The organism is Streptomyces sp. NPDC005794 (assembly GCF_042871445.1).
In the GTDB taxonomy this organism is placed as follows: Bacteria; Actinomycetota; Actinomycetes; order Streptomycetales; family Streptomycetaceae; genus Streptomyces.
Genome location: NZ_JBIAIN010000014.1, coordinates 53650 through 165938, shown reverse-complemented (window position 1 = coordinate 165938; position 112289 = coordinate 53650). Strand labels below are relative to the sequence as shown.

At 69.3% G+C, this 112289-nt stretch carries 108 protein-coding genes, 2 tRNA genes, 1 other RNA gene and 7 pseudogenes (2 of these 118 only partly in view); 83 read left to right on the top strand and 35 right to left on the bottom strand.

Annotated elements, in window-relative coordinates:
* Positions 1-1477: the 5' portion of an FHA domain-containing protein gene (locus tag ACFYQ5_RS23360; RefSeq protein ID WP_389200027.1), read on the bottom strand. 1886 nt of this gene lie to the left of the window's left edge; 1477 of the gene's 3363 nt are visible here — the first part of the coding sequence; it begins with the start codon at positions 1475-1477; its stop codon lies beyond the left edge, outside the window.
* 420 nt (positions 1478-1897) lie between these two features.
* Between ACFYQ5_RS23360 and ACFYQ5_RS23355 the strand changes: the two genes are divergently transcribed.
* The 4 genes from ACFYQ5_RS23355 (at position 1898) to ACFYQ5_RS23340 (ending at position 7207) form a co-directional block, all read left to right on the top strand.
* Entirely contained in the window at positions 1898-3547 is a 1650-nt protein-coding gene (locus tag ACFYQ5_RS23355; RefSeq protein ID WP_389200025.1) for a serine/threonine-protein kinase, read from the top strand.
* A gap of 146 nt (positions 3548-3693) precedes the next feature.
* Positions 3694-4932, top strand: a complete 1239-nt coding sequence (locus ACFYQ5_RS23350) for a serine/threonine-protein kinase (RefSeq protein ID WP_389200024.1) — start codon at positions 3694-3696, stop codon at positions 4930-4932.
* 69 nt (positions 4933-5001) lie between these two features.
* Positions 5002-6108, top strand: a complete 1107-nt coding sequence (gene prfB / locus ACFYQ5_RS23345; protein WP_389200022.1) for a peptide chain release factor 2 — start codon at positions 5002-5004, stop codon at positions 6106-6108.
* Between the two features lie 358 nt (positions 6109-6466).
* Positions 6467-7207 (top strand): LPXTG cell wall anchor domain-containing protein, encoded by a 741-nt coding sequence (locus ACFYQ5_RS23340; RefSeq protein WP_389200020.1) that lies wholly within the window; start codon positions 6467-6469, stop codon positions 7205-7207.
* Positions 7208-7342: 135 nt separating this feature from the next.
* On the opposite strand, the gene ACFYQ5_RS23335 is transcribed toward ACFYQ5_RS23340, so the two are convergent.
* Positions 7343-7534, bottom strand: coding sequence for a hypothetical protein (locus tag ACFYQ5_RS23335; RefSeq protein WP_033299438.1), 192 nt, complete (start codon positions 7532-7534; stop codon positions 7343-7345).
* 259 nt (positions 7535-7793) lie between these two features.
* Between ACFYQ5_RS23335 and ftsE the strand changes: the two genes are divergently transcribed.
* The 5 genes from ftsE (at position 7794) to ssrA (ending at position 11722) form a co-directional block, all read left to right on the top strand.
* Positions 7794-8483 (top strand): cell division ATP-binding protein FtsE, encoded by a 690-nt coding sequence (ftsE, locus tag ACFYQ5_RS23330; RefSeq protein ID WP_031100680.1) that lies wholly within the window; start codon positions 7794-7796, stop codon positions 8481-8483.
* Positions 8484-8518: 35 nt separating this feature from the next.
* Entirely contained in the window at positions 8519-9439 is a 921-nt protein-coding gene (gene ftsX / locus ACFYQ5_RS23325; protein WP_389200019.1) for a permease-like cell division protein FtsX, read from the top strand.
* A 68-nt stretch (positions 9440-9507) separates the two neighbouring features.
* The gene (locus ACFYQ5_RS23320) at positions 9508-10695 is read left to right on the top strand and encodes a S41 family peptidase (RefSeq protein WP_389200017.1); all 1188 of its coding nucleotides are present in this window, start codon (positions 9508-9510) and stop codon (positions 10693-10695) included.
* 18 nt (positions 10696-10713) lie between these two features.
* Positions 10714-11202: an SsrA-binding protein SmpB gene (smpB, locus tag ACFYQ5_RS23315; protein ID WP_389200015.1), complete on the top strand. Its 489-nt coding sequence runs from the start codon at positions 10714-10716 to the stop codon at positions 11200-11202.
* A gap of 132 nt (positions 11203-11334) precedes the next feature.
* Positions 11335-11722: a transfer-messenger RNA gene (gene ssrA, locus ACFYQ5_RS23310) on the top strand.
* Positions 11723-11921: 199 nt separating this feature from the next.
* On the opposite strand, the pseudogene ACFYQ5_RS23305 reads toward ssrA, so the two are convergent.
* Positions 11922-12434, bottom strand: a pseudogene (locus ACFYQ5_RS23305) (ATP-grasp ribosomal peptide maturase); the annotation flags it as partial.
* On the opposite strand from ACFYQ5_RS23305, the gene ACFYQ5_RS23300 reads away from it, so the two are divergent.
* The gene (locus tag ACFYQ5_RS23300) at positions 12351-12770 is read left to right on the top strand and encodes a TrmO family methyltransferase (protein WP_389200091.1); all 420 of its coding nucleotides are present in this window, start codon (positions 12351-12353) and stop codon (positions 12768-12770) included. The pseudogene ACFYQ5_RS23305 and the gene ACFYQ5_RS23300 overlap by 84 nt on opposite strands.
* A 440-nt stretch (positions 12771-13210) precedes the next feature.
* Positions 13211-14194 (top strand): MarR family transcriptional regulator, encoded by a 984-nt coding sequence (locus ACFYQ5_RS23295; protein ID WP_389200013.1) that lies wholly within the window; start codon positions 13211-13213, stop codon positions 14192-14194.
* On the opposite strand, the gene ACFYQ5_RS23290 is transcribed toward ACFYQ5_RS23295, so the two are convergent.
* Positions 14178-15428, bottom strand: a complete 1251-nt coding sequence (locus ACFYQ5_RS23290; protein ID WP_389200012.1) for an MFS transporter — start codon at positions 15426-15428, stop codon at positions 14178-14180. The genes ACFYQ5_RS23295 and ACFYQ5_RS23290 overlap by 17 nt on opposite strands.
* A gap of 82 nt (positions 15429-15510) precedes the next feature.
* On the opposite strand from ACFYQ5_RS23290, the gene ACFYQ5_RS23285 reads away from it, so the two are divergent.
* From ACFYQ5_RS23285 to ACFYQ5_RS23255, 7 genes are all read left to right on the top strand, one after another.
* Complete coding sequence (locus ACFYQ5_RS23285; RefSeq protein ID WP_389200011.1) at positions 15511-16482, top strand: LysR family transcriptional regulator; 972 nt, start codon at positions 15511-15513, stop codon at positions 16480-16482.
* 154 nt (positions 16483-16636) lie between these two features.
* Complete coding sequence (locus tag ACFYQ5_RS23280) at positions 16637-17299, top strand: hypothetical protein (RefSeq protein WP_389200010.1); 663 nt, start codon at positions 16637-16639, stop codon at positions 17297-17299.
* A complete protein-coding gene (locus ACFYQ5_RS23275) occupies positions 17300-19501 on the top strand; it encodes a glycosyltransferase (RefSeq protein ID WP_389200008.1) in 2202 nt (733 codons plus the stop codon). It abuts the gene before it with no gap.
* On the top strand, positions 19498-20733 hold the full coding sequence (locus ACFYQ5_RS23270; protein ID WP_389200006.1) for an acyltransferase: 1236 nt from the start codon (positions 19498-19500) through the stop codon (positions 20731-20733). Before ACFYQ5_RS23275 ends, ACFYQ5_RS23270 begins: the two co-directional genes overlap by 4 nt.
* Before the next feature lie 152 nt (positions 20734-20885).
* The gene (locus ACFYQ5_RS23265) at positions 20886-22217 is read left to right on the top strand and encodes a nitrate/nitrite transporter (RefSeq protein ID WP_389200004.1); all 1332 of its coding nucleotides are present in this window, start codon (positions 20886-20888) and stop codon (positions 22215-22217) included.
* A gap of 130 nt (positions 22218-22347) precedes the next feature.
* Positions 22348-23493: a uroporphyrinogen-III synthase gene (locus tag ACFYQ5_RS23260; protein WP_389200003.1), complete on the top strand. Its 1146-nt coding sequence runs from the start codon at positions 22348-22350 to the stop codon at positions 23491-23493.
* A 21-nt stretch (positions 23494-23514) separates the two neighbouring features.
* Positions 23515-24078, top strand: a complete 564-nt coding sequence (locus tag ACFYQ5_RS23255; protein WP_389200001.1) for a GNAT family N-acetyltransferase — start codon at positions 23515-23517, stop codon at positions 24076-24078.
* Here ACFYQ5_RS23255 and ACFYQ5_RS23250 read toward each other — a convergent pair.
* Complete coding sequence (locus tag ACFYQ5_RS23250; RefSeq protein WP_389200000.1) at positions 24011-24616, bottom strand: GNAT family N-acetyltransferase; 606 nt, start codon at positions 24614-24616, stop codon at positions 24011-24013. The genes ACFYQ5_RS23255 and ACFYQ5_RS23250 overlap by 68 nt on opposite strands.
* A gap of 128 nt (positions 24617-24744) precedes the next feature.
* Here ACFYQ5_RS23250 and ACFYQ5_RS23245 point away from each other — a divergent pair, with 128 nt between their 5' ends.
* From ACFYQ5_RS23245 to ACFYQ5_RS23230, 4 genes are all read left to right on the top strand, one after another.
* A complete protein-coding gene (locus tag ACFYQ5_RS23245; protein ID WP_389199999.1) occupies positions 24745-25341 on the top strand; it encodes a CGNR zinc finger domain-containing protein in 597 nt (198 codons plus the stop codon).
* Positions 25342-25501: 160 nt separating this feature from the next.
* Positions 25502-27871 (top strand): HelD family protein, encoded by a 2370-nt coding sequence (locus ACFYQ5_RS23240; RefSeq protein ID WP_389199997.1) that lies wholly within the window; start codon positions 25502-25504, stop codon positions 27869-27871.
* A 437-nt stretch (positions 27872-28308) separates the two neighbouring features.
* Positions 28309-29742, top strand: coding sequence for an NAD-dependent malic enzyme (locus ACFYQ5_RS23235; protein WP_389199996.1), 1434 nt, complete (start codon positions 28309-28311; stop codon positions 29740-29742).
* A gap of 400 nt (positions 29743-30142) precedes the next feature.
* Positions 30143-30424, top strand: a complete 282-nt coding sequence (locus ACFYQ5_RS23230) for an HU family DNA-binding protein (protein ID WP_003968811.1) — start codon at positions 30143-30145, stop codon at positions 30422-30424.
* Between the two features lie 351 nt (positions 30425-30775).
* Here the strand turns inward: ACFYQ5_RS23230 and murA are convergent, their stop codons facing one another.
* Positions 30776-32116: a UDP-N-acetylglucosamine 1-carboxyvinyltransferase gene (gene murA, locus ACFYQ5_RS23225; protein WP_014155976.1), complete on the bottom strand. Its 1341-nt coding sequence runs from the start codon at positions 32114-32116 to the stop codon at positions 30776-30778.
* Between the two features lie 297 nt (positions 32117-32413).
* On the opposite strand from murA, the gene ACFYQ5_RS23220 reads away from it, so the two are divergent.
* The 10 genes from ACFYQ5_RS23220 to ACFYQ5_RS23175 all read left to right on the top strand — a co-directional run bounded on the left by ACFYQ5_RS23220 (position 32414) and on the right by ACFYQ5_RS23175 (position 44247).
* Complete coding sequence (locus ACFYQ5_RS23220; protein WP_389199994.1) at positions 32414-33013, top strand: YqgE/AlgH family protein; 600 nt, start codon at positions 32414-32416, stop codon at positions 33011-33013.
* Between the two features lie 30 nt (positions 33014-33043).
* The gene (locus ACFYQ5_RS23215) at positions 33044-33346 is read left to right on the top strand and encodes a DUF3039 domain-containing protein (protein WP_042837321.1); all 303 of its coding nucleotides are present in this window, start codon (positions 33044-33046) and stop codon (positions 33344-33346) included.
* A gap of 259 nt (positions 33347-33605) precedes the next feature.
* Complete coding sequence (locus ACFYQ5_RS23210) at positions 33606-34910, top strand: extracellular solute-binding protein (protein ID WP_389199993.1); 1305 nt, start codon at positions 33606-33608, stop codon at positions 34908-34910.
* Between the two features lie 2 nt (positions 34911-34912).
* Positions 34913-35884: a carbohydrate ABC transporter permease gene (locus tag ACFYQ5_RS23205; RefSeq protein WP_389199991.1), complete on the top strand. Its 972-nt coding sequence runs from the start codon at positions 34913-34915 to the stop codon at positions 35882-35884.
* Positions 35881-36729 carry a carbohydrate ABC transporter permease gene (locus ACFYQ5_RS23200; RefSeq protein WP_389199990.1) on the top strand — a complete coding sequence of 283 codons (849 nt, stop codon included), beginning with the start codon at positions 35881-35883 and terminating at the stop codon, positions 36727-36729. The genes ACFYQ5_RS23205 and ACFYQ5_RS23200 overlap by 4 nt, the downstream gene beginning before the upstream one ends.
* 1 nt (position 36730) lies before the next feature.
* Positions 36731-38371, top strand: a complete 1641-nt coding sequence (locus ACFYQ5_RS23195; protein WP_389199989.1) for a beta-N-acetylhexosaminidase — start codon at positions 36731-36733, stop codon at positions 38369-38371.
* Positions 38372-38620: 249 nt separating this feature from the next.
* A complete protein-coding gene (locus ACFYQ5_RS23190) occupies positions 38621-39517 on the top strand; it encodes an FAD binding domain-containing protein (protein ID WP_389199988.1) in 897 nt (298 codons plus the stop codon).
* Complete coding sequence (locus ACFYQ5_RS23185; protein ID WP_389199986.1) at positions 39514-41229, top strand: (2Fe-2S)-binding protein; 1716 nt, start codon at positions 39514-39516, stop codon at positions 41227-41229. The genes ACFYQ5_RS23190 and ACFYQ5_RS23185 overlap by 4 nt, the downstream gene beginning before the upstream one ends.
* A gap of 76 nt (positions 41230-41305) precedes the next feature.
* Positions 41306-43639, top strand: coding sequence for a xanthine dehydrogenase family protein molybdopterin-binding subunit (locus ACFYQ5_RS23180; protein WP_389199984.1), 2334 nt, complete (start codon positions 41306-41308; stop codon positions 43637-43639).
* A 110-nt stretch (positions 43640-43749) separates the two neighbouring features.
* Entirely contained in the window at positions 43750-44247 is a 498-nt protein-coding gene (locus ACFYQ5_RS23175) for a hypothetical protein (RefSeq protein ID WP_389199983.1), read from the top strand.
* A 306-nt stretch (positions 44248-44553) separates the two neighbouring features.
* Here the strand turns inward: ACFYQ5_RS23175 and ACFYQ5_RS23170 are convergent, their stop codons facing one another.
* Positions 44554-44883, bottom strand: a complete 330-nt coding sequence (locus ACFYQ5_RS23170) for a hypothetical protein (protein ID WP_389199981.1) — start codon at positions 44881-44883, stop codon at positions 44554-44556.
* Positions 44884-45792: 909 nt separating this feature from the next.
* Here ACFYQ5_RS23170 and mycP point away from each other — a divergent pair.
* The gene (gene mycP / locus ACFYQ5_RS23165; RefSeq protein ID WP_389199979.1) at positions 45793-47187 is read left to right on the top strand and encodes a type VII secretion-associated serine protease mycosin; all 1395 of its coding nucleotides are present in this window, start codon (positions 45793-45795) and stop codon (positions 47185-47187) included.
* A gap of 21 nt (positions 47188-47208) precedes the next feature.
* Here mycP and ACFYQ5_RS23160 read toward each other — a convergent pair whose 3' ends face one another.
* Positions 47209-47505 carry a hypothetical protein gene (locus tag ACFYQ5_RS23160; protein ID WP_389199978.1) on the bottom strand — a complete coding sequence of 99 codons (297 nt, stop codon included), beginning with the start codon at positions 47503-47505 and terminating at the stop codon, positions 47209-47211.
* A 130-nt stretch (positions 47506-47635) separates the two neighbouring features.
* Between ACFYQ5_RS23160 and ACFYQ5_RS23155 the strand changes: the two genes are divergently transcribed.
* Positions 47636-47884 carry a GntR family transcriptional regulator gene (locus ACFYQ5_RS23155; protein WP_389199977.1) on the top strand — a complete coding sequence of 83 codons (249 nt, stop codon included), beginning with the start codon at positions 47636-47638 and terminating at the stop codon, positions 47882-47884.
* Between the two features lie 99 nt (positions 47885-47983).
* Here ACFYQ5_RS23155 and ACFYQ5_RS23150 read toward each other — a convergent pair whose 3' ends face one another.
* Entirely contained in the window at positions 47984-48544 is a 561-nt protein-coding gene (locus ACFYQ5_RS23150; protein WP_389199975.1) for a hypothetical protein, read from the bottom strand.
* Positions 48545-48814: 270 nt separating this feature from the next.
* Here ACFYQ5_RS23150 and ACFYQ5_RS23145 point away from each other — a divergent pair, with 270 nt between their 5' ends.
* The 6 genes and pseudogenes from ACFYQ5_RS23145 (at position 48815) to ACFYQ5_RS23120 (ending at position 53646) form a co-directional block, all read left to right on the top strand.
* Positions 48815-49246 (top strand): hypothetical protein, encoded by a 432-nt coding sequence (locus ACFYQ5_RS23145; protein WP_389199960.1) that lies wholly within the window; start codon positions 48815-48817, stop codon positions 49244-49246.
* A gap of 19 nt (positions 49247-49265) precedes the next feature.
* A pseudogene (locus ACFYQ5_RS23140) lies at positions 49266-51645 on the top strand (hypothetical protein).
* Between the two features lie 213 nt (positions 51646-51858).
* On the top strand, positions 51859-52479 hold the full coding sequence (locus ACFYQ5_RS23135; protein WP_389199974.1) for a hypothetical protein: 621 nt from the start codon (positions 51859-51861) through the stop codon (positions 52477-52479).
* A gap of 301 nt (positions 52480-52780) precedes the next feature.
* A complete protein-coding gene (locus ACFYQ5_RS23130) occupies positions 52781-52993 on the top strand; it encodes a hypothetical protein (RefSeq protein ID WP_389199973.1) in 213 nt (70 codons plus the stop codon).
* Entirely contained in the window at positions 52993-53346 is a 354-nt protein-coding gene (locus ACFYQ5_RS23125; protein ID WP_389199971.1) for a hypothetical protein, read from the top strand. Before ACFYQ5_RS23130 ends, ACFYQ5_RS23125 begins: the two co-directional genes overlap by 1 nt.
* A gap of 57 nt (positions 53347-53403) precedes the next feature.
* Positions 53404-53646 (top strand): hypothetical protein, encoded by a 243-nt coding sequence (locus ACFYQ5_RS23120; protein WP_389199970.1) that lies wholly within the window; start codon positions 53404-53406, stop codon positions 53644-53646.
* 159 nt (positions 53647-53805) lie between these two features.
* On the opposite strand, the gene ACFYQ5_RS23115 is transcribed toward ACFYQ5_RS23120, so the two are convergent.
* Positions 53806-54213, bottom strand: a complete 408-nt coding sequence (locus ACFYQ5_RS23115; RefSeq protein ID WP_389199968.1) for a hypothetical protein — start codon at positions 54211-54213, stop codon at positions 53806-53808.
* Positions 54214-54336: 123 nt separating this feature from the next.
* Between ACFYQ5_RS23115 and ACFYQ5_RS23110 the strand changes: the two genes are divergently transcribed.
* Positions 54337-55113, top strand: coding sequence for a Scr1 family TA system antitoxin-like transcriptional regulator (locus ACFYQ5_RS23110; RefSeq protein ID WP_389199966.1), 777 nt, complete (start codon positions 54337-54339; stop codon positions 55111-55113).
* On the top strand, positions 55110-55358 hold the full coding sequence (locus ACFYQ5_RS23105) for a DUF397 domain-containing protein (protein WP_389199965.1): 249 nt from the start codon (positions 55110-55112) through the stop codon (positions 55356-55358). The genes ACFYQ5_RS23110 and ACFYQ5_RS23105 overlap by 4 nt, the downstream gene beginning before the upstream one ends.
* Positions 55359-55566: 208 nt before the next feature.
* Here the strand turns inward: ACFYQ5_RS23105 and ACFYQ5_RS23100 are convergent, their stop codons facing one another.
* From ACFYQ5_RS23100 to ACFYQ5_RS23090, 3 genes and pseudogenes are all read right to left on the bottom strand, one after another.
* Positions 55567-55695: a hypothetical protein gene (locus ACFYQ5_RS23100; protein WP_389199963.1), complete on the bottom strand. Its 129-nt coding sequence runs from the start codon at positions 55693-55695 to the stop codon at positions 55567-55569.
* A 524-nt stretch (positions 55696-56219) separates the two neighbouring features.
* Entirely contained in the window at positions 56220-57482 is a 1263-nt protein-coding gene (locus ACFYQ5_RS23095; protein ID WP_389199962.1) for an SMI1/KNR4 family protein, read from the bottom strand.
* 201 nt (positions 57483-57683) lie between these two features.
* Positions 57684-57987: pseudogene (locus ACFYQ5_RS23090) on the bottom strand (transposase); the annotation flags it as partial.
* A gap of 432 nt (positions 57988-58419) precedes the next feature.
* On the opposite strand from ACFYQ5_RS23090, the gene ACFYQ5_RS23085 reads away from it, so the two are divergent.
* The 10 genes and pseudogenes from ACFYQ5_RS23085 to ACFYQ5_RS23040 all read left to right on the top strand — a co-directional run bounded on the left by ACFYQ5_RS23085 (position 58420) and on the right by ACFYQ5_RS23040 (position 66972).
* Entirely contained in the window at positions 58420-58851 is a 432-nt protein-coding gene (locus tag ACFYQ5_RS23085; protein ID WP_389199960.1) for a hypothetical protein, read from the top strand.
* A gap of 19 nt (positions 58852-58870) precedes the next feature.
* Positions 58871-61216 (top strand): hypothetical protein, encoded by a 2346-nt coding sequence (locus ACFYQ5_RS23080; protein WP_389199959.1) that lies wholly within the window; start codon positions 58871-58873, stop codon positions 61214-61216.
* Between the two features lie 31 nt (positions 61217-61247).
* Entirely contained in the window at positions 61248-61931 is a 684-nt protein-coding gene (locus ACFYQ5_RS23075; RefSeq protein WP_389199957.1) for a hypothetical protein, read from the top strand.
* A 473-nt stretch (positions 61932-62404) separates the two neighbouring features.
* Positions 62405-62986 (top strand): annotated as a pseudogene (locus ACFYQ5_RS23070) (transposase); the annotation flags it as partial.
* Positions 62987-63069: 83 nt separating this feature from the next.
* The gene (locus ACFYQ5_RS23065) at positions 63070-63291 is read left to right on the top strand and encodes a hypothetical protein (protein ID WP_389199956.1); all 222 of its coding nucleotides are present in this window, start codon (positions 63070-63072) and stop codon (positions 63289-63291) included.
* Positions 63292-63314: 23 nt separating this feature from the next.
* Positions 63315-63947, top strand: a complete 633-nt coding sequence (locus ACFYQ5_RS23060; protein WP_389199955.1) for a hypothetical protein — start codon at positions 63315-63317, stop codon at positions 63945-63947.
* Between the two features lie 124 nt (positions 63948-64071).
* On the top strand, positions 64072-64728 hold the full coding sequence (locus ACFYQ5_RS23055; protein WP_389199953.1) for a hypothetical protein: 657 nt from the start codon (positions 64072-64074) through the stop codon (positions 64726-64728).
* A gap of 353 nt (positions 64729-65081) precedes the next feature.
* Entirely contained in the window at positions 65082-66035 is a 954-nt protein-coding gene (locus ACFYQ5_RS23050; protein ID WP_389199951.1) for a MarR family transcriptional regulator, read from the top strand.
* 281 nt (positions 66036-66316) lie between these two features.
* Positions 66317-66583 carry a hypothetical protein gene (locus ACFYQ5_RS23045; RefSeq protein ID WP_389199950.1) on the top strand — a complete coding sequence of 89 codons (267 nt, stop codon included), beginning with the start codon at positions 66317-66319 and terminating at the stop codon, positions 66581-66583.
* Positions 66580-66972: a twitching motility protein PilT gene (locus ACFYQ5_RS23040; protein WP_389199949.1), complete on the top strand. Its 393-nt coding sequence runs from the start codon at positions 66580-66582 to the stop codon at positions 66970-66972. Before ACFYQ5_RS23045 ends, ACFYQ5_RS23040 begins: the two co-directional genes overlap by 4 nt.
* A 274-nt stretch (positions 66973-67246) precedes the next feature.
* On the opposite strand, the gene ACFYQ5_RS23035 is transcribed toward ACFYQ5_RS23040, so the two are convergent.
* Positions 67247-67321: transfer RNA gene (locus ACFYQ5_RS23035), tRNA-Cys, on the bottom strand.
* Positions 67322-67521: 200 nt separating this feature from the next.
* Between ACFYQ5_RS23035 and ACFYQ5_RS23030 the strand changes: the two genes are divergently transcribed.
* From ACFYQ5_RS23030 to ACFYQ5_RS23015, 4 genes and pseudogenes are all read left to right on the top strand, one after another.
* Positions 67522-68994: an MFS transporter gene (locus ACFYQ5_RS23030; RefSeq protein ID WP_389199947.1), complete on the top strand. Its 1473-nt coding sequence runs from the start codon at positions 67522-67524 to the stop codon at positions 68992-68994.
* A 33-nt stretch (positions 68995-69027) separates the two neighbouring features.
* On the top strand, positions 69028-69225 hold the full coding sequence (locus ACFYQ5_RS23025) for an Arc family DNA-binding protein (RefSeq protein ID WP_389199945.1): 198 nt from the start codon (positions 69028-69030) through the stop codon (positions 69223-69225).
* A pseudogene (locus ACFYQ5_RS23020) lies at positions 69225-69592 on the top strand (type II toxin-antitoxin system death-on-curing family toxin). The gene ACFYQ5_RS23025 and the pseudogene ACFYQ5_RS23020 overlap by 1 nt, the downstream one beginning before the upstream one ends.
* A 164-nt stretch (positions 69593-69756) precedes the next feature.
* A complete protein-coding gene (locus ACFYQ5_RS23015; RefSeq protein ID WP_389199944.1) occupies positions 69757-71538 on the top strand; it encodes a DEAD/DEAH box helicase in 1782 nt (593 codons plus the stop codon).
* A 62-nt stretch (positions 71539-71600) separates the two neighbouring features.
* On the opposite strand, the gene ACFYQ5_RS23010 is transcribed toward ACFYQ5_RS23015, so the two are convergent.
* Positions 71601-72236, bottom strand: a complete 636-nt coding sequence (locus ACFYQ5_RS23010; RefSeq protein WP_389199942.1) for a hypothetical protein — start codon at positions 72234-72236, stop codon at positions 71601-71603.
* A 767-nt stretch (positions 72237-73003) separates the two neighbouring features.
* Between ACFYQ5_RS23010 and ACFYQ5_RS23005 the strand changes: the two genes are divergently transcribed.
* Complete coding sequence (locus ACFYQ5_RS23005) at positions 73004-73645, top strand: helix-turn-helix domain-containing protein (RefSeq protein ID WP_329037781.1); 642 nt, start codon at positions 73004-73006, stop codon at positions 73643-73645.
* Positions 73646-73734: 89 nt separating this feature from the next.
* Entirely contained in the window at positions 73735-74523 is a 789-nt protein-coding gene (locus tag ACFYQ5_RS23000; RefSeq protein WP_389199941.1) for a S16 family serine protease, read from the top strand.
* Here ACFYQ5_RS23000 and ACFYQ5_RS22995 read toward each other — a convergent pair.
* From ACFYQ5_RS22995 to ACFYQ5_RS22960, 8 genes and pseudogenes are all read right to left on the bottom strand, one after another.
* A pseudogene (locus ACFYQ5_RS22995) lies at positions 74453-74722 on the bottom strand (MFS transporter); the annotation flags it as partial. The gene ACFYQ5_RS23000 and the pseudogene ACFYQ5_RS22995 overlap by 71 nt on opposite strands.
* Before the next feature lie 149 nt (positions 74723-74871).
* Positions 74872-75054, bottom strand: a complete 183-nt coding sequence (locus ACFYQ5_RS22990; protein ID WP_389199939.1) for a hypothetical protein — start codon at positions 75052-75054, stop codon at positions 74872-74874.
* A gap of 13 nt (positions 75055-75067) precedes the next feature.
* Positions 75068-75682, bottom strand: a complete 615-nt coding sequence (locus ACFYQ5_RS22985) for an ArsR/SmtB family transcription factor (protein WP_389199938.1) — start codon at positions 75680-75682, stop codon at positions 75068-75070.
* 88 nt (positions 75683-75770) lie between these two features.
* On the bottom strand, positions 75771-76742 hold the full coding sequence (locus ACFYQ5_RS22980) for a glycine betaine ABC transporter substrate-binding protein (RefSeq protein WP_389199936.1): 972 nt from the start codon (positions 76740-76742) through the stop codon (positions 75771-75773).
* A complete protein-coding gene (locus ACFYQ5_RS22975; protein ID WP_389199934.1) occupies positions 76739-77593 on the bottom strand; it encodes an ABC transporter permease in 855 nt (284 codons plus the stop codon). Before ACFYQ5_RS22975 ends, ACFYQ5_RS22980 begins: the two co-directional genes overlap by 4 nt.
* The gene (locus tag ACFYQ5_RS22970; protein ID WP_389199933.1) at positions 77590-78858 is read right to left on the bottom strand and encodes an ABC transporter ATP-binding protein; all 1269 of its coding nucleotides are present in this window, start codon (positions 78856-78858) and stop codon (positions 77590-77592) included. The genes ACFYQ5_RS22975 and ACFYQ5_RS22970 overlap by 4 nt, the downstream gene beginning before the upstream one ends.
* Positions 78851-79498 carry an ABC transporter permease gene (locus ACFYQ5_RS22965; RefSeq protein WP_389199931.1) on the bottom strand — a complete coding sequence of 216 codons (648 nt, stop codon included), beginning with the start codon at positions 79496-79498 and terminating at the stop codon, positions 78851-78853. Before ACFYQ5_RS22965 ends, ACFYQ5_RS22970 begins: the two co-directional genes overlap by 8 nt.
* Before the next feature lie 16 nt (positions 79499-79514).
* The gene (locus ACFYQ5_RS22960; protein ID WP_389199929.1) at positions 79515-79988 is read right to left on the bottom strand and encodes an Lrp/AsnC family transcriptional regulator; all 474 of its coding nucleotides are present in this window, start codon (positions 79986-79988) and stop codon (positions 79515-79517) included.
* A gap of 122 nt (positions 79989-80110) precedes the next feature.
* Here ACFYQ5_RS22960 and hppD point away from each other — a divergent pair, with 122 nt between their 5' ends.
* The gene (gene hppD / locus ACFYQ5_RS22955; RefSeq protein ID WP_389199928.1) at positions 80111-81256 is read left to right on the top strand and encodes a 4-hydroxyphenylpyruvate dioxygenase; all 1146 of its coding nucleotides are present in this window, start codon (positions 80111-80113) and stop codon (positions 81254-81256) included.
* A gap of 64 nt (positions 81257-81320) precedes the next feature.
* Here the strand turns inward: hppD and ACFYQ5_RS22950 are convergent, their stop codons facing one another.
* The gene (locus tag ACFYQ5_RS22950; protein ID WP_389199926.1) at positions 81321-82955 is read right to left on the bottom strand and encodes a hypothetical protein; all 1635 of its coding nucleotides are present in this window, start codon (positions 82953-82955) and stop codon (positions 81321-81323) included.
* 97 nt (positions 82956-83052) lie between these two features.
* Here ACFYQ5_RS22950 and ACFYQ5_RS22945 point away from each other — a divergent pair, with 97 nt between their 5' ends.
* Positions 83053-84420: an FAD-binding oxidoreductase gene (locus tag ACFYQ5_RS22945; RefSeq protein ID WP_389199925.1), complete on the top strand. Its 1368-nt coding sequence runs from the start codon at positions 83053-83055 to the stop codon at positions 84418-84420.
* Positions 84421-84437: 17 nt separating this feature from the next.
* On the opposite strand, the gene ACFYQ5_RS22940 is transcribed toward ACFYQ5_RS22945, so the two are convergent.
* Complete coding sequence (locus ACFYQ5_RS22940; RefSeq protein ID WP_389199924.1) at positions 84438-84914, bottom strand: SsgA family sporulation/cell division regulator; 477 nt, start codon at positions 84912-84914, stop codon at positions 84438-84440.
* Between the two features lie 216 nt (positions 84915-85130).
* Here ACFYQ5_RS22940 and ACFYQ5_RS22935 point away from each other — a divergent pair, with 216 nt between their 5' ends.
* From ACFYQ5_RS22935 to ACFYQ5_RS22925, 3 genes are all read left to right on the top strand, one after another.
* A complete protein-coding gene (locus ACFYQ5_RS22935) occupies positions 85131-86708 on the top strand; it encodes an RDD family protein (protein WP_389199922.1) in 1578 nt (525 codons plus the stop codon).
* Between the two features lie 105 nt (positions 86709-86813).
* Positions 86814-87614 (top strand): GNAT family N-acetyltransferase, encoded by an 801-nt coding sequence (locus tag ACFYQ5_RS22930; protein ID WP_389199921.1) that lies wholly within the window; start codon positions 86814-86816, stop codon positions 87612-87614.
* Positions 87615-87826: 212 nt separating this feature from the next.
* Positions 87827-88486 carry an RDD family protein gene (locus tag ACFYQ5_RS22925; RefSeq protein ID WP_389199919.1) on the top strand — a complete coding sequence of 220 codons (660 nt, stop codon included), beginning with the start codon at positions 87827-87829 and terminating at the stop codon, positions 88484-88486.
* Positions 88487-88497: 11 nt separating this feature from the next.
* Here the strand turns inward: ACFYQ5_RS22925 and ACFYQ5_RS22920 are convergent, their stop codons facing one another.
* Positions 88498-88803 carry a hypothetical protein gene (locus ACFYQ5_RS22920; protein WP_389199918.1) on the bottom strand — a complete coding sequence of 102 codons (306 nt, stop codon included), beginning with the start codon at positions 88801-88803 and terminating at the stop codon, positions 88498-88500.
* Between the two features lie 389 nt (positions 88804-89192).
* Between ACFYQ5_RS22920 and ACFYQ5_RS22915 the strand changes: the two genes are divergently transcribed.
* Together ACFYQ5_RS22915 and ACFYQ5_RS22910 are read left to right on the top strand one after the other, a co-directional pair.
* Positions 89193-91592 (top strand): immune inhibitor A domain-containing protein, encoded by a 2400-nt coding sequence (locus tag ACFYQ5_RS22915; protein ID WP_389199916.1) that lies wholly within the window; start codon positions 89193-89195, stop codon positions 91590-91592.
* A gap of 122 nt (positions 91593-91714) precedes the next feature.
* Positions 91715-92059 (top strand): hypothetical protein, encoded by a 345-nt coding sequence (locus tag ACFYQ5_RS22910; protein WP_389199914.1) that lies wholly within the window; start codon positions 91715-91717, stop codon positions 92057-92059.
* 40 nt (positions 92060-92099) lie between these two features.
* On the opposite strand, the gene ACFYQ5_RS22905 is transcribed toward ACFYQ5_RS22910, so the two are convergent.
* Complete coding sequence (locus ACFYQ5_RS22905) at positions 92100-92684, bottom strand: isochorismatase family protein (protein WP_389199913.1); 585 nt, start codon at positions 92682-92684, stop codon at positions 92100-92102.
* Positions 92685-92844: 160 nt separating this feature from the next.
* The gene (locus ACFYQ5_RS22900) at positions 92845-94173 is read right to left on the bottom strand and encodes a nicotinate phosphoribosyltransferase (RefSeq protein ID WP_389199911.1); all 1329 of its coding nucleotides are present in this window, start codon (positions 94171-94173) and stop codon (positions 92845-92847) included.
* A gap of 79 nt (positions 94174-94252) precedes the next feature.
* On the opposite strand from ACFYQ5_RS22900, the gene clpS reads away from it, so the two are divergent.
* From clpS to ACFYQ5_RS22865, 7 genes are all read left to right on the top strand, one after another.
* Complete coding sequence (gene clpS / locus ACFYQ5_RS22895; RefSeq protein ID WP_389199909.1) at positions 94253-94570, top strand: ATP-dependent Clp protease adapter ClpS; 318 nt, start codon at positions 94253-94255, stop codon at positions 94568-94570.
* Positions 94571-94611: 41 nt separating this feature from the next.
* Positions 94612-95199: a DUF2017 domain-containing protein gene (locus tag ACFYQ5_RS22890; protein ID WP_389199908.1), complete on the top strand. Its 588-nt coding sequence runs from the start codon at positions 94612-94614 to the stop codon at positions 95197-95199.
* A 314-nt stretch (positions 95200-95513) separates the two neighbouring features.
* On the top strand, positions 95514-96944 hold the full coding sequence (locus ACFYQ5_RS22885) for an amino acid permease (protein WP_389199906.1): 1431 nt from the start codon (positions 95514-95516) through the stop codon (positions 96942-96944).
* Positions 96945-97084: 140 nt separating this feature from the next.
* Positions 97085-97519 (top strand): Mov34/MPN/PAD-1 family protein, encoded by a 435-nt coding sequence (locus ACFYQ5_RS22880; protein ID WP_389199905.1) that lies wholly within the window; start codon positions 97085-97087, stop codon positions 97517-97519.
* A 122-nt stretch (positions 97520-97641) separates the two neighbouring features.
* Positions 97642-97755 (top strand): putative leader peptide, encoded by a 114-nt coding sequence (locus ACFYQ5_RS22875; RefSeq protein ID WP_359464731.1) that lies wholly within the window; start codon positions 97642-97644, stop codon positions 97753-97755.
* A gap of 110 nt (positions 97756-97865) precedes the next feature.
* Complete coding sequence (locus ACFYQ5_RS22870; protein WP_389199903.1) at positions 97866-98144, top strand: MoaD/ThiS family protein; 279 nt, start codon at positions 97866-97868, stop codon at positions 98142-98144.
* Positions 98144-99094: a PLP-dependent cysteine synthase family protein gene (locus ACFYQ5_RS22865; protein WP_389199901.1), complete on the top strand. Its 951-nt coding sequence runs from the start codon at positions 98144-98146 to the stop codon at positions 99092-99094. The genes ACFYQ5_RS22870 and ACFYQ5_RS22865 overlap by 1 nt, the downstream gene beginning before the upstream one ends.
* Positions 99095-99152: 58 nt before the next feature.
* On the opposite strand, the gene ACFYQ5_RS22860 is transcribed toward ACFYQ5_RS22865, so the two are convergent.
* Entirely contained in the window at positions 99153-99623 is a 471-nt protein-coding gene (locus tag ACFYQ5_RS22860) for a type II toxin-antitoxin system PemK/MazF family toxin (RefSeq protein WP_389199900.1), read from the bottom strand.
* Positions 99624-99796: 173 nt separating this feature from the next.
* Here ACFYQ5_RS22860 and ACFYQ5_RS22855 point away from each other — a divergent pair, with 173 nt between their 5' ends.
* Positions 99797-100549 carry an MBL fold metallo-hydrolase gene (locus ACFYQ5_RS22855; protein WP_389199898.1) on the top strand — a complete coding sequence of 251 codons (753 nt, stop codon included), beginning with the start codon at positions 99797-99799 and terminating at the stop codon, positions 100547-100549.
* Between the two features lie 83 nt (positions 100550-100632).
* Here ACFYQ5_RS22855 and ACFYQ5_RS22850 read toward each other — a convergent pair whose 3' ends face one another.
* On the bottom strand, positions 100633-101898 hold the full coding sequence (locus ACFYQ5_RS22850; RefSeq protein ID WP_389199897.1) for a PTS transporter subunit EIIC: 1266 nt from the start codon (positions 101896-101898) through the stop codon (positions 100633-100635).
* Between the two features lie 254 nt (positions 101899-102152).
* Positions 102153-103412, bottom strand: coding sequence for a PTS transporter subunit EIIC (locus ACFYQ5_RS22845; protein ID WP_389199895.1), 1260 nt, complete (start codon positions 103410-103412; stop codon positions 102153-102155).
* A 222-nt stretch (positions 103413-103634) separates the two neighbouring features.
* On the opposite strand from ACFYQ5_RS22845, the gene ACFYQ5_RS22840 reads away from it, so the two are divergent.
* The 4 genes from ACFYQ5_RS22840 to rdgB all read left to right on the top strand — a co-directional run bounded on the left by ACFYQ5_RS22840 (position 103635) and on the right by rdgB (position 105860).
* Entirely contained in the window at positions 103635-103868 is a 234-nt protein-coding gene (locus tag ACFYQ5_RS22840) for a glucose PTS transporter subunit EIIB (protein WP_014156020.1), read from the top strand.
* A 138-nt stretch (positions 103869-104006) separates the two neighbouring features.
* Positions 104007-104744, top strand: coding sequence for a ribonuclease PH (rph, locus tag ACFYQ5_RS22835; RefSeq protein WP_389199893.1), 738 nt, complete (start codon positions 104007-104009; stop codon positions 104742-104744).
* Positions 104745-104846: 102 nt separating this feature from the next.
* Positions 104847-105236: a hypothetical protein gene (locus ACFYQ5_RS22830; protein WP_389199891.1), complete on the top strand. Its 390-nt coding sequence runs from the start codon at positions 104847-104849 to the stop codon at positions 105234-105236.
* A 21-nt stretch (positions 105237-105257) separates the two neighbouring features.
* Entirely contained in the window at positions 105258-105860 is a 603-nt protein-coding gene (gene rdgB, locus ACFYQ5_RS22825; RefSeq protein WP_389199889.1) for an RdgB/HAM1 family non-canonical purine NTP pyrophosphatase, read from the top strand.
* Positions 105861-105912: 52 nt separating this feature from the next.
* Here the strand turns inward: rdgB and ACFYQ5_RS22820 are convergent.
* Together ACFYQ5_RS22820 and ACFYQ5_RS22815 are read right to left on the bottom strand one after the other, a co-directional pair.
* Positions 105913-105996: transfer RNA gene (locus tag ACFYQ5_RS22820), tRNA-Leu, on the bottom strand.
* Positions 105997-106048: 52 nt separating this feature from the next.
* On the bottom strand, positions 106049-107053 hold the full coding sequence (locus tag ACFYQ5_RS22815; protein WP_389199887.1) for an HNH endonuclease signature motif containing protein: 1005 nt from the start codon (positions 107051-107053) through the stop codon (positions 106049-106051).
* Between the two features lie 435 nt (positions 107054-107488).
* Between ACFYQ5_RS22815 and ACFYQ5_RS22810 the strand changes: the two are divergent.
* Positions 107489-107968, top strand: a pseudogene (locus tag ACFYQ5_RS22810) (NERD domain-containing protein); the annotation flags it as partial.
* Here ACFYQ5_RS22810 and ACFYQ5_RS22805 read toward each other — a convergent pair.
* The gene (locus tag ACFYQ5_RS22805) at positions 107908-108447 is read right to left on the bottom strand and encodes an ATP-binding protein (RefSeq protein WP_389200089.1); all 540 of its coding nucleotides are present in this window, start codon (positions 108445-108447) and stop codon (positions 107908-107910) included. The pseudogene ACFYQ5_RS22810 and the gene ACFYQ5_RS22805 sit on opposite strands and share 61 nt — an antisense overlap.
* A 192-nt stretch (positions 108448-108639) precedes the next feature.
* On the opposite strand from ACFYQ5_RS22805, the gene ACFYQ5_RS22800 reads away from it, so the two are divergent.
* The 3 genes from ACFYQ5_RS22800 (at position 108640) to ACFYQ5_RS22790 (ending at position 110857) form a co-directional block, all read left to right on the top strand.
* The gene (locus ACFYQ5_RS22800; protein WP_389199885.1) at positions 108640-109473 is read left to right on the top strand and encodes a helix-turn-helix domain-containing protein; all 834 of its coding nucleotides are present in this window, start codon (positions 108640-108642) and stop codon (positions 109471-109473) included.
* Positions 109470-109673, top strand: a complete 204-nt coding sequence (locus ACFYQ5_RS22795) for a DUF397 domain-containing protein (RefSeq protein ID WP_389199884.1) — start codon at positions 109470-109472, stop codon at positions 109671-109673. The genes ACFYQ5_RS22800 and ACFYQ5_RS22795 overlap by 4 nt, the downstream gene beginning before the upstream one ends.
* Positions 109674-109981: 308 nt before the next feature.
* Positions 109982-110857, top strand: a complete 876-nt coding sequence (locus ACFYQ5_RS22790) for a hypothetical protein (protein ID WP_389199882.1) — start codon at positions 109982-109984, stop codon at positions 110855-110857.
* A gap of 154 nt (positions 110858-111011) precedes the next feature.
* Here the strand turns inward: ACFYQ5_RS22790 and ACFYQ5_RS22785 are convergent, their stop codons facing one another.
* Positions 111012-111488 carry a WXG100 family type VII secretion target gene (locus ACFYQ5_RS22785; protein ID WP_389199881.1) on the bottom strand — a complete coding sequence of 159 codons (477 nt, stop codon included), beginning with the start codon at positions 111486-111488 and terminating at the stop codon, positions 111012-111014.
* Positions 111489-111629: 141 nt separating this feature from the next.
* On the opposite strand from ACFYQ5_RS22785, the gene ACFYQ5_RS22780 reads away from it, so the two are divergent.
* Together ACFYQ5_RS22780 and ACFYQ5_RS22775 are read left to right on the top strand one after the other, a co-directional pair.
* A complete protein-coding gene (locus ACFYQ5_RS22780; protein WP_389199879.1) occupies positions 111630-111935 on the top strand; it encodes a WXG100 family type VII secretion target in 306 nt (101 codons plus the stop codon).
* Positions 111935-112289, top strand: partial view of an RNase A-like domain-containing protein gene (locus ACFYQ5_RS22775; RefSeq protein WP_389199877.1) — the 5' end (the start) only. 1415 nt of this gene lie beyond the right edge of the window; 355 of the gene's 1770 nt are visible here — the first part of the coding sequence; the start codon lies at positions 111935-111937; its stop codon lies beyond the right edge, outside the window. Before ACFYQ5_RS22780 ends, ACFYQ5_RS22775 begins: the two co-directional genes overlap by 1 nt.

Genomic DNA, 112289 nt, shown 5'->3' with positions numbered 1-112289 from the left:
GCACCAGTTCGGCCGCGCGGGCATCCGCCTGCTCACGGTCGTACGCGAGGAGGAGGCGGCAGTCCTGGCCGTGCATGGGGCGCAGATGGGGCAGCCAGCCGAGCCAGGACCACTCGCGCCGCCGCTCCTCCAGGCTCCGCGCCCGGTCCGTGCTGATCAGCACGATCTCCAGGTCGAAGGGGGAGTGCAGCGCGGCGAGCTGCGCCACGGTCGAGCGGGCGAGTCCGGACAGCCGGGCCCGTGGCCCCGCGAGCCCCAGCGACCCTGCCTCGAGGAGCCCCACGGTGACCGGCACGGCGGGCAGGTCGGCCCGCTCCGTGGTCCCGAGCCGTACGACCAGGGCCTCGGGGTGCGCGCAGTCGCGCTCCCAGAGGCGGGGGCCGGGGCCGAGCGCCGTGAGGAGCACGGTCGCGGGGTCCGGCCAGGTCCCGGCCGGGGCGGAGGGTGAGCGGAAGGGCGCGGCGGGGGCGTGCGGGGCGGTCGCGGGATCCGGTCCTGTCGCGGGTGTGCCACCGGAAGGCGTCGCGTGCGCCTGCTCTCCCTTGCCGCCGGTGAGCCGTCGCGCCCAGGCCCCTATGCCACCGCGCCTGGCGGGCTCTTCGTGGGTGAGGACGGTGCCGCGGCCATGGGTGGTGACCTGGGGGAAGGGCTCGCCCCGGTGTGCGTCGTGGCCGGACGGGCCGTCGGCGTAGGTCTCGTAAGTGCCGTCGTACGTGTCGTGGGTGCCGTGCCCGGCGGGGGCGGGGGTGTAGGCGTGGCCGTGCCCCTCGGCGCCGGCCGGGTCCGCGTCGGGCTTACCGGCGGGTCCGGGGGCGCTGCCCGCCGCGTCCGCGCGGGCCACCCGCAGATGACCCTCGCCGTCCGGCGTCGTCGTCAGCGTGGGCGTGCGGTCGCCGGGCGTGAGCCGCAGCGTGGACTCACCGAGTCGCAGCAGGGCGCCCGGGACCAGCCGGACCGGGCGGTCGTGGACGTCCGTGCCGTCCAGCGAGGTGCCGTTGGTGGAACCGAGGTCGGCGACGGACACCCGGCCGTCGTCGGCGACCGTCACCGCGCAGTGCAGCCGTGACACGTCGGGGTCGTCGAGCGGGACGTCCGCCTCGGCGGAGCGGCCGATCCGGATCTGTCCGCCGTGCAGCAGATGGACGCCGCCGGCGTCCGGGCCCGCGATCACATGCAGCCGCGCCGGAACGGCGTCGTCGGTCGCCTCGTCGTCGCCGGGCACCTGGAGCGAGAGCACCGTGCCGTCCACCAGAGGCGGCTCGCCGAGGGCGCAGCGCTGCGGATCGAGCCGTTCGCGCCCGGCGTACAGCACGGTGGCGCCGCCGCCCAGGGATCCCTCCGGGCCGCACACCGCGGTGGCCAGGGCGGAGGCGACGGCCGCGAGGGCCGTCCCGGCCGGGGCGGTCACGAGCACGTCGCAGGCGCGCGCCGGGGTCTGGCCGCTGCGCGGCGCGAGGACGGTCAGCCGGATCTGCATCGCCGTCAGCGGTCCCTTCTGCGCGGGGTGCCCGGCAGGGGAAATGCCCTGTGATTCCCCCCACCCGGCACGGACACGTCGTCCGGTACAGGTCGTCACGGAGCGTGAGGCTCCCGACCTCACGGTTCCGTGCTGGAGGCATCCTCGCACCTGCGACTGACAACACGCCCGGGGGTGGCCGCTTAGTGATCATGAATGGCCGAGTGTGGGTGTAAAACTGCCTGCTTGGTCCTGCCGGGGACGTGCTGCACACTCGTTCGGCAACTAACCCTTTCGTGCCTGCGTCTTCCCCCAGCACAGTGGCAACATGACCCGAGGACGGCAGACCCGTGCCCTGTACGGCGGCACTAGAGTGGGCCGGAACATCCGGGCGGGCCCGGGGGGACCGCGAAGCACAACGATCAGCAGGGAGCGCATGACGTGCGGCCGGTAGGCAGCAAGTACCTGCTCGAGGAGCCGCTCGGACGCGGCGCCACGGGCACCGTCTGGCGAGCCCGCCAGCGGGAGACCGCGGGCGCCGAGGCGGCCGTCGCCGGGCAGCCCGGCGAGACCGTTGCGATCAAGGTGCTCAAGGAGGAGCTCGCCAACGACGCGGATGTCGTGATGCGGTTCCTGCGCGAGCGCTCCGTGCTGCTGCGGCTCACCCACGCGAACATCGTGCGCACCCGGGACCTCGTCGTCGAGGGCGATCTCCTCGCCCTGGTGATGGATCTGATCGACGGCCCCGACCTGCACCGTTACCTGCGCGAGAACGGTCCGCTCACCCCGGTCGCCGCCGCGCTGCTCACCGCCCAGATCGCGGACGCGCTGGCAGCGAGCCACGCCGACGGTGTCGTCCACCGCGACCTGAAGCCCGCCAACGTCCTGCTCGACGAGCGCGACGGCGAGATGCACCCGATGCTCACCGACTTCGGCATCGCGCGCCTCGCGGACTCCCCGGGGCTGACCCGGACCCATGAGTTCGTCGGCACGCCCGCCTACGTGGCGCCCGAGTCCGCCGAGGGCCGTCCGCAGACCTCCGCCGTGGACATCTACGGCGCGGGCATCCTGCTGTACGAGCTGGTCACCGGCCGTCCGCCGTTCGGCGGGGGCACCGCGCTGGAGGTGCTGCACCAGCACCTCAGCGAGGAGCCACGGCGCCCCGGCAACGTCCCCGAGCCGCTGTGGACGGTCATGGAGCGCTGCCTGCGCAAGGACCCGGACCAGCGGCCCAGCGCCGTGAACCTCGCCCGCGCGCTGCGCACCGTCGGCGCGGGCATCGGCGTGCACGCGAACTCCGCGCAGATCGCGGCGGCCGAGGGTGTGGGCGCCCTGCTCGCCCCCGACCCGGCGCCCGCAGCCGTCCCGGAGGCCCCGGGGGAGGGCGACCGGACCCAGGTGCTGCCGAGCACCGCGGGCTCGTACGACCCGGCGGCCCCGACCAGCGTGATGCAGCAGACTCCGGGCGGGGGCGGCGGGGCCGACCCCACCGCGATGATGCCGCCCGTACCGCCCCGCCCCGACGGCCCTCCGCAGCCCGACGAGCCGCACCCGTGGCAGTCCCAGCTCCGGGCCGCCCGGGACCGCAACGAGCAGACGCAGGTCCAGTACCTCGACCCGAACCAGGACCCGCTGCGCCGCCGCCCCCAGCGCCAGCAGCCGCCGCAGGGCCAGCAGCCCCAGCGGCAGCCGCAGCACGCCCCGCAGTACCAGCAGCAGCCGCAGCGCTACCAGCAGCAGCAACAGCCCCAGCAGCAGCGGCCCCCGCAGCAGCCCCAGCGTCAGCAGTACGCACCCCCGCAGCAGCCGGCGCCCCAGCAGCCCGCACCCCAGCCGCCGGCCCCGCGCCAGCCGAGGCAGCGCAGCGCCAACCCGATGCGCATCCCCGGTCTCGGCTGCCTCAAGGGGTGCCTGTTCTCGGTGGTGCTGCTGATCGTCGCCGCCTGGCTCATCTGGGAGCTGACGCCGCTTCAGGACTGGATCGCCCAGGGCAAGAGCTTCTGGGACGCCATAGGGGACGGCATCAGTAACGTCACCGACTGGTTCCAGGAGATCGGCGGAGACAGTTCCGGCGGCACGACCGGCCAGTAACCCTCGGTATTCTGCGTCTTTGTCGACTTCTGCGGGCCCAATTCGCCCGCAGAAGTGAAGGTTGGCGTCATCCAGGGCACGCAACACCCCGTTCGCCGCGTAACTTTGTCGACCGGGGGTCAACGCCAGCCGCTGAGGGAGCAGTCTTGGCACGGAATATCGGCAGCCGGTACACCGCCCACCAGATCCTGGGGCGCGGCAGCGCCGGCACGGTGTGGCTCGGCGAGGGGCCCGAGGGCCCGGTCGCCATCAAGCTGCTCCGCGAGGACCTCGCGTCCGACCAGGAGCTCGTGGGCCGTTTCGTACGGGAACGCACCGCGCTGCTCGGGCTCGGTCATCCGCACGTCGTCGCCGTTCGCGACCTCGTGGTGGACGGCACCGACCTGGCACTGGTGATGGATCTCGTGCGGGGTACCGATCTGCGGACCCGGCTGGACCGGGAGCGCCGCCTCGCGCCCGAGGCCGCCGCGGCGATCATCGCGGACGTCGCCGACGGCCTCGCCGCCGCGCACCGCGCCGGAGTGATCCACCGCGACGTCAAGCCGGAGAACATCCTGCTCGACATGGAGGGTCCGCTCGGCCCCGGCGGTTCGCACCCGGCGCTGCTCACCGACTTCGGTGTCGCCAAGCTGATCGACACCCCGCGCCGCACCAAGGCCACCAAGATCATCGGTACGCCGGACTACCTGGCCCCCGAGATCGTCGAGGGCCTCCCGCCGCGCGCCGCCGTGGACATCTACGCCCTCGCGACCGTGCTCTACGAGCTTCTCGCCGGCTTCACCCCCTTCGGCGGCGGCCACCCCGGGGCCGTCCTGCGCCGCCATGTGACCGAGAGGGTCGTTCCGCTACCGGGCATCCCCGAGGAGCTCTGGCAGCTCCTGGTCCAGTGCCTGGCCAAGGCCCCGGCCTCCCGGCTGCGCGCCTCGGAGCTCGCGACCCGGCTGCGGGAGCTGCTCCCGCTCCTGTCCGGGATACCCCCGCTCGACGTCGACGAGCCGGACAGTGAGGAGGCCGAACCGCAGACGTACGACGAGCAGCAGACCCAGGCCCCCGAGGAGCCCCGCCGCCGAGGCGCGGTCCCGCTGGTGCCCGGCTCCTCCCCGGACTCCAACCGGGACACCCATACGAGCATGCGCGTCCCTGCCCCCGACGAACTCTCCGGAGGCCCTCTCGGCACGGCCCGCGCCCCGCGTGCCCCCGGCCGGCCGCGTCCCGGCTCGGCCCGGAACAGGTCGGCGGCGGTCCGTAAGCGCCGGATCACCCTGGGCGTGGCCGCGGTGGCCCTGTGCGCGGCGATAGGGGTGGGCGGCTGGCTCGCCATGGGCGGCGACGACTCGGGCGCCTCTCCCGAGGACACCCGGAATTCGGCGCCCACGGCCCCCTGAGGGACGCCCGGGAAGGCCCGGAATCCGGGGGAGGGCCAGGTTCACTCGTCCAGCCGTTACGCTGGACCCGTGGCAGTCGTCGATATTTCCGAAGAGCTGAAGTCCCTCTCCTCGACCATGGGGTCGATCGAGGCCGTCCTGGACCTGGATTCGCTGAGGGCCGACATCGCCGCGCTCGAGGAGCAGGCGGCGGCGCCGTCCCTCTGGGACGACCCGGAGGCGGCGCAGAAGATCACCAGCAAGCTTTCGCACCTCCAGGCCGAGGTCCGCAAGACCGAGGCCCTGCGCGGCCGCATCGACGACCTCGAGGTCCTCTTCGAGCTCGCCGAGGACGAGGGTGACGCCGACGCACGCGCGGAGGCGGAGACCGAGCTGGAGTCCGTCCGGAAGGCCCTGGACGAGATGGAGGTCCGCACCCTCCTCTCCGGCGAGTACGACGCGCGCGAGGCCCTGGTCACGATCCGGGCCGAGGCCGGTGGCGTCGACGCCGCCGACTTCGCCGAGAAGCTCCAGCGCATGTACCTCCGCTGGGCTGAGCGGCACAACTACAAGACCGAGGTCTACGAGACGGCGTACGCCGAAGAGGCCGGCATCAAGTCGACCACCTTCGCGGTGGAGGTGCCGTACGCCTACGGCACGCTCTCCGTCGAGCAGGGCACCCACCGGCTCGTCCGGATCTCGCCGTTCGACAACCAGGGCCGCCGCCAGACGTCCTTCGCGGGTGTCGAGGTGCTGCCCGTGGTCGAGCAGACGGACCACGTCGAGATCGACGAGTCCGAGCTCCGCGTCGACGTGTACCGTTCCTCGGGCCCCGGCGGCCAGGGCGTCAACACCACGGACTCCGCGGTGCGCCTGACCCACCTGCCCACCGGCATCGTCGTCTCCTGCCAGAACGAGCGCTCGCAGATCCAGAACAAGGCGTCCGCGATGAACGTCCTCCAGGCGAAGCTCCTCGAGCGCCGCCGCCAGGAGGAACAGGCGAAGATGAACGCGCTCAAGGGCGACGGCGGCAACTCCTGGGGCAACCAGATGCGTTCGTACGTCATCCACCCGTACCAGATGGTCAAGGACCTGCGTACGGAGTTCGAGATCGGCAACCCGGAAGCGGTCTTCAACGGAGAGATCGACGGCTTCATCGAGGCCGGAATCCGCTGGCGCAAGCAGAGCGAGAAGTAACGGCAGCCGAAAGGCCGTCGGGCCCGGACAGGCTTCCTGTCCGGGCCCGTTCGCGTTTTCACCACGCCGGGGGCGCAGGGGAGTGGGGAGGAACGTGTGGCGAATGAGTCACAGTCGTGATTCCGAATAGCCGTCAAGTTCCCCCATAGCGGCCCTAATGCCCCTGGAACGGCCTTGACGTAGTCCTTATCTCTGGACAGGGTGCTAGGGCAGCACGCTTATGTCTGGGACAGGTGTGATCGGGGGCGGGCGGGATGACCACGGTACGGCGTGGCCCTGCAGAACGAGTGACCCCGCAGGGCCGTGGACCGCATAGGGCTGCTCCATCGACGAGATCAGCTACTGGGGGTAGCAACAGATGACCAAGAAGACGCGAATCCGCGTCGCGCGGATAGCCGCTGGTGCGGTTATTGCCGCGGGTGCCTCGCTCACGGCCGCGGGTGCGGCCCAGGCGGCGGGCATCGGCCTCGGCCTCGGGGTCGACGAGAGCGGGGTCAGCGCCGACGTCAACGTCGACTTGGGCCTCGGCGACGACGAGCCGGAGGACCCGACCAACCCGGGCGGGGAGGACCCGACCAACCCGGGTGGGGGAGACCCGACGGATCCCACGGACCCGACGGACCCGACGGACCCCACGGACCCGACGGACCCGACGGACCCGACGGACCCGACGGACCCGACGGACCCGACGGATCCCACGGACCCGACGGATCCCACGGACCCGACGGATCCCACGGACCCGACAGATCCCACGGACCCGACCGACCCGACGGACCCGACGGAGCCCACGGACCCGACGGAGCCCACGGAGCCCACGGACCCGTCGGAGCCGGCCGACCCGTCGGAGCCGGCCGACCCGAGTGACCCCTCGGTCCCGGCGGTCCCGGCGGACCCGTCCTACCCGGACGCCGGTGACAACACCGACACCGACAGCGTCGGCAACCAGCCGGTCGAGCAGGGCAAGGGCAAGGACGAGCTCGCCGAGACCGGTGCGGCCGAGACCACGTTCCTGCTGATCGGTGCCGCGACGATGATCGCCGGTGGCATCGGCTTCCGCATCCTGCCGCGTCTGGCCGGCGGCGGCCGCACGGCCGCCTGACGCCCGTCAGCGCACACTGAAGGGCCCGGGAGAGCCGACAGGCCTTCCCGGGCCCTTTCGCGTACCGGAACCGCTCCTGCGGCCGTACGCGCACGTCTGAAGCCCGCCGGACGGCGGAGGTCCTCGGTCTCCGGCTCAGACGGCCTGGTGCGCCAGCAGTGCCAGAGCGGCCACCAGGATCACCATCAGCGCTATCAGCATCGCCGGATTGAGCCCCGCGAACGGTCCCTGGTCCTGCATCCGCTCCCGGCTCGCCCGGCAGACACGGCAGCGGCCCTCGTTCACGGGTGCCGCGCAGTTCGCGCACACCAGTCGGTCATAGGTCATGCGCATTCCTCCTCCCGCGCGGCGGGAGCCGCTTTCGCGTTCTCTCCGCACAACGCTCCGGGAAACGCGACCGTTCCCCCTACCACTGTGCCAGCTCGCGGGCCTTTCGGCGCGGTCCGCCGGGTGAGGTCCGGCACGCCCCGTTTCGTTCCATGCCGCTTTCCGTCACAAATCCCTCATTGCCGGGCGCCGACTGCACGCGCTCACCTGGTTCGCGTATGGTCACGCTCACCTACCCCCGGCCGACCGTGGTGCATCCGTGATCCGATTCGACAACGTCTCCAAGACCTACCCGAAGCAGAGCCGTCCCGCTCTCCGGGACGTCTCACTCGACATCGAGAAGGGCGAGTTCGTCTTCCTGGTGGGCTCCTCCGGCTCCGGCAAGTCCACCTTCATGCGGCTCATCCTCCGGGAGGAGCGCGCCAGTCAGGGCATGGTCCACGTGCTCGGCAAGGACCTCGCGCGGCTGTCCAACTGGAAGGTGCCGCAGATGCGCCGCCAGCTGGGCACGGTCTTCCAGGACTTCCGGCTCCTCCCCAACAAGACCGTCGCCGAGAACGTGGCCTTCGCGCAGGAGGTCATCGGCAAGCCGCGCGGCGAGATCCGCAAGGCCGTGCCGCAGGTTCTCGACCTCGTGGGTCTCGGGGGCAAGGAGGACCGGATGCCCGGGCAGCTCTCCGGTGGTGAGCAGCAACGTGTCGCGATCGCGCGGGCGTTCGTCAACCGCCCCATGCTGCTGATCGCGGACGAGCCGACCGGCAACCTCGACCCGCAGACCTCCGTGGGCATCATGAAGCTGCTGGACCGGATCAACCGGACCGGCACCACTGTGATCATGGCGACCCACGACCAGAACATCGTCGACCAGATGCGCAAGCGCGTCATCGAGCTCGAGCAGGGCCGTCTCGTACGTGACCAGGCGCGCGGCGTCTACGGCTACCAGCACTGAGCCTCAGCACGAGCATCGAGTACTGAAAGGACGCCATGCGCGCCCAGTTCGTCCTGTCGGAGATCGGCGTCGGTCTTCGTCGGAACCTCACGATGACCTTCGCGGTCGTGATCTCCGTCGCCCTCTCGCTCGCCCTGTTCGGCGGTGCGCTGTTGATGCGCGAGCAGGTCAGCTCGATGAAGACCTACTGGTACGACAAGGTCAACGTCTCGATCTTCCTCTGCAACAAGAACGACGCCAAGGACGTGCCCAAGTGCGCCAAGGGCGCCGTCACGGCGGAGCAGAAGAAGGAGATCAAGGCCGATCTCGAGAAGATGGAGGCCGTCGAGAAGCCGGTCCTCTTCGAGACGGTCGACCAGGCGTACAAGCACTACCAGGAGCAGTTCGGCGACTCGCCGATGGCCGGCAACATCACGCCGGACCAGATGCAGGAGTCGTACAGGGTCAAGCTGAAGGACCCGACGAAGTACAAGGTGGTCGCGACGGCCTTCGCGGGCCGTGACGGGGTGCAGTCGGTCCAGGACCAGCGGAGCATCCTCGACAACCTCTTCGGGCTGATGAACGGCATGAACGTGGCCGCGATCTTCCTGATGGGGCTGATGCTGGTCATTGCGCTGATGCTCATCGTGAACACCGTCCGCGTCTCGGCGTTCAGCCGGAGACGGGAGACGGGCATCATGCGGCTGGTGGGGGCTTCGGGCTTCTACATCCAGATGCCGTTCATCATGGAGGCCGCGTTCGCCGGTCTGATCGGTGGACTGCTCGCCTGCGTGATCCTGATCGCCGCGAGGTATTTCCTGATCGACGGCGGTCTCGCGCTCCAGGAGAAGCTGAACCTGATCGACTTCATCGGCTGGGAGGCGGTGCTCACGAAGCTGCCGCTGGTCCTCGCGATCGGCTTGCTGATGCCCGCCGTTGCCGCTCTCTTCGCGTTGCGCAAGTACCTCAAGGTGTGACGATCGCCCCGTTCCGCACGCGGCCAACGAGCCGTGTGCGGACGGGGCGTTGTCCTACACTCGGCCCCATGCCGGGCCTTACGTACCATGTGAAACCCCGCGGTGTCTGCCGCGGGGCGGCCCTGACGTTGGTGTTCGCGAGCGTGCTGGCCACCGCCGCGGCCACCGGGTCCCTGCCCCGTGAGGACGACGCCGGCACGAGGATAAAGACCCGTGCGGTGTCCTCCAGCGTGGGCTCCGTGGACCGTGAGGAGATCGCGGAAGCGGTCGCCGACGCGGAGGCCGACGGGAAGTCCGGCACGGACGCCGCCGAGGACGTCGTCAGCCGCAGCGGGGACCGCTGGGGCGCGGTGTACGACGAGCGGGAGTACGAGGAGTTCGAGCAGGCCCTCGACGGCTCCTACACCGGGGTGGGGATCTCCGCCCGCCGCTCGGCGCGCGGCGAGGTCGCCGTGACCGGGGTCGAGCCCGGCGGCCCGGCGGACCGGGCAGGTGTACGCAAGGGCGACCTGCTGCGCACCGTGGACGGCCGTACGGTCGGGAAGCGCCCCGTCGCCGAAGTGGTCGCGCTGCTGCGCGGGGACCGGACGAAGGCGGCGGAGGGCTCCTCCGTCGTCCTCGGGCTGAGGCGCGGCACGCACGCCTGGACCACGACCCTGCGCAGGGCCCGGCTCAGCACGGATCCGGTGAGCGTCCGGCACCTCGGTACCGGTTCTTCCGCCGCCGTGCTGATCAAGGTCTCCGCGTTCACCAAGGGCGCGGGCACCGCGGTCCGTGACGCCGTGAACGAGGCGCCCGGGGACGCCGGGATCCTTCTGGACCTCCGGGCCAACGCGGGCGGTCTGGTCACCGAGGCGGTCATCGCTTCCTCCGCTTTCCTGGACGGCGGGCTCGTCGCCACGTACGACGTGCACGGTGAGGAGCGCGCCCTGTACGCCGAGCCCGGCGGGGACACCGGCCGGCCCGTGGTCGTCCTGGTCGACGGCGGCACGATGAGCGCCGCCGAACTGCTGACCGGAGCGCTGCAGGACCGTGGAAGGGCCGTGACCGTAGGGTCGCGCACCTTCGGCAAGGGATCCGTGCAGATGCCCAGCAAGCTCCCGGGCGGCTCGGTGGCCGAGCTGACCGTCGGGCACTACCGCACTCCGGCGGGCCGCAGCGTCGAGGGAACCGGCATCACACCGGACGTGGGGGCCGGTCCTGAGGCCCAGGAGCGGGGCCGGACGGTATTGAGTGGCCTCGGGGGTGGGTCGTAGTGCGAAAATGGCCGCACTATGGCCAAGGAAAAAGACACCGGGCGCAAGATGATTGCGCAGAACAAGAAGGCGCGGCACGACTACCACGTCCTCGACACCTATGAGTGCGGTCTCGTACTGATGGGTACGGAGGTCAAGTCGCTGCGGATGGGCAGGGCGTCGCTGGTCGACGGCTTCGTCCAGATCGACAACGGAGAGGCGTGGCTGCACAACATCCACGTCCCCGAGTACGTCCAGGGCACCTGGACCAACCACTCGGCCAAGCGCAAGCGCAAGCTGCTCCTGCACCGGGCCGAGATCGACAAGCTCCTGGCCAAGTCGCAGGAGTCGGGTCACACGATCGTGCCGCTCGCGCTGTACTTCAAGGACAGCCGCGTCAAGGTCGAGATCGCGCTCGCCAAGGGCAAGAAGGAGTACGACAAGCGACAGACGCTGCGCGAGAAGCAGGACACGCGGGAGACGAACCGCGCGATCTCGGCGGCCCGCCGGCGCCAGCGCAGCGCGTAGCCGGTCCTCGCACCGGACGATCCCGGGGCCCGTGCCCCGGAGCCGCCGGAATACGGTGGCATCCGCGCGCGTTGTTCACGTACGATGGGCCGTGCACCCCACAGAGGGTGCGCGCATTTGAAAAAACAACATGGGGATGATCGGTTTCGACAGCGGATGTCGAAGCAGGGGAAGCGAGTCGAGGAAGCGGCAATGATCTCGTAAACCATATGTCGCAAACAATAATCGCCAATTCCAAGCGCGATTCCTCCGCCTTCGCCCTCGCTGCCTAATTAGCAGCTAAGCGAAGACTCTGCGGAGTGTCAGCCCGGGAGTGATCCCGACCCGGATCCTGGCATCAACTAGGGATCTAAACTTCTAAGCCCGGTCACGGGGCCTAGAAGGAAATCAAACAGTGGCTGGGCCTGTCGGAGGCTTGTTCGCGTGACCTCCGGGGCCGAGAAAAGCGTAGCGAACTGCACTCGGAGAAGCCCTGGTTCCGCACCGTTGGACGCGGGTTCGATTCCCGCCATCTCCACCACCCCATGTAAGCCTCCGCCCCGCGAGTTCACTCGCGGGGCGGAGGCTTTTTCGCGTCGTGCGGACGCGGTCCGAAGCGAATTCGCCCTGGCCACGTGACCGCTGGAGGTCAGGACATACTGTGCTGCCACCGGCCGTCCTCGGTCGGCAGGAAGACACCAGGGTTCAGGAACAGCTCGCGCGGTACGGCTTCGACCGCCGCCCGCTGGACCCATGGTGAGGTCGAAGGAGCCGGAGATGAGGTCGAAGTGGTCCAGGTAGGCGAGCAGCGCTCTCTCCAAGCCGTCGGCCAAGTCCACCACGGTGTAGGACAGAGCGGAGTAGTCCTTCCGCCAGTCCAGAAGTCCGGAGTCGATCCGGACGGCGAAGACCTGATGCCCGACGATGAGGACCCGCAGGTCTGCGACCTTGTCCACCATGGCCTGGAACAGGTGCGGCGTCACACCGAGGCTGTCGTCGACCTCGTCGGCGGTGACCGGCTCGGCCCAGGACGTGACGCGGACGCCGTCGCGTTCGTACGGCGTCCAGCGCAGCGTCCTGTGAATCACCCGACCGTGCGCCTCGATGAACTGGCGGGCCTCATCCGCGTCGTTGGTCACCAGGGTCGGCGGTACGGTCAGCCCCAGCCGGTGTGCCACGGCGAGTTGGGCGGGTTTGTAGTCGGCAGCGGCGATCTTCTGCGGGTGGTTCACCCACTGGCAACCGTTCAGGGCGTCTCGCACCTGGAAGTCGTCTTCCGGTTCCACCTCACCGACCGGAACGACCTCGACCTCGGTACGCGCCGTCCCCGGGACAACCCCGACTGGCCCGAGGTCGGTATCTTCGGCCACCGCAACATGCGGCGTCTGAACTGGCTCGGTGTCTCCCGGTGCCGCCTGATCCGGGTGGAGGGCCTGGACCTGCGCGTGGAGGACCTCGACGCCGTGGACGGCACTCCGGTCCTGGATATCAAGCCCTGGTTCGCGGAGATGGGGCCCCTGGGCGACGTCCGCCAGGCTTCGTGGGTCACCGACATGCTCGGTGACCACTACGCACCCGCCAAGGACTGACGCCGCGCCACTGCAGGTCCCGGTCCCGCAAGGCTGGGTACAGTCCCGGCATGCACGCCGCCGGTCGTCAGGCGGCGAACGGTCCCCCTGCGGGCCCCGGTGCTCGGGTCCCGGTGCCTGAGCTTCGAGGGCCGGAACGGGGCGGCTCACTCTTTCGTGGGTACGTGGAGGGGCCCGGGCCCGACGCTTGAGCTTCGGGATCCGGAGGCCGGGACGCGGGCTCCGAGGTTCGAGTGGTGCTTGTTTCCGGGTGGGAGAAGAAGGGGTTGGAGAAAACCTCCCCGACCTCCCTGACCCGTCACGGCCAGCAAGTATGACTAATCGTGACCGACTTGCAGCGCGGCGTGACGCCCGCTTACGTTGCCCTCAACGAATCGACCCCGACGCGGTGCTAGCAACACCGGCCGGGGTCTCACCCCAAGATCGAAGGAAGCGATCTCGTGGCTACCGAGAACCTTAGCCCTGCCTCGCCCCCGTACGCCCGCGCCCACCCCGGCTACGGCAAGCGCACCGCCCCGGACCAACGCCCTCCCCGCGCGGATGACTTCGCCCTGCTGCCGGAGCGCGAACGGTATGTCGCCGGGTACGTCGACCGGCTGCCCGACGGCGGCGCCATGGACGTCAAGTCGCTCGCCAAGTCCCTTCCGCTGTACGGTCAGATGGCCGTCGGCAGCGCCCTGCGGGCCCTCGGGATCGCCGGTCACCTGCGGCGCGTCCGGTGCCAGGTCGTCGGCGAGGGGGGTCAGAGCCGCTGGGTCACCCGTACCTTCTGGTCCCGCACCGCGCACGACAGCGAGTGGTGGGAGACCTTCACCCGGGCCGGGACCGGGGCCGCCGCCGCCCCACCGGAAGAAGCCGAGCCGGAAGAAGCCGAGCCGGTCGAAGCCGAGCCGGTCGGACCTCCGCCGCCTGCCCCCGCGTCGCCGACGCCGCCGGTCGTCCCCGAGCAGCGGACAGCCGCCGCGATGAGCCCGGCCGCCCCCTCGCCCGCGTACCTCGCTCTCGCCCAGCTCGGCCGCACGGACCCGCGACTGGCCCTGTCCGCCGCCGACTGTGCGGCGCTCGAAGGGCTGGCCTCCGCCTGGCTGGACCGGGGCGTGAACACCGACTACCTCACCCGGGCCCTCACCGCCGGGCTCCCCGCCCAGGTCGGCTCGCCCATCGGCCTCGTACGCCGTCGGCTCACCGACAAGATCCCGGCCCGGCTGCCGGAGGCGCCGACAACGGCCGGGCTGGACGCCCCTGTTCGCCGCGTCCTGATGGAGTGCACCGAATGCGGCGTACCCGGGCCGCCCGAAGCGCTCCCGGACGGCCTCTGCCGCCCCTGCCGCGCGCCCGCCCCGGACACTCCCGTGGAGGTGCCCGCCGAGCGTGACGTACACGCCCTGGTCGGCAGCCTCCGCAATCTCATGACTGCACCCTGACCGGAGGAACCGACCGGGGCCGCACCAGGTGCGCCGCCGTGGCGATGGCCAGAGCCAGTGCCGCCGCGCACAGCGGCGCCCCGTACCCGGCGACCGTCCCGGCGTGCTCCACCAGCCGGCCGCCCGCCGCCGAACCCGCTGCTATGCCGCCCAGGAGCGCCGTGACGGCGAGCGTCATGCCCTCGTTGATCTGCGCCGCCGGGGTGAGCCGCTGGATCAGTGTCATGCCGGTGACCATGGTGGGGGCCGTGGCCCCTCCCGCCAGCAGCAGGCACCCGGCCAGTACCGGCAGCGAGTCGGTCGTGGTCGCGGCCAGCAGGGGCAGCGACATCAGGGCCGTCATGCAGGCCAGGCAGAGCAGCAGTCTGCGGTGCACGTCGGCGGCGGGACGCAGCGAGCCGTAGACCAGGCCCGCCACGCACGAACCGGCTGCCTGGAGAGCCAGGATCGCGCCTCCCGCGTGGGCGATGGAGACGACCTCCATCGACCCGAACACCGCCCCCGTGGCCAGGAAGACGATCAGCAGCGCGGGTACACCCGGGGTGCGCAGGGGTGAGGCCGCAGGTGTACGCGGCGCCACCGGAGGCTCCGTCGCGCGCTGGGCGGCGAAGATCAGGACGCCGGTCATGAGCAGGACCGCGCCGGTGAGCGTGCCGGCTTCGGGGAACAGAGCTCCGCACAGGGACGCGGCGAGGACCGGGCCGAGCATGAAGCACAGTTCGTCGGCGGCCTGTTCGAAGGAGTTCGCGGTGTGCAGGGCCGCCGGGTCACCCCGGTGCAGATGGGCCCAGCGGGCCCGTGACATCCCGCCGGTGTTCGGGGTGGTGGCCGTCGCGGCGTACGCGACGAAGAGCGTCCAGGGCGGAGCGTCGTAGTGCACGCAGAGCACCAGGGCCAGGGAGCCGAGCACCGCGATCGCCGTCGCGGGCACCGCGATCCTGGCCTGACCGTGGCGGTCGACGAGCCGTGCGGTCCAGGGGGCGACCACGGCCGTCGCGGCCAGACCGGTCGCGGTGACGGCACCCGCGAGGGCGTACGAACCGTGCGCACCGGCGATCATGATGACGGCGCTGACGCTGAACATGCCCATGGGCAGCCGGGCGAGGAGATTGCCCGCGGTGAAGGCGCGCGCCCCGGGGGTGGCGAGCAGTCGCCGGTACGAACCCGGAAGGTACGAACCCGGAAGGTGCGAACCCGAACGCGGCAGGGGAGTGGTGGCGGTTTCCTGGGGCACGCGTCCACCCTCGGATCCTTGGCCGGTGGCGTCCAACACCTGATCAGAGCCCATTGACGCGCTCCTGTTGTAGATTGCTGACGTGCCGACGCCCGACATCGATCCCCGACTCCTCCGCGGCTTCGTCGCCGTGGCCGAGGAGCTGCACTTCACCCGGGCCGCCGCCCGGCTGTACGTCGCCCAGCAGGCGCTGAGCCGGGACATCCGCCGGCTGGAGCGCGAGCTGGGCCGGGAGTTCTTCGTCCGTACCACCCGGCAGGTGGCGCTCACGGCGGACGGGGAGCGCCTCCTCCCGCACGCCCGCCGGGTGCTCGACGCGCACGCGGCGCTCTGCGCCGCGTTCGCGGACCCGGCGGACCGGCCGCTGCTCGTCGATCTGAACACCGACGGGATGACGGCGGCCCGGGTGCTGGCCCGGGCGCGGGAGCTCGCGCCCGAGTGCGAGCTGATGGCGCGCTTCGAGAGCGGACTGACCTGGGCGGCCGGCGAGGTGCTCGCCGGCCGGCTCGACGTCTCCTTCGGCCGTGCCGCCGGGCTCGATCCCACGGTGCTCGCTCAGCTCTCCGTACAGCCGGTGCGGTACGAGCCGATGGCTGTTCTCCTGCCGTGCGCTCACCCCCTTGCCGGGCGCGAGGAGGTCGCCCTGAGTGATCTGACCGGCGAAACCGTCTATGCCGGGGCGGGCAATACGCGCACGACCGAGTGGACGGATCTGGCGACCGCGCTCTTCGCGGAGTGGGACATCGTCCTGGCTCCGCCGGCTCCGCTCGCCGTCGGAGTGGCCGAATTTCAGCGGGTCATGGCGAAGACGGGGAACCCCGTACTGGCCGTCGCGGGCTTCCCTCCGCTGCCTGGGACGGTGTTGCGCCCGCTCGTACGGCCGGTGCCGCTGTCGCCGCTGCTGATGGTGTGGCGTAAGGGACTCGACCATCCCGGACTGGCCGCATTGCGTTCAGCCGTCGCCGAAATCGCGCAGACGGAGGGATGGATGGTGCGACCACCGACATCGTGGCTACCGGAAGTCGATGCATCACTCATGGATCGCTGCTCATGAGCAACGGGTGATACCGACCTCTTTCCGTCGCCGTCGTGCGCTACCTTCAGGGCTCAGGCGCACGGTGGCAGATGGCGCGCGGACAGGGTGGGGGCCCGGTCCGCCAGCAGGATTCCAGTCATTTCCCGCGCACCTGTTTCATTGAGTGGGGGAAGTGCAGACACCTGTGGAAAATTGGCGCGAAGGTACCCGAACCGGGCACACGCATGAGCCGAACGACGTCACCGTCCCGCTGGACGGACTGGGCCGTCAGCTCTCCGAACTAGCCGTTGAACCCGGCCCTCCCGATCCTTCCGACGGTCCGGTATTCGTCGACGAGAGCGGCCGTCGCAGCAAGACGTACCGGCGTGCGGGCTGGGCGCTCGCCACGATCTGCGCGGTGTACGCCGTGACGCTCGTGGTCTCCGTGCTCGGCGGGAATTCCAGCGCTCCCTGGCTGCCGCTCTCCGGGCCGGAGGAGAAGCACGCGGAAGAGGTCGAGGTGCGGCCCGCCCCGAGCGGTGACGTGGTGGCCGAGAGCCCCGCGGCCGTGGCCAGCGCCTCCGCCCCGGCCCCGGGCGCCGTCCTGCTCTCTCCGTCGGACAGCGCCTCCGCGTCCGGCCCGGCCGGACCCGGTGCGAGCGTCTCGGCGTCCGCGTCCAGCAGGCCGCCCCGGGACATCCCCTCTTCGGACCCCGCTCCCGACGCCCCGGTCCCCGATGAGCCGGCCGTCGAGCCGTCGGAGTCGGCCACCCCGGAGCCGCCCGTCGAGGAGAGTCCGCCGGCGTCCCCGGACCCCTCGGAATCACCGGTGCAACCGCAAGAAGGCGCTCAGTAGATGACGACCCCCGTTGCGCGGGGCAGGCACCACACGAGGAAGAAGAAGCGGACCGTCCGGCGCAGACCTCCCATGCGCCACCTGCTTCCGTCAGTCCTTCTCGTGGCCCTGCTCGCCATGCTCATGCTGCGCGGATACGTGCACAGCGAGATCCTCGCCGACCACCGTGTCCAGGCCCCGGCCGCCACCACCCAGGTGCCGGACGACGTGCTCGAAGGCGGTCCGGTCATCGACGCCCGCACGGCGGGCGAGGACGCCAGGACGCTCCGGATACCCGACCACAAGATCGTCCTGACCTTCGACGACGGCCCCGACCCGGTCTGGACCCCACGGGTCCTGGACGAGCTCAGGAAGCACCACGCCCACGGCGTCTTCTTCGTCACCGGCACCATGGCCTCCCGCTACCCGGACCTCGTGCGGCGGATGGTCGACGAGGGGCACGAGATCGGGCTCCACACCTTCAATCACCCCGACCTCTCCTTCCAGACCACCAGCCGCGTCGACTGGGAACTCTCCCAGAACCAGCTGGTGCTGGCGGGCGCGGCCGGCATCCGTACGTCCCTGTTCCGGCCGCCGTACTCCTCGTTCTCCGACGCCATGGACAACAAGTCCTGGCCGGTCACGCAGTACATCGGCAGCCGTGGCTACCTCACCGTCGTGAACGACACCGACAGCGAGGACTGGAAGCGACCCGGTGTCCACGCGATCATCGAGCGTGCCACGCCCGAGCATGGCGAGGGCGCCGTCATCCTGATGCACGACTCCGGCGGCGACCGGTCCCAGACCGTGGCCGCCCTGGGGAAGTTCCTGCCGCAGATGCAGGAGCGGGGCTACGACTTCACCAGCCTCACCTCGGCGCTCGGCGCCCCCAGCGCGCACACCCCGGCCACCGGGTTCGCGCTCTGGAAGGGCAAGGCGTTCGTCGGAGCGGTGGGGGTCTCCGAGCACGTCACCGGCGTCCTCGTGGCAGGCCTCGCGGTCATCGGCGTCCTGGTCATGGTCCGCTTCGGGCTGATGCTGCTGCTCTCCTTCCTGCACGCCAGGAAGGTGCGCCGCAAGGGCTTCAGCTGGGGCGATCCCTTCACCCGGCCCGTGTCGGTCCTCGTCCCCGCCTACAACGAGCGCGAGTGCATCGAGGCCACCGTGCGGTCGCTGGTGTCCAGTGACCATCCGATCGAGGTCGTCGTCATCGACGACGGTTCGACGGACGGCACGGCCGACCTCGTCGAAGCGATGCGGATCCCGAACGTCAGGGTCGTACGCCGGCGCAACGCCGGCAAGCCCGCAGCCCTCAACAACGGCATCGCGCACGCCCGTTACGACATCGTCGTGATGATGGACGGCGACACGGTCTTCGAACCCTCGACCGTGCGCGAGCTCGTGCAGCCGTTCGCCGACCCCCGGGTCGGAGCGGTCGCGGGCAACGCCAAGGTGGGCAACCGTGACTCACTGATCGGCGCCTGGCAGCACATCGAATACGTGATGGGCTTCAACCTCGACCGCAGGATGTACGACCTCCTGGGCTGCATGCCCACCATCCCCGGCGCGGTCGGCGCCTTCCGCCGGGACGCGCTTGACCGGATCGGCGGTATGAGCGAGGACACCCTCGCCGAGGACACCGACGTGACCATGGCGCTGCACCGCGACGGCTGGCGCGTCGTCTACGCCGAGAACGCCCGGGCCTGGACGGAGGCCCCCGAGTCCGTGCAGCAGCTGTGGTCGCAGCGCTACCGGTGGTCGTACGGCACGATGCAGGCCATCTGGAAGCACCGCCGCGCGGTCATCGAGCGGGGGCCCTCGGGCCGCTTCGGTCGGGTGGGGCTGCCGTTCGTCTCCCTGTTCATGGTCGTCGCCCCGCTGCTGGCGCCGCTCATCGACGTCTTCCTGCTGTACGGACTGGTCTTCGGCCCGACGGGGAAGACGGTCGCGGCCTGGTTCGGGGTCCTGCTGGTGCAGGCCGTCTGCGCCGCGTACGCCTTCCGGCTCGACCGGGAGCGCATGACCCATCTGATCTCGCTGCCGCTCCAGCAGATCCTCTACCGGCAGCTGATGTACGTCGTGCTGCTCCAGTCGTGGATCACCGCTCTCACCGGTGGCCGGCTGCGCTGGCAGAAGCTGCGGCGCACCGGCGTGGTGGAGGCGCCGGGCGGCACGCAGAACCGCCGTAAGGACACGGACAAGGACCGGAGACCGGTGGCATGACCTACCCCGACGCCCCGCACACCGCCCCGGCGGCGTATCCGGCGCAGGCACCCGCCGCCCCGGACACTGCCGCCCCGGACACCGCCGTCGAGGCCCCCGCACCCCGGGCCAGGCCCGGACGCGACCGCTACCTGGACCTGCTCAGGGCCGTGGCCCTGGTCCGGGTCGTCGTCTTCCACCTCTTCGGCTGGGCCTGGCTGACCGTCCTCTTCCCGTCCATGGGCGTGATGTTCGCCCTGGCCGGTTCGCTGATGGCCCGCTCGCTGGCCCGGCCGGCGGGGAGCGTGATCCGCGGCCGGCTGCGCAGGCTGCTCCCCCCGATGTGGGCGTTCTCGCTGATCGTCGTGCCGATGATGTTCGCGCTGAGCTGGAAGCCCGTCCGGGAGGAGGGGCTGTGGTGGTTCATCAGGATCGGCAGCTACCTCTTCCCGGTGGGCTCGCCCCCGTATCCCGAGGAGAGCGGTTCGGCCGGCGGATGGCTGGAGCTGACCTGGGCGGACCAGGCGGCCGGACCGCTCTGGTACATCCGGGCCTACCTCTGGTTCGTGCTCGCCTCGCCGCTGCTGCTCAGGGCCTTCCGCAGACTGCCGTGGGTCACGCTGCTCGCCCCGATCGCCCTCACCGCCGTGATCGGCACCGGCCTCGTGACGGTTCCCGGAACCTTCGGCGAGGGGCTCGTCGACTTCGCCGTGTTCGGATCCTGCTGGGTCCTGGGCTTCGCCCACAACGACGGACTGCTGAAGGAGGTCCCGCGCTATCTGGCGGTGTCGTCCGCCGCGATCGTCATGGGCTTCGGCCTGTGGTGGGCGTCCGGGCACCTCACCGAGGAGGGCTGGAACCTGGACGAGATCCCGCTCGCCCAGGCCACCTGGTCCCTCGGCTTCTGCGCGGTCCTTCTGGTCTACGCCCCGTCCTGGCAGAAGCTTCCCGGCAGGATCGCCGGGTGGGACAGCCTGGTCACCCTGGCCAACAACAGGGCCGTGACGATCTACCTGTGGCACAACCTGCTGCTGATGGCCGCCGCGCGCCTCGTGGACCAGCTCTGGTCCGTGCCGTGGTTCGGCGACACGTTCGATACGTACATAGAGCAGTCGTACGAGGTGCTGGTCCTGATCGCGATCTGGCCGCTCACAGGCCTGGCGATCCTGGCGTTCGGCTGGGTGGAGGACGTCGCCGCCGGGCGCCGGCCGCGCCTGTGGCCGAACGGGGCGGACCGGAAGCGCCGGGCCTGACCGGCCACGGGGGGTGCGGCTGAATCGGCTCACCGCACCCCCGGAGGCCGAGTGAGAGCAAGGTTGCGCACCGGTCACCTCACGGCACCGCACCGAAACGCGGACTCCCTAGCGTCGGCAGGACAACACCCTGACCCCTGTGGAGGCGCGTGATGGCCGGTCGTTGGATCGAGCAGTGGGAGCCGGAGGACGAGACCTTCTGGCGAGAGACGGGTGAGAAGGTCGCCCGGCGGAACCTGTGGTTCTCCGTGCTCTCGGAGCACATCGGGTTCTCCATCTGGTCCCTGTGGTCCGTCATGGTGCTGTTCATGGGCCCGGAGTACGGAGTCGACCCGGCCGGGAAGTTCTTCCTGATCTCCACGGCCACCCTGGTCGGCGCCATCGTGCGGGTGCCGTACACCTTCGCGGTCGCCATGTTCGGCGGACGGAACTGGACCATCTTCAGCGCGCTGTCGCTCCTGGTGCCGACCGTCGTGGCCTTCTGGGTGATGGAGCCAGGCACCTCGTACACCACGTTGCTCGTCGTCGCCGCGCTCACCGGCATCGGCGGCGGCAACTTCGCCTCGTCGATGACGAACATCAACGCCTTCTTCCCGCTGCGCAAGAAGGGCTGGGCGCTCGGGCTCAACGCGGGCGGCGGCAACATCGGCGTACCGGTCATCCAGCTCATCGGCCTGCTGGTGATCGGCACGGCCGGCGCCGCGCACCCGCGGATCGTGCTCGGGGTGTACGTACCGCTGATCGTCGTCGCCGCGCTGGGCGCCGCGCTCAAGATGGACAACCTCCGGCCCGTCCAGAACGACACCGGGGCGGCGCTCCAGGCCGTGCGCGAGCCGCACACCTGGATCATGTCGGTGCTCTACATCGGTACCTTCGGCTCGTTCATCGGTTACAGCTTCGCCTTCGGCCTCGTCCTGCAGACCCAGTTCGGCCGGACTCCGCTGCAGGCCGCCTCGCTCACCTTCATCGGCCCCCTGCTCGGCTCCCTGATCCGGCCCGCGGGCGGCTGGCTCGCCGACCGTTACGGCGGCGCCCGGATCACCCTGTGGAACTTCGCGGCCATGGCCGCGGCGACCGGTGTCGTCGTCTACGCCTCCGGGATCGAGTCGCTGCCGGTCTTCCTCGTCGGCTTCATCGCGCTGTTCGTGCTGACGGGCCTGGGCAACGGCTCGACGTTCAAGATGATCCCGGGCATCTTCCACGCCCAGGGCGTCGCCAAGGGCCTGCGCGGCGAGGAGGCCGCGGCGTACGGACGACGGCTCTCCGGCGCGGCCATGGGGCTCATCGGGGCGATCGGCGCCCTGGGCGGTCTCGCGATCAACCTCGCGTTCCGTCAGTCCTTCGCGACCTCGGGCGCCGGGACGGCCGCTTTCTGGTGCTTCCTCGTCTTCTACGCCGTCTGCTTCACCCTCACATGGGCGGTATACCTTCGGCGTACCGAAGCGGTGGCCGCGAAGCCCCAGCTCAGCTATGCCGAGGTGTGAGGGTGACCACAGCGCGTCGCAGGACGTAACGGGCGGGAAATAAAGGAGGACCGAGACTGTCACGCAGGGTTGACAGTCTCGGTCCTCCGCATCATCGAGCACCAGCGGGACGAGAGCCGGGTATCACGCCATGCACGACGACGACGCACAGCACGGGCCCCTGTCGGGCTTCACTGTCGGGGTGACCGCGGCCCGTCGCGCGGAGGAGCTGGGGACGCTCCTCACGCGCCGGGGCGCGGCGGTCCTGCACGCCCCCGCGCTGCGGATCGTGCCGCTCGCGGACGACAGTGAACTCCTGGCCGCCACCAAGGAACTGATCGACCACGCACCTGACGTCGTGATCGCGACCACCGCCATCGGTTTCAGGGGCTGGGTGGAGGCGGCCGACGGCTGGGGCATCGGTGACCGACTCCTCGAACTGCTGCGCGGTATAGAGCTGCTCGCCCGTGGTCCCAAGGTCAAGGGCGCCATCCGGGCGGCCGGGCTCACCGAGGCGTGGTCGCCGCAGTCGGAGTCGATGGCCGAGGTGCTGGACCGGCTGCTGGGCGAGGGCGTCGCGGGCCGCCGGATCGCCCTCCAGCTGCACGGCGAACCACTGCCCGGCTTCGTCGAGTCGCTCCGGGCGGCGGGCGCCGAGGTCGTCGGCGTACCCGTCTACCGGTGGATGCCACCGGAGGACATCGCCCCGCTCGACCGCATGCTCGACCTCACCGTCGCACGGGGCCTGGACGCCCTCACCTTCACCAGCGCCCCCGCCGCCGCCTCCTACCTGAACCGGGCGGAGACCCGCGGCATGCTCCCGGAGGTGCTGTCCGCCCTGAGCCACGACGTCGTCACCGCCTGCGTCGGGCCGGTCACGGCCCTGCCCCTGCAGGCCAAGGGCATCGACACCGTCCAGCCGGAACGCTTCCGGCTGGGGCCGCTCGTCCAGGTGCTCTGCGCCCAGCTGCCCGCCCGGGCCCGTACGCTCCCGGTCGCAGGCCACATGGTCGAGATCCGGGGCCACGCCGTGCTGGTCGACGGCGCCCTGCGCCCGGTTCCCCCGGCCGGCATGGCCCTGCTGCACACCCTGGCCCGCAAGCCGGGCTGGGTGGTCTCCCGCGCCGACCTGCTGCGGGCGCTGCCCGGCAGCGGCTCGGACGAACACGCCGTGGAGACGGCGATGGCCCGGCTGCGTACGGCGCTGGGGTTCCCGCGGCTGATCCAGACCGTCGTCAAGCGGGGCTACCGGCTGGCGCTGGACCCCTCGGCCGACACCAAGTACGACGCTTCCTGACCGGCGGTTTACGGTCAGGGGGTGATCGATGACATCCATTCCCTGACCGGCGGGGTGCGGCTGAGGCCCGTGACCCTGGACGACGCCGGGGCGTTCGCCGAGGCCCTGACCCGCAGTCGCGCGTACATGCGGCGCTGGGAGCCCGTGCGCCCCGAGCTCTTCTACACCCCCGAGGGCCAGGTCCAGCGGCTGACGGGCCTGCTGGCGGAGCGGGACGCGGGGCGGGCGATGCCCTGGGCGCTGGCCGACGACGAGGACCGCGTCGTGGGGGCGATGACGCTCGCCCGCATCGAGCGAGGGCCGTTCCGCAACGCCCGGCTCGGCTACTGGGTCGCCGTGGACCGCGCGGGCCGAGGACTGGCCACGGCCGCCGTCATCCGGGTCTGCGAGGCGGCACGGGACGACCTCGGCCTGCACCGGATCGAAGCCGGGACGGTCCTGGACAACGTGGCCTCGCAGCGGGTCCTGGCGAAGTCCGGATTCGAGCTCTGCGGCACGGCGCCGCGCTATCTCCACATCAACGGCGCGTGGCAGGACCACCGGTTGTTCCAGCGCATCCTGCACGACGGCCCGCCGCAGAGCTGAGCGGCGCCTGCCGGGCGTGCCGGTGGCCGCCCAGGGGATGACGCGGGGGCAGGGCGGGGACGACCTCGGCGAGCGCGAAGCCGGACTTCTCGGCGACCCGGCAGGAGGCCTCGTTACCCGCCTCGTGGAGCAGTTCCAGACTCCGCAGGCCGTCCTCGGCGAAGGCGGCGAACGCCCAGTCGGTGAGTGCCCCGAGAGCGCGCGGGGCCACGCCCCGGCCGCGCGCCGACGCCGTCGTCCAGTAGCCCGCCTGGGCGCTCCCGGCGCCGGGGACGGTGCGGTTCAGCGCGAGGTTGCCGACGAGTTCCCCCTGCCGCGCCGTATCGGTCACGGCGAAACTGAACCGGCGGCCGGACGCCCACCCCTCCTCCTGGACCGTCATCCAGCGCTCCGCCGCTCCCGCGTCGGGGACCTGGGTCCGCAGCCACCGCCGCATCGCCGGGTCGTCGTACGCCGCGAGCAGCGCCGGTATGTCGTCCGGCCGCCAGGGCCGCAGGACGAGGGGGCCGGCCGTCAGTGTGACCGTCTGCGTCTTCACCCCGAGACGATACGACGGTGGCCGGGGCTCCGGGCCGGACCGGCAGGAGGGGTTCCGGGCCGGGCCGGATGCGGGCACTCTGGGGATGACTCCCTCCCCACAGAGGACCCCGAGGCGGTGACAGGCTCATGGCGGCGGGCACGGGCGCACAGGGACGGCGGTTCGACTCCGGACGCGTCTGTCTGGACCTGGTGGCGACCGCGCCGGAGGCTTCCGGCGCGTGCGAACAGCTCGGCTCTCCCGCACGTCTCGCCGAATGGCTGCTGGCCTCGCGCCTGGTCCCGTGCGGGACGCCGCTGGCAGCCGTCGACGACACCTGGGTGGCGCGCTTCCGGCAGTTGCGTACGGGCATCGACCGGCTGATGTCGGCTCAACTGGCGGGCGGAGACGCCGACAGCGCACTGGAGCGGGTCAACACCCTTGCCGCGGGCGCCCCACCGGGCCTGCGGGCCGTGCGGGGGCAGGGCGGGGCGCTCGTACGGGCGCTGAGCGCCGAGCCCGCGTGCGGGGCGCTGCTCGCCGCGGTGGCCCGGGACGCGGTGGACCTGCTGACGGACCCGGCCGCGCGGGCGGGGCTGCGCCGGTGCGAGGGCGACGCCTGCCGACGGCTCTACCTGGACACCTCGCGGGGGAGACGGCGCCGCTGGTGCTCCAGCGAGGTCTGCGGCAACCGGGAGCGGGTGGCCCGGCACCGGCGCCGTGTGAGGGCTGTGCCGGCGCCGTGAACGGACTCACCCACGCGGGCGCGGGAGAAAGCAGCGCCCGTAGGACGGTCCGAACCGGACGTGTGAGAAACACAAAACGCGCCCCGGGCGGCAGGTGCGCTCGGGCCCCCCTTTCGCGTACGGTTGACGGCTGCCCGATGCACGTCAGAAAGGGGCCTCGGTGGCCGCGCAGGATGCCGCTGTCGATTCGTTGCGGGACCGGGAAATCGGAGTCGAACAAGAACATCTGGACCGGGTCTACCGCCGTCTCGAAGAGAAGATCGACGAGGCGGAATTTCTCATGCAGGACGCCAGTGAACGGGGCCAGGTAGGCACCCCCGGGGCTCTCGCCGAACGGGACGCGCAGGTGTTCCGCGCCGGAGTCCACCTCAACCGGCTGAACAACGAGTTCGAGGACTTCCTCTTCGGGCGGATCGATCTGCTGCGCGGCAAGGACGGCGAACGCGGCCCGGACGGCGCCTTCACCTCCGTGGAGGCGGCCGACGACGCCGTGGGGGAGGACAGCACCGCCGAGATCGCGGAGACCCTTCACATCGGCCGCATAGGAGTACTCGACTCCGACTACGCGCCGCTGGTGATCGACTGGCGGGCGCCGGCCGCCGCGCCGTTCTACCGTTCGACGCCGAAGGAGCCCGGCAGGGTCGTACGCCGACGGGTCGTCCGCTCCAAGGGCCGCAGGGTTCTCGGGGTCGAGGACGACCTGATGCGCCCGGAGCTGACCGCCCGGCTCAAGGGCGACGAGCTGCCCGTGATCGGTGACGGCGCGCTGATGGCCGCGCTGGGGCAGGCCCGCAGCCACACGATGCGGGACATCGTCTCGTCGATCCAGGCCGAGCAGGATCTGGTGATCCGCGCGCCCGCCGCCTCCGTCACCGAGGTGTCGGGCGGCCCCGGTACCGGCAAGACGGCGGTGGCCCTCCACCGGGCCGCGTACCTCCTCTACCAGGACCGGCGGCGGTACGCGGGCGGCATCCTCGTCGTCTCGCCGACCCCGCTCCTGGTCGCGTACACCGAAGGCGTGCTGCCCTCGCTCGGTGAGGAGGGCCAGGTCGCGATCCGCGCGGTCGGCTCACTGTCCGACGAGGCCGCGGGGGTGGAGGGGGCGACCACGTACGACGAGCCCGCCGTCGCCCGGATCAAGGGCTCGTCCCGGATGCTCCACGTGCTGCGCAAGGCGGCCCGCGGGGCGCTGGAGCAGCCCGCGCCCCGGCCCGCCCCCCAGGAGGGCCAGCTGGAGTTCGGAGAGGCACCCGCCGAGGGGGGCACCCCCACCCGGCTGCGGGTGGTGGCCTTCGGCGCCCGCGTCGAGCTGGAGGCGGACGAGCTCCGGCGGATCCGGCACAACGTCCTCGGTGGCACCGCACCGGTCAACCTGCTGCGCCCGCGCGCCCGCAAACTGCTCCTGGACGCCCTGTGGAACAAGTCGTCGGGCCGGGGCCGCTACACCGACCCCGAGCTGGTCGCGGAGCTGCGTTCCTCGTTCGACGAGGACGTGTCCACCGAGACCCCGTTCCTGGCCTTCCTGAACGCCTGGTGGCCGGAACTCACTCCTCGCCGGGTGCTGGCCGCGATGTCCGACGAGCGCCGGTTGAACCGGTGGGCGCGCCGGATCCTCAACCAGGGCGAGACGCGCCGCCTCGCCCGTTCGCTGAGACGGCTGGACGAGGACGGCAAGGGCCCGCTCTCCGTCCACGACGTGGCGCTCCTGGACGAGCTGCAGACCCTGCTGGGCACTCCGGCCCGCCCGAAGCGGAAGCGGGAGGCCGGCCCGCTGGACCAGCTCACGGGTCTGGAGGAGCTCATGCCGCAGCGTGAGGAGACGCAGTGGGAGCGGGCCGAGCGGCTGGCGGCGGAGCGTACCGAGTACGCCCACGTCATCGTCGACGAGGCCCAGGACCTGACGCCGATGCAGTGGCGGATGGTCGGCCGCCGCGGCCGGCACGCCACGTGGACGATCGTCGGTGACGCGGCGCAGTCCTCCTGGTCGGACCCGGACGAGGCGGCCGCCGCTCGTGACGAGGCGCTCGGCAACCGGCCGCGGCGTCAGTTCACCCTCACCGTGAACTATCGCAACCCGGCGGAGATCGCCGAGCTCGCGGCCAAGGTGCTGGCGCTGGCCATGCCGGGGATGGAGTCCCCGGCGGCGGTCCGCTCGACGGGCGTCGAGCCGCGCTTCGAGACGGTGCGGGACGGGGACCTCGCCTCGACCGTCCGCGAGGAGGCCCGCAGGCTGCTCGCGGAGGTGGACGGCACCGTCGGCGTGGTCGTCGCGATGAACCGCCGTGCCGAGGCCCGTGCCTGGCTGGAGGAGCTCGGCGAGCGGGTCGTGGCGCTGGGGAGCCTGGAGGCGAAGGGTCTGGAGTACGACGCCACGGTGGTGGTCTCTCCCGCGGAGATCGCCGACGAGTCCCCGGCGGGACTGCGGGTGCTGTACGTGGCACTCACCCGTGCTACGCAGCAGCTCACCGTGGTCTCGGGGGAGCGCGACATGCCGGACGAGGACGGTGTCCCGGACCTGCTGAGGGACTGAGGGGGCGGCGGCCGGAACCCGCGTGCGGAGACTTTTCCGAGTCGGCCCGTCGCGCGGGAATCACTTTTCCGGGGTCTTTGTTAGCCTGGAGTCGGCACCGGCTCGATCCAAGCCCCCGGGCCCAACCTTCGTCGCTACGAGCGACCACTTGCCGCGAGGCGAGCATGGCGGGCCGGTGTCACTTGACTGGAAGAAGACAGACCCGCGTCACCTGATGGTGGCGCGGGTCTGTTTGTGTTTCCGGGACCGCCCGGGCCGTCCAGGGTGCCGCTCAGGGTTACGCGGCAGGCTTACTTCTCGTATGGTGGAAACAAGTTTCCGAAAAGTGGCACTCATTACCGGCTACCGGCCGGTAGGTGCGACGATCGGAACGCACGTACGGGCTCCGGCCCCATCTGCGTGCGGCAATGAAGCTCAGGAAAGCGAAGGACTCGGCCATGGCAACGGCGCCCAGCGTCTCGTACTCGATGACGGTCAGGCTGGAGGTGCCCGCGAGCGGCACAGCGGTCTCCCAGCTCACCACGGCCGTGGAGTCCTCCGGAGGATCGGTCACCGGCCTCGACGTCACTGCTTCCGGCCACGAGAAGCTGCGGATCGACGTCACGATCGCGGCCTCCTCGACCTCGCACGCGGACGAGATCGTCGAAGGTCTGCGGGACATCGAGGGCGTCGTCCTCGGCAAGGTCTCCGACCGTACGTTCCTGATGCACCTCGGCGGCAAGATCGAGATGGCGTCCAAACACCCCATCCGCAACCGTGACGACCTCTCGATGATCTACACCCCGGGTGTGGCGCGGGTCTGCATGGCGATCGCCGAGAACCCGGAGGACGCCCGCCGCCTGACCATCAAGCGGAACTCCGTCGCGGTCGTCACCGACGGATCGGCGGTGCTCGGCCTCGGCAACATCGGCCCGATGGCGTCGCTCCCCGTCATGGAGGGCAAGGCCGCCCTCTTCAAGCGCTTCGCCGGCATCGACGCCTGGCCGATCTGCCTGGACACGCAGGACACGGACGAGATCGTCCAGATCGTCAAGGCGATCGCCCCCGGCTTCGCGGGCATCAACCTGGAGGACATCTCCGCCCCCCGCTGCTTCGAGATCGAGGCACGGCTGCGCGAGGCCCTGGACATCCCCGTCTTCCACGACGACCAGCACGGCACCGCGATCGTCGTCCTGGCCGCGCTGACCAACGCGCTGCGCGTGGTGGGCAAGTCGATCGGTGACGTACGGGTCGTCATGTCCGGCGCCGGCGCGGCCGGCACGGCCATCCTGAAGCTGCTCATCGCCGCGGGCGTCAAGCACGCGGTGGTCGCCGACATCCACGGTGTGGTGCACGCGGACCGCGAGGACCTGGTGGACGCCACCCCGGAATCGCCGCTGCGCTGGATCGCCGACAACACCAACCCGGAGGGCGTCACCGGCACGCTCAAGGAGGCCGTCGCCGGCTCCGACGTCTTCATCGGGGTCTCCGCCCCCAACGTCCTGGACGGCGCCGACGTCGCCGCCATGGCGGAGGGCGCGATCGTGTTCGCGCTCGCGAATCCGGACCCCGAGGTCGACCCGGCAATCGCCCGCGAGACAGCGGCCGTTGTCGCCACCGGACGCTCCGACTTCCCGAACCAGATCAACAACGTGCTGGTCTTCCCGGGTGTCTTCCGCGGTCTGCTGGACGCCCAGTCCCGCACCGTCAACACGGAGATGATGCTCGCCGCGGCGCGCGCCCTCGCCGACGTCGTCGCGGAGGACGAGGTGAACGCGAACTACATCATCCCGTCGGTCTTCAACGACAAGGTCGCGGGTGCCGTCGCGGGTGCCGTCCGGGAGGCCGCGAAGGCGGCCGGAATCGCCGAGGCGGCGTCCGACCCCGCGTAGGACCTTCCTCCGGACGGCCCGCCACACGCCGTCCGCGGGGGTCGGCCACGACTCCCGCGGACGGTGCCGTAGCTCACGTCCGGGCGCCCCGTACGGCGCGTCGCGGGTCGCGGCGTCCCAAACGCCCCTTTAGGGTGGGCGGGCAGCGAGCCCCACAGGCCCGGCATCCGCTGCGGACCGCTCCAGCAAGTCGACGGAACGTCATCACGGGCATGCGGTGGTGCTTTTCGTATGACGTCGAGGGGTTCCGGATTGGCGTTAGCGCCGCAGGTGGGGGCAGGATGCGTATTCGGGCGCGAGGGTCTGACATCAGACCCGGGTCCGGGGACTGTCAGAGGGCCCTGGCAGCATCGGCTTCGATCTCACGCCTCACAGGCAAGAAGAACACGGGAGTACAAACATGAACCGCAGTGAGCTGGTGGCCGCCCTGGCCGACCGTGCCGAGGTGACCCGCAAGGACGCCGACGCCGTTCTGGCCGCCCTCGCCGAGACCGTCGGCGAGATCGTCGCCAAGGGCGACGAGAAGGTCACCATCCCCGGCTTCCTGACCTTCGAGCGCACCCACCGTGCCGCTCGCACCGCTCGTAACCCGCAGACCGGCGACCCGATCAACATCCCGGCCGGCTACAGCGTGAAGGTCTCCGCGGGCTCCAAGCTCAAGGAAGCCGCCAAGGGCAAGTAAGGCCCCCAAGGCAGCAAGAAGGGCGGCCGTCCTGGACAGGACGGCCGCCCTTCGGCGTACCCGGAGCCTCGCAGCCCCGCGCACACCGCCCGTGCGGGCGCTGTGAGGCGGGCTGCGGGGCTCCGGCACTCTCGGGTGGCCCCGGGGAGGGCCACCCGCCCGGTGCGGCCCTGTACGGGCCTTCTGCGGCGTCGGCGTGAACGCGGGGGAACCGGCAGCGGGGGAACGGGCAACGGTAAAGTCCGCCGCCCCGGTCCCTCGCGGGGGCCGGGGCGGCGGACTGTGGTGCGGAGGCGCGCAATGCCGTGTGCGGCAGCACTGTGCGTGCGCCGGTGCGCGTCGGGCGGTGTGTCAGACGAGTGAGCCGCCCGGCAGTTCGACCTTCGCGCCGAGCTTCTCGAGCTTGTCCATGAAGTTCTCGTAGCCGCGGTTGATCAGGTCGATGCCGTGCACCCGGGACGTTCCCTGGGCCGCCAGAGCGGCGATCAGGTACGAGAACCCGCCGCGCAGGTCGGGGATGACCAGATCCGCGCCCTGGAGCTTCGTGGGCCCGGACACGACCGCCGAGTGCAGGAAGTTCCGCTGGCCGAAACGGCAGTCGGAGCCTCCGAGGCACTCACGGTAGAGCTGGATGTGCGCACCCATCTGGTTGAGCGCCGAGGTGAAGCCGAGCCGGGACTCGTACACCGTCTCGTGGACGATCGACAGGCCGGCGGCCTGCGTCAGGGCCACGACGAGCGGCTGCTGCCAGTCGGTCTGGAAGCCGGGGTGCACGTCCGTCTCCAGGGCGATGGCGTTCAGCGCGCCGCCCGGGTGCCAGAAGCGGATGCCCTCGTCGTCGATCTCGAAGGCGCCTCCGACCCGGCGGAAGGTGTTGAGGAAGGTCATCATCGAGCGCTGCTGGGCGCCGCGCACGTAGATGTTGCCCTCGGTCGCCAGCGCCGCGGACGCCCAGGAGGCGGCCTCCAGGCGGTCCGGGATCGCCCGGTGGGTGTAACCGTCGAGCCGGTCGACACCCGTGATCCGGATGGTCCGGTCGGTGTCCATGGAGATGATCGCGCCCATCTTCTGCAGTACGCAGATGAGGTCCTCGATCTCCGGCTCGACCGCCGCGTTGGACAGCTCGGTGACGCCCTCGGCGAGGACGGCGGTCAGCAGCACCTGCTCGGTGGAGCCCACCGACGGGTACGGCAGCCGGATCTTCGTACCCCGCAGCCGCTGCGGGGCCTCCAGGTACTGGCCGTCCGCCCGCTTCTCGATGGTCGCGCCGAACTGGCGGAGCACCTCGAAGTGGAAGTCGATCGGCCGGCCGCCGATGTCGCAGCCGCCGAGACCCGGGATGAAGGCATGGCCCAGCCGGTGCAGCAGCGGGCCGCAGAAGAGGATCGGGATGCGCGACGAGCCCGCGTGGGCGTCGATGTCGGCGACGTTCGCGCTTTCGACGTGCGACGGGTCGAGGATGAGTTCGCCCGGCTCGTCGCCGGGGCGGACGGTCACGCCGTGCAGCTGCAGCAGCCCCCGGACCACCCGCACATCGCGGATGTCGGGCACGTTGCGGAGCCGGCTGGGCCCGCTGCCGAGCAGCGCGGCGACCATTGCCTTCGGCACCAGGTTCTTGGCGCCTCGGACGCGGATCTCGCCCTCCAGCGGGGTGCCGCCGTGGACAAGCAGGACATCGTCTGTGCCGGTCATGTATCTCGCGTTCCGGAGTGGTCGGGCAGGGGGCCATCAAAAGGGTAATGGCCGCAGGCCCCCCTTCAGTAAGGCACCGGGGGGCATACGTACGTCATGAATTCGCCACAACACGTTCTGCTCCCGGAGCCTTGCGGAGGGTCACCGTCCGCGCGGCCCGTCCGGCCGCCCCGCGCTCACGCGCTCCCCGTGCGCCCGTGCGGCGTCCGTGCGCCCTGAGCTGCGGACGGACGCCGTCCGGAACCGGTCGGGCCACTTGGCCCCCGCGGAGGACGAAGATGCGGGATCATCTGTGCCATGACGGAGGTGTCCTCGCTCACAGGACGGCTGCTCGTGGCCGCACCCGCCCTGGCGGACCCGAATTTCGACCGCGCGGTGGTGCTGCTCCTCGACCACGACGAGGAGGGCTCGCTGGGCGTGGTCCTGAACCGGCCGACCCCGGTCGGCGTCGGGGACATCCTGGAGTCCTGGGCCGGTCTGACCGGCGAGCCGGACGTGGTCTTCCAGGGCGGCCCGGTGTCGCTCGACTCGGCGTTGGGCGTGGCCGTGATCCCCGGGGACGAGGGGCCTTCCCCGAGCTCTCGGTCCCGTTCGAGCGGGGGAGACCCCATTGGCTGCCGGCGGGTGCACGGGGCGATCTGCCTGGTGGATCTGGAGGCCCCGCCGGAGCTGCTGGCGGCGGCACTCGGTTCGCTGCGGATCTTCGCCGGATACGCGGGCTGGGGGCCCGGCCAGCTGGAGACGGAGCTGACGGACGGCGCCTGGTACGTGGTCGAGTCGGAGCCCGGCGACGTCTCGTCGCCGCGCCCGGAAAACCTCTGGCGGGCGGTTCTGCGGCGGCAGCGCAGCGAACTGGCGATGATCGCGACGTATCCGGACGACCCTTCGCTGAACTGATGCACGGAGCTTTCAGTACGCTTGGCAGTTATGAGCACTCTTGAGCCCGAGCGCGGGGCAGGTACGGGGACCCTCGTAGAGCCGACGCCGCAGGTGTCGAACGGCGACGGCGACCACGAGCGCTACGCCCATTACGTCCAGAAGGACAAGATCATGGCGAGTGCCCTCGAGGGCACTCCCGTGGTGGCGCTGTGCGGCAAGGTCTGGGTCCCGGGGCGTGACCCCAAGAAGTATCCGGTCTGTCCCATGTGCAAGGAGATCTACGAGTCCATGGGCGCCGGCGGCGACAAGGACAAGGGCAAGGGCGGCAAGGACAACAGCGGCAAGAAGTAGCCGCAGGCCTCTTGTCCCGTTTCCTTTTTCCTGATTTTCCCTGCTTTCGACCCTGGCCCCCGGGGTGCGCGGTGACGCGTACCCCGGGGGCCGTTCGCGTGCCCTGAGCCGGTGGGTGCGTCGCGCGGGCCGCACCGCGTGGTCACAGAGTGGTTGAGACCACTTGTCGGCGTGCTGGGCCGCCCTTAGTCTCCTGCAAGTTGTGCAGAACGAAACGCACGTTGCATGGAATGCAACGATCGACCGGTAGGGGTCACGGATGAAGTTTTCTGCCCGAATTGCCGCCCCGGCCGCAGCTCTTGTGCTGGCCGGTCTCACCGCCACCGGCTGTGCGCCGCAGACCTCCGACACCGGCGCCGAGGGCGACGAGAAGACCGGGACGCTCCGCGTCTGGCTCTTCCAGGAGGTCGGCAACAAGCCCAAGGAAAAGGTCGTCGACGCCGCGGTCGCCGACTTCGAGAAGTCCCACGAGGGGGCCGAGGTCGAGATCGAGTACATACCCGTCGACACCCGGGCCCAGCGCATCAAGGCCGCCTTCAACGACCCGAAGAGCGCTCCCGACCTCATCGAGTACGGCAACACGGACACCGCCGGATACGTGAAGGACGGCGGCCTGGCCGATGTCAGCAAGGAGTTCGCGGCCTGGGACGAGGCCAAGGACACCGACCCGATCGCCAAGCAGTCCGTGACGGTGGGCGGCCAGGTGTACGGGGCGCCGCTCTTCGTCGGCGTACGGGCGCTGTACTACCGCACCGACGTCTTCGAGGACCTGGGCATCGAGCCCCCGAAGTCCCAGGACGAGCTGATCTCCACCGCGAAGAAGATCCACCAGGAGAAGCCCGACCTGTACGGCCTCGCGGTCGGCGGCGCGTACACCTACGGCGCGATGCCCTTCATCTGGGCGCACGGCGGGGAACTGGCCGACGAGACCGGGGTGAGTTACGAGTCCGCCATCAACAGCGAGAAGGCCCGCAAGGGCATCGAGGCCTACACCTCGCTGTTCGGCGACGCGAACTGCCCGGCGGCCAAGTGCGCGGCCATGGGCGGCAACGCGACCGTCACGGCTTTCGCGTCCGGCAAGGCGGCCATGGCGATCGGCGGTGACTTCAGCCACGCCGCGGTCGAGGCGGGTGCCGTGAAGGGCAAGTACGCCGTCGTGCCGCTCCCCGGCGTGAAGAAGGGCTCGATCGCCCCGGCCTTCGCCGGCGGCAACAACATCGGCGTACTCAAGAGCAGTTCGCACCGCACCCTCGCGGTCGACCTGATGAAGTCGCTGACCGGCAAGAAGACGCAGGCGAAGATGTTCGACGCCATGGGCTTCCTGCCGACCTACACGGACGTGCTGGACACCGCCGCGGAGAAGGAGCCCTTCGTCGGCCCCTTCGTCGACACACTCGGCGCGGGCGCGAAGTTCGTCCCGGCCTCCCCTGCCTGGGGCCAGATCGACGCCTCCCTGGTCCTGCCGACCATGTTCCAGGAGATCGTCAGCGGCCGTAAGGACGTGGCCGCCGCCTCGGACGACGCGGCGAAGAAGATGGACGCGGCGTTCGCCGAAGCGGGCTGACGATGACCGCGGACACCATCCTGCACAAGGCCTCCGCCGCGCCCGGGGCGGGCGGTGCTCCGGCCCGCGCGCCCCGGCGCCGCCCGGCATCACCCGCGCGGCGCTCCGGCTGGACGCCCTGGCTCTATCTGCTGCCCGCGCTGGTCCTGCTCGGCGGACTCCTCGTCTACCCGATCTACCAGCTGGGCCTGATCTCCTTCCTGGAGTACACCCAGGCCCAGGTCAGCGGCGGCGAACCGACCACCTTCAAGGGCTTCGGCAACTACGCCACGCTCTTCGGTGACAGCCAGTTCTGGCAGGTGCTCCTCGCGACCGTGCTCTTCGCCACGGCCTGCGTGCTCGCCACCCTGTTCGTCGGCTGCGCCCTGGCCGTCCTGCTGACCCGGATCCGCGCCCTGCCCCGGCTCGCGCTGATGATGGCCGCGCTGGGCGCCTGGGCCACGCCCGCGATCACCGGCTCGACCGTCTGGGTCTTCCTCTTCGACCCGGACTTCGGCCCGGTCAACAGGGTGCTGGGGCTCGGCGACTTCTCCTGGACGTACGGGCGCTACAGCGCCTTCGCCCTGGTGCTCCTCGAAGTGCTCTGGTGCTCTTTCCCGTTCGTGATGGTGACCGTGTACGCGGGCATCCGCGCGATCCCCACCGAAGTGCTGGAAGCGGCCTCCCTGGACGGCGCCTCGCAGTGGCGGATCTGGCGGTCGGTCATGGCACCGATGCTGCGGCCGATCCTGATCGTCGTCACCATCCAGTCGGTCATCTGGGACTTCAAGGTCTTCACCCAGATCTACGTCATGACCAACGGCGGCGGCATCGCCGGCCAGAACCTGGTGCTCAACGTGTACGCCTACCAGAAGGCGTTCGCGTCCTCGCAGTACAGCCTCGGGTCGGCCATCGGCGTCGTGATGCTGGTGATCCTGCTGGCCGTGACGCTGGTCTATCTGCGCCTCGTACGGCGCCAGGGGGAGGAACTGTGAGCACACGCGCTCTTCTGCGGGTACGCAGGCCCGGGAGGCTGGCGGCGGAGGCGGCGGCCCTCGTCATCGCCGCGGCGGTCGCCTTCCCGCTGTACTGGATGGTGCTCTCCGCCTTCAAGCCGGCGGGCGAGATCCAGTCCACCGACGCCCACCCCTGGACCCTGTCCCCGTCCCTCGACTCGTTCCGCCGGGTTTTCGAACAGCAGGAATTCGGCCGTTACTTCCTCAACAGCCTGGTCGTCGCCGGCACGGTCGTCATCGCCTCGGCGCTGATCGCCTTCCTGGCCGCGACGGCCGTGACGCGTTTCCGCTTCAAATTCCGCACGACCCTCCTCATCATGTTCCTCGTGGCGCAGATGGTGCCGGTCGAGGCGCTGACCATCCCGCTGTTCTTCCTGATGCGGGACTTCGGCCAGCTGAACACCCTGGGCGCGCTGATCCTGCCGCACCTGGCGTTCTCGCTGCCGTTCGCGATCTGGATGCTGCGCGGTTTCGTCAAAGCCGTCCCGGAAGCGCTGGAGGAGGCCGCTTATATCGACGGGGCGAGCCGCACCCGTTTCCTGTGGCAGATCCTCTTCCCGCTGGTCTTCCCCGGGCTCGTGGCGACCAGCGTCTTCTCCTTCATCTCGACCTGGAACGACTTCCTGTTCGCGAAATCGTTCATCATCAGCGACACCTCACAGTCGACGCTCCCCATGGCGTTGCTGGTCTTCTTCAAACCCGACGAGAACGACTGGGGAGGGATCATGGCGGCCTCGACGGTGATGACCATTCCCGTGCTGGTCTTCTTCGTCCTCGTACAGCGACGTCTGGTCTCGGGACTCGGCGGAGCGGTGAAGGACTGACATGCACGACCTGATTCCGGCGCCGGTACGCGCCGACGGTGACGGCCGCTGCGGATTCCTCCTCGACGCGGCCACGACGCTCACGGCGGGCCCCGGAACCGAGAGCACGGAACGCTGGCTGCGCACCACGCTCGGGGCCGCCTTCGGCCTGTCGCTCGCTCCGGCGGCCGCCGGAGCCGAGGAGGGCCCGAACACCGTCGAGCTGCGCATCGACCCGTCGCTGGAGCCCGAGAGCTACCGGCTGGGTGTGGCTCCCACCTGGGGTGCAAGGATCACCGGGGGCAGCGCCGCCGGTGTCTTCTGGGGCGCGCAGACCCTCCGCCAGCTCCTCGGTCCCGAGGCGTTCCGCCGCGCGCCCGTCGGCCCGGGTGCGCCGAGAGGCATCCCCTTCACGGACATCGAGGACGGCCCGCGCCTCGGCTGGCGCGGTCTGATGCTCGACGTGGCACGCCACTTCATGCCCAAGGACGGCGTGCTGCGCATGCTCGACCTGCTGGCCGCGCACAAACTGAACGTCTTCCATTTCCACCTCACCGACGACCAGGGATGGCGCATCGAGATCAAGCGCCATCCCCGGCTCACGGAGACCGGCGCCTGGCGCGCACGCACCAAATACGGCCACCGCGCCTCGGAACTGTGGGACGAGACACCGCACGGCGGTTTCTACACGCAGGACGACATCCGCGAAATCGTCGCGTACGCCGCCGAGCGGCATATCCGCGTCGTCCCCGAGATCGACATCCCGGGCCACTCGCAGGCAGCGATCAGCGCGTATCCGGAACTGGGCAACACCGATGTCATCGATACCTCCGCGCTTTCCGTGTGGGACACCTGGGGCGTCAATCCGAACGTACTCGCCCCCACTGACAACACCCTGCGCTTCTTCGAAGGGGTCCTCGAAGAGGTGCTCGACCTTTTCCCGGCCGACACCTCACCGTTCATCCACATCGGCGGTGACGAATGCCCCAAGGACCAGTGGAAGGCGTCGGCGACGGCGCAGGCCCGCATGGCCGAAGCCGGCCTGGCCGACGAGGACGAGCTCCAGTCCTGGTTCATCCGCCACTTCGACCGCTGGCTCACCGCCCGGGGCCGCCGCCTCATCGGCTGGGACGAGATCCTGGAGGGCGGCCTCGCCGAGGGCGCGGCCGTGACGTCGTGGCGGGGCTACGCGGGCGGGATCGCCGCCGCCGAGGCCGGGCACGACGTCGTGATGTGCCCCGAGCAGCAGGTGTACCTGGACCACCGTCAGGACGGCGGGCCCGACGAGCCGATGCCCATCGGGTACGTCCGCACCCTCGAGGACGTCTACCGTTTCGAACCCGTGCCCCCGGGCCTCTCCGAGGCGGCGGCCGGACACATCATGGGCACCCAGGCCAACGTCTGGACCGAGGTCATGCAGAATCAGGGCCGAGTCGACTACCAGGTGTTCCCGAGACTCGCCGCCTTCGCCGAGGTCGCCTGGTCACCGCTCCCGGCTTCCGATGAGCGGGACTTCGCCGATTTTGAACGCAGGATGAACAGTCACTACACCCGGCTCGACGCCCTGGGTGTCGACTACCGGCCACCCGCGGGCCCACGGCCTCGGCAACGCCGGCCCGGCGTCCTGGGTCGCCCGATCGAGGGACCGCCCCCGACCGTGTGACTGCTGCTCCATCCGTCGGCCAGGGGAGCCGAACAAGTCGTACGAACTCGCCGAAGAGTGGCAATTCGTGCGTCGGGCAGAAGGTCTGCCAAAGGTGACTTTTCCCCTGGTCGCGGTGGGAAACACCCTTCGTGGACCCTCGCGTCGGACCGTCCGGAAGATGTGCCAGAGTTGCCACGTCCCGGCCGTGAGCACGTACCGTACGGCGGACAGGCGGGACTGCCGGGACACCGGGAAGGGGCAGCTGGGTTGACCACGCACGCACCGCAGGCGACGCAGTGGGTGACGCTGCCGGCCTCGCTCGACGAGGCCGTGGCGGCTCTCGGCGCCATGCCCGCCGCCGTTCCCGTGGCCGGCGGCACAGACCTCATGTCGGCCGTCAACAAGGGGCTGCTGCGCCCCTCGGGGCTCGTCGGCCTCGGCCGGATCAGCGAGCTGCGCGGCTGGCACTACCAGGACGGCCACGCGCTGCTCGGCGCCGGTCTCACCCACGCACGCATGGGGCGGCCCGACTTCGCCGCCCTCATCCCCGCGCTGGCCGCCTCCGCGCGTGCCGCGGGCCCGCCCCAGATCCGTAACGCCGGGACGCTCGGCGGCAACATCGCCACCGCGGCCCCGACCGGTGACGCCCTGCCGGTCCTGGCCGCGCTGGAGGCCGAGCTGGTCATCGTGGGCACCGAGGGCTCCCGCCGCGAGATCCCCGTCTCGCACCTGCTGGCGGGCCGCGAGATGCTCGAACCCGCCGAGCTCATCGGCTTCGTCCGCGTACCGCTGCTGCACGCCCCCCAGGTGTTCCTCAAGGCGACCGGCCGCACCGGCCCCGGCCGCGCCACCGCCTCCGTCGCGATCGTCCTGGACCCGGCCCGGCGCGGGGTGCGCTGCGCGGTCGGCGCGATCGCCCCGATGCCGCTGCGGCCCCTGGAGGCCGAACACTGGATCGCCTCCCTGATCGACTGGGACGGCGAACGCGGCCTGGCCCCCGACGCGCTGGCCGCCTTCGGCGAGTACGTCGCGGCGGCCTGCATCCCGGACCACGCCCCACCGGACGACGGGGGAGAGGCCCCTCCGCTGTCGCCCGCAATCCTGCACCTGCGGCGTACGGTCGCCGCGCTCGCCCGACGCGCGCTGGGGAGGGCACTGTCGTGAGCAATGAAGAGAACCCCGAGCAGCAGCACGGGCAGCCCGCCCCGTACACCGGCTGGCAGCCGACCCCGCAGGGTGGTGAGTACGACGCGGAGGCGACCGCCTTCGTGCATCTGCCGCCCGAGGACCTCGCGGACCTCGGCGCCGACCCGCTGGCCGCCCCCGGCCACAGCTACGTGCCGCCGATGATCCTGCCGCTGACCCCGGCCGCGGGGCTCGACCCCGCCGCGACGGGCAGCTGGGTCCTGCAGACGCAGAACCAGCAGGAGAGGGCGGCCGGTCACTCCACGGGCGCGGAGGCCGCGCCGGAGGCGGTGCACTGGCCCGACCCGAACCAGCAGCCGGATCCGTACCGGCAGGACTCGTACCGGCAGGACCCGTACCGGCAGGACCCGTACCAGCAGGATGCGTACCAGCAGCCGTACCCGGACACGTCGCAGTACGCGCAGACGTCGTCCACGACGGCCCAGTGGAACTTCACCGAGTCGGTCCCCGTCGAGCCCGAGCCGGCGCCCGAGCCCGCCGGGCACACCGGCCAGTGGACGATTCCGGTGGCGAGCGGCGACCTTCCGGACGAGTCCGGTGAGTTCGCCGCGTCGGCGATCGCGTCCCAGTGGTACGCGGACACGCCCCCGGCCACGCTGCCCGGCGGAGCGCCCGCACCGTGGGCGACGCAGGAGCCGGTGCCCGAGCCCGAGCCCGAGCCTGCTGCGGAGGAGGCCCCGCCCGGGCCCTCGGAGCCTGTGGAAGCCCAGGAGGCCGCAGCGGCCCCCGCGACGACGGAGGAGACGGAGGGGACCCCTGCGGTCGCCGAGGACGTCACGGAGCCCGTCAGCGAGCCGGAGGGGCCCGCGGAGGCCGAGGCGCCGGAGGCGCCCGAAGCCGAAGTCCCGGCAGTGGTCGAGGTGTCCGAGGCCGAGGTGCCCGAAGCCGAGGCAGGAGCGGGGCTCGAACCCGGAACCGAGCCCGGCTTCGAGTCCGGCACCGAGCCCGGCTTCGAGCCCGGCATCGAGTCCGGCTTCGAGCCCGCCCCCGGACAAGCCTCCGGCCCCGTGCTCGAACACGGGCTCGAGCAGGGGCTCATGGCCACGGAGGAGCCCGCTGCCGCCGCCGTTCCGAGCGGCCCCAGTGAGCACCCCTCGGCCTCGTACGTCCTCCATGTGAACGGCGTGGACCGCCCCGTCAGCGACTCCTGGATCGGCGAGTCGCTCCTGTACGTGCTCCGGGAGCGCCTCGGCCTCGCCGGCGCCAAGGACGGCTGCTCGCAGGGCGAATGCGGTGCCTGCAACGTCCAGGTCGACGGCCGCCTCGTCGCCTCCTGCCTGGTGCCCGCCGCCACGACGGCGGGCAGCGAGGTCCGTACGGTCGAGGGCCTGGCGGTGGACGGCGAACCGTCCGACGTCCAGCGGGCCCTGGCCGAGTGCGGGGCCGTCCAGTGCGGCTTCTGCATCCCCGGGATGGCCATGACCGTCCACGACCTCCTGGAGGGCAACCACGCCCCCAGCGAGCTGGAGACCCGGCAGGCCCTGTGCGGCAACCTCTGCCGGTGTTCCGGCTACCGGGGTGTGCTCGACGCCGTACGGGACGTCGTCGCGGGCCGGGAGGCGACCGCGGAGGCGGCGGCCACCGCCCCGGACGACGACGCACCGCGCATCCCGCACCAGGCCGCCCCCGGCGCGGGCAGCGTCCAGGCACACGAGGGAGACGTCCGGTGAACACCGCGTCGTCTCCCGCACCACCGGTCATCCCCACCACCAGCCGCCTTGGCGGAGCGAACGACAAGGAGGCGGCGTGACCAGCGACGCAGCCACCGCGACCAGCACCCCGCGCACGGCACCACAGCCCGAGGGCCCCGAACCGGACCAGGAGCTGCCCGCGCTCGGCCTCGGCACCTCGCTGCCGCCCGCCGACGCCCGTGCCAAGACCGAGGGCACCTTCCCGTACGCGGCCGACCTGTGGGCCGAGGGGCTGCTGTGGGCCGCGGTGCTGCGATCCCCGCACCCGCACGCGCGCATCCTGTCGATCGACACGACGGCCGCCGTCGCCATGCCGGGCGTACACGCCGTCGTCACGCACGAGGACATCCCCGGGGACGGCTCGTACGGCCGCCGGGTCGTCGACCGCCCCGTGTTCGCCTCCGAGCTCGTACGCCACCACGGCGAGGCGATCGCCGCCGTCGCCGCGGACCACCCCGACACCGCCCGGCTCGCCGCCGCGGCGATCGCCGTCGAGTACGAGGTCCTCGAACCGGTCACCGACCCCGAGAAGGCCTTCGCCGCCGAACCCCTGCACCCCGACGGCAACCTCATCCGCCACATCCCGCTGCGCTACGGCGACCCGGACACCGTGGGCGAGGTCATCGTCGAGGGCCTGTACCGGATCGGCCGTCAGGACCCCGCCCCGATCGGCGCGGAGGCCGGCCTCGCCGTGCCCCGCCCCGACGGCGGCGTCGAGCTGTACACGGCGTCCACCGACCCGCACACCGACCGCGACCTGGCCGCCGCCTGCTTCGGCCTGGACCCCGACCGGGTCAAGGTCGTCGTGACCGGTGTCCCCGGGGCCACCGGCGACCGGGAGGACCCCGGCTTCCAGATCCCGCTCGGCCTGCTCGCCCTGCGCACCGGCTGCCCCGTCAAACTGGCCGCCACCCGCGAGGAGTCCTTCCTCGGGCATGCCCACCGCCACCCGACCCTGCTGCGCTACCGCCACCACGCGGACGCCGAGGGCCGGCTGGTCAAGGTCGAGGCGCAGATCCTCCTCGACGCGGGCGCGTACGCCGACTCCTCGTCCGAATCCCTGGCCGCCGCCGTGGCCTTCGCCTGCGGTCCGTACGTCATCCCGCACGCCTTCATCGAGGGCTGGGCGGTCCGTACGAACAACCCGCCCTCCGGGCATGTGCGGGGCGAGGGCGCGATGCAGGTCTGCGCCGCCTACGAGGGTCAGATGGACAAGCTGGCGGCGAAGCTGGGCGTCGACCCGGTCGAACTCCGCCTGCGCAACGTCCTCTCCACGGGCGACATACTGCCCACCAGCCAGACCGTGACCTGCCCGGCCCCCGTCGCCGAACTCCTCGGCGAGCTCCGTGACTTCCCGCTGCCCGCGCTCCCCAAGGACGCCCCGGAGGATGACTGGCTGCTCCCCGGGGGCCCGGAGGGCGCCGGTGAACCCGGTGCCGTGCGCAGGGGCGTCGGCTACGCCCTCGGCATGGTCCACATGCTCGGCGCCGAGGGCGCCGACGAGGTCTCCACGGCCACGGTCCGGGTCCACGACGGCGTCGCCACCGTCATCTGCGCGGCCGTCGAGACCGGCCAGGGCTTCACCACGCTCGCCCGCCAGATCGTCCAGGAGACCCTGGGCGTCGAAGAGGTCCACGTGGCGGCTGTGGACACCGACCAGCCCCCCGCGGGCCCGGCGACGCACGGCCGTCACACCTGGGTCTCCGGCGGCGCCATCGAGCGCGCCGCCAAGATGGTCCGCACCCAGCTGCTCCAGCCCCTGGCCCACAAGTTCGGCATGTCCACGGAGCTCCTCCAGATCGCCGACGGCAAGATCACCTCGTACGACGGTGTGCTGTCCACGACGGTCATGGAGGCGATGGAGGGCAAGGAGCTCTGGGCCACCGCCCAGTGCCGCCCCCACCCCACCGAGCCCCTGGACGAGTCGGGCCAGGGCGACGCGTTCGTGGGCCTGGCCTTCTGCGCGGTCCGCGCGGTGGTCGACGTCGACATCGAACTCGGCTCGGTCCGGGTGGTCGAGATGGCCGTCGCCCAGGACGTCGGCCGCGTCCTCAACCCGTCCCAGCTCGCGACCCGCATCGAGGCGGGCGTCACCCAGGGCATCGGCGCGGCCCTCACGGAGAACCTCCGCACGGCGCGCGGCCTGATCCGCCACCCGGACCTCACCGGCTACGCCCTCCCGACGTCCCTGGACGCGCCGGACATCCACATCGTCAAACTCATCGAGGAACGCGACGTGGTCGCCCCCTTCGGCGCCAAGCCGGCCTCGGCGGCCCCGGTGGTGACCTCCCCCGCGGCGGTGGCCTCGGCGGTCCGCGCCGCGACGGGCCGCCCGGTCAACCGTCTCCCGATCCGGCCGCAGGCGGCGGTGGCGACGCCCAAGGCGTAACGCTCCGGGTACAGATACGTATGTACGCGTGACCCGGGGGCGCGGTGTGTCACCGATGCTGGCTACAGTGACCCGGAAGCTGTAGCAGTCCGTATCCGGGGGAGGGCACTGTGCTGCCGAGCGAGGGTGGAGCGGGACCGGTGGCGATGCCGGGATTCATGGCGGGCATCGCGGTGGCGTCCCTGGTCACGGAGCTCACGTCGTTCACGAAGTTCCGTAACCACATAGAAGAAGTCCTGCGCGACCTGAAGGAGTCCCCGGCGGGACCCAGGCAGCTGGCGGAAGACCCCATGTCGCGCCGGCAGTTCGGCGGGGGTGACAACCGGTGGGCAGAGGCAGCCTCGCTGTTCATGTCGTACGAGACGGTGATCACGGAGCTGGAGTCACTCTCGAAGCTGCTCTCGGACTGCATCGAGGGCATGAGCATCGCGGTGCTCGCCTCCCACAACGGCTACGCGAACATCGACGAGGACCTCCGCCGCCGCATGCTCGCGATCAGCGACGGGGTGGAAGAACACTACGGCGGGGAGTACGACCCGGCAGGGCAGCGAAACGGGCAGGCGCCCCAGGACGTGCCCAAGCCGAAGCCGACCACCGGGGCGATCTGATGACGACGACGTGCACGAGAACGGCACGGCGGACAGACGGGGGCTAAGGATGGACCACGGGGAAGCAGGGCAGGGCACGCCGTTCGACAGCATGTCGCACGAGGAGATGCTCGCGTGGCTGGATGTGGCCAACAGCGGGGCGATCCAGGGTGCGTCGGACCGGCTGGTGAGCGCGGCGAAGAAGATCCGCGAGATCGCGGAAGAGCTCAGGGGCCGTCCGCAGACGGTCGAGTGGAAGGGCGAGGGCGCGGACGCGTTCCGCACCTGGAGCGCGGACCTGGTGAACTCGACGCTGCGACTGGGGGATTACAGCGAGGGCGCGGCGAAGTGGCTGGCCCGCGCCTCCGACTCGCTCGCCTCTGCCCAGGTGTCCATCCCGCGCACACACGCGGGGGCCCAGGCGAACCTGGACGCCGCGCTGGAGGCACGGAACGACCCGGACGCGTCGGCGGTGGCGCAGAAGTCGGCAGAAACGCTGATCGCCGCGAAGGAGGCGAACCGCCAGGAGGCCGCGGCGGAGATGCGGAAGCTGGCGCAGTCGTACGCGTTGTCGGCCTCGCAGATGGACGGCTTGGAGAGGCCGACGTTCCCGCCTCCGCCGGGGGAGATCGTGCCGTCCGAAGACGCGAGGTACAAGGGCGTCGGGCGGGAGTTCGGGAAACCGCCTTCTGCCGACGGCCCGCCGATGAATACTCCGGCGGTCGGGCCGGGCGGCGGAGGTACGGCAGAGGGGACCGCCGTATCCCCAGAACACAGAGCCCCTGTTCCCACTCCCCCTCACCTGGGGAATGCCTCCGTGCCGCAGGCTGTAGGAATGGAGATTGCCGGAGCTGCAGCACTACCAGATGCTCCGTCGAACCCCTCAGTGACTCCACCTGTTATGAGCGGGGGTAAGAGCGAACCTGGTCCGCCGTCGACAGCCCATGCCCTTCCGCCTGGTCTTGGCGGTAGCCGTTCCGCCGTCTCACCTGTGACAGGTGGTGGCAAGCCAGTGGGAAGCGTGCGTCCACCCATACCGACTGCGAGTGGGGCAAGTACCGGCACTGGAGGGATCAACCGGCCTCCCCGTGACAGCGGAATCGTAGGCGGCCGACCCGCCGCACAGGTTCCAGGCCGCGAAGGCATTGCTCGCGGCACCGTGGTCGGTGGCGAAGGGACGCATGCCGGTCGTGCGCCGATGGGGCAGGGCATGGGAACGGGAGGCCCTGGAGGCGCCCGAAGCGGCAATGTCGCCGGCCGCCGTCTCGCAGGCGAGGCCGGTGGGGTGGTGGGAGGCCGCCCACAGCAGACAAACCGCTCATCCGGTCGCCCATTCACGCCTGGAGGCACCGGCCTGGTCCGGGGTACGCCACCGGCTGACGGTGATCGAGCCGTCCAGGCGGGACGCGGGGGAGCCGGTACTCCCCAGAGGCCAGGAGATCCACGTCGTGATGGGGGTGAGCGGCCCGACTACCTCGTCGAGGATGAGGAGACGTGGCTGCAGGGTGGTCGCCGGGTAGTTCCACCTGTCATCGACTGAGTTGAAGGAAACGGCTAAGGAATCGGATGCTTACCAGCAGCAGTAATGCGAGAGTCACCCGCCGTATCGTCGTCCCTGCCCTGCTGGGGCTGTCGCTGGTCGGAGGCCTCGCGGCGCCTGCGCATTCCGATTCGGCCCGTTCCGAGCAATGGCACCTCGACGCGATGAAGGCCGAGGAGATGTGGGAAACGAGCACGGGGGAGGGGATCACCGTTGCCGTCATTGACTCAGGCGTGGACGCGACGAATCCTGACCTGCGCGGGCGGGTACTCAGCGGGCTGAATTTGGAGCCCGAGGTGCCTGGAAATGAACTCGAAGACTACAGCGGTCATGGGACGGGAATGGCTGGCCTCATCGCTGGAACAGGAGAGGCTGAAGGAGGATATGGAGCGTTCGGGTTGGCGCCCGGAGTGAAAATCCTCCCTATTCGCATGCCGGATGCCACCAAGGCTGCCAACCGAGATGCTGCGCACGCACGTTTCCATGAGAACATCCCCAAAGCCATTCGGTATGCCGTTGAGCATGACGCCAAGGTCATCAATATCTCCTTGGGGGTAACGGCCGAATCGCCGCAGTTGGAAGATGCGGTCAAATATGCTCTGAGTGCCGGTGCGCTCGTTTTCGCAGCTGCCGGAAACAGTGGTGATGGTGCAAACTCGATCGAGTATCCGGCAGGTACGCCTGGCGTAGTTGGTGTGGGTGCCATTGGGCAGGACCTTCAGAGAACTGAGGAATCCCAGTTCGGTCCGCAAGTGGATCTCGCTGCACCCGGCGAGGAAATGATTCATGCTTGTGGTGAAGCAACAGGCTTCTGTGAGTCGCACGGGACCAGTGATGCCACGGCCCTTGCTTCCGCCTCCGCCGCCTTGATCTGGTCCAAGCACCCGGACTGGACCAACAACCAGGTGCTGCGGGTGCTGCTCAACACGGCAGGTGGGCCCACGACCGGCGAGGAGCGTGTGGACGACATCGGTCACGGCATCGTCCGCCCCCGCATCGCGCTGACGAGTCCCGGCGACCCTGGCCCCGCCGATGAGTACCCGCTCCCGGACCTCGCTGCGGCCGAGTCCCCGACACCCGCGGAACCGTCCAAGGCCACGGGCGGCTCGGAAGAGAGCGATGGGCCGGCGGCCGCAGCCCCGGCCGCCACCGACGACAGCGGCAACACCGCGCTCTGGATCGGCCTGGGCATCGGCGCCGTCGCCCTCATCGGTGCGGCGGTGGCCGTCATGACCATTCGCTCCCGCCGCCGGAGCGCCGCCCAGGCTGTCCCGCCCCCGCCCGCGTACCCGTACCAGCCCCCGCACGCGTACCAGCAGCAACCGCAACCGCCGTACCCGTCCTACGGGCCTCCCTCCGGTGGCCCTGGACCCGGAGCACCGTACGGCGGCCCTCCGAGCCAGGGTGGCCCTTCCGCCTGAGTCCGCATGGGCTGTCGCCCGTCAGGTTCCGGACGGGGGAAGCCGCATGCCCCGGCTGTCGGCCACACGGAGAGCATCGGTCAAGCACTCCGCAAGCCGCTGAGTCACGTAGAACAGCTCATCCGCCGTGGGACGTTCGAGGCTTCGGAGCATGGAGCGGGAAAGCGTGAGAACCTCCCTGCCCGTGTCGAGCTGCGTGGCTTCGAGGCTGTCGGCCAGGCGCGAAAGCCGGCTATGCGTGCCGTCGGTGAAGAGGAGGGCGGGTTGCCCGTCCTCCCCGCACCAGGGCAGCAGTCGCGGGTGGCTGATCCGGGTCATGTCTCAGCTCCTCGGTAGGTGGTGACCATTCCCCCGGGCCGTTCGCACGGTTGCGGGGACCTCCATCTGGTCGGTCTACCGCAGTCTACCGCGGTCGCGCGGTCTACCGCAGCTGTCTAGCGTCAAGAGCATGAGTGAGCACCTTGATCGCACCCGTCCCCTGTGGGCCCAGGTGTCAGCCGTGATCGCTGCCCGGATCAAGGAGGGTGCCTATCCCGTGGGTGAGAAGGTCCCGAGTGTCGTCGAGCTGTCGACGGAGTTCGGAATCGCCGCCTCGACGGCCCAGAAGGCGTTGACGCACCTCAAGCGGGAAGGGCTCATTCGTACCGAAGTCGGGCTGGGGTCGTTCGTTGCCGACCAGTCGGAGCCTGCCTCCTGAAGGCCGCAAGAGCGCCGCGGGGTAAACGTTCGAAGGTACTGCAGGTATTCACCGGACTCTGACTGCGCAGTAGCTCGCATCGCAGCCGAACCGGCGGCGTCAGCAGGCGCCGTCGTCGACGGTTGCGGTCAAGTCGTACTCGGGAATGGAGTTGCTGCTACCGTCGTCCGCTCCTGGGACGAAGACCCCGCCCTCCGAGGACTCCTCCTCCGTGACGTGCATGCAGACGGTGGTGCCGGTGCCGCCCCCGGATACTTCGTAATCGTGCCCGTCCCCGGCCCGCTGCACGGAGACGCGATACAGGGGCCCCTGACCCTCGCCCGCCCTCATGATGTCCGCCTTGATCAGTGAGGCATAGCCATCCGTCGGATCGCGGCGGATCTGCGTGTCGTCGGCCATGGACTCGGCCGCGTCCTCGGCGGCTTCCCGTACCTCGCTCGCGCTCCAGGAACCCTTGTCGATGCCGGCCTGGACCTGGCAGCCACCGAAGGCGAACATTCCGGCGACCCCGAACGCGGCGACCCGCCCCATGGCCAGAGCCCCGTCCGGCGGCTGTCGTGCCGCATGCGGCCGGGCCCGCCAGTACAGCTGGTACGGGCCGACCAACGCCACGACGAGAAACGCGGCGGCTATGACAAACAAGAAGACAATGACAGTCATGCAGGTGCTCCCCGTGATCCCGCTGAATCCGTGCCCGGACAAGAAGACCAGATCCCACTCACCTGCCTTGCGTCGGCAACGGCCGTAAGCGTAGGCCGGGGCCGGAGATGAACTGGTGTGGATCGAGTTGTAGTCGAGCCCCTGAGCCTCTTAATTGGGGCATATTTTCGGCCGCTCGGGATTCGGTGGAGATGCAAGCGATACGGTGAGTAGGTCGCTGGCCGCGCGAATGGTGTGGAGCGGTCCATGCGGATGGACTTGGGGGAATTCGTGACGTTCGAGCAAGAATGGGCCGAACTGCGTGCGGCTGCGGCCCAGCGGAGCGCCATGCGCCTCAACAGCCTTCCTGCTGAGGGTGGCGGAGGCGGGGGTGGTGGAGGCGATCTGGTGGTCAACCGGGATGACCTCGGCGCTATCGGGAATGATGCCTACGGCCTGAGGGTGAGGTTGTCGAAGGAGGGTGACCTCGCCCGTCCTTCCACCTTCGACGCGGCGATCGCGCTCACCAACGGTAACTTCGCGAGTGGTGCGGCGGTGCTCAAGGTGCACGATTTCTGGCAGACCCATCTGAAGACGCTGCTGGATTCCTGCGCGCACATCTCGAATCACCTGGATTACACCAAGGCCCAGCATGCGAAGGACGAAGCGAAGATCGAGGGAGATCTGGCGCCGATCTCCAAGCTCACGGAATACATGAAGTAGGGCTCGGGGGAGTACGCACATGCTGAAGTACGAGGACATAGTCGACGCCCCGGTGGCGAAGCTGAAGGCGGCGGCCGACGACTGGTCGGAAATGGCGGGCAAGCTGGACAAGCTCGCCACCGACGCCGCCGACGGGATGAAGGTCAAGGCGGACAAGGCGTCCTGGGAGGGTCTCAACGCGGGTGTCACCAAGGCGTTCGTCGGGAAGACGGCCAAGGAGTTCGCGGACGCCGCGGCCGAGGCCAAGGGTGTGAAGCAGATCCTCGAAGAGGGTCACGCGGCCATCAAGAAGGCCAAGGATGACCTGATCGACATCAGGGATCACGAAGGCCCCGCAGCCGGCATCCGTGTGAACGGCCAGGGCAAGGTCTTCGCACGTCACCCGGTCGAGGACATCCCTCCCGCCCAGCGTCACCACGACCCCGACTATCCCGAGCTGGTGCGTCAGCAGAAGGAGAACATCGCCGCCTGGCAGAAGAAGATCGATCTGATCGTCGACAACTGCAACGACACAGACGTCTCCTTCAAGAACTCCCTCGAGGCCAACGTCACCGACCGCAAGGACTTCAGCGCCCCGAAGTACACGAAGATGGACCAGGAAGAGGCCCACCGGGCAGCCGCGTACGCCTTGAAGGGCAGCGGGATCACGCACACGGAGCTCCAGGCCTTTAACGAGCTGATGCATGACAACAGGAACTCGGTGGAGTTTTCGAAGACCTTCTACGAGAAGCTCGGCCCGGAGAAGTCGCTCGCGTTCTTCGGCCAGGTCTCGGGGACCACGTACCCGTACGGGAACGTCGACAGGGAGCGCCTCAAGGATGTCCAGGAGCTCCAGAAGAACCTGGGCCTCAGTTTGGCCACAGCTTCGCAGGACAAGGCCTTCACCGCTGAGTGGGGCCCGGAGCTCCGCAAGATGGGCACGGAGCGCATCCCGCTGGCGAAGAATGATTATGGCGGGCCACTCGGTTACCAGTTGCTCGGCGGCATCATGCGGTACGGGAACTACGACGCGAAGTTCCTGAAATCCGATTGCCGAACACGTGGCACAACTGCGACAAAAGGATCCGGACATGTTCGCCGAGAGTAAGTCGGTGAAAAGTCTCTACAAGAACCCATACAATCCCTCTGGCGTGAATGGGGCTGGATACGACCCGACCACCGCCATGTTGGAGGCGCTCGGCAACAGCCCGGACGCGGCGAAGCAATTCTTTCACGTTGAACCGACCGCGTACAACGAGGATGGAACCGTCAATCAGGGCGCCACGGCCAAACTTGGGGAGGATAAGGACGGGAAGAAGATTGAGAGCTATCTCGATTTCTTTGGGAACGAGAAATGGGAGTCCTTCGGGGACGTCAACTCGCTGGGCAAGGAGGAGGAGGAGGCAGACGATAACTACATGCCGGACGCTCTCGGGCATGCTTTGGAAGCAGCGACGCTCGGGTATCCCGCAGGTGACCCCGACGCAAGGGTCGTGAGGGACGGTGATAATGCCGAAATCATGCGGAAAGTGATGGAGAAGTACTCGGACGCTGACCTGCTCAAGACCCAGAGCTCGTTGTCTGACAGTCTGGGGGCGATGGGCGCCGGATACATTGATGAAATCAACTGGGCGATGGACAAGAACAAGGAGGATAGTGTCTTTGCGCCTGCTGGAAGTCGGGAAGGACGTCTCGATTTCTCTGACGCCTTCGATTTCAACGGTCGTGAGACCACCAGAAAATTCCTTGGTGCTCTGGGGCATTACTCGGACGCCTACGCATCTTTGAGTGCCGCCGAGCAGGTATACACGAGTAGTGCGCTTGAGGCTCAGGTGGGTAAGAACGGAGAAATCGACTCGGGTGACGTTCGGCGGACGGTAAAAATCGGAGCCGAGGTTCAGGGAATGCTGGATCAGTCGCGCGCAGACCAAGTTGTGGAAGATGGTGTCCAAAAGCACAAGGAGTACGAGAAGGCGGCGGAAACACGGGCCGGCTGGGCTGAGTTCGGCGGCACCGCCGCTCTCGGGGCTGGCGTGGCGACGGCTGCCTTCTTCCTGCCCGCAGCGCCGGTCATAGGTGCCGGTGCGCTCCTGGTGCCGATGTTTACCGATGTGGCGACCGGGGCCGCTGAACAGGTCATCGGAGATGTGGTCGGCGGTATGGGGAAGGACGCGATCGAGGAGAATGAAAAGAAGGTCGCCGATCTTACGGCTGACCAGCAAGCGGCTATCTACACGGCAGGAGAGCGCTATACAGAGACCCCAGTCGAAGATTTCGTCGCTCGCCACAAGGCGGAGATCGAAAAGCTCGACGCCAGGACCGGCCAAGACCTGGCCGAGGACCTGGACGACTCGCGGATGCTTGGCTACGGGGATGGCAATCTCCGCGCGCGCGTCCAGGGAGTGGGACCGGCGTCCTAATTTTTCGTGACGAAGCTGGGGCGCGGAGGCGCTGGACAGGTAGCAGTGGTCCTCTGGTTATTTCGCGGCGCAGTGGGTTAGGCCAGAGAGTGCGAGCGTTGCCACACTTGTCGGCACGCGGTCAACTCATTAGTTGATGACGAGAGAGGTTGCCGGGATGACCGAAGTAGGCGTGTACGGGTGAGGCGATGGCTGATTTCCACGGGTTTGGTGATGACCATGGGGGTCGGGAGCGTGGCATGCGCTTCGGAGGATAAGGATAAGGAGGAGAAGGTATTCGTCGGGGCCGCCGAGGTCTGCGGCGACGTGTTCGCCGGCCCCTTGGCGGAGATGGTCGAGAAGGTGACTGGGGACAAGGTCTTCTTCGCGAAGAGCCCGAAGGGCATGGAAAGGGTGGTCGCGGCCCTCAAGGAGGGCTATGAGTCCGGACGTCCGTGGGCTGCGGGCGACATACTTTGCCTGTTGCGCCCGAAGGGTGCGAAGCAGACGGATGAGGGGGGAGTGAAGTTCTCCATGTACGCCCCGCAGGACGTGGAGGACGAAGGACTTCCGGCCGGCCAAGAATTGTACACCATGGGCGTGCAATCCTCTGTCGGGCGCGGGAATGCTTCACTCTATTTCGAGTGCGTCTCCCCCCAACTGAAAGGCTCGGATGCGACCCCGCTGCGCATTCATGGCGGCTTCGGGCGTGGTGAGAGCGATGCGCCGGACTCACGTGAGTATCGCAACCTGAACATGACCATCCTGCACGCCGTTTCGCTCAAACTGGTGCGTGAACTCGGTTGTGAGAACAACGGCGGCCTGCCGAGGTCTCCCGCACTCACCCCGAAGTAGCTGCGTACGCAGAAACGGTCGCCCCCACACCATGAGGGCGGCCGTTCCCTTTCAAGCCTCTCCCGCTGGAGGCCGTGACCGGATTCGGACCGGTGTAACTCGAGAGATTCATGGGCCGCGGAGAGTGCCTCTCTGTAATTTGAGTCCGAAGGGTGCGACACCGGCGGATTTCATTGGTGAGATCGCAACGTCCGGATCAGGTGGCGCCTCGCTTCATTTCGAGTGTACAAGCTCAAAATTGAAGGGTTCCGAAGGATCTCCCCTGAGGATTGCTGGCGACTTCAGTCGGGGAAAGGATGGCGTGCCGGACGCGCCTGAGTGTCATGATGTGAAGATGGTTATCGTGCACGTCATGTCGCTCATGGTTGCGGATGAACTTGAGTGCGAGAACAATGCTGACCCGCCTGATTCCATGGGAATGACGGAGGAGGAGAAGCGCGACCTCCTGTCCGATATCGAGGCAAACTACACCCACGGCGTGACAGCCGCACGCCAGCCGATGAAGGTCAACTGATGACGAAGCGTGTATTCCTGGCGTCAATGATGTCCGGGGCTGTTCTGGGCGCCCTGATGCTGGCCGGGTGCTCGGACGGTGCCGTGGCCGAGAAGGGGGCGCCTGTTTCCAAGAGCCTCCAGGTGTGCGAGCAGTACCTGGGAGAAGCGAACCTGGAGGGGGCGGTCGATTCTGTGAGCAGTGGCGAGAGGCGCGTCTCTGCGACTGAGTCCTCGGTGCACCTGGTGGGGCGTTTGACGCGTGAGGCCGAAGAGTGGTCCGAGGGCAATTTGCTGCACAATCAGTACACCGTCTGCCGGATCGACTTCCCCATGGAGGACGGTACCGCTGTGATCGAGGCGACGGTGAAGTAGTCCGTCCTCACCCTCGATATGCTGAGGGAGTCGAAATATGCGAAGTCCTGGAAGCAATTGAATGATCAGGTCTTCGTCGAGCCGGAGACCGGGCACTCGGGCATGAGGCTCCTCGTCCCATGTGGCGTCCATGGCGCGCCGGCAGGACAGCAGGCGGACGCCCCCCTCCAGTTGGAGGTAGCTGATCCCGGCCTTAAGGCCGAGCAGCGTCAGGCCTTGTTGGCCACGCTCTCGCGCACCCTGGTGGACGAACTGGCCTGTACCAACGACCCCGCTGTGCCCGCCCGGCTCGTTCCTTGACCCACCGCATCACGCAGTACGACGCGTGGTTGTGAGAACAACGGCGGCCTTCTGGAGTCTCCCGTACTCAGCCCGAAGTAGCCGCATGCGCAGACTCGGAGGAGGCAGCCATGACCATGGATGCGGTCCATCCCCGGATCGGTGGTTGACGGCCCTGTCTCACCCGCCCTCCGGGGCCAGTTGGGCCATCACCAGCCCGTACAGCAACTCCGCGTCCACGAACTCGCCCTCCTCCGGCGCCCCGCAACGCCAGCTCAGGGGATACGTGTTGCCGTCCGGGGCGGGGATGCCGATGTACTGGTCGCGGGCTGCCGGGCCGAAGCACCGGGCGCCCGGTGGCCAGTCGTGGTCCTTGCTCGAACCGGGCGGGATCAGGAAGTAGGTCCACCGGCCGCCCGCGATCTCGCGCACGACGGGGCCCGGTTCGCCGTCGGTGAGCGTCCCGAGGTGGTGCAGCACCGCCTCGCCCCGTACGCCCCGCAGCCGGATGGCGTCGAAGTGGATGCCGGTCAGGTGGAGCTGGTGCCCTGCGGCAGGTACCCAATCGGGGCGCTTCTTGCTCGTCATGACCCTCAGCATTCCGAACGCTGCGTAGCGTGACCAGGAGGAAGTAGTACACATCGACGGGGTGTGGTGAGAGTGGTGGTGGCTGTGGGGACGAGTGGTGAGCCGTCGCGGGTGCGGAGGCTGGTGGGTGACCTGATCCGTATCCATCGGACGCGGGCCGGGCTTACGCAGAAGGAGGCCTCGGAGCAGCTGTTGATCTCGGAGTCGCTGATGGGCGCGGTCGAGCGGGCGGAGCGCATCCCGGGGCTGGAGTTGCTGGCCGACGCGGACCGGGTCTTCGGCGCGGACGGTGCGCTGAAGGCGTGCATCGAGCTGATCGACGAGGAGAAGTACCCGGCGAAGTTCCTGGACTGGGCACGGCTGGAACGGCAGGCGCGCGTCATCAGCGCGTACGAGACGATGCTGATGCCGGGGCTGCTCCAGACGGAGGCGTACGCGTACGCGCTCTACCGGGCGCGTAAACCCGCGTACACCGAGGACGAGATCGTCCGGCACGTCGAGGCGCGGCTGGAGCGGCAGGCGGTGCTGATGCGCACGCCTCCGCCGTATGTCGGGTACGTCATCGAGGAGTCGGTCCTGGACCGGACGCTCGGCGGTGCGGAGGTGTTGAAGGAGCAGCTGTTGCGTCTCCTCGACTTCATACGGCGGATGAACCACCTCACCGTGCAGGTGATGCCCTCCGATCAGCACACGCACGCGGGGTTGATGGGCCCGATGCAGTTGATGTGTACGGCGAAAGGCCGCAATCTGGTGTACGTGGAGGCGCAGGGCGGCGATAGGTTGATCTCCAGGCCGGAGCAGGTGGGCGACATGTTCGATCTGTTCGGCATCCTGCGTGCGCAGGCGCTCAATCCCTGGAAGTCGGCTGAGATCATCGAAACGAAGGTGAGGCGACTATGACCGTCGGGCCGGAGCTCTCCTGGTTCAAGTCCAGCTATAGCGGCAATGAGGGCGGCGCCTGTATCGAAGTCGCCTACGACTGGCACAAGTCCAGCTACAGCAACAACGAGGGTGCGGCCTGCGTCGAAGTCGCCACCTGCCCCCATACCGTCCACGTGCGCGACTCCAAGGTCACCGACGGCCCCACCTTCGCCGTCGCCGCCGCCGCCTGGACCGCCTTCCTGGCGGGTACGGTCACGGGTTGACCCCCCGCCTGATGCCCGCCTCTGGGCGCGGCGGCGGACGGCGTCAGCAGCAACTACATTCCGGATCGGCTGGGCGCCGGGGCAGTCATGCTCATCGGTGCCGCAACGTCCGTCGCAGCCAGGTTCCGCTACTGGACACGTCGGACACCGATTCGCCTCCGTGGGGCCTTGGCCTCGCCCAAGTCCTGTCATCGCGGCGCCTGTCAGCTCAGCAGGCGCCGTCGTCGACGGTGGCGGTCAACTCGTACTCCGGAATGTAGTTGCTGCTGCTGCTGCCGCCGTCCGCTCCTGGGACGAAGACTCCGTCCTCCGAGGACTTCTCCTCGGTGACGTGCATGCAGGCGGTGGCACCCGATCCGTCCGCCGATATCTCGAGGTCGTGTCCTCCCCGACCCGTTCCACGGCGATGTCATACGGGGGCCCTGCTCCTCGCCGGCCTTCATGCCGCCCGCCTTGATCAGTCGTGCCCACAACTGAGGAGGGCCGCCGCAGCTCCAGCGCTCCTGGCCGGGTGCTCCGGGGAGGCCAAGGCCGTTCCAGGACTCCCGAACCTCTGAGAGGCTCTGCTGGAGGTATCTTCGCCGCCGACTCGGTAGCCCCGCTGCTGTCGATCGGCGACGAGACCACTCTCCGCACACGCGCGTTCGTGCCGGCCGAGAACCTGGACATGCCGACCTGCAATGTATGGGCCGGCCGGCCGCACGGGGCGGGGCACCCGCTCCGGGGCCTGCCCGACGATCCGGCTGACCATCTCGCTGTCATGCAGGTCGTCCGCCGCCGTAGGCACCGTCGGTCCAGGATGCCGTGTCGGCTCGACGCGGAACGGACGTCTCGTCGCGACGACCACGGGTTCTCTCGCCGTCACCCGGGCTGTTGCCGCCCGGGCACCTCGCCCCGTGGCGTGGTGACGACGAGACGGGCCCGGGGTGCGGTGATCACCTCCCGGAAGGCCGGGTCGGTAAGGAGCACGACCGGGGCTATACGGTGCGGCGACTCGGAGTGCCAGTGGGACAGCGCGGTCTCGATGACGGTCCAGGCGTCGTCGGTGGCGCCGGACAGGGCGATCGCCCGGGCCGCGTCCAGGGCCTTCTGGAAGGCGGGGGATTCGGGAAGCGTCGGCGGGGTGGACGCGGCAGTGTGGGGGATCCAGTCCGTGACGGGCTTGCCCTCGGACATACGGAGCTCTGGCACGAGCACCGACGAGAAGTCCCTCCCAGGTCCGTACTCCTCCATCGTGCGACGCAGATACAGCGGCACGGCCTCCGCACGTACCTGTTCGAGGCCGACAGCCTCGATGACATGCGGGCGCGCGAGGATGCCGTTGCGGACATGGTGATGCGCGTAGGCCAGGTCGAGGAAGGCGCCCAGGATGACGGCCAGGTAGGCACCGGCCCCCGATCCCTTGACGGCGGCCTGCTCGAAGGTGGCCGCCGCCCTCTCGGCCTCGCCCCGCAGGGCCTGCGCGCGGCCCTCGGCCACCAGTTGCTCGGCACCATCTGGATTGACGGCGTTGCCTTCGTAGCCCTTGAGCTCCTGGAACGAGTCGCGCTCCGCCGCGACCAACTCGGCGAAGGACCCGTACCGGTCGCTCAGACCCGGTTGCCAACTCGACCAGGTGTACGCGGCCCACTCCCCGTCCTGCGACACGTCCCCGGAGTCCAGCAGCCACAACTGGGCGTCGCCCTCGTCCGCGATGAGCAGGACGGGGGCCCTGACGGGCTTGCTCGCGTCGTCCGGCTCATCGTCATAGGTGTCCATGTACATGTCGGCGTCATCGTCGTCGAGCCAGTCGAGGGCGCCGGTCGTACGCATCTCATACATGAACGGGCCGAGGTGTGACCAGCCGTCGGAGGCGCCCAGGAACGAGCGATAGCTGGGCGGGAGCCGGGTGCCGAGCCGGTCCTCCAGAGCCGCGATCCGCTGCTCGCCCGCGCCCTCGTAGCCCAGCCATCCGGTGGCCCGCTGCTCGTCGCTGACGTTGAACAACTCGCGCTCGGCCGACACCCGCAGAACGTCGGCACCGTACTCAGTCAGGTAGGAGCGCCACTGTTCGACGGTCCTGAGCTGCTCCGCGGCTGTCCCGGTTACCGGGTCGGCGGCGGAATTCCCGAAGATTGATCGCACAGCACTCCTGACGTCCTGATGTCCCGATGCCCGTGTGGTCGCTGAACGCGCCGGGGTCTTTGGGCCTGTTCAGTTCACTCGGCCCGACACCCTGGCGTCGTTCATGCTAGAGACGCCCACTGACATCGCGGCCGGGGCCGTCGGACCACCGGCACCGGACGGCTCAGGTCGCCGTCGGTCGGCCGGTGAGGTGGTACGTCCGTCAATGAGCCGTGAAACCGTCGGGTCGGAGGCCACCGGCCCGAACACGGCCGGCTCGGCCCACAGCAGGACGACATCGGCGAGGCAGTCCCCGCCCAGAGCGACTCCGAGCGCGACATCCAGCAGGATCTTGCCCGGATCATGCACCGCCCGCGGCTTGCGCCATGGCGCCGACGCCGTCGATATCGCGGCGCCCGGACCCACCTTGCGGACCGTCTCGAACCAACAGCACCGCACCGACCTGCGAGACCGACCCACTGCCACTGACCCTGACCCGCAGGTACAACCCGATACGCCCACTCACCTGGAGAGTGCTTCTTCCCTGCGGCTGACCGGACCCTAGACAAGTCCCATCGTTGCAGGTCAGGAGCACTCTCCGCTCATTTGGTCAAGCGTCGGACAACCCACCTCGTGCAAGCCCGAGGTCAACCACTCGGGTACACGGCCGGGTGGCGTCGCATCCCGTGCTCACGGCCGTACGGCTGCGGCGTGGGCGCCCTCAAAAGGGCGGGGGCTTGCCTCGATGTGACTGACACGGGCCGTTCATGCGTGGAGGCGGCGCTGAGCCGTGACCGTGCGGGGGCCGGGATGTCGGCACTCGGCCGCCTTCGTCCGAGTGCGGAGAAACCGTTGTCGTCCGCCCGGGCGTCGGTGAAGATGCAAGCGATACGGTGAGTAGGTCGATGGCCGTGTGTCCAAGGCGGAACGGCCTGCCCAGAGGGACTTGGGGGAATTCGTGACGTTCGAGCAAGAATGGGCCGAACTACGCGCGGCTGCGGCCCAGCGGAGCGCCATGCGCCTCAACAGCCTTCCTGCTGAGGGTGGCGGAGGCGGGGGTGGCGGAGGCGATCTGGTGGTCAACCGGGATGACCTCGGCGCTATCGGGAATGATGCCTACGGCCTGAGGGTGAGGTTGTCGAAGGAGGGTGACCTCGCCCGTCCTTCCACCTTCGACGCGGCGATCGCGCTCACCAACGGTAACTTCGCGAGTGGTGCGGCGGTGCTCAAGGTGCACGATTTCTGGCAGACCCATCTGAAGACGCTGCTGGATTCCTGCGCGCACATCTCGAATCACCTGGATTACACCAAGGCCCAGCATGCGAAGGACGAAGCGAAGATCGAGGGAGATCTGGCGCCGATCTCCAAGCTCACAGAATACATGAAGTAGGGCTCGGGGGAGTACGCACATGCTGAAGTACGAGGACATAGTCGACGCCCCGGTGGCGAAGCTGAAGGCGGCGGCCGACGACTGGTCGGAAATGGCGGGCAAGCTGGACAAGCTCGCCACCGACGCCGCCGACGGGATGAAGGTCAAGGCGGACAAGGCGTCCTGGGAGGGTCTCAACGCGGGTGTCACCAAGGCGTTCGTCGGGAAGACGGCCAAGGAGTTCGCGGACGCCGCGGCCGAGGCCAAGGGTGTGAAGCAGATCCTCGAAGAGGGTCACGCGGCCATCAAGAAGGCCAAGGACGACCTGATCGACATCAGGGATCACGAAGGCCCCGCAGCCGGCATCCGTGTGAACGGTCAGGGCAAGGTCTTCGCACGTCACCCGGTCGAGGACATCCCTCCCGCCCAGCGTCACCACGACCCCGACTATCCCGAGCTGGTGCGTCAGCAGAAGGAGAACATCGCCGCCTGGCAGAAGAAGATCGATCTGATCGTCGACAACTGCAACGACACAGACGTCTCCTTCAAGAACTCCCTCGAGGCCAACGTCACCGACCGCAAGGACTTCAGCGCCCCGAAGTACACGAAGATGGACCAGGAGGAGGCCGCCCGGGCCGCCGGCCTGGCAGCCAAGGGCCGCGACATCACGCACACCGAACTCCAGGCGCTCAACGAGCTGCTGAAGGACAACAGCACGTCGGTGGAGTTCTCCAGGAACTTCTACGAGAAGCTCGGCCCGGAGAAGTCGCTCGCGTTCTTCGGTCAGCTCTCCACGGACACGTACGAGTACGGCAAGGTCGACAAGGAACGGCTCAAGGACGTCCAGGAGCTGCAGAAGAACCTGGGCCTCAACCTGGCCACCGCCTCCCACGACAAGGCGTTCGCCGCTGAGTGGGGCCCGGAGCTCCGCAAGATGGGCACGGAGCGCATCCCGCTGGCCAAGCACGACTACAACGGGCCGTACGGCTACCAGCTGCTCGGCGGAATCATGCGGTACGGGAACTACGACAAGTCGTTCCTCAATCCGATCGCCGAGCACGTGGCGCAGCTGCACCAGAAGGACCCGTACATGTTCGCCGACAACAAGGTGGTGAACAGCCCGTTCAAGAACCCGTTCAACCCGTCCGGTGTGAACGGGGCCGGCTACGACCCGGCGACCGCGATGCTGGAAGCGCTCGGCAACAGCCCGGACGCGGCCAAGCACTTCTTCAACGACCCGCCGACCGCGTACAACGAGGACGGCACGGTCAACAAGGGCGCCACGGCCGACCTCGGCAAGAACGGCGACACGCCGATCGAGAACTACCTCGACTTCTTCGGCAACGAGAAGTGGGAGTCCTTCCCCGACGTCAACTCGCTGGACGAGGACGAGCTCAAGAACTCCCTCAACCAGATGCCCGACGCGCTGGGCCACGCACTGGAGTCGGCCACCCTCGGCTACCCGGCCGGGCACCCGGACGCGAACGTGGTGCGGGACGCCGACAACGCAGCCGTCATGCAGCAGGTCATGGAGAAGTACGGCTCGGACGCCGGCCTGCTCAAGGAGCAGGAGGCGATGTCCGACAGCCTGGGCACCATGGGCGCCGGCTACATCGACGACATCAACTGGGCCCTGGACAAGGGTGACCCGGACAGTGTGTTCGCCCCGAAGGACTCGGAGGGTCATATCGACTTCGAGGATGACACGGAGGGCAGGAGCATCACTCGCGGCTTCCTCAGCGCCCTCGGTCAGCACCCGGACGCCTACGCGACGGTCTCGGCCGCGGAAGAGGTGTACACGCGGAGTGTGCTGGAGAACCAGGTCGACTCCAACGGGGTGATCGACAAGGGCAGCGCCCGGAATGCCGTGCACGTCGGTGCGGAGGTCCAGGGCATGCTCGACCAGTCCCGGGCCGACCAGGTCCAGGCCGACAACATGAAGAGCCACGAGGACTACGAGAAGGCTGTCGCCAAGCGCTCCGGGTGGGTCGAGTTCGGCGCAGCGGCGGGCATCGCCGCGGGCGTCGCCTTCCTGCCGGCCACCGCGGCGGTCGGGACGGCGGCCGTGCTCATCCCCCTGGCCACCGACACGGCCAGCGGTGGGCTGGAGCAGCTCGCGGGGCAGTTCATCGGTGATGTGTCGGACAACTCGGTCGACGCGAGCAAGGAGAAGGCCGAGGAGCTGACCAGGGAGGAATGGAACAAGATCTATCGGGCCGGCGAGTCCACGGCCGAAGCACCCATGGAGGACTTCCTCGACCGCAACACCGGGGACACGAAGGAGGACAAGGAATTCCGTCAGGACATGAAGGAGTCCATGCGGAACGGCTATTCGACCGGTAATGAGCGGGAGAACCAGCAGGGCCAGGATCCGGAAACGGGCTGACGAGAACATGGGTACGGGTACCGGTGGAGGGATGAAGATCGTGGGACTGGCAGGGGCAGGGCGCCTGGCAGCCGTCGTCGGCCTGGTCATGGCCGCGGGCGTAGGCCTGGCGGCCTGCGGCTCGGACGCGGAGGCGGACAAGGGCGCCGAGGAGACCTTCGTGGGGGCCGACAAGGTCTGCGGCGGTATGTTCGGCGCGTCGTTGGCGAAGAAGGTCGAGACGGTCACGGCGGACTCGGAGTTCTTCTACCGGAGCGACGAGGGCCTGAAGACCGTGGTGGAGGGCCTGACGGACGGATACGGGTCCGGGCGTAGCTGGGCCACCGGGGCGGCCTTGTGCGAGCTCAGCCCCAAGGGCGGCGGAGCCGGCGACGGAGCGAAGATCAAGTTCTCCATGTACGCCCCGCAGGACGTGAAGGACCTGAGGGTCGATGCCGGCACGGTGTTCTACACGATGGGCAAGAGGTCCGAGGCGAGGGCTACCGGAGCCTCGCTCTACGTCGAGTGCGTGAGTCCGCAGCTCAAGGGCTCGGAGACCGAACCTCTGCGCATCTACGGGAGCTTCACGGTGGGGGAGAGCGATGCCCCGGACACGCCTGAGACCCGTGACGCCAATCTGGAGATCCTTCACACCGGGGCTCTCTCCGTGGTGAAGGAACTCGGTTGTGAGAACAACGCGGGGCTGCCCGAAGCCCCTGATCTCACGGCGAAGTAGATGCTTAGCGGGCCGGTGGCCCCGGCGCTCGGGCACCGAGTCTCGGGGCCCGAGCGCCAGGTGTGGCGCTGTCACTCGTTCGGGGAATCGAGCGATGCTCGCGGGCCGACGCTTGAGCTTCGGGCTTCGAGGGCTGAGACGCGAGGGCCGAGGTTCGAGCGGTGTTGTTCATCCGGGGGGTAGGTAAAGGCTTTTGGGGAAACCTCCCCTCCCACCCGCCCCGTCCGGGCCAGCAAGTATGACTAATCGTGATCGAGTTGCAGCGTGGAGTCGCGGCTGCTTACGGTGCCCACAACGAGACGACCCCGACACGGTGTTTGGCGCACCGGCCGGGGTCTGACCCAAGATCGAACACCTCAGACCGACCGGCAAATGGTGAGGCTGGGAGTCGGTGCGGGGTCCCGGACGTGAGACAGGCACGGGCTCTGCGTGATCATGGAGTTCTCGACGCTCAGTGATCACACGGAGGACCCGTGCCTGCGGTGCCATCTTGCCTGCTCGAACCCCTGTGGGACCAGTTCGCCGCTCTCCTGCCGACGCGGCAGGGGTTCTCGGCGAGTCATCCGCTGGGGTGTCACCGTCGTCGAGTCCCGGACCGCGTGGTGTTCGAGCACGTCGTGCTGGCTCTGGTCCACGGATCGGGATACGAACGCATCGCAAGTACTGGATGCTCGGACCGAACGATCCGACGTCGGGTCAAGCAGTGGGCTGAGCTGGGAATAGCGCAGAGAGTGCACGCTCTGGCCCTCGAAGCCTACGACCGCTTGATCGGACTGGGACTGACCGAGATCTCGGTCGACGGCTGCATCACCAAGGCCCCGTCCGGCGGCGAGAAGGCGGGGCGCTCACCGGTGGACCGAGGCAAGCAGGGGCTGAAGCGCTCAGTCGCCTCCGATGCCTGCGGCGTCCCACTTGGCATGGTCTCCGACGGAGCCAACCGACACGATTCGCCTCTGCTCGGCCCCACCCTGAAAGCCGTCGGCACCCAGATCGGCGCGATGCCCGACACCGTCAACGTCAACCTGGATCGCGGATACGAGGGCGCCAAGAAGAAGTTCTTCTCCGCCGAACCCACGGCCTATAACGAGGACGGCACCCCGAAGGGCGGAGCTGCGGACCTCGGCAAGAATGTGAGACAATGGACTACCTGAAGGAGCGTGAATACGACAATAACGACGACGCTCTGACGGGGATTGATAAATTCAAGGCTGTGGGGGAGCAAGGTGCTGTTACGCCCCTGCTTAACTACGCCGACGAGGTCGGCATGTCGGCACACGAAAAGCAGCAGCTTGCGTTGGACATCGAGACCTATTACGGGAACGGCAAAACTGCCGCCAGTGATCAGGGGAGGGTCAAGTGATGGTGCGGCATAACGCGCACAGGTTGACCGTCACCGCGGTCCTGGTCATCGGCGGACTTCTTGCTGGATGTTCCGGGGGCGAAGATCGTGCAGAGGTGGGATCCCCGAAGCTGGATCGGTGCAAGTCCTTGCTCGGCGCCGCGAACGTGGAGGCTGCCGTCAAGACGACGGGCGGAAGTGACGTCGAGGTGAGCGGAACGCCTCAGGCTGATGTCCTGGCAACGGGCCTGGCAAAGGAGGCGAAGCAGTGGCAGGAGTCGGACCTGCTGCATAACTCTTACACCGGCTGCCGCATGGATGCGTTCGACGGAGACCAGCTCAGCGGAACGGTTGATTTGTCGGTGAAGTGGTCCTCTCTCTCGCTCGGGTTGATGGATGACCCGAAGAACAGCCGGACATGGCGTCAGGTGAACGAGTCGGTGTACGTGGCACCGGAACCTGGCCCGGTCCGGATGCAGTTGATCGCGGCGTGCGCGGTGCCCGGAGCGACCGCCGCACAGTCATCCGGTCTGCCTCTCCAGTTCGAGGTGTCGGGTGTGCGTCTCGGAGCGGAACTCCGGTGGGAGTTGCTGAGGGCGTTCGCTCAGTCGGTGACGGAGGAGATGGGGTGTGCGACGCCTCCTGTCATTCCCTCCGCACTGCCTGCGGCCACATAGACGATGAGCGAGGTAAGTAGGCGCGTGGTCAAGCGATGGCTTACAACTGCTGGGCTGGCGGTGTCCCTGGGGGACGGGTGTGTGGCGGATGATGAAGAGCACGCACAGTTCCTGAGGTGCTTCCATGCGTAGGGCGATTGTCGGCTTGGCGGCGACCGTTTTGCTGCTGGCCGGTGTCGTCGGCTGCGGTGAGGAGAAGAGCCGCGCCGAAGAAGCCTGGGAGCAGTCGGTGTCCCCCGAGCGGCTGTGCGGAGGTGCCGCGGTGTCAGCCCAGGCAGGTGAGGCGCTGGAGACGATCACCGGTTCTTCGCGGTTCGAGGCGTCGGGACGGACGTCCACGGTCGCCTACGCCGCGAAGGACCTGAGCGACCAGTTCACGTCCTCCGTCACGGCCCATGGGGACATCTGCCGCGTCTTCACCCCCGTCGGCGTGCCGGACGTCGATACGCGGATCACCTGGCGTCTGTCCGGAAGCGCCCCGAAGGGGGGACTGGATCCGAGATACACAGGGCTGAGGATGGGGGAACTGGCCGGTACGGCACCGGACCGCGCGTTCGTCACCTTCGCCTGTCGGAGCGGTGAACTGCCAGGCGTCGCGCCGGCCCACATCGACGTCCACGTCAATTACGGGGCCATACCCACGGAACCCGAAGGCGACGTCGAGGAGCTGAAGGACGCCTACGCGACCGTCGCGCACTCCTTCGCCCTGTCCATGGCGAAGGAGCTGGGCTGCGAGAACGACGGCGGCCTGAAGCCCCAGCCGGCCCTGGACGCCGCCTGACCCCGGCGCTCGGGTCCCGAGTCTCGGGGTCCGAGCGCCGGGTGCGGGCCTGTCACTCGTTCGAGGGTCGGGGGATGCCTGCGGGGCCGACGCTTGAGCTTCGGGCTTCGAGAGCTGAGACGCGAGGGCCGAGGTTCGAGACGTGTTGTGCATCCGGGGGGTAGGTAAGGGCTTTTGGGGAAACCTCCCCTCCCTCCCACCCCGTCACGGCCAGCAAGTATGACTAATCGTGACCGAGTTGCGGCGGAGAGTCGCGGCTGCTTACGGTGCCCACAACGAGACGACCCCGACACGGTGTTTGGCGCACCGGCCGGGGTCTGACCCAAGATCGATCCACCTAGAAAGACGATCCTGTGGCTATCCAGCACCTTAGCTCCGCCCCGCCCGCCCCCGCAGCCTCGCGCCCGTACCGCAAGGCCCACACCGGTTACGGCAAGCAGACGATCCCGGCCCGAGGCCCCTCCACCGCAGGCGCCTTCGCCTTCCTCCCCGAGCGGGAACGCTACGTCGCCGCGTATGTCGACCACCTGCCCGACGGCGCGGCCATGGACATCAAGTCGCTGGCCAAGGACCTGCCGCTGTATGGCCAGATGGCCATCGGCGCCGCGTTGCGCGCACTCGCCGTGGCCGGACACCTGCGCCGTGTCCGCTGCCGGGTCGAAGGGGCCGGGCAGTGCCGGTGGGTGACGCTCACCTACTGGTCCCGCACCGCCCACGACAACGAGTGGTGGACCGCCAGGCTCGCAGGCGATCCGGCCACCCCCGCACCCTCCGCCGAACCGGTGCCCGTACCCCAGCAGCGCACGGCGGAGCGACCCGCAGTGAACGCGCCCACGGCCGCCGCGGCCCCGTCCCCCGCCTACCTCGCCCTCGCCGAACTCGGCCGCAGCGAACCCCGCCTGACGCTCTCCGCCGCCGACTGCGCCGCGCTGGAACCGCTCGCCGCCGCATGGTTCGCGCGAGGCGTCACTGCCGACCACCTGACCTCGGCGCTCACGGCCGGGCTCCCCGAACGCGTCGGCTCACCCGTCGCCCTCGTACGCCGCCGCCTCACCGACAAGATGCCGCCCCACCTGCCCGCACCGACCCAGGGCCCGCCCGCCGCTCGTCCTGCGCGCGGACTTCTGGTCGAGTGCACCGACTGCGGCCGCCCCGGCCCGGCCGAAGCACTCCCGGACGGCCTCTGCCGCCCGTGTGCGACCGCGCACCAGTCGGCGGAGCCGTCAGGGGCCGCAGCCCCGGCCGAGATCGAACGCGACGTCCCGGCCCTCGTCGCCAGCCTCCGCAACCTGATGCGCACCCCCTGAGCAGTCGGGCTCCAGGCCGAGTTGGGCCATCACCAGCCCGTACAGCAGCTCCGCGTCCACGAACTCCCCTTCCTGCGGAGGTCCGCACCGCCAGCTCAGCGGATAGGTGTTGCCGTGAGCGGCGGGAATTCCCACGTACTGGTCGCGTGCCGCCGGGCCGAAGCGCTGCGCGCCGGGCGGCCAGTCGAAGTCCTGGCTCGCGCCGGGTTCCAGCAGGAAGTACGTCCACCGCGCCCCGCGATCTCCCGCACCCGGGCGCCATATCGCGGTATGGTGTTTGTATGGCCAGCAAGAAGGTAACCATCACCCTTGACGAATCCCTGGTCGAGGCACTGGCGGACGCCGCCGAGGAGGAGGGCATCCCTCTCTCCCGGCTCGTCGCCGGAGCGGCCGAGCGCGAACTGCGGCTGCGCGCAGGCCGAGCCGTCATCAGGGAGTGGCAGGATGAACAGGGCGGCTTCACCCCGGAGGAGCTCGCCGCCGCGCGAGCGGACATGGCGGCTGCCGACGCGGAGTACCTCGACGGTTCGGGGGCCTCCGCCGCGTGAATATCCCGTACCTCTACGACGCCGGGGCGCTCATCGCCATCGACAACAACGACCGGCGGATGTGGGCCCGCCACGGCCTGGCCCTCGACGACGGCCGGGACATCTACGTCCCCTCCGTCGTCGTCAGCCAGGCGTGGCGGGACGCCCGCCGCCAGGTGAGGCTCGGCAAGTTCCTCGCCGGATGCGACATCAGGCCGGTCGGCCTGGAAACCGCCAAGGCCACAGGCGTCCTGTGCGGCAAGGCAGGCACGGCCGACGTCGTCGACGCCACCGTCGTCGTCATGGCGTCCAGTCTCGGCGCGATCATCTGGACCTCCGATCCGGACGACATCCACGCCCTCATCGATGCCCTGGACATCAAGCCCGCCCCCGTCGTGCGCACCGTCTGACCTCCCGCGATCCCGGTCCGGAACCCTCTTCAAGAGTCAGTGCCAAGTCGGCACGTTCCCCGGAAAGCCCGGAATCAGCCAGAGAAGAGCCTCACTGTTCACGAGCGTGAGCGCGCGCAAGCGGGCGAGTGCCTATGTCTTCCGGATCCTGGAGATATCAGGAGGCCGAAGAGCGAGCCCGGCGGAAGGCGCAGTCAAAATCCTGAGGTGGTGGCAGGCCCGCGCGAGCAGAAACAGGCGCCCCCACGCCATGGGGGCGGCCGTCGCATTCCACTGGAGGCCGTGACCGGATTCGAACCGGTGTAACTCGAGTTGCAGTCGAGCCCCTGAACCACTCGGGCACACGGCCGTGCGTCTTCCTGATCTGCTGTCGACCGTACGGGCCCCGGGGGAGTGGGCCAAGGGGTCCGGGCGGGCAGCAACGTGACTGCCATACCGCGTTCATGAACGGCGGGTCCGGGCGTGATCATGGTCGTACGACGAAGGGACCAGCCGGATACCGACCATCGACAGGGGTCACCCGATGGTGTGGCCCTTACTCTGGGGCTCATGACTGCCCTGGAACCCCGTGACGCCGAGGTCACCGCCGCCCTCGTGGAGACCGAGCCCTCCGTCGCCGAACCGGCGGAGGGCGTCCTCGGGCGGACCTACCGGGCGCTCAGTATCGGCATCGTCTCCGTCGTCCTGCTCATCGCCTTCGAGGCGACCGCCGTCGGCACGGCGATGCCGGTCGCGGCCCGGGAGCTGCACGGCATCCCGCTCTACGCGTTCGCCTTCTCCGCCTACTTCACCACCAGCCTCTTCGCCATGGTGCTGTCCGGGCAGTGGGCCGACCGGCGCGGGCCGCTCGCCCCGCTCGCCACGGGTATCGGTGCCTTCGGGGCCGGGCTGGTGCTCTCCGGGACCGCGGCGAACATGTGGACGTTCATCCTGGGGCGGGCCGTCCAGGGCATCGGCGGCGGGCTCGTGATCGTGGCGCTGTACGTGGTCATCGGGCGGGCCTACCCGGAGCGGATCCGGCCGAGCATCATGGCCGGCTTCTCGGCGGCCTGGATCGTTCCGTCCGTCGTCGGGCCACTGGCCTCGGGGACCGTGACGGAACACCTCGGGTGGCGTTGGGTCTTCGTCGGCATCCCGGTCCTCATCCTCCTGCCGCTCGGCCTCGCGCTGCCCGCGATCCGGCGGATGGCGGGCGGGCCCGCCGACGCCGAGGCCGCAGCGGAGCCGTTCGACCGGCGCCGTATCCGGCTCGCGCTCGGGATCTCGGCGGGCGCCGGGCTGCTCCAGTACGCGGGGCAGGAGATCGGGTGGGCCTCACTGGTCCCGGCGCTGGCCGGTGCCGCGCTGCTCGTCCCCGCCGTGCGCGGGCTGCTGCCCGCAGGGACCGTGCGGGCCGCGCGAGGGCTGCCCGCCGTGATCCTGCTGCGGGGGATATCGGCCGGCTCGTTCATCGTCGCCGAGTCCTTCGTCCCGCTGATGCTCGTGACCCAGCGCGGCCTGTCCCCGACCCTGGCCGGCCTCTCGCTGGCCGCCGGCGGTCTGACCTGGGCGCTCGGCTCGTACGTCCTGGCCAGGCCCCGTCTGGAGCCGCACCGGGGGGCTCTCATGGTGGCGGGCATGGTGCTCGTGACGCTGTCGATCCTCGCCGCGCCCGCCGTGCTGATCGAGTCCGTACCGGTGTGGACACTGGCCGTGGTCTGGGGCTTCGGCTGCTTCGGCATGGGCATGGTGATCGCGTCGACGAGCGTGCTGCTGCTGAAGCTGTCGGCGCCGCAGGAGGCGGGGGCCAATTCGGCCGCCCTGCAGATCTCGGACGGCCTGTCCAACGCGCTGCTGCTCGCCGCGAGCGGCGCGGCGTTCGCCGCTCTCGGCGGCGGCGCGGTGGGTACGGCCGCCCACGGGGCTGTGGGCAGCGGTACGGCCACGGCCCACCCCGGGGCGTTCACGGTGGTGTTCCTGCCGATGGCAGCGGTGGCGCTGGTGGGGGTGTGGGTGGCTACTCGGGTGCGGACAGTTCCTTAGGACTGTGCGGTACCACGCGGGTACCGTTCGTCCATGGCTGGTCTGAATCTGAGGTTTACCGAGGAAGAGCTCGACGCCCTGCGCGCGCGTGCCGAGGCAGAGGGACGCAGTATGCAGTCCTTCGCCCACAATGCGGTGATCAGCGCCATAAACGAACACTCGCGCCTCTTCAACGAGGCAGCGGATCATGTACTCAAGGTCAGCGGGGAGCTGAACCGGAGGCTGGCCTGATGCGGTACCTGACACTGCCCGAGCTGCTGAACCTCGCGGCACGGCTGGGGGCGTCCGAGGTACGTGACTACGGGCTGCTCGAATCGGCACTGGCGCGCCCGCAGGCGAGCGTATTCGGCCAGGACGCTTATCCGGACGTGTGGCAGAAAGCCGCGGCGCTCATGGATCCCTGGCGCGTAACCACGCGCTTGTCGATGGCAACAAGCGCATCGCCTGGTACGCGACCTGGGTTTTCCTGCACATGAACGGGCATCCGCTCGACGCGGGCTTCGACGTGGACGAGGCCGAGCGGTTCGTGCTGGATGGGTGTCAAGGAACGCTGGACATGGCCAAGATCGCGGAGCGGCTGCCCGGCTTCGCCAGATAGCCGTCCCCTGTGAAGCGGGTCTCAGCACTGCCGAGCCACAGCTGATGCGTACGGGGTTCCGTCCCGCCCGCCGGTAGGGTGGCCCGGTTGTCGTATCGCGTACGGGCCGGCGACGGCCCGCACGGACAGCGCCCCACGTACCCGAGTGCCCCGAACCGGAGACCGTGACTACTACCGCCTCCCACCACCTCTCACCCGCCTTTCCCGGCCGCGCCCCCTGGGGGACGGCCGGGAAGCTGCGCGCCTGGCAGCAGGGTGCCATGGAGAAGTACATCCAGGACCAGCCGCGCGACTTCCTCGCGGTCGCGACCCCCGGCGCCGGGAAGACCACCTTCGCGCTGACCCTCGCCTCATGGCTGCTGCACCACCACGTGGTGCAGCAGATCACCGTCGTGGCGCCCACCGAGCACCTCAAGAAGCAGTGGGCGGAGGCCGCCGCCCGCATAGGCATCAAGCTCGACCCGGAGTACAGCGCCGGCCCCGTGAGCAAGGAGTACCACGGGGTCGCGATCACGTACGCCGGTGTCGGCGTGCGCCCCATGCTGCACCGCAACCGGTGCGAGCAGCGCAAGACGCTCGTGATCCTCGACGAGATCCACCACGCCGGTGACTCGAAGTCCTGGGGCGAGGCCTGCCAGGAGGCGTTCGACCCGGCGACGCGGCGGCTGGCGCTCACCGGTACGCCGTTCCGCTCCGACACCAACCCGATCCCCTTCGTCGCGTACGAGGAGGGCAACGACGGCATCCGCCGCTCCTCGGCCGACTACACGTACGGCTACGGCAACGCCCTCGCCGACGGCGTCGTCCGGCCCGTGATCTTCCTCAGCTACAGCGGCAACATGCGCTGGCGCACCAAGGCCGGGGACGAGATCGCCGCGCGCCTCGGTGAGCCGATGACCAAGGACGCCATCGGGCAGGCCTGGCGCACCGCGCTCTCGCCCACCGGCGACTGGATCCCCAACGTGCTGTCCGCCGCCGACAAGCGGCTGACCGAGGTGCGCAAGGGCATCCCGGACGCGGGCGGGCTCGTCATCGCGACGGACCAGGAGTCGGCGCGCGCCTACGCCAAGATCCTCAAGTCGGTCACCGGGGAGAAGCCCACGGTGGTTCTCTCCGACGAGAAGGCCGCGTCCAAGAACATCGACAAGTTCAGCCAGGACGACTCGCGCTGGATGGTCGCGGTGCGGATGGTGTCCGAGGGCGTCGACGTCCCGCGTCTCGCGGTCGGCGTGTACGCCACGACCATCTCGACCCCGCTCTTCTTCGCCCAGGCCGTCGGCCGTTTCGTACGGTCGCGGCGCCGGGGCGAGACCGCCTCCGTCTTCGTGCCGACCATCCCGATGCTCCTCGACTTCGCGAACGAGATGGAGGTCGAGCGCGACCACGTGCTCGACAAGCCGAAGAAGGGCAGCGACGAGGAGAACCCGTTCGCCGAGGAGGACCAGCTCCTCGCGGACGCGGAGAAGCTCGAGGACGAGGAGACCGAGGAGCAGCTGCCCTTCGAGGCGCTCGAGTCCGACGCGGTCTTCGACCGGGTGCTGTACGACGGCGCCGAGTTCGGCATGCAGGCGCACCCGGGGAGCGAGGAGGAGCAGGACTACCTGGGTATCCCCGGTCTCCTCGAACCCGACCAGGTGCAACTGCTGCTCCAGAAGCGGCAGACCCGGCAGATCGCGCACAGCCGCCAGAAGCCGGCTTCGGAGGCCGACCTTTTGGAGAAGGCGGCCGAGGACCGGCCGGTGGTCACGCACAAGAAGCTGCTGGAGCTGCGCAAGCAGCTCAACACCATGGTGTCGGCCTACACACACCAGAGCGGCAAGCCGCACGGGGTGATCCACACCGAGCTGCGGAGGGTGTGCGGCGGGCCGCCCAGCGCGGAGGCGACGGCGGGGCAGATCCAGGACCGGATCAAGAAGGTCCAGGAGTGGGCCACCCGGATGCGGTGACCCCGCCCTGACGGGCCCCGGTGCGGGGCGGAGCGATCCGCCTCGCACCGGGGCCCGCTGTGTTATTCGGGCAGGGCGTCGGGCACGTTGGTGGGAAGGTTGGCCTCAGCGGCGCAGCCGAGTTTGTCGGCAAGGGCGCGGGACACGGAGTTGAGGACGGTCAGGCGTCCACGTCCGTCGGGATTGACCTGGTCCCGCGCGGAGTACATGTCCGCTTTCACGTAGGGCATCGTTCCTGTGGGTCCTTCCGTTAGGCATGCGAAGTAGAGCGTGGAGCCCTTGTCGCCCTTCGCGGAAGCGAACAGCCCGAGAGGAAAGAACAGTTCGCCCGAGTCGCTCGCTCTGTCCTCTTCGACCGTGTCGGGATGACTCTTCTGTGACTGGAAGCTGATGTCGAGAAGGGGGAAGTCGCTCCCGTCATCAGCCTTGTAGATGACACAGTCGTTCTTCTCGGTCGGCTTGGCGTGCAGGGTTTCCGCTGCCCTTTCCAGAGAGAACGTGTTCGGAATGCCGGATCGCTTGGTCCCCTGGCTTTCGGCGAACCGGTCCGTGCCGCCGAGGCTTTCCAGCGCGGCCGCCGCGGCCGTGTCCAGCGTTCCGTCGCACACCTGGGAGGCTGAGAGCGCGTCCGGCTTCTCCGTACCGTCGTCGCCCCCGCAGGCTGTCGCACCGCTGGTCACCAGCAGCACACCGGTCAAGGCCCGGAGCAGTCTCTTCCTCATGGGCGGTTCAATCGCATGCGCTCTGCGTGCTTCCCCGCCGCCTCTGATTTCAGCTGCTCCCATTCGTCCCACGCCATTGGCGGTGAAGCCTCCCCTGGTGACGATAATTCCCGCATGTCCCTCTTGTGGTGGGTATGCAGAGGAATGGTCTACCTGTCGAGTCCGACAGTTACCTCGCGAGTCGACCATGAATCGCAGGATCAACTCCTGATGTGCGGTGAATTTGCGACACCCGGAGTGGTGGGGTTCGGTATGAGAAGTCTTGATATGCCTCCCGCTACGGTCCGGGAGGGGTGACGTCCGGCGTGGATGCCTGCCCCGGCGGCGGCGGTGGGGCGCGCGCCGGTGCCGAGGGGGCGCGTGAGGGCGTGGCGGCCGCCGGGCCGGGAAATTTTTTGGGACAATTATTTACGCTGTGTTAACAATCGTTCACTCGTCATGCACGGAGCGTTGTCATCGCGTCACCCGACTTGAACGCGCGTAGATGTTCGCGTTCCGGACGGTCCGCCGCTGACCGGCGGTTATGTCACGCCGCCCCGGGCGGAGACCGGATTCTGGACGAGGTCTTCCGCTGAGCGGACTCCCTCGCTAATGTCCCCGAAACAATGAACGCCCCGTGGCAGTGTGGCCGCGGAGCGCAGCCGGTGCCATGGCCAGTCGGCGGCCTCTCGGTGCGTCGCCGCGGGACCGGCGTCGGCACCCGGAGAGACAACCGCCCCGCTCATCACGAGGGAGAGGGCGTCGTGACCGCGGAGACTTCTCAGACGCTCGACCGGGGACTGCGTGTCCTCAAACTGCTCGCCGATACCGACCACGGCCTGACCGTCACCGAGTTGTCGAACAAACTCGGCGTCAACCGCACCGTGGTCTACCGACTGCTCGCCACCCTGGAACAGCACGCGCTCGTCCGGCGTGACCTGGGCGGCCGGGCCCGAGTGGGTCTGGGCGTGCTGCGTCTGGGCCGGCAGGTGCACCCCCTCGTCAGGGAGGCGGCACTTCCCGCGCTGCGTTCGCTGGCCGAGGACATCGGGGCCACCGCGCACCTCACCCTCGTCGACGGTGCGGACGCGCTCGCGGTCGCCGTCGTCGAGCCCACCTGGACCGACTACCACGTGGCCTACCGGGCCGGCTTCCGTCACTCCCTGGACAGGGGCGCCGCGGGCCGGGCCATCCTCACCGCCCGGCAGAAGACGGCCGATCATCCGGGCTACACGCTCACCCAGGGCGAGCTCGAAGCCGGTGCCTGCGGGGCTGCGGCCCCGCTGGTCGGGGTCTCGGGCGTGGAGGGCAGCGTGGGCGTGGTGATGCTCGCGGACGCCGTACCGGAACGCGTCGGGCCGAGGGTCCTCGACGCTGCCCGTGAGGTCGCCGACGCGCTGCGGTGAGGACCGGGCCGCTCCAGTGGCTCAGGCCCGCCGCCCTGGTCACGCCGGGGCGGTCGGGGCCGGAGGCGGGCGGCGGATAGATTGGACGGGTGGCCATTCGTCTCTCCCGCCCCCGCACTCTCGCCCTCTGCGCGCTGCCCGTCCTCGCGCTGTTCGGCACGGCAGCCTTCGCGCCGCTGCCGTTCACCGTGGCGCAGCCCGGCAGTACCGCCGACGTCCTGGGGGACGACAAGGGGAAGCCGGTCATCACGATCAAGGGCGCGCCGACTCGCAGCACCGATGGTGAGCTGCGGATGACGACGATCCTCGCGACGGCGCCGACGGCTGACATCCGGGTCGGGGACGTGGTGGACAGCTGGTTCCGGACGGACCGGGCGGTCATGCCGCGCGACTCCGTCTACCCGACCGGCGGCTCCGAGAAGGAGATCGAGCGGCACAACCTCCAGGACATGAAGGAGTCGCAGAACGTCGCCGTCGACGCGGCCCTGAACTACCTGGACAGGAAGCCCGGTTCGGTGGACATCACCCTGAACCTCGCCGATGTCGGAGGGCCCAGCGCGGGGCTGTTCTTCTCGCTCGGCATCATCGACAAGCTGGCCGGCAACGGCTCCGGCGGCGATCTGACCGGCGGCCGCAGCGTCGCCGGTACGGGGACGATCAAGGCCGACGGCGCGGTCGGCGCGGTCGGCGGGGTCTCCCTGAAGACGCAGGCCGCCCGGCGCGACGGCGCGACCGTCTTCCTGGTGCCGAAGGCCGAATGCACGCAGGCGAAGGCCGAGCGGCCCGACGGTCTGCGGCTGATCCCCGTCACGACGCTGAAGAGCGCGGTGTCCTCGCTGCGGGCTCTCGACCAGGGGGGCAAGGTCCCGAGCTGCTGACCTGCGGCTCCGGTCCCTCCATACCGCGCCACGCGGGGAAGATCAGCGGACTCGGCGTGGCCAGGAAGTACACCCCGCCCATGGCGAGCAGCGCCCCCGTCGCCCCCGCGCCCTCGACCAGGAGACCCGCGGCCAGTCCGCCCACCGGCATGGCGAGCTCGCAGCCCGCGGTGAGCGCCCCGGACACCCTGCTGCGAAGCCCCCCGGCCGGCGCTCCCCGTCGTCTCCAGGACGAACCACGGTACGCCGATGAGGATGAGCGAAGTGCCCGCCGTGGATATGGAGTTGGCCGCCAGGACGGCGGCCGGCGGTGTGCGGTGCCGGACCGGTCTCCCCCCCCGCCCACGGTCAGGCCGTTCGTGCGGCGCGGGCGGGGGCGGGCCCGGCCTGTGCCAGGCGCAGGCCCAGTTCGACCAGCCTCCAGCCCATCCGCTGGCGCAGCCCGGCGCGGGCAGGGGTGAAGTCGGCTGCTTCGCGCCGGAGTTCGGCGGAGCGGTAGGTGTGGAGCAGCAAGTGGACGTCGCTGTGCATGGCGGTGATCCCCTCAGTCGGTGGGACGCGGGAACATGTGCAGGTGGGTGCGGACGACGGCCGATCCCTCGGCGTCGTCGGGGACGCGGTTCTGGTAGCTGTGGACCAGCTCGTGCATCTTCTCCGCGAGCTCCTGCGAGAGTTCGGGCGTGAGGCGCAGCTTGAAGTCACTGAGCTCCCAGGCCCGGCGCCATTCCTCGGGCCATTCGTGCATCGTCCCCAGCCAGGTGTTCAGTTCCTGGCCGTGCGTGGTCGCGATCTCGTGGAGCACCACTCCGACGGCGCCACGCACCTCGGCGTCCGGGTGTTCCAGGAAGCTGCTGGTGCTGAAGGTGTTGCCGATGTGGACGGCCTTCCACCACCGCTCGCGCCCCTTGCCGCGCTCCGGGTCGTCCTCGACGAAGCCGTACGCCGCGAGTTGGCGCAGGTGGTAGCTGGTGGCCCCGCTGGACTCGCCGAGCCGGTCGGCGAGTCCAGAGGCAGTGGCCGGACCGAACTCCCTGAGGGCGTTCAGCAGCCGGATGCGCAGAGGGTGGGCGAGGCCACGCAGGCTGCGGGTGTCGACGTGGTGGATCCTCGGGTCGTCGGCGTACGGGGTCGGCCGGCGTTCGGGCTCGTTCGGTGGCATGCCACGACCATAGAGTTGCAAAGACTGCTTTGCAACACATTTTTTGCAACGACTTCTTTGGAACTCCTGGTTCCGCTCGGCCCTCCGCTCAGCCCTCCTTGATGAATCCTTCCTTCACCAGCCAGTCCTTCGCCACCTCGTGCGGGTCCTGCCCGTCCACGTCGACCTTCGAATTCAGCTCCTGCGCGAGCTGCGTCGTCAGCTTCTTCGTGACCGGCGCCAGCAACTCGGTCATCTCGGGATACTTGTCGAGGGTCGCCGTGTGGATGGCGGGGGCGGCGTTGTAGTTGGGGAAGAACTGCTTGTCGTCCTCCATGACGTCCAGGTTCATCGCCTTGATGCGGCCGTCGGTGGTGTACACCTCACCCAGCAGGCAGGAGTCGGACTCCGACACCTGGGTGTAGATGATCCCGGCGTCCATCTTCTGGATGTTCGAGGCCGGCAGCTTCATCCCGTACTTCTTCTGCATGCCCGGCAGTCCGTCGTCACGTGACGCGAACTCGTTCTCCACGCAGACCGTGACGGCCTTCGGGTCCTTCTTCGCGAGCGCGGCCACGTCCGAGAGCGTCTTCAGCTTGTACGTGGCGTTGTTCTTCTTGCTGATGGCCAGGGCGTACGTGTTGTCGAGGGTGGCCGGTGCCAGCCAGGTCACCCCGTGGCCCAGGTCCTCGTCGCGGACCGCCTTCCACTGCTTCTGCGGGTCGACGATCGGCTCGGCATGGCCCAGATAGGTGATCCACGCCGTACCCGTGTAGTCGTACAGCGCGTCGGCCTCGCCCTTGACGACGGCCTCGCGCGCGCTGATCGAACCAGGCAGGTTCGTCCGGTCCAGGACCTCGGCGCCGGCCGCCTTGAAGACCAGGCCCAGGATCTGCCCGAGGATGATGTTCTCGCTGAAGTTCTTCGAGGTCACGGTCAGGGACGCGCCCTTGAGCGGCTTCCCCTTCCCGACCGATCCCGGTTCCACCTCGTCCACCAGCGGCGATCCGCTCTTCAGCCCGCACCCCGTGAGCAGGAGGGCGAGCGCGGCCGCCGATGCCAGGCCCGTACGTACCCTCACGCTTCCTCCAGTCCGCGCGGCGTCAGCCACAGTTCGACCAGCGAGGCCAGCCAGTCCACCAGCAGGGCCAGCACCACCGTCAGTACGGATCCGAGCACCAGCACGGGCATGCGCTGCGTCTGGATCCCCGAGGTGATCAGGTCGCCCAGCCCGCCACCGCCACCGAAGGTGGCGAGGGTCGCCGTACCGACGTTGAGCACCAGCGCCGTGCGTACGCCCGCGAGGATCAGCGGGACGGCGAGCGGCAGTTCGACCTTGGTGAGGGTGCCCATCGCCGACATCCCGATGCCCCGGGAGGCCTCCACGAGGGTCGGTTCGATCGAGTTCAGTCCCGCCACCGTGTTGGAGAGCACCGGCAGGACCGCGTAGATCACCATGCCGATGATCGCCGTGGAGGGGCCGATGCCCAGCCAGATCACCAGCAGGGCCAGCAGCCCGATCGCGGGCGTCGCCTGGCCGATGTTGGCGAGGGCCGTGACCCAGGGGGCGGCCTTCTTGAGGCGGCGCCGGGTCAGCGCGATGCCGAGCGGGATGGCGATGATCAGCACCCAGAACGTGGAGATCGCCGTCAGCCTGACGTGCTGCCACCAGCGCACTTCGACGTTGTCGCCGGCCAGCGAGTTCTGCGCGATCGAGTCGAGGTCGACGTGGGTGATCCACAGATACGTCGCCACGAGGACGACCGCGAGGACGGCCGGCACCAGCGCGAGCTTCTTCCAGGTGATCCGGCGCGCCGGGCCGGACGGCGGCGGAGAGGGCTCGGCCTCCTCGTCACGGAAGGCGTGGCCTCCCACGTCGTGCTCTCCGGGGGGCCGTGCGCCCTTGGGGGGCGCGTGATGACTGGGGGTCATAGCCCGCTGCCACCGCCCTCCAGCTCCTGCTCCGTCCGGTGGGCACGCAGCACCTCCAGATCGTGCTCGTGCTCCATCGCGGTGAGCCGGTCGTCCTCCAGGAGTTCCTGTACGGAATTCATCAGGGTGTGCATGTCGACGACGCCGATGAACTCACCGCGCCGCCCCGTCACGGCGACCCGCCCGCCGCTGTCGGTCAGCACCGCCTCCAGCGCGTCGTGCAGCGTCGCGTCCCGGGTCACCGTGTCGTGCACCAGCTGCCCGGCCCTGGCGAGCGAGCCCTTGGCCCGCATCAGGTCGCCGCGCCGCAGCCACTTGTACGGACGGTTGCGGCGGTCCAGCATCAGCAACTCGTTGTGCTGGCCGTCGCGCAGCTTGTTGAAGATCGACTGGAGCGGGTCCTCGACGGTCACCGTGGGGAAGTCGGCGATCCCCACGTCCCGTACGCGGGTGAGGTTGAGCCGCTTCAGGGCCGCGCCCGCCCCCACGAAACCGGAGACGAAGTCGTCCGTCGGATTGGTGAGGATGGCCTCCGGGGTGTCGAACTGCGCGATGTGCGAACGCTCCCGCAGCACCGCGATCCGGTCGCCCAGCTTGATCGCCTCGTCGAAGTCATGGGTGACGAAGACGATCGTCTTGTGCAGCTCGTGCTGGAGCCGGATCAGCTCGTCCTGGAGGTGATCGCGGGTGATCGGGTCGACCGCCCCGAACGGCTCGTCCATCAGCAGCACCGGCGGGTCCGCGGCCAGTGCCCGCGCCACCCCCACACGCTGCTGCTGGCCACCGGAGAGCTGGCGGGGGTACCGACCGTGGAACTCCCGGGGGTCGAGACCGACCAGATCGAGCATCTCCTCGACCCGGTCCTTCACCCCGGACTTCGACCAGCCGGTCATCTTCGGCACGAGGGCGATGTTCTCCGCGACCGTCATGTGCGGGAAGAGACCGGAGGACTGGATGGCGTAGCCGATCTTGCGGCGCAGCTTCACCGGGTCCATGTCGGTGACGTCCTCGTCGTTGATCCTGATCCGCCCGGACGTCGGCTCGATCAGGCGGTTGATCATCTTCAGCGTGGTGGACTTCCCGCAGCCGGAGGGGCCCACGAGAATCACGGTCTCACCGGCCTTGATGTCCATGGACACGTTGTCCACGGCGGGAGCGGGACTGCCGGGATAGGACTTGCTGAGGTTCTCCAGCTGGATGGTGGCGCCCGAGGTGGCGGGGCGGGGCGGAGCCGCCTCCGGCGATCCGGTGGCGGTCTCAGGCACGGATCCCCCTAGGGATGGTGAGCCGCCCGAGCAGTACGTACGCGGCGTCGAAGAGCAGGGCGAGGATGACGATGCCGATCGTGCCGGCGAGGACCTGATTGATGGCGTTGGCACTTCCGAGTGAGGCGAGCCCGCGGAAGATCTCGTTGCCGAGACCGGGGCCCGATGCGTACGCGGCGATGGCGGCGATGCCCATCAGCATCTGGGTGGCGACCCGGATGCCGGTGAGGATGGGCGGCCAGGCGAGCGGCAGCTCCACCTTGAGCAGCCGCCTGGTCCGGGACATCCCGATGCCCTTCGCCGCGTCGACGAGGGACGGGTCGACCCCGCGCAGCCCGACGATGCAGTTACGGACGATGGGAAGCAGCCCGTACAGGGTCAGGATGATCACCGTGGGTGGGACCCCGAGGCCGACCAGTGGGATCAGCAGGCCGATCGCCGCGAGCGAGGGGATGGTGAGGATCGCCGAGGTGGACGTGATCGCCAGTGCGCCGCCCCAGCCGCTGCGGTAACTGACCACACCGATCAGGACGCCGAGCACCGTGGCGATGACCATGCACTGGAAGACGGCGCTGACGTGCTGGAACGCGTCGGTGAGCAGCTGTTGATGCCTGGTGCCCAAATACTCCCAGAAGTTCACATGGTGCTCCCTAGGCTCAGTCGATGTTCTCTGCAGCCTGCTCAACCAGCGGGATAATACGCAGTGGCACCGGGTTTTCCATGACGATCGCCGTGGAGGCCCGGACGATGCCATCAAAGCCGACGACCAGGTCGATCACCCGCTGGAGATCGGCGTTCGAGCGGGCGACGAGCCGGCAGAGCATGTCCCCGTGGCCGGTTGTGGTGTGCAGTTCCAGCACCTCGGGCACGCCACGCAAATGGGCCCTCACATCGGTGCCTTGGCCCTGTTTGATCTCCAGCGTGGCGAACGCGGTGACGGGGTAGCCGAGCGCCGCCGGGTCCACGTCCGGGCCGAAGCCGCGGATGACGCCATTGGACTGAAGACGGTCCAGCCTCGCCTGCACCGTCCCGCGCGCCACTCCGAGCCGCCGTGACGCCTCGAGTACGCCGATACGGGGCTCACGGGCCAGCAGCACGATGAGCCGGCCGTCCAGTCGATCGATCGCCATGATCCGCCTTCCGATGGTCAGCCTGTACAGACAGCCCGCCCATCCTGGCGCCGTGCTGCACAGATTGACCAGCGGACCAGTGAACTGTTGCGCACCTTGCGAAGCGGCGGGAACCTTCGGACATGACTGAGACTGTGCACACCACCCCCGACACCGCCCGGCAGGCCGACCCCTTCCCGGTCAAGGGAATGGACGCGGTGGTCTTCGCGGTGGGCAACGCCAAGCAGGCGGCGCACTACTACTCGACCGCCTTCGGCATGAAGCTCGTCGCCTACTCCGGACCGGAGAACGGCAGCCGCGAGACCGCGAGTTACGTGCTGACCAACGGCTCCGCCCGCTTCGTCCTCACCTCCGTCATCAAGGCGTCCACCGAATGGGGCACCTTCCTCGCCGACCACGTGCACGCGCACGGCGACGGCGTGGTCGACCTCGCGATCGAGGTCCCCGACGCCCGCGCGGCCTACGCCTACGCCGTCGAGCACGGCGCGCGGGGCGTCACCGAGCCGCACGAGGTCAAGGACGAGCACGGCACGGTCGTCCTGGCCGCCATCGCCACCTACGGGAAGACCCGTCACACGCTGGTCGAGCGCGGCGGCTACGACGGGCCGTACCTCCCCGGCTACGCGGCCGCGGACCCGATCGTGGAGCCGGCCGCCAAGAGGACCTTCCAGGCCGTCGACCACTGTGTCGGCAACGTCGAGCTCGGCCGGATGAACGAGTGGGTGGCCTTCTACAACACGGTCATGGGCTTCACCAACATGAAGGAGTTCGTGGGCGACGACATCGCCACCGAGTACTCCGCCCTGATGTCGAAGGTCGTCGCCGACGGCACGCTGAAGGTGAAGTTCCCCATCAACGAGCCGGCGATCGCGAAGAAGAAGTCGCAGATCGACGAGTACCTGGAGTTCTACGGCGGCGCGGGCGTCCAGCACATCGCGCTCGCCACGAACGACATCGTCGCGTCCGTGAAGGCCATGCGGGCCGCCGGGGTGAAGTTCCTGGACACCCCGGACTCGTACTACGACACCCTGGGGGAGTGGGCGGGCGAGACCCGGGTGCCCGTGGAGACGCTGCGCGAGCTGAAGATCCTTGTCGACCGGGACGAGGACGGCTACCTGCTGCAGATCTTCACCAAGCCGGTCCAGGACCGCCCGACGGTCTTCTTCGAGATGATCGAGCGGCACGGCTCGATGGGCTTCGGCAAGGGCAACTTCAAGGCCCTGTTCGAAGCGATCGAGCGCGAGCAGGAGAAGCGCGGCAACCTGTAGCCACCGCGCGGAAGGGGCCCCTCTCCCGGACGGTTTCCAGGAGACGGGCCCCTTCCGCACGCGGTCACGGGGTCGCCGTGGCGCCGGGCTTCGCCCGTGGAGCCGGGGCCGCCGGCTGCGAGGGCTCCGTCCGGGGCTTCTTCTCAGGCTCCGGCGAGGGCTCCGGCGACGGCTCCGGCTCGGCGGACGGCTCCGGGGCAGGCTCCGGCCCGGCGGACGGCTCCGGAGCCGACGGCTGCATGTCCGCCGGCCCGCCCGCCGCCGGTTCGCCCAGGGCGTCCAGGGCCTCCCGCGCCAGCGGCGCGGCCAGCGGTGAGAAGTCAGGGTTCGTGCGGAGGGCCTCCTCCAGATGACCACGGGCCGGGCCGTCCTGGCCTAGGGAGCTCTCGATCACGCCCAGGTGGTAGGCGTACGAGGCGTCCCGTACGCCGCTCTCCACGGCCCGCTCCGCGTACTGCACGGCCTCCTCGCTCCGGCCCGCCCGGTGCAGCGCCCAGGCCAGCGTGTCCGCCACCGCCGAACTGCGGCGCTGCGCCGCCCACTCGGTGCGCATCAGCTCCACCGCTGCCTCGGCGTCGCCGTGGTCGGCCTCGAAGCGGGCCTCGGTCAGCGACTCGTCGACCCCGGCCGATCGCGCCCGCGTGAGGAGCTCGCGGAGTCGCGCGTACTGCGTGTGTGCGTCGCCGTCCAGGTCCAGTGACTCGTACAGCTCACCCAGTTCCAGTACGTACTCGGGGCGGGGCAGCTTCGTCGTCACCGTCCGGTAGTCCACCAGCGCCTCGTCCGTGCGGTCCAGGGCCACCAGGGCGCGGGCCCGCCCCGCGAGGGAGGCGAGGTGGCCGCGGTCGGTGCGCAGGGCCGCGTCGTACTGCGCGAGGGCCTCCACCGGCTCCCCGCGCTCCGCGGCGAGGTCCCCGAGGCGGTGCAGGGCCGCCGCCTTCGCGGCCGGAGCGGTGGCGCGGTCCGCCGCCTCCTGGGCGGTGGCCAGGGCGTCCTCGCGCCAGCCCTGGTTGCGGTACATCTCGGAGGCCCTGGCCAGGGCGGGGGCTCCCTTGCGCAGGGTGCCGAACTTCTCCGTCGCCCTGCCCGCCGCCGCGTACTCGCCGAGGCCGTTGTAGGCGTCGATCAGCACCGGGTACGCCGTCCAGTTCTTCGGCTCCCGCGCGCGGACCGTCTCGCCCCACTTCTTCGCGGCGAGGAAGTCGTTCCGGGCGTTGGCGAGCGCCCCGAGACCCACCCAGGCCTCCGCGTTCCCGCGCTCACCCGGCTGGGCGGCCAGCGAACGCTGGAGTGCCTGCTCGGCCCGGGTGTAGTACGCCGCGTCCGCGGACCGCCGCCCCCACTCCACGTACGCCGTACCGAGCACCGCCCAGGACGGGGCGTCCGAAGGGTGGGTCTCCACCCACGTCTGCCGGTCGCCGATCAGGGCCGTCAGGTCGGACAGGGAAGCGGGGGAACCGGCAGCCGCCGCGGCCTCGGCCCGCGCCACGGGCCCCGGCACGGGAGGCGAAACCTCCTCGGTGTCGTCCGGCACGATGATCACCGCACCGGTCACGAGCACGGCGCCGGCGATCGCGCCGAACGCCGCCCTGCGCAGGGTCGTGCGCATCGGTGCGGGAGGCGGTGGAACGGACGTCGCACCCTGGGGCGGCAGGGTGGAGGAGGGCGGCTCCGGGTTCTGCTGCGGCTTGGCATCCATGGTCATCACTCTGCGTCAGTACGAAGATCGCATCGCGCTGCACGAACGCTGGCGCAGACGGGTTCACACCATTGGCCCTGGGTGCCACGCTGGGAAGATGGACGATCTTCTCGAACGACTGCGTGCGGGACTTCCGGCCGAGGCGCTCCTCACGGATCCGGACGTCACCGCCTCGTACGCCCATGACATGGCGAGCTTCTGCGACGCGGGCGCACCCGCCGTGGTGGTGCTGCCGCGCACGGTCGAGGAGGTCCAGCACGTCATGCGGACCGCCACCGCCCTGCGGATCCCCGTCGTCCCCCAGGGTGCGCGGACCGGCCTCTCGGGAGCGGCCAACGCCTCCGACGGGTGCATCGTGCTCTCCCTGGTGCGGATGGACCGGATCCTGGAGATCAGCCCGGTCGACCGGATCGCCGTCGTCGAGCCGGGCGTCATCAACGCCACGCTGTCCCGCGCCGTCAACGAACACGGGCTGTACTACCCGCCGGACCCGTCCAGCTGGGAGATGTGCACGATCGGCGGCAACATCGGCACCGCGTCCGGCGGGCTGTGCTGCGTCAAGTACGGCGTCACCGCAGAGTACGTCCTGGGCCTGGAGGTCGTCCTGGCCGACGGGCGGCTGCTGAACACCGGTCGGCGCACCGCGAAGGGCGTCGCCGGATACGACCTCACCCGGCTCTTCGTCGGTTCGGAAGGCAGCCTCGGCATCGTGGTCAAGGCCGTCCTCGCGCTGCGGCCCCAGCCTCCACAGCAGCTCGTGCTCGCCGCCGAGTTCCCCTCCGCGGCAGCCGCCTGCGACGCGGTGTGCCGGATCATGGAGCGCGGACACACTCCGTCACTCCTCGAACTGATGGACCGCACAACCGTCCGCGCCGTCAACGCGATGGCGTCCATGGGCCTGCCTGAGACCACCGAGGCGCTGCTGCTCTGCGCCTTCGACACACCCGACCCGGCGGCCGACCTCGCCGCCGTCGGGGAACTGTGCACCGAGGCGGGCGCCACCGAGGTCGTGCCCGCCGACGACGCGGCCGAGTCCGAACTCCTGCTGCAGGCGCGCCGGCTCTCCCTGCCCGCCCTGGAGACCGTCAAGTCCGCCACGATGATCGACGACGTGTGCGTGCCGCGCTCCCGGCTGGGCGCGATGATCGAGGGGACCGCCGCGATCGCCGATAAGTTCGGGCTCACCATCGGCGTCTGCGCCCACGCGGGCGACGGCAACACCCACCCCGTCGTCTGCTTCGACCACACGGACGCCGACGAGTCCCGCAGGGCCCGCGAGTCCTTCGACGAGATCATGGCGCTGGGCCTCGAACTGGGCGGCACCATCACCGGTGAACACGGCGTCGGCGTACTGAAGAAGGAATGGCTCGCCCGCGAACTGGGCGAGGTGGGGGTCGAGTTGCAGCGCGGCATCAAGGCGGCCTTCGACCCGCTCGGGCTGCTCAACCCCGGCAAGCTGTTCTGACGGCCGCGCGCCACCGCTCAGGCCTCGCCGTCCTGCGGTTCGTCCTGCGACCAGGGATCGCTCAGCCACAGGTCGTCGGCCGGCAGCGGGGTGAGCAGCTCGGCGAGGGCCCCGTCCAGTCCGAGCAGGGTGCTCTCGGTCCCCGGCGGCACCACCCGCAGGGTGCGTTCCGCCCAGGCGGCCACGGCGGTGGACGGCAGCTCCAGGAGGGCGTTGCCGTCGGGCGAGGTGAGCGCGACACAGATGAGGGCCTGGTCCTCGACGTTGGTCGGCCAGATCCGTACGTCCCCGTGCCCGCAGGGCCGGAACACCCCCTCCACCAGCAGCTCACGGGCGAACGTCCAGTGCACGGGTGCCTCGGAGCCGACGTGGAAGGTGATGTGCACGGCGTACGGGTCGTCGGTGAAGTAGGAGAGCCGGGCGGGTACGGGGACGGACCGCTCGGGCGACAGGACCAGCTTCACTTCCAGCTCGCGTTCCACGGCGTTCTGCATGGGGTGCACGACCTTCCGATACTCGTAGGGGCCGGTCCTGTGACCGGTCCGCACAAGGAGAGAGCGCCCTCCCGGGCGTCTATGACGCGACTTCCCAGAAAAACTTCCCCGGACCCTGAAAGTGGTCCAAACGGCAGGACAGGCACGGGGGTGCTCGGCCGTCTGATAGATGTGGACCCTTGTATTGAGGCCTCGAAGAGATACGGGACCACGGTGATGAGCGCCCCAACCCCGGCACCCGGTGACGAAAGCCCCCGCGAGGGCTACTACCCCGACCCGTCCATTCCCGGATACGTCCGGTTCTGGAACGGTGCTTCGTGGGTCCCCGGCACGAGCCGGCCCGCGCCCCCGCAGGGCGCGACGACCCCAGCGACGCCCCCCGCCCAGGCGGCCGACGCGGAACCTCCGCGCCCGGCTCCGGTGGACGAGACCGGACCGATGTACCTGGACGAGGCGGAGGAGGCCGACGGGAGGGACGGTGGAGCGGGCGCCGGTGAGGCGGACGTGGCCCCCGGCCGGCCCGGGCCGGCGCCCGCCTGGCAGGCCGACACCTCCCGGCAGACCGGCTTCGGCGGTGAACGCGACCACCGCGTGTCCTGGGGCGGCCCGGACCCGCGTACGCCCGGACCCGCAGCGTCGTCGCCGTCCACGTCACCGGCCGCCGCGTCCGCCCCGGTGCCGGCCACGCGACGACCCGCCGCCTCGGCCCCGGTGGAGGGCGCGCCCGCCGATCCCCGGCGGCCCGACGCCCCGGACCCGACGCGCGGCGCCCTGCCCGGTATGCGGGACGGCGACGACGGGGTCACCGACGGCACCGTCGCCATCCGCGTCGACCGGCCCGGCGGCGGCGGCGACTCCGGCCGCCCGCCGACCGACGGTACGGTCACGATCCGCGCGGTGGGCCCCGGCGCCGCCTCGCGCCCGCCGCGTCCGCGCGAAGGGGGGCCCGCCCCCGCCGACGGCACGATGGCGATCCGGGCCCTGCCGCCCGGCGGCACCCCGCAACCCCCGGCCCCCGCGCCGTCGCCCCTCCCGCCGCAGGCACTGCCTCCGGGGCTGAGCACGCCTCTGACACCGGGCCCGGGCGGCGGCTCCACACCCTGGCCGCAGCAGGTCCACCAGCTCGCCCAGCCCGAGCAGGCGGCCCGCCCGCAGCAGCCCAGGCCCCAGCAGCAGAGCCCTGTGCCCGGTCAGCAGCAGAGCCCTGTGCCGGGTCAGCAGCAGGGTGTCAGGCCCGAACAGCAGCAGCCCGTCGTGCCCTGGAAGCCCCCGGTGGACGACCCCTTCCAGCAGCTCGCGCGGTCCCAGGCCTCCGCCAGGCCCGCCGGGCTCGGCAAGCGGCTGGCCGCCCGGCTCCTCGACACGGTCGTGCTCGGCGTGTTCGTCGGCGCGATCGGTTTCCCGCTGGTCACCCGGGCGATGGACCACGTCGACCAGAAGATCGAAGAGGCGAAGACGTCCGGCGAGACGGTCACCGTCTGGCTCCTGGACTCCACCACGGCCGGACTGTTCGGCGGGCTGCTCGCCGCCTTCCTGATCCTCGGTTTCGTCCTGGAGGCCGTGCCCACCGCCAAGTGGGGCCGCACGCTGGGCAAGAAGCTGTGCGGTCTCGACGTGCGGGACATCGAGTCCCACGACACCCCGAGCCTGGGCGCGGCACTGCGCCGCTGGCTGGTGTACGGGGTGCTGGGTCTGGTCGTCGTCGGTGTGCTCAACGTGCTCTGGTGCCTGATCGACCGCCCGTGGCGCCAGTGCTGGCACGACAAGGCGGCACGCACCTTCGTCGCCGGCTGACGGAGTGCGTGAACCGGGAGTCGGGAGCCGGCCGTTCCCGTCGAGCGAGCGCCCTCTGCTCGGACCGGCAGTTCCCCTTTCGTTCTACGCCCCTCAGGAGCGCTGGTGCAGGATCTCGCGGATGCGACCGAGTCGCTGGAGCAACTCGTCGTGGGCTGGCGTCGGATGGTGCTCGACCGGGACGAGGCCGCGGACGTCCGTGACCTTCCGGGCATCGCCGTGCGATGGGCCGACTCCCGGTTCGCCTTCTGGAACTGCGTCACCCTGACCGACGTCGGCGCGGACCCGGAGCTCGTGCGGCAGCGGCTGAGCCGGGCGGCGGAGATCATGCGCGCCAAGAAGCGGCCGGGGTTCCTGTGGGTCTTCGAGGACCTGCTCACCGACGAGGCACGCGCGGCACTCGGTGCGGCAGCCGAGCAGGCGGGCCTCGAACACGCCTTTCCCGGCACCGGCATGGCCGGAGACCTGCTCCCTCTCCCCGAGCCGGTCCACCCCGACCTGACGTTCATCCGTGTGACCACCGACGAACACCTGCGGGCCTACGCCGACCTCAACTCCCAGGCCTACGGCTTTCCCCTGGAGGACGGCCGCGACGGACTCGTCGGCTCCGCGCTGTGGAAGGACGGGGTCCACGCCTACCTGGGCGTCCGGGACGGCGTGCCGGTGACGTGCGCGGCGACGGTGGAGGTGGCCGGCCGCCTCTTCGTCGTACTCGTCGCCACGGCCCCGGCGTGGGAGCGCAAGGGCTACGGCGAAGCGGTGACACGCAAGGCCCTGTACGAGGGAGGCCGGGCCACCGGCCTGACCCGTGCGACCCTGCACGCCACCGCCGCCGGCGCGCCCGTGTACCCGCGCATCGGTTTCGAACCGAATTCCCCGATGGCCTTCTACGCCCTGAAGAACTGACCCGGAGTCCCGGGCGGGCGTGAGAGCGCGGTCCCGCCCCGTCAGGGCGAGGATCACGCCTGCGCGTGCTCGCCGTGCCCGGGCCGGACCGCTTCGCGGAGGCGGAGCGCCGGTAGGCCGGGAAGCGGTTCGTACGCCCGTGTGCTGACGCCCCGTCCCTCGAAGGGACCTCAGCCGTTGCGGGCCTCCGTGGGCCGGGGTGCACTGCCCCCATGACCAACGAACCACCGCCTCCGCCGCCGGACGACGACCCGTTCTCGAAGCGGCCGCCGCAGGGGCCTCCACCTCCGCACGGCGGTTCGCCCTACGGCGGCGGCCCGCCGCCTCCGCCCCCGCCGCCGCGCGACCCGTACGGTGGCGGTGGGGCCTACGGTGGCGCGGATCCGCTGGCGGGGATGCCGCCGCTCGCCGAACCGGGCAAGCGCATCCTGGCGCGGTTGATCGATTTCCTGATCATCTCGATCCCGCTGTATCTGATCTCGCTGCCCTTCGGCGGGGCGGTCGACGTCTCGTCGGGCGACGGCAACGACGACTTCGGCAACACAATCGGCAACACGTACTCCGGTCATCAGCTGGTGTGGTCGCTGATCGGCCTGGTGGTCTACGTCGCCTACGACACGTACTTCACCCACAAGGACGGCCGGACACTCGGCAAGCGGCTGCTGAAGACGCGCGTCGCGATGCTCAACGACGGCTCGGTCCCCGATACGAGCTCCTCGCTGATGCGGGCCGTCGTGCTCTGGCTTCCGGCGCTGCTGTGCTGCCCCTGCCTGTGGTGGCTCATCAACATCGTGCTGATGTTCACGGACAAGCCCTACCGGCAGGGGCTGCAGGACAAGGCGGGCAAGACGGTGGTCGTGAGCACCCGTTGAGCGGGGGGAGTTCAGCGGTGCAGCGAGTGCTCGCCGACGCGTGCCCGCTGAGCGGCGGCGATCTCGATGTCCTCGATCGTGCGGTGCGTACGGGCGGGGGTGGGCGGTGCCGTCGTCCTACGGGCCGTCTGCTGACGGGTCGGCTTCGTGCGGGCCGGCAGGGCCGAGGCCACCAGCAGGCCGAGCGCCAGCGCCACGGTGCAGACGGCGGCGACACCGATACCCGATTCCGTGCGGAACAGCAGCAGCATGGCGAGGGCGGAGACGACGACGGTGGCCGAACCGTAGGAGAACTGTGCGGCAGTGGGACGCGGCATGGCGGTATCCGTCCTCGGGGTGTCGGATAGGGAAGTCTCTCGACGCGTTCGCACGGTCAATCGACTCTACGACGGGGGATGCCCGTGAGGAACGGGTAGTAAGCGTGACCTAACCCACGGTACCGGTGCACAGGGGGCGCACGGAGTCACGCTGCCGCCGACAGGAGTGGCCGGCGCGCCGGTTGGCGGCCCGGTCGGTGCGGCCGGCGCGACCGATGTCCGGATACCGGAAGAGGACTCCCACATAGTGCACTTGGTATGTGCAAGTCAAGATCTGTCTTTTCTCTCATAACTCCGATCGAATGTCGTCACTTGTGACGCGTTGAACGCGCGCGGCCCCGTATCCACCCCCTGGCCGCGGACGCGAACGCCGGGGAGGACTGCATCAAGTGACCACTCAGAGACGAGCGCTACGCGCCACCGCCGTGGCCGTGTGCCTGGCCGCCACCGCCGCGACGGCATCCGCCTTCGCCACGGCGCAGGCGGACGACAGGGCGCCGGAATCCGGCGCCTCCGTCGTGGACCGGCGTGATCCCGCGCCGGTCAAGGCGCACGAGCACGACCTGGAAGGCCCCTTCAGCAAGGAGCAGGACGCGCAGCGTCAGGCGGCGCTGGAGCAGGTCCTGTCCGGTGACAAGAAGGTGACCGCCAAGGGCGGTTCCAAGGTCGTCAAGCTCGGCAAAAGCAAGTACGTCGAGCTCGGCCGCGAGAAGACCGACAAGATCTTCACCATCCTCGTGGAGTTCGGCGACCAGGTCGACGACACCACGATGTTCGACCCCGACGGCGACGGCCCGAAGCCGCCCGTCAAGAAGTACGGCGGCACGGCCGGCCCGCTGCACAACGAGATAGCCGAGCCCGACCCGGCGAAGGACAACAGCACCGCCTGGCAGGCCGATTACGACCAGGCCCACTTCCAGGACCTCTACTTCGGTGAGGGCAAGGGCAAGGAATCGCTGAAGACGTACTACGAGAAGACGTCCTCCGGGCGCTACTCCGTCGACGGCGAGGTCTCGGACTGGGTCAAGCTCCCCTACAACGAGGCCCGTTACGGTTCCAACTACTGCGGCTCCACCAACTGCGCCAACGTCTGGGACACCGTCCGCGACGGTGTGAACGCCTGGGTCACGGACCAGAAGGCCAAGGGCCGCACCCTGGACCAGATCAAGGCCGACCTCGCGCAGTACGACGCGTGGGACCGTTACGACTTCGACGGTGACGGCGAGTTCAACGAGCCCGACGGCTACATCGACCACTTCCAGCTGGTCCACGCCGGAGAGGACGAGTCGGCGGGCGGCGGCGCGCAGGGCACCGACGCCCTCTGGGCGCACCGCTGGTACGCGTACGGCACCGACGCGGGCGCGACCGGTCCGGAGGGCAACAAGGCCGGTGGCGCCGAGATCGGCGACACGGGCATCTGGGTCGGCGACTACACCGCGCAGCCCGAGAACGGCGGCCTGGGCGTCTTCGCCCACGAGTACGCGCACGACCTCGGCCTCCCGGACCTGTACGACACCTCCGGCGGCGGCGAGAACTCCGTCGGCTTCTGGTCCCTGATGTCGGCGGGTTCCTGGCTCGGAACCGGCGACGGCGAGATAGGCAACCTCCCCGGCGACATGACCGCCTGGGACAAGCTCCAGCTGGGCTGGCTCGACTACGACACGGCCAAGGCCGCCACGAAGTCGACCCACAAGCTGGGTGTCGCGGAGTACAACACCGAGAACAAGCAGGCGCTCGTCGTCGAGCTGCCCGAGAAGGCCGTCACCACGGCTGTCACGAAGCCCGCCGAGGGCTCGAAGCAGTGGTGGAGCGACATGGGCGACGACCTGTCGAACACCCTGACCCGCTCGGTCGACCTCACCGGCACGACGTCCGCCTCGCTGGACCTCTCCGGCTGGTACGACATCGAGGCCGACTACGACTACCTCTACACCGAGGTGTCCGAGAACGGCGGCACCAGCTGGACCGCGCTCGACGGCACGGCCGACGGCCAGGCCATCCCGCGTGACGCCAGCGACAAGCCGGCCCTGACGGACGTCTCCGGCGCGTACAAGAAGCTCTCGTTCCCGCTGGACGCCTACGCGGGCAAGAAGGTCGACGTCCGCTTCCGCTACCAGACGGACGGCGGCGCGGGCGGCAAGGGCTTCGCGGCCGACGCCATCACCGTCACCGCCGACGGCGCCGCGCTCTTCACGGACGACGCCGAGGGCGACGACAACGGCTGGACCGCCAAGGGCTTCTCCCGGATCGGTGAGTCGTTCACCGACGACTACCCGCAGTACTACATCGCCGAGAACCGCCAGTACGTCTCGTACGACAAGACCCTCGAGGTCGGCCCGTACAACTTCGGCTTCTCCAGCACCCGCCCGGACTGGGTCGAGCACTACGCCTACCAGAACGGTCTGATGGTGTGGCTCTGGGACACCTCCCAGAAGGACAACAACACCTCGGTCCACCCCGGCCAGGGCCTGATCCTGCCGGTGGACTCGCACGCCGAGCCGCTGAAGTGGACGGACGGCTCGCTCCTGCGCAACAAGATCCAGCCCTTCGACGCGCCGTTCAGCCGGTACCCGAACAAGGGCTTCACGCTGCACAACGCCGACGTGCCGCTCAGGATCAAGCCCTCGCCGGGCGTCCCGGTCTTCGACGACCGCAAGGGCACGTACTGGTACGAGGAGAACCCGACCGGAAGTGTCGATGTCACTGACACCAACACCCGGATCTCCATCGTGAACGAGCCCCTCAGCGGCTCGACGATCACCGTGAAGGTCGGCCCCTCGACCAAGTAGTCGGTAAAACCGCAGGTAGAAGCATGATCGGCCGTCGCCCTCTAGCGGGCGGCGGCCGATCGTGTTTAGGTGCGTCCTACCGGATCCTTATTGACACGAAGTCTTACGGGGGAGCTCGAAGCATGGCAGGCGGAGGTTTCAACAGGTTGCCCAACGGCACCGTGGTGGTGGCACTGACCCTGAACGGCCCGGCCGGCGGATCCGGCCCCGAAGAACCGGTACGGGTGCTGGTGCACGCGGTGAACCGGGCGCGCGCCCTGACCAGGCTGCGCAATCTCGGACTGCGTGCCGTCTACCTCAGGGGCAACGCCCAGCCGCCCACCCCGGACGAGATCACGGCGGTCCTGCACCACCCGGACGGGCTGGTCTGGCGTACGGCGCCCCAGACCGGCCAGGAGCTCTGGCACCCGATACGGGCGCTGCTCGGGTCCACCGGCTACGCGGGGCCGGCCCGCCCGGCGGCCTGAGCGCCCGGGAGGAGCCCGACGGCCCCGTCCGGGAGCCCGGTCAGACGACCGGCTTGCCCGACAGCTCCACACCGGCGGTCCGCAGCTCCAGGAGGGCCCGCTCCGTGGTCCCCTCGGCGACACCGGCGGTCAGGTCCAGCAGGACGTGCGTGGTGAAGCCCTCCCGGGCGGCGTCCAGGGCGGTGGCCCGCACGCAGTGGTCCGTGGCGATGCCGACGACGTCGACGGCGGTGACGGACCGCTCCCGCAGCCACTGAGCGAGCCCGGTGCCGTTCTCGTCGACGCCCTCGAAGCCGCTGTACGCCGCGGCGTACGCCCCCTTGTCGAAGACGGTGTCGATCGCGCCGGAGGCCACGGCAGGGGCGAAATTGGGGTGGAAGCCCACGCCCTCCGTGCCGGCGACGCAGTGCGGCGGCCAGGAGTGCTCGAAGTCGGGTGCCGCGGAGAAGTGGTCACCGGGGTCGACGTGATGGTCCCGGGTGGCCACGACGTGGCGGTAGCCCGGCTGGGCCTCACCGATCAGGTCGGTGATGGCGGCGGCGACATCGGCGCCGCCCGCCACCGCGAGGCTGCCGCCCTCGCAGAAGTCGTTCTGAACGTCAACGACGATCAAGGCGCGATGCATGACGGTTGTCCTTCGGTGGGGGTTCGGCGGGTTACGCGGACGGGCGGTGGGGATGCCATCGGTCTTTCAGCCTAGAGACTGGACGTACCCGGCGGGAGGGGGCGCACGTCGGTTCTCCCTCCGACACGCCCGATCGGGCAGCACCGGTTCCGCCGCCCCCTCACACGTACTCCGTGGGCAGCACCGGCTCCCCCCGGGACAGCTGCATCGCCGACATCGGCAGTCCGGCCCGCGCCGCGATGTGGCGCTCCCGCGCGGCCTCCAGCGGCTCCCGGCCGACCACCTCGCCGCCCCTGACCAGCTCCACCTGGAGCTGCCGGCCGGCCAGCTCCGCCGGGACGTCACCGGTGCCGATCACCTCGGCCTCGGCCACCCCTGCCTCGTCCGGACGGCGCGCCGCCCACTTGCGGCCGCCGCGCGAGGTCTTCGCGCCCAGCGACTTCTTCACCACCGGCAGCAGCGGATCGGCCGGATCGGCGGACCGCGCACGCGCCACCAGCTTGTAGACCATGGAGCACGTCGGGTGCCCGCTCCCGGTGACCAGCTGCGTACCCACGCCGTAGGCGTCGACGGGCGCGGCGGCCAGCGAGGCGATCGCGTACTCGTCCAGGTCGGAGGTCACCACGATCTTCGTGTCCGTGGCACCGAGCTCGTCCAGCTGCTGCCGGACCCGGTGCGCGACGAGCAGCAGGTCGCCCGAGTCGATGCGTACGGCGCCGAGCTCCGGCCCCGCGACCTCCACCGCCGTGCGGACCGCCTCGGTCACGTCGTACGTGTCGACCAGCAGCGAGGTGCCCCGGCCCAGCGAGTCGACCTGCGCCCGGAAGGCGTCCCGCTCGCTGTCGTGGAGGAGGGTGAAGGCGTGCGCGCTCGTCCCGACGGTCGGGATGTTGTACCGGAAGCCGGCCGCCAGGTCCGAGGTGGTGTGGAAGCCGCCGACGTACGCGGCGCGGGCCGATGCCACCGCCGACAGCTCGTGCGTGCGCCGCGCGCCCATCTCGATGAGCCGGCGGCCGCTCGCCGCGGCGGACATCCGGGAGGCCGCCGCCGCGATCGCCGAGTCGTGGTTGAGGATCGACAGGATCACGGTCTCCAGCAGCACGCACTCGGCGAAGGAGCCCTCGACCCGCAGGAGCGGCGAGCCCGGGAAGTACACCTCGCCCTCCGGGTAGCCCCAGATGTCGCCGCTGAACCGGTAGTCGGCCAGCCAGTCGACGGTGGGCCCGTCCACGATGTGCTGGTCGCGCAGGAAGCCGAGCATCTCGTCGTCGAAGTGGAAGTTCTCCACCGCGTCCAGCACGCGCCCGACACCCGCGACGACGCCGTAGCGCCGCCCCTCGGGCAGACGGCGGGTGAAGGCCTCGAAGACGGAGCGCCGGTCCGCGGTGCCGGCCTTCAGTGCGGCCTGCACCATCGTGAGCTCGTACTGGTCGGTGAAGAGCGCGGTCGACGGGACACCGACCCGTCGCCCAAGGTCCGCTGAGTTCATGACGGCGATGCTACCCCCTATTCGTCAAAGTGACGAGATGGGGCCTCCGTTTATGCGCGGGACCCTTCATGGTGGCAGCATGGGGCAGGTGAGCGTTGCTGCCCCCGTAGAGATCGAACGTCCCGAATCGGCCGAGGAGACCTTCGCCGTCCCTGAGCCCGATGTCCCCTGGGTGACGCTGGTGCACAACGACCCGGTGAACCTCATGAGCTATGTGACGTATGTCTTCCAGGCCTACTTCGGCTACTCCAAGGACAAAGCGCACAAGTTGATGCTCGACGTGCACCAGAAGGGCCGCGCGGTCGTCTCCAGCGGCAGCCGCGAGGAGATGGAGCGCGACGTCCAGGCCATGCACGGCTACGGGCTCTGGGCGACCCTGACCCAGGACCGCAACTGACCCACCGCTGCCCCTCCGTCCGACCCACCATCGGAGAATTCATGGCCGGCCACTTCGAGGCCACCCCAGGCGGCGGCGCGGCCGTCGCGCTCGACGAGGTCGAGATCGCCATCCTGCGCTCCCTCGCCGTCCAGCTGCTCGAACTGATCGGGCCCGGCGACGAACCCGCCGCGGGCGAGGATCCGCTCGCCGCCCTCTTCGCCGAGGGCCCCAGCGAACCGCCCTCGGACCCTGCCCTGGCCCGGCTCTTCCCCGAGGCGTACGGGAACGAGGACAAGGAGCTCCGTGAGGCGTCCGCCGAATTCCGCCGCTTCACCGAGAACGACCTGCGCACCCGCAAGCGCGAGAACGCCCTCGCCGTCGTGCGGACGCTGGACGCGCTCTCGCCCGTCGCGGACAGCGGTGCGGTGCTCCGCCTCACCTCGGACGAGTGCCACAGCTGGCTGGGGTCCCTCAACGACCTCCGGCTCACGATCGGCACCCGCCTGGAGGTGTCCGACGAGGACGAGGGAACGGGCGGTTCGCTCTACCGGCTCCCCGACGGTGATCCGCGCAAGCCGATGGTGATGGCCTATCTGTGGCTCGGCGCGCTCCAGGAAACTCTCGTCGAGACCCTCATGCCCGACTGAGGTCCGGCCGGCGCGTGACGGGTTCGCTCAACGGTTGCTCAAATCCGAATAACGATCCTGTCACCTGAACGGCCTTCTTTGCAGCGCCTGGAAACCCTTGTCCGCTTTTTCCTGTGGCGTGCGCCACATAATGGCCGGTGGCCGCATCCGGCGCCCGTGATAAATCTTCACGACCACCCGGGGACGCCACCCCTGTCCCCGGGGGCGCTCACAGCCGGCCGAACGCCGGCGGCACTCCATCCATATCCGGGGGGATCAGGACCTGATCCGACGCCGACGACGGCGCGGATCGGCGTGGAGAAAGGCGCACCACCATGACATCGGCGCAGGTCGACAACGGACAGGCGGACGGCGGGGAAGCCGTCGACGCCCCGGCGGGTGAGGGCTACCAGCGTGGCCTGGGAGCCCGTCAGATCCAGATGATCGCCATCGGCGGAGCCATCGGCACGGGGCTCTTCCTCGGCGCCGGCAAGGCCATCGACAGAGCCGGACCCAGCCTCATCCTGGCGTACGCCATCGCGGGCCTGGTCATCTTCTTCATCATGCGTGCCCTGGGCGAACTCCTCATGTACCGCCCGGTGTCCGGCTCCTTCTCGGAGTACGCGCGCGAATTCCTCGGCCCCTTCTTCGGTTTCGTCACCGGCTGGACGTACTGGCTCTTCTGGGTCGTCACCGGAATCACCGAAGTCACCGCGGCCGCCACCTACATGACGTACTGGTGGGATATCCCGCAATGGCTGTCCGCACTGGTGTTCACCATCATTCTGTACGGTGCCAACCTGATCTCGGTGAAGCTCTTCGGTGAGCTCGAGTTCTGGTTCTCGATGGTCAAGGTCACCGCGATCGTCGGCATGATCCTCATCTGCGCCGGAGTGCTCACGATCGGCTTCTCCGACGCCGGGGACACCGCGACCGTCGCCAACCTCTGGAACGACGGCGGCTTCTTCCCCGAAGGCATCGGCGGCACGCTGATGACCCTCCAGATCGTCATGTTCGCGTTCCTCGCCGTCGAACTGGTCGGCGTCACCGCCGGCGAGTCCAAGGACCCGAAGACCGTCCTGCCCAAGGCCATCAACACCGTGCCGTGGCGCATCGCCGTCTTCTACGTCGGCGCGCTCATCATGATCCTGTCCGTGGTCCCGTGGAGCACCTTCAAGCCGGGCGTCTCGCCGTTCGTCGCCGCGTTCGAGGAGATGGGCCTCGGCATCGGCGCCGCGATCGTCAACTTCGTCGTGCTCACCGCCGCGCTCTCCTCCTGCAACTCCGGCATGTACTCCACCGGCCGCATGCTGCGGGACCTCGCACTCAACGGGCAGGGACCCAAGGCCTTCACCAAGCTGACGAGGAACGGGCTCCCGCTGGCCGGCACCACGTTCTCCGCCGCGCTGATGCTCGTCGGCGTCTGGATCAACTACCAGTGGCCGGGCGAAGCGTTCAACTACGTCGTCTCCTTCGCGACCATCTCCGGCATGTGGGCCTGGATCATGATCCTGATCTGCCAGATCCGCTTCCGCGCCAAGGCCGACCGCGGCGAGCTGCCCCAGTCCACCTTCAAGGCGCCCGGGGCACCCTTCAGCAGCTGGTTCGCCCTCGCGTTCATCGGCCTGGTCATCGTCATGATGGCCATCGACGAGGACGCCAGGATCTCGCTGTACTGTGCACCGTTGTGGGGCCTGATCCTCGGCGTCTCCTACCTGGTCCTCAAGGCCCGCAACCCCGACAACACCGCCTTCGCCAAGCGCTGACCCGCGCCACGGCGCCTCCGGGACACCGGCCGCCCCAACGGCCCTGTCCGGCATCCGGGCCCTCCCGTACCGCCCCTCGGTACGGGAGGGCCCGTCTGCTCGGAGGCCGCGCGCCCGCGCGACCTCCTATCCTGGGCGCCATGCTGACCATCACCCAGGCGCTGTTCGACCAGATCGTGGCGCACTCCCGTGCCGACCACCCCGACGAGGCGTGCGGCGTGGTCGCCGGCCCGGCCGGAACGGGCCGTGCCGAACGCTTCATCCCCATGCTCAACGCCGCGCGCTCGCCCACGTTCTACGAGTTCGACTCCACGGACCTGCTGAAGCTCTACCGCGACATGGACGACCGCGACGAGGAGCCGGTGATCATCTACCACTCCCACACCGCGACCGAGGCGTACCCCTCCCGCACCGACCTCACCTACGCCAACGAGCCCGGGGCCCACTACGTGCTGGTCTCCACCGCGGACACCGACGACGCCGGCCCCTTCCAGTTCCGCTCGTACCGCATCGTGGACGGCGAGATCACCGAGGAAGAAGTCGAGGTCGTCGAGGCCTATCCCACGGCCGTCTGAACACCCGGGAGCGGCTCCGGATACACCGAACCCCCACCCGGATGTCCACATGGCGAACGCTCAACATCCACCATGTGAGATCACACTCGGGATTCCGGGTGGGGAATCGATACGATGACCGCATGGTTCCCCATGACGTGAGCGAAAAGACGCCGGGCATGCTGCTCGTCGCGCGGCTGCACGTCGACCTGTGCAGGCTCTCCAGCGCGATGTGTCCGGCTGTCGCCTGCCCGTGAACCGCACGGCCTGAGCCGCGGTCCGAGCGTCATCACGTACGCACCACCCCCGCGCGGGGGCACAAACGCGCGCCCCCGCCACCTCCCCGCTTTCGACAGGAGCCCACGCCATGGCCATCGAGGTCCGCATCCCGACCATCCTCCGCACCTACACCGACGGCGCCAAGGCGGTCGAAGGCAGCGGGGAGACCCTCGCCGACCTCTTCACCGACCTGGAGAGCCGCCACAACGGCATCCGTGAGCGCATCGTCGACGGCGGCCAGCTGCGCCGCTTCGTGAACGTCTACCTCAACGACGAGGACGTCCGCTTCCTCGACGGCATCTCCACCAAGCTCACCGACGGCGACAACGTCACCATCCTCCCGGCCGTCGCCGGCGGCATGCGCTGATGCGGTACGACTCCCCGCTGGCGGCCGTGGGCAACACGCCCCTGGTCCGCCTCCCGAGGCTGTCCCCGTCCGACGACGTCCGCATCTGGGCCAAGCTCGAGGACCGCAACCCCACCGGATCGATCAAGGACCGCCCCGCGCTCCACATGGTCGAGCAGGCGGAGAAGGACGGCCGCCTGACACCCGGCTGCACCATCCTCGAACCCACCAGCGGCAACACCGGCATCTCACTCGCCATGGCGGCCAGGCTCAAGGGCTACCGCATCGTCTGCGTCATGCCGGAGAACACCTCGCAGGAGCGACGCGACCTGCTCACCATGTGGGGCGCCGAGATCATCTCGTCCCCCGCCGCGGGCGGCTCCAACACCGCCGTACGCGTGGCCAAGGAACTCTCCGCCGAACACCCCGACTGGGTCATGCTCTACCAGTACGGCAACCCGGACAACGCCGGCGCGCACTACGCCACCACCGGCCCGGAGATCCTCACCGACCTGCCCTCCATCACGCACTTCGTGGCAGGCCTCGGCACCACCGGAACCCTCATGGGCGTCGGCCGCTACCTCCGGGAGAACAAGCCGGACGTCAGCGTCGTCGCCGCCGAACCCCGCTACGACGACCTCGTCTACGGACTGCGCAACCTCGACGAGGGCTTCGTCCCCGAGCTCTACGACGCCTCCGTGCTCACCACCCGCTTCTCCGTCGGCTCCGCCGACGCCGTCACCCGCACCCGCGAGCTCCTCCAGCAGGAGGGCATCTTCGCGGGCGTCTCCACCGGCGCCGCACTCCACGCCGCCATCGGCGTCGGCCGCAAGGCCGTCAAGGCGGGCGAGTCCGCGGACATCGTCTTCGTCGTCGCGGACGGCGGCTGGAAGTACCTGTCGACGGGCGTCTACACCGCCCCCACGACAGAAGCCGCCATCGAAACCCTGCACGGCCAGCTCTGGGCCTGACGCGCCTTCAGCGGGAGGCGCGGAGCGGGAGAACATCCCGCCCCGCGCCTCCCGCGCCTCACCCCGACCCGCGCACCCGCCGCCACAACCCCGGGTCCAGCTCGCCCGCCTTCCGACGAAACCCCGACACCGCGACCTCCCTCAGCTCGTCCGTCTCCAGGAAGCTCTGCCGACCCCGCACGTCCCCCACCGCACCCGGCGGCAGCGCGACCACCCCCGGCCGCTCCTCATGATGCTTGCTGGTGATCTTGGCGACGACCGCCGTCCGGCCCCGCACCGACAGCACGAGACACGGCCGGTCCTTCGACCCCGGCCCGTCCTCGTACGGCACATCCGCCCACCAGATCTCCCCGGGCCTGGGCTCCCCGTGCGGCCGCCCCCTCTTCCGCTCCGGAGCCCGCCCCGGCGGACGCGTCCGCCCGCCCGGCCGCCGCGGCCCGCGCCCGCCCCGGCCCCGCGCGTCGGAGACCGTCGCCACGAGCGCCAGCAGGACAACGGCGACCAGTGCCACCCACCACCACGTGTTCATGCCCCGACCGTACCGGCGCCCGGCGGCACCGAGCCTTCCATCGAACCGGTGACAGCACAGGTGAGTTCCCCCACAACGGCAGGCCGTGGAGGAGCGACCAGTGGTTTCGCGCCTTACGCTCGACGGACCGCACGAACCCTCCCCCGTTCCCACGCCTCGGAGGTTCACGCTCCATGAAGCTCACCGTCGTCGGCTGCTCCGGCTCGTTCCCGTCCGCGGGTTCGGCATGCTCGAGCTACCTCGTAGAGGCCGACGGCTTCCGGCTGCTCCTCGACATGGGCAACGGCGCCCTGGGCGAGCTGCAGCGCCATGTAGGTCTCTACGACCTCGACGCCATCTTCCTCAGCCACCTCCACGCCGATCACTGCATCGACATGTGCGCGTACTTCGTCGTCCGCTACTACCGCTTCGACGGCGGACGCCCCGCCTCGATCCCCGTGTACGGCCCCGAAGGCACCGAGCAGCGGCTCACCACGGCCCACGCCGACACCCCGTCCGACCACGCGATGGGGGAGGTCTTCGACTTCCACACGCTGAAGTCCGGATCCTTCGAGATCGGCCCCTTCTCGGTCCGTACGGAGAAGCTCCGCCACCCCGTCGACACCTTCGGCATCAGGGTCGAGCACAACGGGCGCGCCCTCACGTACTCCGGCGACACGGGCGCCTGCGAGGCGTTGGCCGAACTCGCCGAGGACACCGACCTGTTCCTCTGTGAAGCATCGTTCATCCATGGCAAGGAGGACATTCCAGACCTCCACCTCAACGGCCGCGAAGCAGGCGAGTACGCCGCACGCGCCGGAGCGGGACGCCTCGTCCTCACCCACATCCCGCCGTGGACGGACGCCGAACGCAACCTCGCCGACGCCCGCGAGGTCTACGACGGACCGGTCGAGCTGGCGGTGCCCGGCGCGGTGTACGAGGTCTGACCGCTGTACGACGGAAGCCCCCACCTCCCCGCGCGGCGAGGAGGTGGGGGCTTCCGCGTGTCGTGCGAAAGCGGCCGGCCGGACTACTTGGCCTCGGCCTTCTGGAGCTCGGCGAGCTCCTCGTCGGACTCGCGGCCCGGCGTCGGCAGGTTGAACTTCGTGATCGCGAAGCGGAAGACCACGTAGTAGACCACCGCGAAGCAGAGGCCCACCAGCACCAGCATCCAGGGCTTCGACGCGATCCCCAGGTTCAGCAGGAAGTCGACCAGTCCGGCGGAGAACCCGAAGCCGTCCTTCATGCCGAGCGCCCAGGTCAGGGCCATCGAGACACCGGTCAGGACCGCGTGGATCGCGTACAGCAGCGGGGCGATGAACATGAACGTGAACTCGATCGGCTCGGTCACACCGGTGACGAACGAGGTCAGCGCGAGGGAGAACATCATGCCGCCGACGACCTTGCGGCGCTCCGGGCGGGCACAGTGGACGATCGCGAGGCAGGCCGCCGGGAGGGCGAACATCATGATCGGGAAGAAGCCGGTCATGAACTGTCCGGCCTGCGGGTCACCGGCCAGGAAGCGGGCGATGTCGCCGTGGGCGCCGTCGTACTCGCCGGCCTGGAACCACGGGAAGGAGTTCAGGAGGTGGTGCATGCCGACCGGGATCAGCGCACGGTTGGCGACACCGAAGATGCCCGCGCCGACCGCGCCGGAACCGACCAGCCACTCACCGAAGTTGTGCAGGCCCGTGCCGAGCACCGGCCAGATGAGACCGAAGACGATACCGATGACCAGGCCCGCGAAGGCGGAGAGGATCGGGACCAGGCGACGGCCGCTGAAGAAGCCCGCCCAGTCGGGCAGCTTCGTCCGGTAGAACTTCTGGTACAGCAGGGCCACGACTATGCCCATCACGACACCGCCGAGCACGCCCGCGTTCACCGGGGCGTCGCTCATCACGATCTTGCCGTCGGCGACGCTCGCGACCTGCGGGAGATTGCTGTCGGTGAAGGTGGCGAGCACCTTCTGGAAGACCAGGTAGCCGGTCACGGCGGCGAGCGCCGTCGAACCGTCCGACTTCTTCGCGAAGCCGATGGCGATACCGACGGCGAACAGCAGGGCCATGTTGTCGAGGATGGCGCCACCGCCGGCTGCCATGTAGCCGGCCAGCTTCGTGATGACGGTGGGGAACGACTCGCGGCCGAGCATGTCGGCATTGCCGAGCCGGACCAGCAGCGCGGCCGCCGGCAGGACCGCGACCGGCAGCATGAGGCTGCGGCCGATGCGCTGCATGACAGCCATCACGCCGGCGCCCCGCTTCTTCGCGGGGGCGGCCGGAGCGGTGTCCGTACTCATCAACTTCCTCCAGTAGGCAAGGCGCCGCCGGAGACAGGTGATCGGTGGGCGGCGACTCGAGGAACGCGGCGGCAGAAACGGCCGCGTGGTCTGGACCACTGAGTGGTGTAGACCAGTTTTAGCACGGTGAGGGTGGGATAAGGAACCTGCGATTGCCCCCCGTTTGCGGCGTAGTTCCGCCAGCACCCTGGGTGACACGGCGACGGCCCTCGGACCGCCAGGTCCGAGGGCCGCGCGGAGAGCCGGGAGAAATCCTACTTCGTCAGCTCCTCCTCGATCTTCTCCTCGTCCTCCCGCGGCTCGCGCCCGGGGGTCTGGAGATCGAACTTGGTGATGGCGAACCGGAAGATCACGTAGTAGACGACGGCGAAACACAGCCCGATCGGAATGATCAGCCACGGCTTCGTATCGAGGTGCCAGTTGACGACGTAGTCGATCAGCCCCGCCGAGAAGCTGAACCCCGCGTGCACGCCCAGCGCCCACGTCACCCCCATCGACACACCGGTCAGCACCGCGTGGACGCCGTACAGCAGCGGCGCGACGAACATGAACGAGAACTCCAGCGGCTCCGTCACGCCCGTCACGAACGACGTCAGCGCCACGGACACCATCAGGCCCGCCACCTCCTTGCGCCGCTCAGGCCGAGCCGTGTGCGCGATGGCCAGGGCCGCGGCGGGCAGACCGAACATCATGATGGGGAAGAACCCCGAGGTGAACTGCCCCGCCGTCGGATCCTCCGCGAAGAAGCGGGAGATGTCGCCCTGCACGGTCCTGCCGTCACCCCCGGTGAACTCGCCCGCCTGGAACCAGAAGAACGTGTTCAGGAACTGATGCATGCCGATCGGGATCAGCAGCCGGTTCGCGAAGCCGAAGATGGCCGCGCCCCAGGCGCCGAGGTCGATCAGCTGCTTGGAGAACCACGTCAGCGCGTCACCGACGGGCTGCCACAGCAGACCGAACAGCACACCCAGGATCACGCAGAGGAACGCCATCAGGATCGGCACGAGGCGGCGCCCGTTGAAGAAGCCCAGCCAGTCGACCAGCTTCGTACGGTGGTAGCGCTGCCACACGACCGCGGTGAGCAGGCCGATGAGGATGCCGCCCAGGACCCCCGGGTTCTGGGGCACGCCGTCGGGAAGGGCCTCCGTCACGGACCCGTCGACGGGGAACGCCGCCAGTACGCCCCGGTAGACGAGGAAGCCGACGACGGCGGCGAGCGCCGTCGAGCCGTCCGCCTTCTTCGCGAAGCCGATCGCGACGCCGATGCAGAACAGCAGGGGGAGCCCGACGGTGCCGTCCAGGATGGCGTTTCCGCCGCTGAGCAGCACCTTGGACGTCTTGTTCCAGAACGCGCCGTCCAGATAGGAGCCGAAGAGGTTGCCGAGGCTGACGAGAAGGCCTGCGGCGGGCAGTACGGCCACCGGCAGCTGCAGGCTCCGGCCGACCTTCTGCAGTCCCTGGACCGGCCCGTTCCACCACTTCCGCTGCGGTGCTGCCGCCGCGTTCGAACTCATCGGCATCCTCCCGGAACACGCCAGGGTTTGGCGGTCGTTGCAAACTGGTGTAGACCAGTCGCGATACGGAGCGGAGCCCCGCCGAAAGGCGGGGCGCCGGTGATCGTCATCATTGGGGACTGCGCGGATACCCGCCCGTGAAGTTGGGCCAACCGTGCGTTACCGTGACGAAACGGACCCATGGTGGGCCGCCCCACGCACGCACAGACCAGGGAGAAGGACATGGCCAGCAAGGCTGAGAAGATCGTCGCCGGGCTCGGCGGTATCGAGAACATCGACGAGATCGAAGGCTGCATCACCCGCCTTCGCACCGAGGTCCACGACCCCAGCAAGGTCGACGAAGCCGCGCTCAAGGCCGCCGGAGCCCACGGCGTCGTCAAGATGGGCACCGCGATCCAGGTCGTCATCGGCACCGACGCCGACCCCATCGCCGCCGACATCGAAGACATGATGTGACCGGCTGACCCACCCAGGTCCGCACGCAGGCCCCGTCACCCGGCCCCACCGGCCGGAGCGGGGCCTGCGGTGCGTCCGAGGCCTCCGGCGCGGCCCACCCGAACGGACCCGGCCACGCCAGCCGATAGGCTCGACGGCATGTCTCGTATCGACGGCCGCACCCCCGAACAGCTCCGCCCCGTCACCATCGAACGCGGATGGAGCAAGCACGCCGAAGGCTCCGTACTCATCTCCTTCGGTGACACCAAAGTCTTCTGCACCGCCTCCGTCACCGAAGGCGTCCCGCGCTGGCGCAAGGGCAGTGGCGAGGGCTGGGTCACCGCCGAGTACTCCATGCTGCCCCGCTCCACCAACACCCGGGGCGACCGCGAATCCGTACGCGGCAAGATCGGCGGCCGCACCCACGAGATCAGCCGCCTCATCGGCCGCTCCCTGCGCGCGGTGATCGACTACAAGGCCCTCGGCGAGAACACCGTCGTCCTCGACTGCGACGTCCTCCAGGCCGACGGCGGCACCCGCACCGCCGCCATCACCGGCGCCTACGTCGCCCTCGCCGACGCCATCGCCTGGGCCCAGGGCAAGAAGATCATCAAGCACGGCCGCAAGCCCCTCACCGGCACCGTCGCAGCCATCAGTGTCGGCATCGTCGACGGCACCCCCCTCCTCGACCTCTGCTACGAGGAGGACGTCCGCGCCGAGACCGACATGAACGTCGTCTGCACCGGAGACGGCCGCTTCGTCGAGGTCCAGGGCACCGCCGAGGCCGAACCCTTCGACCGCGACGAACTCAACGCCCTCCTCGACCTCGCCACCGCCGGCTGCACCGACCTGGCCAAGCTCCAGGAAGAGGCGCTCGCCCGCACACTCGGCGAGTAAAGAAGCAACCAAATACCCAGCGCACGGCGTCGTATCGAATACGGACGCACGGGTCGAACCGTGCGTCCGTCCATGTATCCATCCCCGGGGAGGGACCGCACCATGGCCTCGCGCCGTCACCACCGCACCGCACTCGCCGTCACGGCCACCCTGCTGACCCTCACCGCCGCCGTCGGCTGCGGCGCCGTCGACAAGGCGCTGGACTGCGTCCGGACCGCCGACGCCATCGCCACGAGCGTCGGCAACCTCCAGCAGGCCATATCCGACGCCTCCGAGGACCCGACCCAGGCGTCGGAAGCCCTGGACCAGATCGACAAGGAACTCAAGGACCTCGGCGACACCACGGACAACGCCGACCTGAGCAAGGCCGTCGACGACCTCCAGGCAGGCGTCACCAACGTCCGAGACTCCATCGAGAAGGGCGACGCCACCCCCGACATCACCCCGGTCACCGACGCCGCCACCGAGATCGGCAAGGTCTGCAGCCCGTGACCGTGCGGCGATAATCGAGGCATGACGCGCCTGATCCTCGCCACCCGCAACGCCGGGAAAATCACCGAACTCCACGCGATCCTCGCCGACGCGGGTCTGACCCACGACCTCGTCGGCGCGGACGCGTACCCGGACATCCCCGACGTCAAGGAAACCGGCGTCACCTTCGCCGAGAACGCCCTCCTCAAGGCCCATGCCCTGGCCCGGGCCACCGGCCACCCCGCCATCGCCGACGACAGCGGCCTCTGCGTCGACGTACTCGGCGGAGCCCCCGGCATCTTCTCGGCCCGCTGGGCCGGCGCACACGGCAACGACAAGGCCAACCTGGACCTGCTCCTCGCCCAGCTCGGCGACATCGCGGACCCCCACCGCGGGGCCTACTTCGCCTGCGCCGCGGCCCTGGCGCTCCCCGACGGCACGGAACGCGTGGTCGAGGGCCGCCTCACGGGCACCCTGCGCCACACCCCGGCCGGCGGCTACGGCTTCGGCTACGACCCGATCCTCCAGCCCGACGGCGAGACCCGGACCTGCGCGGAGCTGACCCCGGCGGAGAAGAACGCGATCAGCCACCGCGGGAAGGCGTTCCGAGCGCTGGTGCCGGTGGTGCGGGAGTTGGTGGGGTGACACACGCCTAGCTAGTGGCCCGTCCTGGCCAGGACGGGCCACTAGGCGTTCGTGCGGCCGGTGGGACTCGAACCCACACGGGATTTCTCCCACGGCGATCTAAACGCCGCTCGGCTGCCAATTACGACACGGCCGCATGCGCCACCCATGCTATCGGGAGGACGTAGTGACCGGTACGCGTGGACCGGTCAGGTTGCCGCTTGACTTCTAGCGCGCCGGTTACGGCACCATGTGGCCGTCAGTGCGTGGCAATTCGGGCATAGGTAGCGCAGGTTCTCTGCCCGGTTGTCGAGCCAGTCGCCGCTGATGTGGTCGATCTGGAGTGTGATCGGCTGTCCCAGCCACTCGCCGGTGTTCCCGCACGATGTGCACCGGTACTCCACGCCGATCTCCTGGAGTGCACGGTGAAGGCGCGTCCGGTTCACGCGCGCGGATCCCTGCGGCATGATCACCAGTGCGCTTGGTGCGATCCGTCGCTGTTCGGGGGGCGCCTGCAGTGCCCCCCAAGTGCGACGTTTGAAGTGAGTTGTGTCCAATTGCATCTGAAGGACTTTGCGCCGGACCCGGCGGTGGTTGGGATCCGTCACTTCAAGACCGAGTGCGCGCATGACATCGGCGAAGCTGATGGCTTCCCGTACCGCAGTGCGCAGCGCTTCTTCCGGGATGGAGACGCGTGCGTTGCGGAAGTGGGATGTATCGACGCCTCTGCTGCGGAGCATTGCGGCCACGCCGCCGCGCGACCGGCCATCATCAGGAACTCCCAGAGCACGCGCTACCCCGCGGACGGAGTCGCTGGAGTCGGCGGCAGCCTGCAATTCCTCGGTGTTGAACAGGAGGCCCAGCTGCGGGCGGTTCATTCCAGGGAAGTGGCTGACGTCGATCCCTGCGGCCGCGATACGGCGGGCGATGTGCGACAGCGTGCCCGTCGCCGGCGTCGCACCGAGCTCGAGGACGACCTCGCGCAGTGATGACGACGATCTCGCAGCAGCGGCGATGGCTGCGTCGGGATATTTGCGCCATGGGCTCCGCTGCTTGAAATGGCTGGTGTCGAGACCAAGCTCCGCGACCTTGCCCTTGAGGACGCGGTGTCTCCCGCCACTCTCCTTCAAGCCCAAGCGCCGCATGAGGTCCGTCCAGTTGCTCGCTGCTGCCACAGCCGGTGCGAGCCTCGCTGGGTCGTACACCTCGGACATCCTGCCTCCGTGTCCGGCCGCGCGTTCACGGCCTCGTACGGAGCAACGAACCGCTTATCGGATAGTCACGTCCGTAATGCGATGAGATGCGGAAGGGTCCGTACCGCTTTGTGGCGGTAGGCCCATCACGCGGGGTGGGTCGGAACTTCGGGTCCGGGCTCTGGGCGTGGACCGGTTCCGCTGCTTCCTCCTCCGTCGCCGCCGAGGGCGGGCAGCCGGCCAGGGGCTGGTTGGCGGTTCCCGTGGGGTGGCGTTCGACCGCATCAGCCAGGCTGACGCCAAGGTCGTGTGAGCCGGATGCCCGATCTTTCCTTCCTTCACCGGCTCTCCTCATGTCGTACCCAGCGGCTAGGATCTGGCGGCGGGGTTTGACCCAGCCGGGACCGGTGAGGTCTCCGGCGGAGTGCGTGCGTGGTTCGAAGGACGGGGCAGTACATGCGGGATGGCCGGTGGACCACGGTCACCGAGTCCGAGTTCGATCATGAGCGCCGTGGCCTGGAGGCGATCCGGCAGAAGCTGCCGGACTCCGACCCCTGGCGGGCCTGGTCGAACTTCACCTTCACCGCCAACACCGGCCACGTCCGTGAGGTCGACCTGCTGGTCGTCGCACCCGGCGGCGTGTGCATGATCGAGCTGAAGGACTGGCACGGCTCGGTCACCTCCGAGAACGGCACCTGGGTCCAGACCACCCCCAGTGGTCACCGCCGCCCCCACGGCAACCCGCTGCATCTGGTCAACCGGAAGGCCAAGGAGCTCGCCGGCCTGCTCGCACAGACCGGCGCCAAGCGGGTCTGGGTCGCCGAGGCCGTCTGCTTCACGGACGACGGCCTGCGCATAAGGTTGCCCGCCCACGATCAGAACGGCGTCCACACCGTCGACGAGCTGGTCGAGATGCTGGGGCAGCCGCCGCGCGATGGATCGAGTTCCGTCGGCTCAGGGGCCACCTGGTGCGTGAGCGGGTGGCCCTTTGTCCGTACGTGCAGCTCCGCCCAGACGGTCTTGCCCGGGGCGGTCCGGCGAGCGCTGACGCCCCAGTCGTCCGCGAGGGCGGCGACCAGAAGCAGGCCCCGGCCGGACTCGGAGAGCGAGTCGGTCGCCGGGGGACTGGTCGGAGGCTGCTTCTCGGCGCGGGTGTCGGTCACCTCGATGCGGAAAGTATCCTCCGCCAGGGTGAGTTGGACGTGGAAGTCCCGGCCGGGGACGTGACCGTGGCGTACGGCGTTGGCGCTGAGTTCGGCCGTGATGAGGGTGAGCGTCTCGTTGACCGGGGTCGTGTACGGGTGGCCCCAGTCGTCCAGGCGGTGCGAGACGAGTCGGCGGGCGAGGCGGGCACCGCGCGGGGTAGAGGTGAAGCGCATGGTGAACTCGCGTTCGGGTGCGGAGTGCTGCGGCATATGCCCGTTCGGGGGAGTTTCTGACTTCATAGAGTCAACGGTGTCGGACTCTGCGTAGCGTTGACCAGGAGTGATGAGCTGACGGGTACGGGCTGTACACACGGTCGGGGCGCTTGTACGCGGTGCTGGGCGTGACCGGGTTTCCGGGCCCCAAGTTGGCTGACTGGGCGGTTGTACGAGAGGAGCTGCGGCGTGGACGACGAGGTTCAGCAGCCGGAGGAGTACGAGGTCGGGACGGGCATGCTGTGCGTGTTCGGGCGGCAGTTGAAGCTGTTCCGGGAGCGGGCGGGCCTGGACCGCGCGAGGCTCGGGTCGCTGACCGGGTACTCGGCTTCGACGATCGCGTCGTTCGAGCAGGGGAGACGTGTCCCGCCGCCAAAGTTCATCGACCAGGCCGATGAAGTGCTGGAGGCGGGTGGGGTCTTGAGTGCGAGCAAGGAGGAGGTGGCTCGGGCTCAGTACCCGGCGTTCTTTCGTGATGCTGCCAAGTTGGAGGCGGAGGCGGTTGAGCTCCATGCGTACGACACTCAGGTGGTCAACGGCCTGTTGCAGATGGAGGAGTACGCGCGGGCGGTATTTGCCATGTGGCAGCCACTGCTGGATGAAGCGGTCATCGAGCAGCGAGTGGCCGCCCGACTGGCACGGCAGGAGATCTTCTCCCGACGCCCGGCGTCACATCTGAGCTTCGTGGTCGAGGAGGCTGTCCTACTCCGGAGACTCGGCGGAGAGGCAATCCGGCGCTGCCAGTTGGAGCACCTCATGCTGATGGCGGAGAAGCGCAACGTGGTGATCCAGGTGATGCCATTGTCCCGCCAGGAACATGCGGGACTCGCTGGAGCGTTCACCTTGATGGAGGTCAAGGATGGGCGCAGGATCGCGTACACGGAGGTACAAGGCGACAGCCGTGTGCACACAGAGCGTCACAAGGTGCGGGAGCTTGAGCGTACGTACGGGATCCTTCGCGCGCAGGCACATACTCCGACAGAATCGTTGACGTTGATCGAGAAGCTGCTGGGAGAGAGATGAGCGGGGAAAAGGCGGGTCCGGACACAGGTGTCCTGGGATGGTTCAAGAGCAGCTACAGCGCTGGCGACGGAGGCCAGTGCGTCGAGATCGCGGCTGGGGTGGGCGCCGTCCACGTCCGCGACTCGAAGGACACCACCCGCGCCGCACTCGCCGTAGAACCCACGGCGTGGGCCGCCTTCGTGGAGTTCGCGGCACGCTGACAGAGGTGGCGCCGATCGCAGGGCCCTCCGGTGGGCGTTGCTTGCCGAAGGCCCTGCGCATCCCGCCTCCACCGCACACCTCCGCCAGTCCCCGGCGCCTCGCTCACCGGACGCCGCGTCGGCGTAGGCCACCACGGCAGTCACGTCCGCCCGCAGGCGCTCGTTTCGTGACGGCGGTCCGCCATACCGGGTGGCCGTCGGCATGGTGTCGGCGTCGGCCTTCACGCCACGGTCACTTTTACTACAAGGTCTCAACTAAGCCTCTACATCATGGCCCTTGCGGCTCGGAGCTACGGTAAATTCCTGCCATGAAGCAGGGTAAAGAGATCGAGCACCCCGAGTCGCGTTTCTTCGCGGTGCTGCTGGCAGCGGCGAAGCTGCCCGGCGTACGTATCCACAGGGAGTCGTACCTCCGAAGTGCGCTCGCCCGGCACTGCTCCGAGGGCGAGATCCGACGAGCGATAGAAGAGACTCCCGCTGCGGCGGGCATCACTGTCGAGCTCCTCGACAAGATCGCCAAGGACTCCATCCGCTACGAGACCGCCAAAGTCAGCGCGCTCTCGGCCGCCGCCGGGATACCCGGCATCCTCGCCCTTCCCGCCACGGTGCCCGCCGACCTGGCCCAGTACGTCGGCCACATGCTGCGTATCGCGCAGAAGCTCGCCTACCTCTACAGCTGGCCCGATCTGTTCTCCGACGAGGGCGATGACGTTGATGACGCGACCATAGGGGTGCTCACGCTGTTCTTCGGCGTGATGTTCGGCACCCAGTCGGCGAACGTCGCCGTGGGGAAGGTCGCCGGGATGATGTCGAAGCAGGTTGCGAAGAAGCTGCCACAGAAGGCGCTCACCAAGGGTGTCATTTACCCGCTCGTGAAGAAGTCCGCGGCTTACCTCGGTGTTCAGATGACCAAGCAGTCCTTTGCGAAGGGCGTCTCCAAGGCCATCCCTGTCGTCGGGGCCGTGGTGTCCGGCGGGCTCACCTTTGCCACCTACCTTCCGATGGCCAAGAGGCTCAAGAAGCACCTCGCCGGCTTGCCGCTGGCGGATCCGTCGCGCCGAGTGGCGGCGGAGGACGTCGTCGACGGCGAGGTAGTCGAAGAACACGAGACATTCGACGCGGCGGACGCTGAACTGCACGACGAGGAGACCGCCGCGGTCAAGCCGGCGGAACCCAGGCCCTGACGCCCTGGTCCGTGACTGGTGCGCCGGTCTCGTCCGTGGGTTGCGGCACGGGCTCCGATGGAGCTGACCGGGCGGTTGTACGAGAGGAACTACGGCGTGGGCGCCGAGGTTCGGCAGCCGGATGGGATCGAGTGGGCGGACGACATCCCGAGCGTCAGAAGTCGTGCAGGCGGCTACGGGGCGACTGGTCCGACGGCGTGGACAACTCGTCCGTGGCTGCTTCGATATCGACGTCGGCCTGGACGCTGCGGAACTGGTCGAGAGTCTCGAGCTCCTGGTCCGTAAAGCCGCCTTCGCTCAGACGAATGGCCTCCGCCAGGAATTGAACGGTCTGCCCGATGCGAACGGCATCCTCGGCGGCGCTGCGGTGGAGCGAGCGATAGGACGTGGCAGTGGGGCCCTGCCAGCCGGTCTCGATGCCGTCGACGATCTCGTCCATGCGCTTGAACTGCTTGCCGAGATACTCGTGCATGTCATCCAGATCGTCTGCCAGCTTCTTCAGCTGTGACGATGTATAAGCGAGTTTGGGCTCATCACCCACGCCGGCCCCCACATTCGAACCTGTGTTGCCATGTTGCCATCCGCAATCGACCCTAGCAACGCTGACACCTTCATAGGCATACGGCGCCACGCACGCCTCCATCGCTCCTGTCGTAGGGGTCGGGCTCCGGAAGGGGCAGCCATGTGGCTGACATGCGACCCGGTGCGTGCAACGGCTCCGCTCACGTAATAAGTAGCATCACGGGAGACTGTGGCTAGGGGGACCATCATCATGCCGGACGAAGACCGCATCACCGTCAGCTTCTCTGCCTTGCAGCAGCTTTCGGGAGATCTGGAGGGGATCCTCCGCGTCCTCAACGAGAAGCTGGACACCTTGTACGAGCGGACCGCCAAAGCCGTACTGAGCTGGGACGGTGAGGCACGTGAGGCGTTCATCGACGAACTGGACAAGTGGAGTCACTCCGCGGACGACCTCAAGGCAACTCAGGCATGGCTCCACGAGGTGGTGGTGAAGGGGCATCTGAACTACGCCGCGGCCAACAAGTCCGTACTTGAAAGCTGGGGAGGCGGCGCCTGATGGCCGGCCCTTCCTCACCCGCCCAGCCGGCGGGCGGCACCATTGATGTCAAGCCGAGCGACCTCTGGTCGGTCTCCGGCCGGGTCGCCACACAGCAGGAGTTCCTGATACGCGGTGCCAACAAGCTTCTGGAGGAGCTGGGCACGTATCCCGATGCAGGAGGCGCCGGCACCGAGGCCGAGAAATTCGCCCAGGTGTACAAGAAGATCGGAAACCGCTGGCTGGAGGTCTGGGGCCGGTCCGTACTCAGTGTCGGTGGCGTGGCCGTCGGGTTCACCGAGACGGCCAATGCCTACACCAGGGCTGACCTGGCGGCCCACCCCAAGCCGAGGAAGACGGCAGAGCAGCGGCCGC

What these genes read in the sequence shown, in the direction of transcription:
- ACFYQ5_RS22830 (WP_389199891.1), top strand. Translation starts at nt 104,847, where the DNA reads ATGGCCTCGCGCCGTCACCACCGCACCGCACTCGCCGTCACGGCCACC.
- ACFYQ5_RS23075 (WP_389199957.1), top strand. Translation starts at nt 61,248, where the DNA reads ATGAAGATCGTGGGACTGGCAGGGGCAGGGCGCCTGGCAGCCGTCGTC.
- ACFYQ5_RS22780 (WP_389199879.1), top strand. Translation starts at nt 111,630, where the DNA reads ATGCCGGACGAAGACCGCATCACCGTCAGCTTCTCTGCCTTGCAGCAG.
- ACFYQ5_RS23155 (WP_389199977.1), top strand. Translation starts at nt 47,636, where the DNA reads ATGAGTGAGCACCTTGATCGCACCCGTCCCCTGTGGGCCCAGGTGTCA.
- ACFYQ5_RS23055 (WP_389199953.1), top strand. Translation starts at nt 64,072, where the DNA reads ATGCGTAGGGCGATTGTCGGCTTGGCGGCGACCGTTTTGCTGCTGGCC.
- ACFYQ5_RS22845 (WP_389199895.1), bottom strand. Translation starts at nt 103,412, where the DNA reads ATGAGTTCGAACGCGGCGGCAGCACCGCAGCGGAAGTGGTGGAACGGG.
- ACFYQ5_RS22790 (WP_389199882.1), top strand. Translation starts at nt 109,982, where the DNA reads ATGAAGCAGGGTAAAGAGATCGAGCACCCCGAGTCGCGTTTCTTCGCG.
- ACFYQ5_RS23235 (WP_389199996.1), top strand. Translation starts at nt 28,309, where the DNA reads ATGGCAACGGCGCCCAGCGTCTCGTACTCGATGACGGTCAGGCTGGAG.
- ACFYQ5_RS23030 (WP_389199947.1), top strand. Translation starts at nt 67,522, where the DNA reads ATGACTGCCCTGGAACCCCGTGACGCCGAGGTCACCGCCGCCCTCGTG.
- murA (WP_014155976.1), bottom strand. Translation starts at nt 32,116, where the DNA reads ATGACCGGCACAGACGATGTCCTGCTTGTCCACGGCGGCACCCCGCTG.
- ACFYQ5_RS22945 (WP_389199925.1), top strand. Translation starts at nt 83,053, where the DNA reads ATGGACGATCTTCTCGAACGACTGCGTGCGGGACTTCCGGCCGAGGCG.
- ACFYQ5_RS23025 (WP_389199945.1), top strand. Translation starts at nt 69,028, where the DNA reads ATGGCTGGTCTGAATCTGAGGTTTACCGAGGAAGAGCTCGACGCCCTG.
- ACFYQ5_RS23265 (WP_389200004.1), top strand. Translation starts at nt 20,886, where the DNA reads ATGGCCGGTCGTTGGATCGAGCAGTGGGAGCCGGAGGACGAGACCTTC.
- clpS (WP_389199909.1), top strand. Translation starts at nt 94,253, where the DNA reads ATGGGGCAGGTGAGCGTTGCTGCCCCCGTAGAGATCGAACGTCCCGAA.
- ACFYQ5_RS23340 (WP_389200020.1), top strand. Translation starts at nt 6,467, where the DNA reads ATGACCAAGAAGACGCGAATCCGCGTCGCGCGGATAGCCGCTGGTGCG.
- ACFYQ5_RS22840 (WP_014156020.1), top strand. Translation starts at nt 103,635, where the DNA reads ATGGCCAGCAAGGCTGAGAAGATCGTCGCCGGGCTCGGCGGTATCGAG.
- ACFYQ5_RS22855 (WP_389199898.1), top strand. Translation starts at nt 99,797, where the DNA reads ATGAAGCTCACCGTCGTCGGCTGCTCCGGCTCGTTCCCGTCCGCGGGT.
- ACFYQ5_RS22975 (WP_389199934.1), bottom strand. Translation starts at nt 77,593, where the DNA reads ATGACCCCCAGTCATCACGCGCCCCCCAAGGGCGCACGGCCCCCCGGA.
- ACFYQ5_RS23220 (WP_389199994.1), top strand. Translation starts at nt 32,414, where the DNA reads ATGACGGAGGTGTCCTCGCTCACAGGACGGCTGCTCGTGGCCGCACCC.
- ftsX (WP_389200019.1), top strand. Translation starts at nt 8,519, where the DNA reads ATGCGCGCCCAGTTCGTCCTGTCGGAGATCGGCGTCGGTCTTCGTCGG.
- rph (WP_389199893.1), top strand. Translation starts at nt 104,007, where the DNA reads ATGTCTCGTATCGACGGCCGCACCCCCGAACAGCTCCGCCCCGTCACC.
- ACFYQ5_RS22860 (WP_389199900.1), bottom strand. Translation starts at nt 99,623, where the DNA reads ATGAACACGTGGTGGTGGGTGGCACTGGTCGCCGTTGTCCTGCTGGCG.
- ACFYQ5_RS23105 (WP_389199965.1), top strand. Translation starts at nt 55,110, where the DNA reads ATGACCGTCGGGCCGGAGCTCTCCTGGTTCAAGTCCAGCTATAGCGGC.
- ACFYQ5_RS23150 (WP_389199975.1), bottom strand. Translation starts at nt 48,544, where the DNA reads ATGACTGTCATTGTCTTCTTGTTTGTCATAGCCGCCGCGTTTCTCGTC.
- ACFYQ5_RS23215 (WP_042837321.1), top strand. Translation starts at nt 33,044, where the DNA reads ATGAGCACTCTTGAGCCCGAGCGCGGGGCAGGTACGGGGACCCTCGTA.
- ACFYQ5_RS22960 (WP_389199929.1), bottom strand. Translation starts at nt 79,988, where the DNA reads ATGGCGATCGATCGACTGGACGGCCGGCTCATCGTGCTGCTGGCCCGT.
- ACFYQ5_RS23195 (WP_389199989.1), top strand. Translation starts at nt 36,731, where the DNA reads ATGCACGACCTGATTCCGGCGCCGGTACGCGCCGACGGTGACGGCCGC.
- rdgB (WP_389199889.1), top strand. Translation starts at nt 105,258, where the DNA reads ATGACGCGCCTGATCCTCGCCACCCGCAACGCCGGGAAAATCACCGAA.
- ACFYQ5_RS23270 (WP_389200006.1), top strand. Translation starts at nt 19,498, where the DNA reads ATGACCTACCCCGACGCCCCGCACACCGCCCCGGCGGCGTATCCGGCG.
- ACFYQ5_RS22985 (WP_389199938.1), bottom strand. Translation starts at nt 75,682, where the DNA reads ATGCCACCGAACGAGCCCGAACGCCGGCCGACCCCGTACGCCGACGAC.
- ACFYQ5_RS22940 (WP_389199924.1), bottom strand. Translation starts at nt 84,914, where the DNA reads ATGCAGAACGCCGTGGAACGCGAGCTGGAAGTGAAGCTGGTCCTGTCG.
- ACFYQ5_RS23320 (WP_389200017.1), top strand. Translation starts at nt 9,508, where the DNA reads ATGCCGGGCCTTACGTACCATGTGAAACCCCGCGGTGTCTGCCGCGGG.
- ACFYQ5_RS23230 (WP_003968811.1), top strand. Translation starts at nt 30,143, where the DNA reads ATGAACCGCAGTGAGCTGGTGGCCGCCCTGGCCGACCGTGCCGAGGTG.
- ACFYQ5_RS23065 (WP_389199956.1), top strand. Translation starts at nt 63,070, where the DNA reads ATGGACTACCTGAAGGAGCGTGAATACGACAATAACGACGACGCTCTG.
- ACFYQ5_RS22925 (WP_389199919.1), top strand. Translation starts at nt 87,827, where the DNA reads ATGACCAACGAACCACCGCCTCCGCCGCCGGACGACGACCCGTTCTCG.
- ACFYQ5_RS23135 (WP_389199974.1), top strand. Translation starts at nt 51,859, where the DNA reads ATGACCATGGGGGTCGGGAGCGTGGCATGCGCTTCGGAGGATAAGGAT.
- ACFYQ5_RS22870 (WP_389199903.1), top strand. Translation starts at nt 97,866, where the DNA reads ATGGCCATCGAGGTCCGCATCCCGACCATCCTCCGCACCTACACCGAC.
- ACFYQ5_RS22865 (WP_389199901.1), top strand. Translation starts at nt 98,144, where the DNA reads ATGCGGTACGACTCCCCGCTGGCGGCCGTGGGCAACACGCCCCTGGTC.
- ACFYQ5_RS22920 (WP_389199918.1), bottom strand. Translation starts at nt 88,803, where the DNA reads ATGCCGCGTCCCACTGCCGCACAGTTCTCCTACGGTTCGGCCACCGTC.
- ACFYQ5_RS23160 (WP_389199978.1), bottom strand. Translation starts at nt 47,505, where the DNA reads ATGACCCGGATCAGCCACCCGCGACTGCTGCCCTGGTGCGGGGAGGAC.
- ACFYQ5_RS22805 (WP_389200089.1), bottom strand. Translation starts at nt 108,447, where the DNA reads ATGCCGCAGCACTCCGCACCCGAACGCGAGTTCACCATGCGCTTCACC.
- ACFYQ5_RS23210 (WP_389199993.1), top strand. Translation starts at nt 33,606, where the DNA reads ATGAAGTTTTCTGCCCGAATTGCCGCCCCGGCCGCAGCTCTTGTGCTG.
- ACFYQ5_RS23125 (WP_389199971.1), top strand. Translation starts at nt 52,993, where the DNA reads ATGACGAAGCGTGTATTCCTGGCGTCAATGATGTCCGGGGCTGTTCTG.
- ACFYQ5_RS22900 (WP_389199911.1), bottom strand. Translation starts at nt 94,173, where the DNA reads ATGAACTCAGCGGACCTTGGGCGACGGGTCGGTGTCCCGTCGACCGCG.
- ACFYQ5_RS22850 (WP_389199897.1), bottom strand. Translation starts at nt 101,898, where the DNA reads ATGAGTACGGACACCGCTCCGGCCGCCCCCGCGAAGAAGCGGGGCGCC.
- mycP (WP_389199979.1), top strand. Translation starts at nt 45,793, where the DNA reads ATGCTTACCAGCAGCAGTAATGCGAGAGTCACCCGCCGTATCGTCGTC.
- ACFYQ5_RS22990 (WP_389199939.1), bottom strand. Translation starts at nt 75,054, where the DNA reads ATGCACAGCGACGTCCACTTGCTGCTCCACACCTACCGCTCCGCCGAA.
- ACFYQ5_RS22815 (WP_389199887.1), bottom strand. Translation starts at nt 107,053, where the DNA reads ATGTCCGAGGTGTACGACCCAGCGAGGCTCGCACCGGCTGTGGCAGCA.
- ACFYQ5_RS22885 (WP_389199906.1), top strand. Translation starts at nt 95,514, where the DNA reads ATGACATCGGCGCAGGTCGACAACGGACAGGCGGACGGCGGGGAAGCC.
- ACFYQ5_RS22880 (WP_389199905.1), top strand. Translation starts at nt 97,085, where the DNA reads ATGCTGACCATCACCCAGGCGCTGTTCGACCAGATCGTGGCGCACTCC.
- ACFYQ5_RS23245 (WP_389199999.1), top strand. Translation starts at nt 24,745, where the DNA reads ATGGCGGCGGGCACGGGCGCACAGGGACGGCGGTTCGACTCCGGACGC.
- hppD (WP_389199928.1), top strand. Translation starts at nt 80,111, where the DNA reads ATGACTGAGACTGTGCACACCACCCCCGACACCGCCCGGCAGGCCGAC.
- ACFYQ5_RS23275 (WP_389200008.1), top strand. Translation starts at nt 17,300, where the DNA reads ATGACGACCCCCGTTGCGCGGGGCAGGCACCACACGAGGAAGAAGAAG.
- ACFYQ5_RS22950 (WP_389199926.1), bottom strand. Translation starts at nt 82,955, where the DNA reads ATGGATGCCAAGCCGCAGCAGAACCCGGAGCCGCCCTCCTCCACCCTG.
- ACFYQ5_RS22795 (WP_389199884.1), top strand. Translation starts at nt 109,470, where the DNA reads ATGAGCGGGGAAAAGGCGGGTCCGGACACAGGTGTCCTGGGATGGTTC.
- ACFYQ5_RS23115 (WP_389199968.1), bottom strand. Translation starts at nt 54,213, where the DNA reads ATGACGAGCAAGAAGCGCCCCGATTGGGTACCTGCCGCAGGGCACCAG.
- ACFYQ5_RS22890 (WP_389199908.1), top strand. Translation starts at nt 94,612, where the DNA reads ATGGCCGGCCACTTCGAGGCCACCCCAGGCGGCGGCGCGGCCGTCGCG.
- ACFYQ5_RS23080 (WP_389199959.1), top strand. Translation starts at nt 58,871, where the DNA reads ATGCTGAAGTACGAGGACATAGTCGACGCCCCGGTGGCGAAGCTGAAG.
- ACFYQ5_RS22910 (WP_389199914.1), top strand. Translation starts at nt 91,715, where the DNA reads ATGGCAGGCGGAGGTTTCAACAGGTTGCCCAACGGCACCGTGGTGGTG.
- ACFYQ5_RS23335 (WP_033299438.1), bottom strand. Translation starts at nt 7,534, where the DNA reads ATGACCTATGACCGACTGGTGTGCGCGAACTGCGCGGCACCCGTGAAC.
- ACFYQ5_RS23205 (WP_389199991.1), top strand. Translation starts at nt 34,913, where the DNA reads ATGACCGCGGACACCATCCTGCACAAGGCCTCCGCCGCGCCCGGGGCG.
- smpB (WP_389200015.1), top strand. Translation starts at nt 10,714, where the DNA reads ATGGCCAAGGAAAAAGACACCGGGCGCAAGATGATTGCGCAGAACAAG.
- ACFYQ5_RS22875 (WP_359464731.1), top strand. Translation starts at nt 97,642, where the DNA reads ATGGTTCCCCATGACGTGAGCGAAAAGACGCCGGGCATGCTGCTCGTC.
- ACFYQ5_RS23045 (WP_389199950.1), top strand. Translation starts at nt 66,317, where the DNA reads ATGGCCAGCAAGAAGGTAACCATCACCCTTGACGAATCCCTGGTCGAG.
- ACFYQ5_RS22935 (WP_389199922.1), top strand. Translation starts at nt 85,131, where the DNA reads ATGAGCGCCCCAACCCCGGCACCCGGTGACGAAAGCCCCCGCGAGGGC.
- ACFYQ5_RS22905 (WP_389199913.1), bottom strand. Translation starts at nt 92,684, where the DNA reads ATGCATCGCGCCTTGATCGTCGTTGACGTTCAGAACGACTTCTGCGAG.
- ACFYQ5_RS23260 (WP_389200003.1), top strand. Translation starts at nt 22,348, where the DNA reads ATGCACGACGACGACGCACAGCACGGGCCCCTGTCGGGCTTCACTGTC.
- ACFYQ5_RS23100 (WP_389199963.1), bottom strand. Translation starts at nt 55,695, where the DNA reads ATGCACGTCACCGAGGAGAAGTCCTCGGAGGACGGAGTCTTCGTCCCA.